This is a genomic window from Pseudomonas citri (genome assembly GCF_025336485.1).
In the GTDB taxonomy this organism is placed as follows: domain Bacteria; phylum Pseudomonadota; class Gammaproteobacteria; order Pseudomonadales; family Pseudomonadaceae; genus Aquipseudomonas; species Aquipseudomonas citri.
Map to the genome: position 1 here is coordinate 57,278 of NZ_JAODAB010000002.1, position 112,055 is coordinate 169,332.

The window sequence follows — 112,055 nt, forward strand, 5'->3', positions numbered from 1 at the left end:
GCTCGCTCATCCCTGTATCAAGGGTGAGGACATGCCTGTTCGTCGTGTCGATAGCGTTCATCGTAGTTCCCTGTATCCGTGATGTTCAAACGTGCCGAGCCATTTGCAGGCTGACGGAATGACTGCGTTGCAGATCGGCGAAGAGCTGTTCGATCTGTCGGGTTCTGTGCTGCATGGACTGGCCGTAGTCCTCGACCAGTTGAGTGAGGTATCGGGTGATTTCTTCAATGATCGCCCTGCTGACCTGCGCGTCGGCCAAGTGCTCGGCCGCCTTGGCCTGATGCCTGCTGCCCTGGATTTGCAGCCCGCCTTGCACGGCCACGTTGCCAAGCTCGGTGACGGCTTGGGCGATCTCCAGATTGGCGGCGTAGCGGGCCAGCGATACGGCATCGGCGCCGTTGGTCACAAACCCTCGCAACTGGGTGAGCGCCTGGGTCAGGGTCTTGCCGACCGATGCGGCAACCTGCTTCGCGGCTTGCATCGCGACCGGCGCCGCCTGAGCCGCCACCGACGCCAGCTTCGACGCAATGGCACTGATGATCGGTCCGATCACCGATACCCCGACAATAACCACCAAGGCGATGGCCGCCAGCGTCGAAATAACCCCTTGGATGATGCCAGCGATCTGCGCAATGTCCTTGGCCGTTTCAGGATCGACACCGAGGTCTAGCAATAGCTGGGTGTAGATCTCGGTGAACAGCTTGATGGCCTTCTGCATGACCTCGGTCAGCGGCTTCATGGCTTGAGCCATGAACGACACGCCGGTTTTTTCCTCGACCACCGCATCGGCAATCATCACCCCCGCCCCAATCACGCCCACCACGATCAGCACCGGGTTGGCGGTCAGCACCCCAGCGACGATAGTGGCAGCGCTCAAGACCGCACCGATGATCTTGCCAATACAGCCCATGGTCTTCTGCAGCGCCTCGGCCTTGCGCACCTCTTCCAGGTATTTGTCCGACTCACGCTTCATGTGCTCCTGAAGCTTGGCCTGCAACTCCTGGAACAGCGCCTGGCTGAGTTCTTCCTTGTTCTGCGCCGCCTCGCCGAGCAGCTCGATGATCTTCAGGCGATTGAGCAACGCCAACGCGCTGCTGCTGAGGGCTTTTTCGTCGGTTTCCTTATTGACGGGGCCAGGGGTGCCAGACACCACCACTTTGGCGACCACTGCATTCAGGTTTTTGGCAATGGTATTGGCGCTCTCGACCAGCTTCAGATGAGCATCGGTCGCAGCGTTAAAGGCTTGGGTGTGGCTCGCCAGCTCGCCCTTGAGCTGATCGCGACGAGCCAGTTCCTCGGCGTATTCGGCAGACTCCGGGTCCAGTTGCGCCAGCCGGGCCTCGCTTTCAGCCAACAACCCTTGGAAATGCAGGACCCGCTCTTGCAATTGCTCAAGCCGTTCCTGGCTGCTGCCGACGTCCCCCTCGGCGTCCGCCATGGCCTGGACGGCGGCGGCGTATTCGGCCGAAAGGTTTTCGAGCCCCTGCTGCCGGGCACCGGCCATGCTCTGTAGCATCGCCAGGCGGTTCTTCAGCTTGTTGACGTCGACCTCACCGATCAGCTCGCTGATCATCGCCATTAACAGCGTAAACATGTCGCCGCTGGTGTCCTGTTTGTTGCCATCGGCCCGCGCAAGGGGCACGTGCAGCACGGGGCGGCCAGTACTGGCGGTGGACGGACCCGCGTGACTTTCATATTGCACCGACATCAGGTCCGCCAGGGCTTTGCGACCGGCCTCCTGATAGTCCTTGGTCCTGGCGGCCTTGCTGGCCGCCGGGCCATATTTTTCAAAGGCCTCGGTGCGGCTCATTCCCCCTTGGAACAGAGCGCCGCGGATATTTCCAATGTCAGTCATGTTCAGTCCTCCGAACAATGCAGTTCCATGTCGACCAGGGTGTCGAGATACACCTTGGCTTGCTCGCGCAGATCGTCTTCCGTGGCTTGCTCAAGCACATACTCGAAACACAACCTGGCCTTGCCAACCTTGCCCAGGGCCAGGTGACACTGGCCGGTGTAGAGCATCGGTCGGTAGTCGTTCTTGCCTTGGGCGAAGGCGATCGCATACAGGTCGATGGCCTTCTGGTGGTTTTGCTTGTGCTGGTGCACGGCCGCCAGTCCCATCCAGTAATGGCTGTTGTAAAAGTCGTAGATGCACAGGAAATGAAAGAACTTCTCGGCATCGTCCAGCCGCCCCTGTTCGTAGAACTGGAAGGCGAAGGCATAGAGGCTGGCCATGTGCTCGTCGCTGAGGCCTTGCACGTCTTTCAACGCCGCGCCACCGAGCACCGCATCCACGACTTGCAGGGCCACCTGCTCGTCTTGTTTGTTGTCGCGACTCATCGGCCACACTCCTGAAAAAACGCCAGCGTTGCTGACGGGTGCATTGAGCCAAACCACTGGCGAGGGCGCTGCCAAATTGCGCTCATTGCGGTACCAGCTGAAAAACCTTCCAGGTCGGCCACATTACTTTTGTAGCCAGGCCCAACCTCCCTGTGGGAGCAAGGCTTGCCCGCGACGAGGACAACGCGGTCCACCTGCAATCGAGGCGCCTGCATCGCGAGCAAGCTTTGCTCCCACAGATGAAACCCCTCGCCACAAGGGTTTGACTGGGCCTCACGCCTGCTCCACCTGCTCCAGCCAGATCAGCAGGCGCAGCACTTGCTCGACTTCCTGCACCTGGAGGAAGCTGTAGCGCTGGTGGGTCTTGAAGATGCGCCGGGCCAGGGCGATGTCGTTGACCACCGGCACCCCGACTTCCTTGGCGTACGCCCGCACGGCCAGGGCGCGCTGGTTGGTTTCCATCAGGGAGATGAACGGCAGCACGGTGATTTCCGGTCGGAAGTACACGCCGATGGCAATGTGGGTGGGGTTGGCGATGATCATGCGCGAGCTGCGCACGTCGGACTTGACCTGTTCCGACAGCAGTTCCATGTGCAGGTCGCGGCGGCGGCCCTTGATCTGCGGGTTACCGTCCTGCTCCTTGTGTTCGCGCTTGACCGAGTCCTTGTCCATCATCTGGTCTTTCATGAACAACCCGTATTCGCTGAGGGCATCGAGCACGACGATCAGCAGGATGCAAACCAGGAACGCCAGCACCAGCACCAGCAACAGGTGCCCCCAGATCGCGAACAGGTCCGGCGCCTGGGCAAACAGTTGGGCAAACAGCAATTGGCGCTGGGTGATCCAGACAATCCACAGCGCCATGGCAAAACAGCCCAGGTACAACAGCGCCTTGACGGTGTCCTTGACGGTGCGCAGGCTGAACAGCTTCTTGAAGCCATTGATCGGGTTCAACGCGCCAAAATTGAGCTTCAACGCTTCGCTGGCCAAGGCAAAGCCGCTTTGCAGCAAGGCCGGCACGGCGCTGGTCAGCACGCACACCAGCAGCAACGGCAGCAACGCCTTGAGGCCGATCAGCACCAGCATCGCCGAGTACGCTTGCAGCTCAGTGTCGAAATCGCTGGCGATGATGCGCCGGTAGACTTCCATGATCTCGACCAGCGAGCTGTTGAACACCATGTAGGTGATGCCGCACAGGGTCAGGCAGGTGATGACCAGGTCCTTGGCCTTGAACGTCTGCCCTTTGCGCGCGGCATCGCGCAGGCGCTTGGCCGTGGGTTTTTCAGTCTTCGAGGCGCTGGACGACATCCCCGCCCTCCTCGCCATCCAGAAAGTCGGCCAACGCCCCGGACGTGGTGCCCATGCGCAGGACTTCATCCGGCAGGTGCACGCCGAAGTACAGCATCAGCACCACCAGCGCCACCAGGCTCTTGACCGTCAGCGACACCGAGAACGCGTTCATTTGCGGCGCATAGCGCGAGAGCAAACCCAGCAAGGCTTCGCTGACCAGCAAGGCGGCCACCACCGGCGCACTGATCACCAGTGTCTTGCCCACCAGCACGTCCAGCAGGGCATGGACGGCCGGCAGGTTCATCTCACAAGCGCTCGCCGGCGGGCAAAGGCGATAGCTCTGGGCGACGGTTTCAAGCATCAACAGCAGGCCGCCACCTTCGAGGTACACCACCGCCGCGAACAACTGGAGAAAGTTCGCCAGTTCCGAGGTGTCGACGCCGTTGGCCGGGTCTACCGTGCTGCTGAGCATCGCGCCGCGCTGGTTGTCGATCAGGTTGCCCATGGCGTGCAGCACCCAGAACGGCCAGCACAACAAGATGCCAAGCAGCACGCCGATGCCCGCTTCGCGCAGCATCAAGCCAAGAAATGCCAGGCTGTCGAGGGTGGGCACGGGTACGCCCACAGTGGTCCAGAACCCCAGCGCCACCAACACGATCACCGCCTGGCGCGGCACGCCGGTGAGCACACCGCTGTTGAGGAACGGCAGCATGAAAAATAACGGCGCCAGGCGCGCCACGCCCAGCAGCGTGGCGGCAAACCCGGCGTACAGCTCGAAGAACAACGTCATCGACATCCGCCTAGCCCAACGCCAGGCGGATGACTTCGCGACTGAAATCCAGCAGGGTTTCGCCGTACCAGCCCGAGAGCAGGAACAGGCACGCGGCGACCGCCAACAACTTGAACCCGAACGGCAGCGTCTGCTCCTGCAACTGGGTCACGGTCTGGATCAAACCCACCACCAGGCCGACCACCGTGGCGACGATAATCGGCCAGGCCACCATCAGCAGGATCAGGTACAGGGTCTTGTTGCCGGCATAGACCAGGTCGTTCATCGTCCGCGCCTATGCCAGCAACGTCAGGTATTGCTTGACCAGCCCGGTGGACAGCAGCGCCCAGCCATCCAGGGCGACAAACAGCACCAGTTTGATCGGCACCGAGATGATCACCGGGCTCATCATCATCATGCCCAACGCCAGCAGGATGCTGGAGATCACAAGGTCGACGATCACGAACGGCAGGTACAGGTAGAAGCCGATCTTGAAGGCGCTTTTGATTTCACTCAGCGCATAGGCCGGCAGCAGCGAAAACAATGACGGCGCCAGGTCGTCCTCGGTATGCAGGTCGGCGTCGGCATCGACCTGCCCCGCCTGGGCGCGCTCGAAAAACAGCGCCAGCTCAGGGTCGGTGTACCGGCGCAGGTAATCCTTGTAGCTGCCCAGGCCGTTCTCGGCGAAATTCACCACCGACTCGATGTCGGTAAAGGCCACCGCCTCGTGCTTGTAATAGTCATGGCCCTGCTTCATCACCGGCGTCATGACGAAGATCGCCAGCATCAGGGCGATCGCATTCAGTGCCATGTTCGAAGGCACCTGCTGCAACCCCAAGGCGTTGCGCACGATGACGAAGACGATGGAAAACTTCAGGTAGCACGTGCCCGCCGCCACCAGGAACGGCAACAGCGAAGCGAACGCCAGCAGCGCGATCAGCGAGACATCATTCATCGGCGCCGTTCCGGTAGACCTTGAGCAGCTCAACACCCAATTGCGTCTCCAATTGCACCAGTTCCCCCACGGCCACGGGCTGGCCATTGGCGCGAATCTCGATGTGCCGCGCGGCATCGGCGGCCAGCGGGATCAATTGCCCGTCGATGAACTGCGACAGCTGCGCCAAGTCGATGTCGCAGGTCGCGAGGACGAACTCCAGGCGTACCGCAAGCGCGCCCAGATCGATGGGCGTGCCAGGTGGCGGGGTGGTTTGCGGTTCGGCATCGGTCGCGGTCGCTTGCATGTGTAAACCCTCTTCGGTGAATGTGAAAACGCCCAGGCAACGGTTTGCCAGAAAACCGCGCTGAGTCCGCTCGGTGATGCGCAGGACATCGCCTTCACGCAGTCGCCGAAGACGTGCAGCACGCAGCTCACTGACGCCCAACTGCAACACCAGGCGCATCGGCAATGCCTTGAGCCAGGCAGGCGGCCCGAGGGGCTCGGCCACGGTGCCCGGCGGCGGCAAACGCGTGACCCACACGCGCCCGCGAGGTGTGTCGAGCCAGGGCACGTCGTGTGTCGGGCACTGCGCCCCGTCAATGCCTTCTATGTCCGCCAGCCGGCTGTAGCGCAGCTCACCCACCGCCAGTGGCAAGGGCCGAGGCACCGCCCGGAACAAGTCGACAATGCTCGACAACGGACACTCAGGTCCTACCCACGACTGCAAGCCCGACAGCGCTCCATGCAGCCACTCATGGGCCAGGATCAGCCCGTTCCAGTCGCCGCCGTCGCCCTGCGCACGAAACTGGATGAAGCCCGAGCGGCCGGGCACCCGGCCCAACCCGGCCGCCCGACCGGTCCGTCGCCAACGCTCAATCGCTTGCGTGCAGGCGTGCAGCCGGGGATCGATCCGCCGCAGTTTCAAGGCCCTCAAGCCGGACGCTCCGATGTTTCGTCCTGATCGTCATCCGGTGCCTGCCCAGACCCCTGGTGCGGTTGTTCGCCGCCACTGTCGGTCAATCGCCAGGCCGGCTCCCGCGCCTGGGCGAAAGGCTCCCTGAGTTGCTCGAACACCCAGGCATTGCTGGGGTTGAGTGTCAGCTGGCGGGCGGACTCCTCCGTCGACCGCTGGATCGTCACTTGGCCGCTGGCCGCACCGTTGTTGAACGGCACCTGCAGCAACCCCCGCGCCACGCCCGGCGGAGTGTGCATCGCAACGTCGGGCGCTGGCGGCATGACCACTGGAGGAACAGACGCAGGGACGGCGCCGGGTACAGGGCGCGCAACCGGCGGGCTCGGTGGCGACAGGCGCACCGGTTCATCGACAACCGCGAACGGCTCGGCCGGCGTCGGTTCCATCGGCTCCATCGGCACCGGTTGCGTTGGCTGCGTTGGCGCGTTGACGTGATCAACGGCCATTTCCAGCCGTGACGGCACTGGCATCGGCGCTGGCATCGATACATCGGACAACGGGCCTGCCTGCGTTAAAGGCCTCGGGGTACGGCTTTCCTCACGCACGACATTCCTCGCGACCGTCACACTCGACGGCGCATCTCGGTGCTGAACATCCTCGCGCCCCTGGACCGTGAGCACCGCGTGCCGAGCCAGCCATCGGTCGCTCTGCAGCGGTAGTCGGGAGGAACGAAGCAGCGTAGCCAGAAGGTCCAGCACGCCTTGGGGCAGGTCCTCCTCCTGCACCGGGACGAGTATGTCCGGCAACTCATCCATCCGCCCTTCGCCAGCGGGCTCCAGGACCTGGATCTGGACCGGCTGAGCAGGCAGCCCGACAACCTCATTCATCGCCCCATCCCCGTCATTTCTTCCTGTTCCCGTTCTTCCTGGCGCACCTGCGCCAGCCGTTGTAGGCGTCGCAGCTGCTCGACCGCACGCTGGTGCTGGTGGTGCTTGCGCTGCAACGAACGCAGGCGCTCGCGCTGTGCCTGCAACTGTTGTTCAACCTCTTGGTATTGCTGATCGACACGGTCACGCTCGACCCGCAGCAGATCGATCCGTCGCCGGATGACGGCCTGGGTGCGCAGCAGCGCCAACAGTTGCCCGTGATCCAGCACGCAGTCATTCGCGCGATGGCTGGCCAACAGTTCAAGCAGCGCCGTCTCCTGTTCCTCGAAGCCGCAACGTTCCTGCGACAGCGGCTGCAATTGCCGCTGGACACGCAGCACCGCTTGCTCGCCGCGCTGTTGGCGCAACTGACTGAGGGCCAGCAAGCGGCGCCCATCAGACAAGGATTTCATGCAGGCTACGTAGGGTTTCATCCGGTTCGCAGCGCTCATCCGTGGGCTGGCGCAGCCATTGCTCAAGGGCGTCGCGACATTGCATCGCCCGGTCGTTGGCCGCATCCGCCCCCGGGCGGTATTCGCCCATGTCGACAAACACCTGCAAGTGTTCAAGACGGGCCAGTGTGTCCCGGGCAGACGCGGCCAATTGCCGAACCTGTGGGGTGGTGACTTGCGTCGCCACGCGACTGACACTGCGCAAGACGTCGATGGCCGGGTAATGCCCCTTGGCCGCCAGCGCACGGCTGAGGTAGACGTGGCCGTCGAGGATCGAGCGAATCTCCTCGGCGATCGGGTCCGGTTCGTCATCGCTTTCCAGCAGCACCGTGTACCACGCGGTGATGCTGCCGCCAGCGGTCACGCCGGGGCGCTCCAGCAGGCGCGGCAAGGCATCGAACACCGAGGCCGGAAAACCGCGCCGCGCCGGCGCTTCACCGGCCGCCAGGGCCAGGTCGCGGCGCGCGCGGGCGTAGCGGGTCAGCGAATCGAGCAACAACACCACGCGCCGGCCCTGGTCGCGAAAGTACTCGGCGATGGTGGTGGCCTGCAGCGCCGAGTTGCAGCGATCCACCGAGGAAAAATCCGAGGTGGCGTACACCACCACGCAGCGCGAACGCTGGGGCGACTGGCGCAGGTGCGCGATGAACTCGGTCACCTCACGCCCGCGCTCGCCGATCAGGCCGATCACAAAGACCTCGGCATCGGTGTGTGCGATGAGCATGTTGATCAAGGTGGTCTTGCCGGACCCGGCCGCGGCGAAGATGCCGAGGCGCTGGCCAACGCCACAGGTCAGCAGGCCGTCGATGGCGCGAATGCCGGTGGACAACGGCTGCGCCACCGGGCGCCGCTGCTGGTACGACGGCGGGTCGGCGTCCACCGGGCAATCCCGTTGCGCCAGGGCCGTCGACGGTGCCAGGCGCTCGACGATGCGGCCCTGGGGATCGACCACGCTGCCGAGCAAGGCCTCGCTGCAGGTCAATTGCAAGGTGGCGCCGGTGGGCACGATCATCGACTCCCTTGACAGGCCTTTCGCCTCGCCCAGCAGGCTGAGCAGCACGGCGCCGGGCTTGAAGCCGATGACCTGCGCCCGGGCCGCCACTTCGGGCGAGCGCCAGTGCCGACGCACTTCACAGACCTCCCCCACCACCACCTCGCCCAGCGCCGCCTCGATCAGCGGGCCGCTCAGGCGTAGGGGGTGGGCGGCGTGTCGTTCCAGGCGCAGGTTCATTGACGAACGATCTCCCTACAGCGTCTTGATGACATTGACCGAAACAGTCTCGGAGATTTCGCCGAACGACATAACGTCCAGCTCCCGGAAACGCCCTTCGATCAGTTTCTTGATGTAGCGCCGCACATCCACCGAGCACAGCAGCACCAGGTCCTTGTGGGCGATGTGCACGCTGTCCAGGCCGACGCTGAGGCGGTCCATGAGCTCTTCCGATTCGGCCGGTTCAAGGTTGAGGAAGCTGCCGCCCGAGGTTTGCCGGATGCCCCGGCGTATCACCTCTTCGAACTCCGGCGACAACAGCAGCACGCGCAAGTCGTTGCCCTGGGCAAACTTGTTGCTGATGTAGCGGGCCATGGCCCCGCGCACGTGTTCCACCAGCGCCAGCACGTCCTTTTCCCGGGAGGCCCAGTGCGCGAGCGATTCGAGGACGAGCTTCATGTTGCGCACCGAAATGCGTTCGCCGATCAGGCGCTGCAGCACCTCGGCGATCTTCTGCACCGTGACGTGGCGATACACTTCCTTGAGCAGGTCGGGATAGCGGCTTTCCATCTCGTCGAGCAGTTGCTTGGTTTCCTGCACGCCGAAGAACTCGCGGATGTTGCGCGCCAGCAACGTGACCAGGCAGCGATAACACTCCTCGTCCGCCGGGCGCAGGTGATAGCCCAGTTGCTGCACCCGCTCGCGGTCGGCCGCGCCCACCCAGACCCCGCCCTGGCGATCGCTGTCGTTGCCGCGCACCAGGGCAAACCCCAGGGGCTCAAGCTCGGGCGAATAGTCCAACAGGCGCCAGTGGTCGAAGTGAATGTCGAACTGTTCGGCGCGCACCTCGTTGATCAGCACCGCCACTTGGTGGGCCGGCAGCACCTCGCTGGCACGGAGTTGCGGTTCGGGGATGCGCAGCCCGTAGTCAACGAAGAACTGGCTGCGAAAGCGCGCGGCCCAACGCTGTTTTTCCAGCGCCGGCAGGCGTGCGGCAGGCACCAGCAGCATCAGCGCGACGGTCTCCGTGGCGATGTTGTCGACGTCTTCAAGCAAGCCTGAATCGGCCTGCGGCGCGTTCTGGTCGGAGGGTTCGGCGCGCTGCTCGGCCGAGCCCTGGCGCCAGGCGTTGCGCTGGCGCACGAACACCACCAGTCCGAGCACGCTGGCGATCGCCAGAAAGGTCAGCAACGGAAAGCCCGGCAGCAGGCCGACGCCAATCGCCAGCACCGCAGTGACACCCAGGACGAACGGGTTGCCGAGCATCTGGGCGAGCATGTTGCGCCCCAGGTTGTTGTCGTCGCCATTGACGCGGGTGACGATGAACCCGGCGCCGATGGCAATCAGCAGCGCGGGAATCTGCGCCACCAGGCCATCGCCGATGGTCAACAGGGTGTAGGTCGACAGGGCCATGGACATGTCCATGCCCAACTGCCCGACGCCGATGGCCATGCCGCCGATGAAATTGACGAAGATAATGATGATGCCGGCGATGGCGTCGCCCTTGATGAACTTCATGGCGCCGTCGAAGGAGCCGTACAACTGGCTTTCGCGCTCCAGCACGCTGCGTTTTTCCCGCGCCTGGGCGGCATCGATGGCGCCAGCCTTGAGGTCACCGTCGATGCTCATCTGCTTGCCCGGCATGCCGTCCAGGGAGAAGCGCGCCGCCACTTCGGCGACCCGCTCCGAGCCCTTGGTGATGACGATGAACTGGACAATGGTGACGATGGAGAAAATCACGAACCCCACCACCAGGCTTTCGCCGATCACGAAGTCACCGAACGAGGCGATGATCTCGCCGGCATCGGCCTGGCTGAGGATCAGCCGGCTGGTGCTGATCGACAGCGCCAGGCGAAACAGCGTCGTCAGCAACAACAACGCCGGGAACGTCGAGTAGCTGAGGATGCGCTCGATGTAGAACGAGCCCATGAACACCAGCAGCGAAATGACGATGTTCAGACCGATGAGAAAATCCACCAGCACCGTGGGCAAGGGGATGATCAGCATGGCGATGATCATCACCATCAAGGTCAGGATCAGCAGCTCGGGACGCGCGCTGACGTTGCGCAAAAACACATTGAGCATTCAGGCCAGGCTCCGGGACGACATCATGGGCAACCGCCGGTGCGGCGCTGCTCGATGCATTCATGGGCATAGGCGACATCGGCCAGGCGGGTGAACTGTTGCGCCAGGCGCCCAGGTGCGTCTTCATCGACGAACAACGGCGGCGGCAAGCCCAGGCTGAGCCGGCGCACGGTCTGCAACAGCGCCGAACGGTCACGATGGGAACTGAGCAGCACCGGCTCGCCCAGGGCACCGAGCAGCCATTGGTCGAGGTCATCGGGGTAGGCCAGCACGCCGAACAGGAACACCAGCCAGTCGGCCTCATCGGCGTTGTGCCGGCAGACGAGTGCATCGCCCAGCAGCGCGCCGATGAACAGTCCATCGGCCGAGCGCAGGTGCTTGAGGTCGGTCAGTCGTCCCAGCAGTTGACCGAACTCGGCGTGTGAGCAACTGGGGTCCTGGGCGCTGATGTCGGTGAGCAACGCGGCTTCGATGAAAGCCAGCACATTCATGCGCTGTGACGGCCCGTACAGGGCGATCCAATCCTGGTAGGCACTGAGCGGGCCGTCGTCGGATTCGAGAAAGTCGCGGTAGGTTTCGCGCAACAGGCCGGCCCGCACCGCCATGCTCGCACCGAACATCCGCGCCTTGAGCGCCGCGTTGATCCCAGCGTTCATGCGCTTGGGCGAGCCTTCGGCAACCACCGTCTGCAAGAGGGTTTCAAGCCGCTGGCGGGTACCGGTTTCCAGGTTGCGGCGGCGCAACAATGCCCGCAGCACCAGCGCCAGGTCGCTGTCGTCGGGGAACAGCGCGCGCGCCATCTGCAACAGCCAGGCGACGGGTTTGTCCGCCAACCGCGCCAGGCTCAATACCTGCCGGGCCTTGGGCACGGTGTCGTCCTCCAACACGCGCTCGAAGGTGTCGGTCAGCGTCTCGGACTTGAGTTCGAACAATCGCCGGCCCCGGAACTGCGTCAACGCCGCCGACAGCTCGTCGCTGATCTGCACGCTGCGCTGCGCCACGTCCACCGTCGCGCTGTCATCCAACCCCGCCTCGGCCTCGGTTTGCGGTTGTGGATGTTCCGCAGTTTTTTCGGCGTTGAGCCGGGCCTGGGCCGCGCGACCGCCCATGGAAACCGGTGGCAGGATCATCGCTCGGACATCCGGAAGTACATACGACGCACACGCTCGTGCTGCTGCGGAGTCAGCAACGGCATGTCCGCTCCCAGCGCGTCAGGCTCCAGGGCGTCGAGGATTTCCTTGGGCTGGATCAAGAACACCCGCACAGTGTTGGCCGAGCGGCTCTGGCGATAGCTGAACAAGCGACCGATCCACGGGATCGAACCCAACACCGGCACCCGTCCGATCTGCTCGCCGTGGTCATCGCGGGTAAAGCCGCCGACCAACAGGCTCTTGCCATGGGGCACCCGTGCCACGGTACTGATGCGGGTGCGCCCGACCGTGGGCAACGCACCCTGCCCGGCATTCTCGACTTCGTTGCCGTCCTCGATGTTGAGCGACATCTCGATCTCGTCCGCCTGAGCGAAACGCGGCAACACACTCACCAACGTGCCGTAGGTCACGTGTTGCAGATCGACGCTGCGCTCGCCCACCAGCGGGGCATAGAAGGTGCGGTTGTTGTCGAAGATCGCCGGCACGTTTTCCTGGGTGAGGATCACCGGCCGCGAGACGACATTGGCCCGTTGGCTGCGCTCCAGCGCCAGGACCCGGGTGACGAAGGAAACGCCGTCGAGGGTGGTCGCCGAGCCGGCGTTGAGCGACGCGCTGAAGGTGTTTCCCGACTTCAAGGCCCCTTGCCAGTCGATGCCTAGCTGATTGAGCTCGTCCTTGTGCAGGTCGATGATCCACAACGACAGCTCGACGTGGCGTTTGGGGGTGTCCAGCGCACTCACCAGGTTCTCGATGAAGTGCACCTGCTCCGGCAGCCCCTTGACCAGCAGGCTGTTGGTGTCCGGGTAGGCCACCACCCGGATGTTGCCGGCGGCCACTTCCCGCGAAAGGATTTGCGGCGCGGTCGGGTCTTGATCCGAGGGCGGGCTCGCCAGGCCTTCCAGGGGAAATACCGGCATCGCCCCGCGCGGGCGCTGCGCCGGGGCCTGAGTCTGGGCCTTGACCACCGACGGTTCGACCCCGCGCTGCTCGCCCCGCAACAACTGCTCGATCACGGTCGCCAGGCCGGGGATGGTCACTTTGTCGTCGCGCAGCTCATAGCGACGATCGTTGACGAAGGTGTTGCGCACGTGGATGACACCGATCTGTTGCTTGCCCAGCAGCAGTTCCGAGCGCTGGTTATCCATCAGTCCCGCCGCCTGCACCACCAGGTCGACGTACATCGGCGGGCCCGACACATGGAACGTCCGCAAGCCATCGCTGCGCAGCGGATAGCGGGCATCGTGCAGCCCCGAGCGTTCGAGGAACGCCTGGAGCCGGGCCACGGTCAGGGTTTGCAGCGACAGCATCGAGCTTTTGATTTCCGAGGCGTCGTACAGGTAGATCGCCTGGCCATCGCTGTACCAGATCAGCCCCATCTGTACGCTGACCCGTTCAAAGGTCCGTTGCGGGGTGCGCAGGTCGAACGTGCCACCAATGCGCTTGGCCGCGGCGGCCTTGCTGACGATCACGGGCCGGCCCAATGACCCGGACAGCTCACTGAAAAACGTGCGCGCGCTTTGTTCGCGGGCTTCGAAGGTGTAGACATCGGCCCGCGCGGCCAATGATGGGAGCAACAGGAGCGTGCTGAAGCAGACGGATAGCAGGCATGACGGTCGGCGATTCATCGGTTCACTTGCCCGGAAGGTAGGTGATGTCGGCCAGGCTGCTGGGCGCGAACCCCACGAGCTCGCGGATCTCCTTGGAGAAATGCGAGGAAGAGGCAAAACCGGACTCCAGCGCCACGTCTGTCAGCGAACCGCCTTGCAGGCTCATGTTCAACAGTGCCTGGGCAGCGCGCCAACCACGCAGGGCCGGCTTGGCCGCCGTGCCCAGGGCCTGCTGGCAAAGCCTTCGAAAATGCGAAACCGAGACGCCATAACGCCGCGCCAGGGTGTTGAGCTTTTCACTGCCGGTGCCTTGCTCCAGCAAAAACCCCACGAGCCCGTAGCCCTCGTGCTGGCGCAACAGGTTGGCGAGGGCGTGATAAGCCACCGAACCGCCCATCGCCTGCTCGATGTACCAGCGTTCGAACCGGTCCCGGGACCGGACGACCTCACCCGCCACCGGCAACAGCGCACAGGGCGCAACGTCCGCTCGTTGTCCGGCGAACGCCGCGCTCATGTCGAAAAAGGCTTGCAGCTTCACCAACGGCGCTTCGCACACCGGCAGCACCTGTAACTCCCCGCCGTGCCATTGCAGCGAGTCATCCAGTACCGCCAGGCCTTCCCAGCCAACCGGCAGGCAGTGATCAAACCGTGCGCCGCTCAATCGGACCGCACCGGCGGCCACACGCAGGTGCAGCACGCGCTCGCGCCGAACAGGAAAAGCCATTGAGTGAATCGACGAAGCCTGCACAGCCGTCTCCTTTGCTATGTGGCAATGAAAGGACCGACAGGGTGCAAGACGCGGCGTCTTGAATCTTGATGGAAAGCTGACGGGCCCGCGCTGGCATATGCCTTGCACCCGTTGCGTTTATCGGCGCCCGGCAAACGAAATGGGTGCCACACTGTTTTTAGGCTTTGTACGAAAAGTGTTTGCGCGACGATCAATGGGCACGACGCTTTTCTATGTGGAAGGTGATGGGCGATGAATGAAGTTCCAACCACTCCCCTGGCGTGGGTCAACGGCAGCGATGCCCCGGAAAAGAGCGCGGTCAACCTCGGTTTCATGGCCTTGAGCGACTGCGCGCCGTTGGTGGTGGCCGCCACCCAGGGCTTCGCCCAACCCTATGGCCTGACCCTGAACCTCAAGCGCCAGGCCTCCTGGGCCAACCTGCGGGACAAGCTGGTCAGTGGTGAAATCGACGCCGCCCACAGCTTGTACGGCCTGGTCTATGCGGTGCACCTGGGCATTGGCGGCGTCGCCCCGACCGACATGGCAGTGCTGATGGGGCTGAACCAGAACGGCCAGAGCATCAACCTGTCACACGGCCTCCAGGCTCAGGGCGTGACCAGTCCTGAGGCACTGGAACGGCATGTGCACCAAACTCGCCCGAAACTGACCTTCGCCCAGACCTTCCCCACCGGGACCCATGCCATGTGGCTCTATTATTGGCTGGCCGCCCAGGGCATCCACCCGTTGCTGGATGTCGACAGCGTGGTCGTCCCGCCACCGCAGATGGTGGCGCACTTGCAGGCCGGGCGTATCGACGGCTTTTGCGTCGGTGAGCCCTGGTGCGCCAGCGCGGTGAAACAGAATCTCGGTTTTACCCTGGCGACCACCCAGACCATCTGGCCCGATCACCCGGAAAAAGTCCTCGGTTGCACCCGCGCATTCGTCGAGCAATACCCCAATACCGCCCGGGCGCTGGTGAAGGCGATCCTGGAAGCCAGCCGCTTCATTGAACAAAGCAGCGAAAACCGTCGCAGCACCGCACAACTGTTGAGCGCCCCGCAATACCTCGATGCCCCGCTCGATTGCATCGAGCCACGCCTGCTGGGGATCTACGCCGACGGCTTGGGCAACAGTTGGCAGGACCCTCACGCGATGCGTTTCCACGGTAACGGCGAAGTGAATCTGCCGTACCTGTCCGACGGCATGTGGTTCATGACCCAGTTCCGCCGCTGGGGCCTGCTGCGCGAAGACCCGGATTACCTGGCCATGGCCCGGCAAGTCCAGCAACTGGCACTGTACCGTGAAGCCAGCGCGGCGCTGGACATCCCATCGCCGCGCGAAGACATGCGCAGCAGCCAGTTGATCGATGGCACCACCTGGGACGGTTCGGATCCGGCCGGGTATGCCAAGCGTTTCAAACTGCACGCCTTGAGCGATGCGGCTCCCCTTTTCGCCAGCCGCTGACAGGAGCCCCGACCATGCTGCGTATCCTGCTGATCAACGACACGGCGAAAAAAGTCGGCCGCCTCAAGGCCGCCCTGACCGAAGCCGGGTTTGAAGTCATCGACGAATCCGGCCTGACCATCGACCTGCCGGCACGCGTCGAAACGGTGCGTCCGGACGTAATCCTGATCGATACCGAGTCACCCGGACGCGATGTGATGGAACAAGTGGTGCTGGTCAGCCGCGACCAGCCACGACCGATCGTCATGTTCACCGACGAACACGACCCGGATGTGATGCGCCAGGCGATCAAGTCGGGCGTGAGCGCCTACATCGTCGAAGGCATCCATGCCGCGCGCCTGCAACCGATCCTCGACGTGGCCATGGCCCGCTTCGAAAGCGACCAGGCCCTGCGCGCCCAGCTCCTGGCCCGGGACCAGCAACTGGCCGAGCGCAAGCGCATCGAACTGGCCAAGGGCATGTTGATGAAGATGAAGGAATGCAACGAGGAACAGGCCTACACCCTGATGCGCCGCCAGGCCATGAGCCGCCAGCAGAAACTGATCCAGGTGGCGGAGCAGATCATTGCCATGAATGAGTTGCTCGGCTGAAAGCCTTGCGGCGCCCTGCTCCGTCCCCAGGTTGGCACAGATCTCGCTTAAGCAATCCCACAGGTAACCAACGGCGGTTGCCCCACCTACGACAAAGACGTCGCACACCCTTTTCGCCTCTATGGCAATCCGGGTTGCGGCGTTTTTTTGTTTTGGCCCTTCGGGGCCGGTGGTGCGACCACAGACGGCGCACTGCTCAAAGCACTGACTCATTTCTCGAGACTTTTAAAGCTGAGGTGCGCGATGAATTCAAGCTTCTGGAAATCCGGCCACACCCCGACCCTGTTCGCGGCCTTCCTCTATTTCGACCTGAGTTTCATGGTCTGGTATCTGCTCGGCCCATTGGCGGTGCAGATCTCCGCCGACCTGCACCTGACCACCCAGCAACGCGGCCTGATGGTCGCTACGCCGATCCTGGCCGGCGCCGTGCTGCGCCTGTTCATGGGCCTTTTGGCCGACCGGATTTCGCCCAAGACCGCCGGCATGGTGGGCCAGGCAATCGTGATCAGCGCGCTGTTCTGCGCCTGGAAGCTGGGCATTCACAGCTACGAACAAGCCTTGTTGCTGGGCCTGTTCCTGGGGGTGGCCGGTGCATCGTTCGCCGTGGCCCTGCCACTGGCGTCGCAATGGTATCCGCCGCAGCACCAGGGCAAGGCGATGGGCATCGCCGGTGCCGGTAACTCGGGCACCGTGCTCGCCGCGTTGATCGCTCCGATCATGGCCGTGACGTTCGGTTGGACCAACGTCTTCGGCTTCGCCCTGATCCCGCTGGTGCTGACCCTGGTGCTCTTCGCCTGGCTGGCCAGGAACGCCCCCGAGCGTCCCAAGGCCAAATCCATGGCCGACTACCTCAAGGCCCTGGGCGACCGTGACAGCTGGTGGTTCATGTTCTTCTACAGCGTGACCTTTGGCGGCTTCATCGGCCTGGCCAGCGCCCTGCCCGGCTACTTCAACGACCAATACGGCCTGAGCCCGGTGACCGCCGGCTACTACACCGCCGCCTGCGTCTTCGGTGGCAGCCTGATGCGCCCCTTGGGCGGCGCCCTGGCGGACCGGTTCGGCGGCATCCGCACCCTGCTGGGCATGTACACCATCGCCGCAGTCTGCATCGCTGCCGTGGGCTTCAACCTGCCGAGTTCCTACGCGGCTTTGGCCCTGTTCGTCTGCACCATGCTCGGTCTGGGTGCGGGCAACGGCGCGGTGTTCCAACTGGTGCCGCAACGCTTCCGTCGCGAGATCGGCGTGATGACCGGGTTGATCGGCATGGCCGGCGGCATCGGCGGTTTCGCCCTGGCGGCGGGCATGGGCGCGATCAAGCAGAGTACCGGCAGCTATCAATTGGCCCTGTGGTTGTTCGCCAGCCTCGGCGTGCTGGCCTGGTTCGGCCTGCACGGCGTCAAGCGTCGCTGGAGAACCACTTGGGGTTCGGCCGCTGTCACCGCCGCTCGGGTATAACTATCCATCATGAGCCTGCAACTGAGTTTCGCCGAAGCCAGCGCTATCGGCCCCCGGGAAGAAAACCAGGACGCCCTGCGCCTGGTCACCCCGGCGCCCGCCCTGGCCGCCAGCAAGGGTTACCTGTTCGCCATCGCCGACGGCGTGAGCCAGTGCGCCGATGGCGGACTGGCCGCCCGCTCGACCTTGCAGGCGCTGGCCCTGGACTACTACGCCACGCCACAGACCTGGGGCGTGGCCCAGGCGCTGGACCGGCTGTTGCTGGCACAGAATCGCTGGCTGCAAGCCAACGGTGGCGGGCAACCGTTGCTCACCACCGTCAGCGCCCTGGTCCTGCGCGGGCGGCGCTTCACCCTCGCCCACGTCGGCGACTGCCGGGTCTACCGCTGGCACGCCGATCAGTTGCAACGGATCAGCGAGGACCACGTCTGGGACCAACAAGGCATGCAGCATGTGCTCAAGCGTGCCCTGGGGCTGGACCAACACCTGATCCTGGACTTCCTCGACGGCGAGCTGCGCCCCGACGAAACCTTCGTCCTGCTCAGCGACGGCGTCTGGGCCGTCCTGGGGGACACGGCCATCGCCGGCATCCTGCGCGACCAACCGGACCTCGACCTCGCCGCCCAGACCCTGGTCAACGCCGCGCACCTGGCCGGCAGCCAGGACAACGCCAGCGCCTTGTTGGTACGGGTCGATGCCGTGGGCGAAGCGAGCATCGGCGATGCGCTGATCCAGTTGCAGCAATGGCCCCTGCCGCCGACGCTGAAACCGGGCCAGGTGTTCGAGGGCTGGCAGGTCGAAGGCCTGCTGGGCCAAAGCCAGCAATCATTGCTCTACCGCGTGCATGACGGCCAGGGCCAGCCCTGGCTGTTGAAAACCTTGCCGGGGCACCTGCGGGACGACACCCGGGCCGGCCAGGCACTGCTCTCGGAAGAATGGTTTCTCAAGCGGGTCGCCGGCCGGCAGTTCCCCGAGGTCCATGGCGTGCCCCAACGCCAGCATTTGTACTACGTGATGCGCCAATACCCGGGCATCACCCTGGCCGAGCGATTCAGCCAAACCGGACCATTGCCACTGGCGCAATGGCAAGACCTGGCGCAGCGGTTGCTGCGGGCGGTGGGCCTGTTGCATCGCCGGCAGATCTACCACCGCGACATCAAGCCGGAAAACCTGCACCTGGGCGACGATGGCGAATTGCGCTTGCTGGACTTTGGCCTGGCGTACTGCCCGGGCCTGTCCGAAGACCAGGCCAACGTCTTGCCCGGCACGCCCAGCTATATCGCGCCGGAAGCGTTCGGGGGTACCGCCCCGACAGCGCAACAGGATTTATATGCCGTCGGCGTGACCTTGTATTTCCTGCTGACCGGGCATTACCCCTACGGCGAGATCGAAGCCTTCCAGCGCCCGCGCTTTGGCGTGCCGGTCAGCGCCAGCCGCTATCGGCCGGACCTGGCCGAATGGCTCGGGCAAAGCCTGGAGCGCGCCGTGGCGGCGGATCCCGAGCAACGTTTTGAAACCGCCGAGGAATGGCTGTTGCTGCTGGAACAGGGTGAACGCCGCAGCTTGAGCGTCAGGCCCCGGCCGTTGCTGGAGCGCGAGCCGCTGAAGGTCTGGCGGACGTTGGCGCTGGTGTCGTTGGTGGTGAATCTGGTGCTGTTGTTTCTGGTGTTTCACAACTGAGATCCGGTTGCGCCCATCGCGAGCAAGCTTTGCTCCCACAGGTTTGCTCCCACAGATTTGCCTCCACAGGTTTGCTTCCATAGGTTTGCTTCCACAGATTTGCTTCCATAGGTTTGCTTCCATAGGTTTGCTTCCAGAGAAGATTTTCAGTGGTACTGGATCTGTGGGAGCAAAGCTTGCTCGCGATAGCGGCCTATCTGCCACCATCAAGCTACCGCCTCCTACGCTCCATTACCGGGCAACACGCTTTGATTCGGTGCAATAAATCCCCCCACTGCTCACCCGACCAGCGGCTCGCCCAATAAATCCGCACTCTCGACCCACTTGGCACAACCACTGCATAACCCCTCTCAACAGACATAAGGCAACGCCTCCAACGATGAAGGCGGTGCTTCCCGAGAGAACGGGACCAGGACAAAGGCGTCCTCGCTAGCTTGCTAGCGGGACGCCTTTTTTGTTTTCGAAAAAATTGCCGAGCCAGCCCGATCGCCGTGATGAAACGGGCATGCGCTCGCGGAGAACCCTGATGAAAAAACTCAAACTGGTGATGATCGGCAACGGTATGGCCGGGGTTCGGACCCTCGAAGAACTGCTCAAGCTGAGCAACGAGCTGTACGACATCACGGTGTTCGGCGCCGAGCCCCACGCCAACTACAACCGCATCCTGCTCTCGCCGGTGCTGGCCGGTGAGCAGACCTTCGAAGAGATCGTGCTCAACGACCTGAGCTGGTATCAGGAACACAACATCAAGCTGCTGCTCAACCGCAAGGTGGTGCAGATCGACCGGGTCAAGCGCCGGGTCATCGCCGAAGACGGCAGCGAGGCCGAGTACGACCGCCTGCTGATCGCCACTGGCTCCACGCCGTTCATCCTGCCGATCCCCGGCAACACCCTGGAAGGCGTGATCGGCTACCGCGACATCGCCGACACCCAGGCGATGATCGACACCGCCAAGACCCACAAGCACGCCGTGGTGATCGGCGGCGGCCTGCTGGGCCTGGAGGCCGCCAATGGCCTGAAACTGCGCGGCATGGACGTGACCGTGGTGCACATCGGCGAATGGTTGCTGGAGCGCCAGCTGGACAAGACCAGCGGCCAACTGCTGCAAAGCGCCCTGGAAAGCCGTGGCCTGAAATTCCGTCTCTGCGAACAGACCCAGGCCCTGCACGATGCCGGCAACGGCCGGGTCGGCTCGGTGCAGTTCAAAAATGGCGACATCATCCCCGCCGACCTGGTGGTGATGGCCGCCGGCATCCGCCCCAACACCGAACTGGCGGAAAAATCCGGCATCCCTTGCAGCCGTGGGATCCTGGTCAACGACACGATGCAGACCTACGACCCGCGCGTCTACGCCATCGGCGAATGCGCCAGCCATCGCGGCACCGCCTACGGGCTCGTAGCGCCGCTGTTCGAACAGGCCAAGGTCTGCGCCAACCACCTCGCACAGTTGGGCTTTGCCACTTACAAGGGTTCGGTCACGTCGACCAAGTTGAAAGTCACCGGCATCGACCTGTTCTCCGCCGGGGACTTCATGGGCGGCGAAGGCACCGAGACCATCACCCTTTCCGACCCCATCGGCGGCGTGTACAAGAAACTGGTGATCAAGGACGACGTGCTGGTCGGTGCCTGCCTGTACGGCGATACGGCGGACGGCGGTTGGTATTTCCGCCAGATCCGTGAAAACGCCGCCATCGGCGAAATCCGCGACCACCTCATGTTCGGTGAGAACGCCTTGGGCGACGTCGGCCACCAGGGCCAGGACAAAGCCATGTCCATGGCCGACAGCGCCGAGGTCTGCGGTTGCAACGGCGTGTGCAAGGGCACCATCGTAAAGGCGATCCAGGAACACGGGCTGTTCAGCGTCGACGACGTGAAAAAACACACCAAGGCCGCCAGCTCCTGCGGTTCCTGCGCCGGCCTGGTGGAGCAGATCCTGATCAACACCGTCGGCGGTGCGGCGGACGTCAAGCCCAAGAGCGAAAAAGCCATCTGCGGTTGCAGCGACCTCAATCACGGCCAGATCCGCCAGGCGATCCGCGACGAGCACCTGCTGACCATCGCCGGCACCATGAACTACCTGAACTGGCGCACCCCCAACGGCTGCGCCACCTGCCGCCCGGCGCTGAACTATTACCTGATCTCCACCTGGCCCGGCGAAGCCCACGACGATCCGCAATCGCGCCTGATCAACGAGCGCGCCCACGCCAACATCCAGAAGGACGGCACCTATTCGGTCGTGCCGCGGATGTGGGGTGGCGTGACCAATCCAGCGGAACTGCGGCGCATTGCCGACGTGGCTGACAAATACAACGTGCCGATGGTCAAGGTCACGGGCGGGCAGCGCATCGACCTGCTGGGCATCAAGAAGCAGGACCTGCCGGGCGTCTGGAAAGACCTCGACATGCCGTCCGGCCATGCCTACGGCAAGTCCATCCGCACAGTGAAGACCTGCGTGGGCAGCGAGTTCTGCCGCTTTGGCACGCAAAACTCCACGCAGCTGGGCATCGAGCTGGAGCATGACCTGTTCAACATGTGGTCGCCCCACAAGGTGAAACTGGCCGTCTCCGGTTGCCCACGCAACTGTTCGGAAGCGGGCATCAAGGACGTCGGCATCATTGGCGTCGATTCCGGCTGGGAGATGTACATCGGCGGCAACGGCGGCATCAAGACCGAAGTCGCCGAGTTTTTCGTCAAGCTCAAGACCGCCGAAGAAGTGCGCGAATACAACGGCGCGTTCCTGCAGCTGTACCGCGAGGAAGCCTTCTACCTCGAACGCACCGTGCACTACATGCAGCGCGTCGGCATGGAGCACATCAAGAAAGCCGTGCTCGAAGATCCGGCCCGGCGCAAGGCCCTGCACGAACGCCTGAAGTTTTCCCTGTCGCTGGAACAGGACCCGTGGAAACAGCGCCTGGAACAACCCCTGCTGAAAAAAGAGTTTGAAGTCATCCCCGTGAAAAACCTGGAGGTGCCGGCATGAACTGGCTGGATATCTGCGCCCTGGAAGACATCAACGCCCTGGGCTCGCGCATCGTCACCGGCCCCCAGGGCGACATCGCGATTTTCCGTACCAGCGACGACGAGGTTTTCGCCCTGGATGACCGCTGCCCGCACAAGGGCGGGCCACTGTCCCAAGGCCTGGTCTACGGCAAGCGCGTGGCCTGCCCGCTGCACAACTGGCAGATCGATCTGGAAACCGGCCAGGCCCAGACCCCGGATGTGGGCTGCGCCCATCATCATTCGGTACGGGTCGAGAATGGCCGGGTAATGCTGGCGCTACGGGAAGCAAGCTGATGAGCCGCCAGACCACTGCCTCGACCTGCTGTTATTGCGGAGTCGGCTGCGGCGTGCTGATCGAACATGACGGCGAGCGCATCCTCGGCGTCAGTGGCGATCCCGCCCACCCGGCCAACTTCGGCAAACTGTGCAGCAAGGGCTCGACCCTGCACCTGACCGGCGACCTCGCCGCCCGCGCCTTGTACCCCGAATTGCGCCTGGGCAAAGGCCTGGCCCGGACCCGTACCGACTGGGACAGCGCCCTGGACCACGCCGCCAGCGTGTTCGCCGAGACCCTCGCCGAACACGGCCCCGACAGCGTGGCGTTCTACATCTCCGGCCAGTTGCTGACCGAGGATTACTACGCCTTCAACAAGCTGGCCCGGGCCCTGGTGGGCACCAACAACATCGACAGCAACTCACGGCTGTGCATGTCCTCCGCCGTGGTCGGCTACAAACGCAGCCTCGGTGCCGACGCTCCGCCCTGCAACTACGAAGACCTGGAACTGAGTGATTGCGTGATGATCGTCGGCAGTAACATGGCCTACGCCCACCCGATCCTGTTTCGCCGCCTCGAAGAGGCGAAATCCCGCCGGCCACAGATGAAAATCATCGTCATCGACCCCCGGCGCACCGACACCTGCGAGCTGGCGGACCTGCACCTGGCGATCCTGCCGGGCACCGATGTCGCCTTGTTCCATGGGATTCTGCACCTGCTGCTGTGGGAAGACTGGGTCGACCGCGATTTCATCAAGGCCCACACCGAGGGCTTGGCCGACCTGAAGAACCTGGTGCGCGACTACACTCCGGCGATGGTCGCCCAGTTGTGCGGCATCAGCGTCGAACAACTGCAGCACTGCGCCGAATCGATTGGCACCGCATCGAGCTTCCTGTCGTTGTGGTGCATGGGCCTGAACCAGTCCACCGCCGGCAGTGCGAAGAACAGCGCGCTGATCAACCTGCACCTGGCCACTGGGCAGATCGGCCGGCCGGGCGCGGGGCCCTTCTCGCTGACCGGTCAACCCAACGCCATGGGCGGTCGGGAAACCGGCAGCCTGTCGAACCTGCTGCCGGGCCACCGCGAAGCCGCCAACCCGGAGCATCGCGCCGAAGTAGCCCGCTATTGGGGGGTGGAGCAATTGCCCGCCACCACCGGCTTGAGCGCTATCGAGCTGTTCGAGCAAGTGCGCGAGGGCAAGATCAAGGCCTTGTGGATCGCCTGCACCAACCCGGCCCAGTCGATGCCAGACCAGCAACTGGTGCGCGCCGCGCTGCAAGCCTGCCCGTTCGTGGTGTTGCAGGAAGCTTTCCGCACCACCGAGACCGCCGCGTTTGCCGACCTGCTGCTGCCGGCGGCCAGTTGGGGCGAGAAAGAAGGTTCGGTGACCAACTCCGAGCGCCGTATTTCCCACGTCCGCCGGGCAATCGACGCACCGGGTCAAGCGCGGCCGGACTGGGCGATCACGGTGGATTTCGCCCAACGCCTGGAGAAGCGCCTGCGTCCAGGCAGGCCCAGCCTGTTCGCGTTTGAAACCCCGGCCCAGTTGTTCGACGAATACAAACAACTGACCCGTGGCCGCGACCTGGATCTGTCCGGCATCAGCCACGCCCTGATCGACCGGCTCGGCCCTCAACAATGGCCCTTCCCGGAGGGCGCCACGGTGGGCACGGCGCGTCTTTATGCGGACGGCGTTTTCCCGACCGACAGCGGCCGGGCGCGATTCATCGCCGAGCCTTATCGCGCCGCCAAGGAACTGCGTGATGCGCGTTACCCGTTGACCCTGAACACCGGTCGCCTGCGCGACCAATGGCACGGCATGAGCCGCACCGGCACCGCCGCGCAGCTGTTCGGCCATGTGAACGAAGCCGTGCTCAGCCTGCATCCCGACGAATTGCTTCGCCATGGCCTGCAAGCCGGTGATCTGGTCAACCTCAAGAGCCGTCGCGGCAGCGTGATCGTGGCGGTGGACAGCGACGACAGCGTACGTCCCGGCCAGGCCTTCCTGCCCATGCACTGGGGCGACCGATTCCTCAAGGGCGGGGTCAACACCCTGACGCAACCGGCCTTCGACCCCTTGTCGAAACAACCGGAACTCAAGCACAGCGGCGTGCGCCTGGAACCGGTGAACCTGCCCTGGCAGCTTTTCGCCTTGGTCGAAGGCGATGTTCAACAGCATCTGGAGACTTTGCGACCGCTGTGCGAGGCGTTTGCCTACGTCAGCCTGAGCCTGACCGGACGTGAACGTCCGGCGCTGCTGATCCGTGCCGCCAGTGCCGTCGCCCCCGAGTCGTCACTGCTCCAGGCGATCGATGAACAACTGGGACTGATCGAAGGGCCCGTGCTGGCCTATGACGACCCGCGTCGCGCCATCGGTAAACGGGTACGGATCGAACACGGTCGCATCACCGCCATTCGCCTGGCCGGCGAGACCCTGGCCCGGCACTGGTTGCAGAACCTGTGGCTGGAAGGGCGTACCGATGAGCAGTTGCGGCGCTGGCTGCTGGCGCCTTTGAGCGCGCCGCCGGGCAACGTCGGTGCGGCGCTGGGCGGCAGCAAGACACTGTGCAACTGCATGAACGTCAGCCAGCGTGCCATCTGCACGGGCATCGAACGCGGCCTGGACTTGCAGGGGCTGAAAAAAGAACTGGGCTGCGGCACGCAATGCGGTTCCTGCGTACCGGAAATCAAGCGGCTGCTGGTTGCCACCGCGCAACCGCTGGCGGCCATCTCGTGAGGAAAACACTATGAACGCAAAAGTCTGGCTGGTGGGTGCGGGTCCCGGTGACCCTGAATTGCTGACCCTCAAAGCCGTGCGCGCCCTGCGCGAGGCCGACGTGGTGTTGATCGACGACCTGGTCAACGACGCCGTGCTGGAGCATTGCCCCGGCGCGCGCGTCATTGCCGTGGGCAAGCGCGGTGGCTGCCGCTCCACGCCACAGGCCTTCATCCATCGCCTGATGCTGCGCTACGCCCGCCAAGGCAAATGCGTGGTGCGCCTCAAGGGCGGCGACCCGTGCATCTTCGGACGTGGCGGTGAGGAAGCCCAGTGGCTGCGTGGGCATGGCGTCGAGGTCGAGCTGGTCAACGGCATTACCGCCGGCCTCGCTGGCGCGACCCAATGCGATATTCCGCTGACCCTGCGCGGAATCGCCCGGGGCGTGACCCTGGTCACCGCCCACACCCAGGACGGCAGCAGCCTGAACTGGCAAGCCTTGGCGCAAGGCGGCACGACCCTGGTGGTTTACATGGGCGTGGCGAAACTGAGCGAGATCCGTGAGCAACTGCTGGCCGGCGGCCTGGCCGCGGACACGCCCGTGGCCATGATCGAAAACGCCTCCCTGCCCCATCAGCGCGACTGCCGCAGCGACCTGGCGTCGATGGAGGCCGATGCCAGCGCCTTTCAACTCAAGAGCCCAGCCATTCTGGTGATTGGCGCCGTGGCGGGCGCGGCTGAACTGGCTGCTTCGCAACCCGCCTGGGTCCAGGCCTCAGCGCTGTAGCAGACAGCAGCATAGGTTCTGCATCCGATCAGAAATCGCAGGCAAAGAAAAACCCGGCCTAGGCCGGGTTTTTCCAAAGCTGTGGGCTAATTACTTAGCTTGGGCTTCAACCTGCGCTTCTACGCGACGGTTAACAGCGCGACCAGCTTCAGTGGCGTTGTCAGCAACTGGGCGGGATTCGCCGTAGCCAACGGACTGAACGCGGGACGACTCAACACCGTACTGGTTGGTCAGAACTTGCTTGACGGCGTTTGCACGACGCTCGGACAGTTTCTGGTTGTAAGCGTCAGGACCGACGGAGTCAGTGTGACCTTCAACAGTAGTGGTGGTGGATGGGTACTGCTTCATGAAGTCAGCCAGGTTCTTGATGTCGCCGTAGCTGTTTGGCTTGACGACCGACTTGTCGAAGTCGAACTTGACGTCCAGCTCAACACGTACGACTTCAGCAACAGCTGGGCAGCCATCAGCGTCAACGGTTACGTTGGCTGGGGTGTCAGGGCACTTGTCGACGTTGTCGCACACGCCATCGTTGTCGCTGTCGGAGCAGACTTCAGCCGGTGCTGGAACTGGAGCAGCAGCAGGCTTGGAGCCGCCACCGAAGTTCACACCGATACCGACGCTAGGAGCCCACTCGGTGTCGCCCTGGTCGATGTTGTATTGAGCTTCAACGCCAGCACGGGCGTAGAAGTTCTCGGTGAAGTACAGCTTGGCGCCGCCACCAACGTTAGCGAAGGTGGAACGGTTACGACCATTGTCGCCGTTCTGACCGATGCTCTGGTCGGAGAAACCAGCCGATACGTAAGGACGCAGCATGTCGCCTGGGTTGTTGAAGTGGTACAGGGCGTCCAGGGCAGTGTTGGCGCCTTTGATGTTACGACCGTCGTCGGAACGTGCGTTGTGCACTTCGTCGTAGGCCAGACGCAGTTCAACGTCGTCGGTCAGGAAGTAACCAACCGAACCGCCGAACAGGTTGCCGTTGTTCTTGAAGTTACGAGCGCTGTCGAATTGTTCTTTCTTGGCGAAGCCTTCGATTTCAACTGCGCCTTGGCCTTGTGCCAGAGCGCCGAAAGAAGTGGCGGCAATCAAAGAACCAATGGCAAAGCCCAAGGTGTTTTTCAGTTTCATCCGTTAAATCCCCATCTGGTGATTGTGAAGCAGTCCCGCAAACCGGGGGACAACTCGGCGGCAAGTCTAACAGAACTTGCCCACACGTAAGAGATATTTGCGCCGAACTAAGTTTCAGCAATGCCTGCAAATTTCTCACGTAATTTGTCAAGAGCGCGCTTGTAACGCATTTTTGTCGCGCTCAAACCCATGTGCATGATATCCGCGATCTCCTGGAACTCCAGCTCTGCGACAAATCGTAGCACCAGAATTTCCCGGTCGATCGGATTCACATAAACCAACCAACGATCGAGCCCACCCTTTTCCTCGGGCTTGGGCGCCTTCTCTTCAGACGCTTCCTCTAGAGGATCCAGGCTCAAAGCGTCCATCAAGCGACGCTTTCGTCGTTCCTTACGGTACTGGGTGATGCATTCGTTGTACGTGATGCTATATAGCCATGTCTTGAACTTCGATTTCCCCTCGAAGTTCTTCAGGCCATACAACACCTTCAACATCACCTCCTGACAGACATCGTCAGCGTCGCGATCGTTCCCCAGATACCGTGCACAAACGTTAAATAGTGTTCTCTGGTAACGGCGCATCAATTCTTCGTAAGCACGAGTTACGTGGAACAGCTCCGTGTGCGCGCGCGCGACCAACTCCTCGTCGGAGAGATCACGGGGGTCATAGCGCGTGGATAGCGATTGGGGTTTGTTCAAAACAAGTCGGGCCGACAGTCTAGGTCAATGTGCGCCGCAACCTGCGGGTGGCAGGCAATTTTGCGGCGGCATACATTAGCAGGATTTGCCGGGTTAGCGGCTACTCACATGCTGCTCCAGCAGGATCCGATTGGACAGCGACACCAGTTCGCCCTCCTCGGTCAGCAATGTGGTTTTCACCGTGCCGATCTCTTCGATCTGGCCTTCGACCTCGCCAACACGCACTTGTTGCCCCACCTCATACAATTCACGCACATAGATTCCGGCCAGGATCTGGCCGGCGATTTCCCGGCTTCCCAGGCCCATCGCCAGCGCCACCGCCAGACCAACGGTAATCAAGACGATCACGATCACGTGGTTGAGCAGGTCAGTCTTGACCTCCAATTGGCTGATCGCGACAGAAATACTGATGATGATCACCAGGCCCTGGGCGATGCGCCCCAAGCCTGCAGCGTAGTCCAAGCCCACGCCTTCTGCCGCACCGCGCACCAACCCATTGACCAGTTGTGCCAGCAAGACCCCGACCAACAACACCAGCGCCGCGCCAAAAACCTTCGGCAAATACAGCGCAAGCATATCGAGCGTCGCCGAAACACGCTGAAGACCAAGGGACTCGGCGGCGGAGACCAGGAAAATCAGCACCACGAACCAGTAGACGATCTTGCCGACCAGGGTCGAGATCGGCACCTGGATACCGCCACGGGACAACAGCTTGGTCAGCCCGGTACCGGCCATCAGGCGGTCGAGGCCCAGCTTGGCGAGCAGCTTGGACAGCAGCGTGTCCAGCAACTTGGCCACGACGAACCCCAGCAACAGCACGACCAGCGCGCCGAAGAGGTTCGGGATGAAATTAGCCACCTTGGTCCACAACGCGGTCATTGCCGTGACGAGGCTCTGGGTCCAGAGATCAAGTTCCATATTCAATCAGCCTTATCAGCGGTGCGGGTAACAGGTTTACGACGGGAAACCGGCGAGACATGGGCCGACCCGTTATTCAGGGCGATCATCAGCGCGGGCAACCAGCGGCCCAGCAGACTGAACAGATCGCCGGCGCCGACCTGGCGGTTGGCGGTTTTCAGTACACGCCCAAGGCAGGCATCGTCGTCCCGGCTGGACGGCGAGGCCCTGAGCATGTCGCGCAAAGACTGTTCGAACGGATCGTGCATACGCACCTCTCGTGATGTCTGTGGAAGACGCGATCAAATTTCCCCGGGTCACATGAAATCCCGTCACACCCAGCGCAACCGGCGGAACAGCCACCATTGCCCCAGCGCCACGCAGACCATCAGCAGACAAGCCACCATGAAGCCGTAGGGGCTCGAGGAAAACGGAATGCCACCGACGTTGATGCCCAACAGCCCGGTGAGAAAACTCATCGGCAGGAAGATCCCGGTGACGATGCCAAAGCGGTACATGGTGCGGTTCATGCGCACCGAAAGGCGCCGGTCCTCGGCCTCCAACACCAGCCCCACGCGTTCGCGGGTCAATTCCAGCTCTTCGAGGTAACGGGTCAGGCTGTTGTTCAATTCGTTCCAATAGTCGCCGTCGTCTTCGACGAACCAGGGCAGCTTGATCCGCGACATCTGGCCGAAGATGTCCCGTTGTGGCGCCAGGAACCGCTTCAACCCGGCCGCCCTTCGACGGATGTGCAAAATGGCGTCATGTTCAGGGGTATACCGTTCGTCGGCATCGAGCTTCTCTTCCTCGCCGTCGACGATTTCCGAGAGGCAGGTGACCAGGTCCTGTACCTTGTTGGTCAGGTACTGCGCCATATAAAGGATGAGTTCCGATGCCGTCTTCGGTCCCTTGCCCTCGGCCAGTTGCTCCAACAGCTCATCGGTGGCGCGCAATGGCCGCAATCGCAAGGAGATGACCCGCTGGGCAGACGCGAAGATCCGCACCGACACCATGTCTTCCGGCTCGGCCCCGGGGTTGAGGTTGACACCCCTGAGGAACAGCAGCAATTCGGCGTCGGGTAGCGGCAACAAGCGCGGACGAGTGTTTTCTTCGAGCAGCAGGTCACAGTTGAACCCGCTCAGGCCACTGGATTTGCGCAGCCAGGTGTGGGTTTGCGGATGACTGCGGTCCCAGTGCAGCCACAGGCTTTCGTGGGCCTGCAGCTGCAAATCGTCGAGTTCGGTCCGGGCGATGGAACGCGCGCCACCTTTACCATCCAGCACCAGGGCATGCACCAGCCCCCACTGCGCGTTTTCTTCCTCGAACATCCTCATCCCTTGCTGTAGCGCTTCATTCAGGCATCTTTAGCGGGCTTGGCGAGACGATCACGCCATTGTTGTCCGCATAGACATACTCACCCGGACGGAACGTCACGCCGGCGAAGGTCACCGCCACATTGAGTTCGCCAACACCACGGCGGTCGGTTTTCATCGGATGGCTGGCCAAGGCCTGGACCCCGAGGTTGGTCTGGGCAATGACATCGACGTCGCGGATGCAGCCGTAGATCACCAACCCTTCCCAACCGTTGTTCGCGGCTTTTTCCGCGAGCATGTCCCCCAGCAGGGCCCGTCGCAGGGAACCACCGCCGTCGACGACCAGCACCTTGCCGTTACCCTTGAGCTCGACCTGCTCCTTGACCCGGGAATTGTCTTCGAAGCACTTGATGGTCACGATTTCGCCACCAAAGGAATCGCGGCCACCGAAATTGCTGAACATCGGCTCCAGCACCTGCACCAGGTCCGGGTAGGCGTCGCACAGGTCGGGCGTGAGGTAATGGTTCATCGAACAACTCCTGAAAGGCTGGAACGTCAGACTGAAAGAGCAACCGTTTATGACCGGAACCGCATAACGCGTCATATCTTAGCCGCAAGCCGACCAGAGCGAAATGCCCTTGTCAGAGCCTTCGCGTCAAACCGCTTCGGCCAGCACGGGCGACTCGTCCTCGGCGGGTGCCTGCCGCTCTTCGAGCCAGCGCGCCACCAAGGGCCAGACCTCGGCTTGTGCAGCCTTGCTCACCAGCATCTCGACATGGCCGAAATCATCGGTAAACCCGTGTTCCCGTCCCAGGCAGACAAACTGCTTGTGCGCCGAACCGATTTGCTCGAAGAGCTTGCGACAGGCCCAGGTCGGGTCCTGATGATCGCCTGCCGCGCTGACCGCCAGCACCGGCACCGGCACATCGGCCAAACCCGCCCACCAGTTCTTCTCGGCATCGCCGAACCGCCCGAACAGACCGTACCAACGCATGCTCTCCAGGGCCAAGCCGATGGGTTCGTCCTCCGGGCCGCGCTTGAGCCGCGAGCCGGACAATTGGGCGAAACGCTGGAGAATGAAGCGTCCGCCCCACTCCACCGGCGGAATCTTCAACGGCCAGTAGGTGCGGCTGACCTGGGTACCAAAAAACGCCGCCGACGCCACGGCCGGCTCGCCGAGGTAGTGACCGCCCAGCGCGGCAGCCAGGGTGATGCCACCCAGGGAATGGCCGATCCAGTGGGGCACTTGCCCACTCTGCTCCCGCACGAAGGCACCGATGGCCGGCAGGTCGTAGCGGGCGTAGTCGGCGACGCGGTTCTTGCGGTAGTCGTGATTGCGCTGGGACAGCCCGTGACCGCGCATTTCGGGAATCCACACATCGAAACCCTGGCGTGTCAGGTACGCGCCCAGGCCCACGCCTTTGGGCGAATACCAGAAGCGTCGGTTGGAAAAACTGCCGTGCAACAGGATCACGGGCACTCCGCGGGCTTCGGCGGCGTCAGCCATGCCCAAGCGGGTGACGGCCAGTTCGACGCTATAGTCCGGACTGTTGCCAGGCTTCAAGCGATAGACGTCTTCGCTCAGATCGCCGCGCCGCTCGGCGCTGATCAGGGCGACAGGAAAGAGGTTGCTGCTGCTTTGCATAATGCTCTTGCACAAAAAAACGGCTGTGGGAGCGAGCCTGCTCGCGATTGCGGTGGGTCGGCCAATCACTCTCGGCTGACATTCCGCAATCGCGAGCAGGCTCGCTCCCACAAGGATTTTGCTTAGCTGACCGGTTTCAGCCGATCAGCCCCCTGCACTCGATCAGACCGCTCCCTGACCTTCCGCCAGGAAGAACCAGGTTTCCAGCACGGAATCCGGGTTCAACGATACGCTTTCGATACCCTGCTCCATCAGCCACTTGGCCAGGTCCGGATGGTCCGAAGGGCCCTGGCCGCAGATGCCGATGTACTTGCCGGCCTTGTTGCAGGCGGCGATGGCATTGGCCAGCAGCTTCTTGACCGCCGGGTTCCGCTCGTCGAACAGGTGGGCAATGATCCCGGAGTCGCGGTCAAGGCCCAGGGTCAGCTGGGTCAGGTCGTTGGAACCGATGGAGAAACCGTCGAAGAACTCGAGGAACTCTTCGGCCAGGATCGCGTTGGACGGCAGCTCGCACATCATGATCACGCGCAGGCCATTGTCGCCACGGGCCAGGCCGTTTTCGGCGAGCAGGTCGACCACCTGGCTCGCTTCGCCCAGGGTGCGCACGAACGGCACCATGATCTCGACGTTGGTCAGGCCCATCTCGTTGCGCACGCGCTTGAGGGCACGGCACTCGAGCTCGAAGCAGTCACGGAACGAGTCGCTGATGTAGCGCGAGGCGCCACGGAAGCCCAGCATCGGGTTCTCTTCTTCCGGCTCGTAGAGCTTGCCGCCGATCAGGTTGGCGTATTCGTTGGACTTGAAGTCCGACAGGCGCACGATGACCTTTTTCGGCCAGAACGCCGCCGCCAGGGTGCTGATGCCTTCCACCAGCTTCTCGACGTAGAAACCGACCGGGTCATCGTAGCCGGCAATGCGCTTGTCGACGCTGTCCTTGATCTCCGTCGGCAGGCCGCTGTAGTTCAGCAGCGCCTTGGGGTGCACGCCGATCATGCGGTTGATGATGAATTCCAGACGGGCCAGGCCCACGCCGGCGTTCGGCAGTTGCGCGAAGTCGAAGGCGCGATCCGGGTTGCCGACGTTCATCATGATCTTGAACGGCAGCTCCGGCATGGCATCCACGGAGTTTTTCTTGATATCGAAGCCCAGCTCGCCTTCGAAGATATAACCGGTGTCGCCCTCGGCGCAGGAAACGGTCACGCCCTGGCCATCCTTGAGCAGTTCGGTGGCGTTGCCGCAACCCACTACCGCCGGAATGCCCAGTTCACGGGCGATGATCGCCGCGTGGCAGGTACGCCCGCCGCGGTTGGTGACGATGGCGCTGGCGCGCTTCATCACCGGCTCCCAATCCGGGTCGGTCATGTCGGAGACCAGCACGTCACCGGCCTGGACCTTGTCCATCTCCGAGACGTCCTTGATGATCCGCACCTTGCCGGCGCCGATGCGCTGGCCGATGGCACGGCCTTCCACCAGCACGGTGCCGGTTTCCTTGAGCAGGTAGCGCTCCATGACGTTGGCCTGGGTGCGGCTCTTCACGGTTTCCGGACGAGCCTGCACGATGTACAGCTTGCCGTCGTCACCGTCCTTGGCCCATTCGATGTCCATCGGGCACTTGTAGTGCTGCTCGATGATCATCGCCTGCTTGGCCAGCTCGCTGACTTCGGCGTCGGTCAGGCAGAAACGCGCGCGATCGGCCTTGTCCACGTCGACAGTCTTGACCGAACGACCGGCCTTGGCTTCGTCGCCGTAGATCATCTTGATGGCCTTGCTGCCCAGGTTGCGGCGCAGGATCGCCGGGCGACCGGCTTGCAGCGTGCTCTTGTGGACGTAGAACTCATCCGGGTTCACCGCACCCTGCACGACGGTTTCACCCAGGCCGTAGGCGCCGGTGATGAACACCACGTCACGGAAACCCGACTCGGTGTCGAGGGTGAACATCACGCCGGCAGTGCCGGTTTCGGAGCGGACCATGCGCTGCACACCGGCGGACAGGGCCACCAGCTTGTGGTCGAAGCCCTGGTGCACGCGGTAGGAAATGGCACGGTCGTTGAAAAGGGAGGCGAAGACTTCCTTGGCGGCCCGGATGACGTTGTCCACGCCACGGATGTTCAGGAAGGTTTCCTGCTGGCCGGCGAAGGAAGCGTCCGGCAGGTCTTCGGCGGTGGCCGAGGAACGCACGGCGACGGCGATGTCGGGATTGCCTTCGGACAGCTTGGCGAAGGCGGTACGGATTTCGGTGTTCAGTTGCTCGGGGAACTCGGCTTCCATGATCCACTGGCGGATCTGGGCACCGGTCTTGGCCAGGGCATTGACGTCATCGACGTCCAGGGCATCGAGTGCATCATGGATCTGCTGGTTCAGGCCGCTCAGTTCCAGGAAATCACGATAAGCCTGAGCGGTCGTGGCGAAGCCACCTGGCACCGATACGCCGGCGCCGGCGAGGTTACTGATCATCTCGCCCAGGGATGCGTTCTTGCCCCCCACATGCTCCACATCATGGACGCCGAGCTTATCGAGGGAAACTACGTACTCTACCAAGGTGATCTCTCCACTAACTGTGTTGGAAACGCTCAAGGTACCGGCAGCTCCAGGGGAGCGATTGCCGGCGATATGGCCTGGACCTGGAAAATAAGTGAGAATGCGGGCCACTGGCGGCCGGCAAATCGCGCCTATCATATCCAAGAATCGCTATTAGCTTAAGGCCCAAGGCGCAAATGAAACGATCTGCTTTCTTTATTTCCGACGGCACCGGCATCACGGCCGAAACGCTGGGCCAGAGCCTCTTGGCACAGTTCGAAAACATTACCTTCACCAAACTGACACGCCCGTACATCGACAACGCCGACAAAGCGCGGGCCATGGTACAGCAAATCAACAGGGCCGCCGAAACCGACGGCTTTCGCCCGATTATCTTCGACACCATCGTCAATCAGGACATCCGTGAGATTCTCGCAACGTCCAATGGTTTCATGATCGACATATTTTCCACGTTCCTGGCACCCCTGGAGCAGGAACTGAGCGAGCATTCTTCCTACTCGGTCGGCAAATCCCATTCCATCGGCCATAACTCCAACTACATGGAGCGGATCGAGGCGGTCAACTTCGCCCTGGACAACGATGACGGTGCCCGCACGCATTATTACGACAAGGCCGACCTGATCCTAGTGGGGGTGTCGCGCTGTGGTAAGACGCCGACGTGCCTGTACATGGCGATGCAATTCGGCATCCGCGCGGCCAACTATCCGCTGACCGAAGAAGACATGGAGCGCCTGCAGCTACCCAACGCCCTGCGCGCTCACCAGCACAAGCTGTTCGGCCTGACCATCGACCCGGACCGCCTCACCGCGATCCGCAACGAGCGCAAGCCCAACAGCCGCTATTCAAGCTACGCCCAGTGCGAATTCGAAGTACGCGAGGTGGAAAACCTGTTCCGACGGGAGAACATTCCCCACATCAATTCCACGCATTTTTCCGTGGAAGAGATTTCGGCGAAGATCCTGGTGGAGAAAGGGGTGGAACGGCGATTCAAGTAAAAACCGCCTCCCTCCGCGTTGCAGCGACGCCAGGCCATAAGCCCCCTACGCATGGCTTGGCGCTCGAAGCCTATTGACCGACCGGCACCGTCAACTCGACCCGCAGCCCATCGGCCCGGCTGTCGAAATGCAGCCCACAACCGCAGCGCTGGACAATCGCCTGGACAATCGCCAACCCCAGCCCGCAACCGGTGCTCTGGCCATTGCGCCAGAAGCGTTGGGTCAGGTGCGGGATATCGTCGGCGGCAATGCCGGGGCCGTGATCGCGAACCTGGAAACGCACACGTTGGCCAATCACCTCCAGGTTCAGCTCCACATCGGTATCGCCCGGGGCATGACGCAAGGCGTTATCCAGCAGATTGCGCACGGCAGCGATGGAGAGCACCGCCGGCATCTGCACGGGCGCATCGGACACATCGGGCGCCACGTGCAGCTTGATCCGCCGAGGCGCGCCGCCGGTCGCATCCTGGATTGCCAGCCGTGCCACCTGCTCTGCATTGCATTGCACGCCGTCGTCGAAGGACAGGCTGCCTTCGACCCGCGCCAGCAACAGCAATTGCTCGAGGGTGCGGTGCATACGGTCGGCGCCCTCCTCGGCCCGGGCCAGGGATTGGTCGCGGGCCGCGCCCTCGGTCATGCGCGCCACTTGCAAGTGGGTCTTGATGGCCGTCAACGGGCTACGCAGTTCGTGGGCAGCATCGCCGGTCAGCCGACGCTCACGTTCGAGGGTCTTGCCGATGCGCTGGAACAACTGGTTCTGGGTTTCCAGCAATGGGCGCAATTCAGTCGGCAAAGGATAAATCTGCAAGGGTTCCAGGGAGTCTGCGTTGCGCCGCATCAAGGCGTCACGCATGCGATTGAGTGGCGCCAACCCCTGGCCGATGCCCAGCCACAACAGGCACAGGCAACCCAGCAACGCGACCCCCACCGGCACCGACGCCGCCAGCAGTATCGACAGGTTCAAGGCCTCGCGCTCGATCTGCCGGTCGGCCGTGGTAATGCGCACGTCGCCCCGGGCCAGGGTGAAGCTGCGCCACGGCGCGCCGTCGATCATCTGATCGTGAAACCCCATCTTCTCGGCTTCCAGGGTCTGTTCCGGCGTACCGTGGCTGCGCGCAAGAATCTCACCGCGCAAGGAGCTGACCTGACAGGCCATCCCCCCGGGAATACTCAGTTGCTCGGTACTCAAATGCGTGCCGTCACCCTTGCTGGACAGGGGCGGCATCTGTTCCAGCAACCCGGCGACCATCCGCGCCGACGCCACCAGGCGCTGGTCGAGGGAAAACATCATCTGGTTGCGCAGGTCGCTGAGCATCCACGCCGCGGCCAAGGCCCAGATCAAGACGAAGGCGGCGCCCAGGGTCAGGCTCAAGCGCAGTCGCAGGCTCATCACTTGGAAGATTCCCCGCCATCGGCCGGTCCCAGCCGATAACCCAGGCCACGCACCGTCTCGACAATGCCGTTGCCGAGCTTGCGCCGCAGGTGATGGATATGGACGTTGAGGGCGTTGCTTTCCAGCTCATCGTTGAAACCATAGACGCTGTCCTTGAGCTGCTCGGTGGACAGCACCCGGCCACGGCTGTGGAGCAGCGCCTGCAACAGCGACTGCTCGCGCCGGGACAGGTCCACCGGCTGGCCATCCAGGGTGGCTTCGCGGTTACTCGGGTCGTAGGTCAGGCGACCGTGCTCGATCAGGTTGACGCTGCGCCCCGCTACCCGCCGCAGCAGGGTATGCAATCGCGCCGCGAGTTCGCGCAGGTCGAAGGGCTTGAGCAGGTAGTCATCGGCGCCGGCCTGCAAGCCGTCGACCCGATCCGTCACCGAGTCGCGGGCCGTGAGGATCAGCACCGGAATCTCCAGGCCTTGCTGGCGCAATTGCCTGAGCAGCTTGAGCCCATCTTCGTCGGGGAGCCCGAGGTCCAGCACCATGACGTCGAACTCGGCCACGCCGACCATCGCCCGCGCCGCCGAAGCCGTGCCCACGTGCTCGACCGTCAGGCCCTGGGCCGTGAGCCCGGCGACGATCCCGCTGGCGATCAACTCATCGTCTTCGCAGACCAGTACGTGCATGGTAAGCCTCGTGGAAAAGGGTACATTAGGCCGCCGGCCGATTAAGCCGACATTATGCGACGAGTACGGCAAACATGGGCGAGCATTACAGCCAGCCGCTCGTCGCCGGGTTAATCGACGGTTAATCGATAGCCGCCATTGTGCTTTCCACTTGCTTCGTTCCTCTTCGTTTCTAAGGCTTATCCATGCGTCGATTGTTTTTGTTGTGGCTGTTCCTGGTCTCAGGCCTGGCCCAAGCCGCCAATCCCTTCGAGACCAAACCCGATTTCCTGCCCGTGGAAAAAGCCTTCGTGTTCACCTCCGAACGCCTGGATTCGGGTGAAACCCAGCTGTTCTGGCAGATCGCCGACGGCTACTACCTCTATCGGCAACGGCTCAAGTTCGATGGCCTTGCCGATGCGCAGAAACCCCAATTGCCGGAAGGCGAGGCCCACAGCGACGAGTTTTTCGGCGACCAGCAGGTCTATCGCCAGGCCCTGGAGCTGAAGATTCCCGCCGGTGCCACGGGCAAGGTCAAGGTCGGCTTCCAGGGCTGCGCCGACGCCGGCCTGTGCTATCCACCCCAGACCCAAGTGGTCGACCTGGGCGGCAATGCACCGACCTCCGCTGCCAGTGGCGAAGCCCCGGACCAGGCCCTGGCCAGCGGGTTGCAGCAACGGGCATTGGGCTGGAGCCTGCTGGCGTTCCTCGGCCTGGGGCTGCTGTTGGCATTCACACCCTGCTCCCTGCCAATGCTGCCGATCCTCGCCGGGCTGGTGGTCGGCAGCGGCGCCGGGCCCCGGCGGGGCCTGGCTTTGGCTTCCAGCTACGTGATCAGCATGGCACTGGTGTATGCCGCCATGGGCGTGCTCGCCGCGCTGCTGGGGGCCAACCTCCAGGCGCTGCTGCAGCAACCGTGGCTGCTGGGCACCTTCGCGGCGGTGTTTGTCGTCCTGGCGTTGCCCATGTTCGGTTTCTTTGAATTGCAATTACCGGCCGCCCTGCGTGACCGCCTGGAAAGCGCCGGGCGCCAGCAAAGCGGCGGCAGCCTGCTAGGCGCCGGCATTCTCGGTGCCTTGTCCGGCCTGCTCGTCGGCCCCTGCATGACCGCTCCGCTGGCCGGCGCGCTGCTGTACATCGCCCAGAGCGGCAATGCCCTGCATGGCGGGCTGATCCTGTTCACCATGGGCATCGGCATGGGCCTGCCATTGTTGCTCCTGGTGACCGTGGGCAACCGCTTCCTGCCCAAGCCCGGCGCCTGGATGAATGTGCTCAAGGGCGTGTTCGGCTTCCTGTTCCTGGGCACGGCGCTGCTGATGATCCGACCGGTCGTCGACGGTTCCCTGTGGGTCGGCCTGTGGGGTGTGCTGTTGCTGATCGCCGCCTACAGCGCCTGGCGCCAGACCGAAGGATTCGGCCGCATCGCCTACGTCTGCGGCAGTGCGTCGCTGCTGCTTGGCCTGTGGGGCAGCCTGCTGGTGATCGGCGCGGCGGGTGGCGGCGATGATTTCTTCCAGCCGTTGAAGGTGTACGCCGGCAACGAGACCGGCGCAGCGGGCGGCGCCCACGATGCGTTCGTCACCGTCAGCGAACCCGCAGCCCTGCAACGGGAACTGGACGCCGCCAAGGCCCAGGGCCAATGGGTGCTGCTGGACTACTACGCCGACTGGTGCGTGTCCTGCAAGATCATGGAGAAACAGGTCTTCAGCCGCGTCGAGGTGCTCGATGCCTTGAAAGGCGTGCGCCTGCTGCGCCTCGATGTGACCGCCGACAACGCCGCCAGCCGCGAACTGCTGGGCCGTTTCCAGGTGCCCGGGCCGCCAAGCCTGCTGTGGCTCGGCGCCGACGGTGAAGAACGCCGCAGTCAGCGGATCACCGGGGAAGTCGACGCCAAGGTGTTCCTGGAGCGCTGGAACGTCACCCGGAACGCGCGCTGATGCTGACGCTGACCCTGGGCACCTTTGCCATCGCCCTTAACCACCTGCTGCTGATCAGCGCCCTGGCGCTGGCGACATTCGTGGGCTGGCGAGTGGCCAAACGCGGCGGCGAGAATCCCGAATCGGTACTTTTCGTCCTGTTTTTGCTGGGGCTCCTGGCCGCGCGGATCGGTTTTGTCATCGCCTATTGGGAACACTACCGGGGCGATCCGCTGCAGATCGTCGACTTGCGCGACGGCGGGTTCCTGGCCTGGCCGGGCATCGTTGCCCTGCTGATTGGCGCATTGCTCTGGGCCCGGCGTCGAGCGGCCCTGCGCTGGCCGTTGGGCCTGGGTGTCGGCAGCGGCCTGTTGTTCTGGCTGCTGGCGAGCCTGTCGTTGACGATCTATGAGCAAGGCACGCGACTGCCGGAAATCGAGCTGCGCAATGCCGATGGCGAGACGGTGAAGCTCACCGATTATCAGGGCGGTCCCTTGGTGATCAACCTCTGGGCCACCTGGTGCCCACCATGCCGGCGCGAGATGCCGGTGCTCGAAGAAGCCCAACAGCAGCGTCCGGACCTGACCTTCCTGTTCGTCAACCAGGCCGAAAGCATGCAAAGCGTCAGCACCTACCTCGCCACCCAAGGCCTGAGCCTGACCAACGTGCTGTTCGACGGCAGCGGTCGCCTCGGCCAGGCCGTCGGTTCCATGGCCTTGCCGACCACCCTGTTCTACAGCGCCGAGGGTCGGCTGTTGGGCAGCCACCTGGGCGAATTGTCCGAAGCGAGCCTGGCCCGCGCCCTGGAAGACTTCGAAACGCCGGGTTCGACCACGGCCCTCCACCCCGACACAAGGAAACCGCCATGCCCCGCCTCCGCCACCTGCTGACCCTGGCCGTCGCCGCCACACTGTCGCAGGCTCCCTTGCTGCACGCCGAAGAATTGCCCGCGGCCATCCAGAAGATCGAAGCCAAGGGCGCGAAAATCGTCGGCACCTTCGAAGCGCCGAACGGCCTGCGCGGCTATGCGGCGCAGTACCAGAACCGGGGCATGGCGTTGTACCTGACTCCGGACGGGCAGCACGTCCTGCTGGGCAACCTGTACGACGCCGATGGCAAGGACCTGAGCGCCGAACCGCTGCAAAAACTGGTCTACGCGCCGATGGCCAAGCAGATCTGGACGAAGATGGAGGCAAGTAACTGGATCGGCGACGGCAACAAGGACGCACCGCGCACGGTGTACCTGTTCAGCGATCCGAACTGCCCGTACTGCAACATGTTCTGGGAGCAGGCGCGGCCATGGGTCAAGGCCGGCAAGGTGCAGTTGCGGCACATCATGGTGGGCATCATCCGCGAAGACAGCCCGGGCAAATCGGCCGCCTTGCTGGCCGCCAACGACCCGGCGAAAGCCCTGGCCGAACATGAAAAGGCCGGCAAGGGCAGCGCGCTCAAGCCTCTCAAGGAGGTGCCGCCGGCCATCCAGGCAAAACTGGACGCCAACCAGCAGTTGATGGACGAACTGGAACTGTCCGCCACCCCGGCGATTTTCTATCTGGATGAAAAAGGCGACCTGCAACAGCAGCAAGGCGCGCCGTCACCGGACAAGCTGGTGAAGATCCTCGGGCCGAAGTAGAGCCCTGGACAAAAACACTTGTGGCGAGGGGACTTATCCCCTCGCCACAAGTCAGTGTGCTTGCCTCAGAAACTCCAGCACCCCCTCGGTCACGAACTCCGGATTCTCCAGGTTGGAGATGTGCCCCGCCTCAGGGATCAACACATGAGGGCAACCGATCAGTTCGGCCATTTCCAAGGCTTCGGACGGCGGCCGTGGCTTGTCCTGGTCGCCACACATCACCAGCGTGCGCTGGGCATCCAGTTCGGGCAGGCGCGACAGGATGCTGTCCCGGCCGAAAATGATCCGCCCCAGCGGCACGATGCTGTCGCGCAGACGTTCGGCCGGCAATGCCGCCAGTGAAGCACGCAACTGCTGGTACAGCGGCGACTGCGGATCGATGCCCGGCCGGAAGAAGATCGGCACGATGATGTCCAGCAACGGCTCGGGAATGCTGCCGCTGGTTTCGATCTTGTCGAACAGCGAGAAGTAGTACTGGCGGGTCGGTTCCGGCTCGACACCCACGTAGGTGTCCAACAACACCAGCTTCTGGAGCCGTTCCGGCGCCATCAGCGCCAACCGCGCGCCCCACATCCCACCGACCGACAGCCCCACCAGGTTGAAGGCATCGATGTGCAAATGATCCATCAACGCCAACGCCTGGCGGGCCAGGTCGTCCAGCGAGGTCATGCCTTCGGGCAAGCGTCCGGACTGGCCATGGCCCCAGAGGTCCGTGGCGATCACTCGATAATGCTGGGACAGTGCATCGATTTGTGGCGCCCACATGGCGTGGTCCCACAGATAGCTGCTGCCCAGCAGCACCACCGGGCCCTGGCCCTGGTCCAGATAATGAAGGGGTTGTCCGTCGATCATTGCAAAGGGCATCGGTGACCTCCTTGTCTGAGGGTGGAAAAAACTTGGGAGACTGAGCTGTGCAGGATGAGCAGTCAACCCTTGGGCCAACAGTGCCTGTGCGACCTCCATTGTGGGCAAGGCTTGCCCACGATGATTGCGCTACAGCCACCGCAAGACTAGGACGACTTTTCGTACGAGCCCAGGCTCAATGGCTATGGCTCGGCACCAGCTCGATCTGGTAGGGCTGGAAGATCTTCAGCAACTGACCGTTTTCACGCAGCTTTTGCAGCAACGCGCCAAACGCTTCCCGAGTGATGGGCGCCTGTGGGCGGATCAGCGCGTAATGGTGGTAAACCTGGTCGATGCGTTCAGACACCAGCAACTGTGGGCCGACCTCGGGATTGCGCAACACGTAGTCGTTGAGATACGAACGGGTCACCAAGGCGATGTCGGCACGCCCACGCAGCACCATCAGGATGTTGCTGTCATGGGAATAAGTCAGCGTGGCGTTGTACTGGCCAGCCAGGTACTTGGGATCGGCATTGAACTGGGCAAAGGCATAGTGGTAACCGCTGAACAAGGCCAGGCGTTTGCCCCGCAGATCATCGAAATAGCCCTGCGAGCGATCCGGCTGGCGCTGGGTCACGAAGATTTCGGCGTCCTCCAGCCCCATGTCGACGGCGGTATGAGGTACATCCTGCCAGCCCCAGTCCGGGTTCTCGAAGATCGCCATGTCGACCCGGCCTTGCTTGAAATCGTTGAAACGACGCGGAATCGAAGTCGGCACCAGGACGAACTGGTAATCGGCCTGAGACTGGTTCAAGGCCTCCACCAATTGCGGCAGCAGGCCCGTATCGGCCCCGTTTTCGGGGCGAACGGTGTAGGGCGGAAAATGTGCTGCACCGATCCGGACCAATTGCGCCGCCGAAGCCGGCAGCACCAGGAAAATGGCCAGAACAGCCAGCAGGACACGCGCAATCATCCCCATCGGCGAAAACGTCAAGATCACCCACTCCCCCAAAAGTATCCATCCATACACTCAAGCTAGGCGGTTTGCGCCACTTAGCCAGTCACAAGGTCGTTTAAAGCCTTGTTCGATTATTGTTTTTCTTCAAGTACCAGGATCAGGGTTTGTTCGGCCAGCTCATCGAGGCTCAGGCCGCCTTCGGCGCGAAACCCAATGGTGGTCCAGGACAATGCGCCGAAGAGAAAACGCCGGGTAATGAATACATCCCCGCGAATATACCCGGCATCCTTGGCCTGACCCAAGACCTCGAGCCGCAAGTGTTCATAAATATTACGCAAGGCCAGGGCCTGTGCCTGTGCCCTTGATTGCAAAACAGGTGGGGCAGCGCGGCTGGCGGTCATTCACCGCAGATCGAGACGCCAGCCCAGGGTTTGTCTATGCTCAACCCCATCTGCTCGCCGATACCGGGAATCCTGCAATGCCTCACTGGCTGGTGATTGATCTGGAGGCCACCACCGATGAAGGTGGCTGGCCGGTAACCGAAATGGAAATTATCGAAATCGGCGCCACGCTGGTGAATCGCGACGGTCGTGAGGTCGATCACTTCCAGCGATTCGTGCGTCCCTTGAGGCGACCGCTGTTGACGCCGTTCTGTCGCGAACTGACCCACATCACCCAAGCCGACGTCGACCGGGCCGCGCCCTTGGCCGACGTCTGGCCGGCGTTCGAACATTGGCTGGCGCCGTATCACGCGAAGCTGGAAAGCTGGGTCAGCTGGGGCGACTACGACCGTAAGCAGCTGCTTCAGGAATGGCAGCAGCAACGATTGTCCAGCGTGCTGGGCCAGGTACCGCACATGAACCTCAAGCAACGTTTCGCCAAGGCTCGCCGGCTGGAACGCCCGCTGGGACTCAACGGTGCATTGCAACTGGCTGGACTGCAATTCAGCGGCCAGCAACATCGGGCACTGGAAGATGCCCGCAACACCGCGCGGTTGCTGCCCCTGGTGCTTGCCGGCTGAACGAGCGCCTTACTGCGTAGCAGATGACGAACGTTAACGCCTTGTGCATACTGGCCGGCCTTTTTCAGCCCCTTTTCTTGAGGAATCGCCCATGTTCAAAGTCAACGAGTACTTCGATGGCACCGTCAAGTCGATCGCTTTTGGCACTGCCGAAGGCCCTGCGACCATCGGCGTGATGGCACCGGGCGAATACGAGTTCGGCACCGCCCAGCGTGAGATCATGCACGTCGTCTCCGGCGCCCTGACCGTGAAGCTGCCTGGCAGCACTGACTGGGAAACCTTCCAGGCAGGCAGCCAGTTCAACGTACCGGCCAACAGCAAGTTCCAGCTCAAAGTGGCCGTGGATACCGCCTACCTGTGCGAGTACCGCGCCTGAGTCCCACATAGCCTGTGGCGAGGGAGCTCGCTCCCTCGCCACAAAAGCCTTGGCATGGCGTCAAGGCAAAAAAAATGCCCGTGTCCAATGACACGGGCATTTTTATTCATGGCACTTTTTATTCGAGCACTTCAACCGGCATGCCGACTTCAAGCCAGCCATTGCCGTCGTTGACCAGGTTCTGGCCGAACATCGCGCCGTCCGGCGTCGAACGGTATTGCTGCAACGTGGCGAAAGGCTCGCGGTTCGGATCGCGCTCGCCGGTCTGCGGGTCGACGGTGGTCATGATGCAACGCGAGCATGGCTTGACCACCCGAAACTCTACATCGCCAATACGGATGCGCTTGAAACCGTCCTCGGCAAACGCCTCGCTGCCCTCGATCACCAGGTTGGGACGAAAGCGCAGCATCTCCAGGGGACGACCGACCCGGCTCGACAAGTCCTGCAAGGACGCCTGGCCGATCAGTAGCAGTGGGAAACCGTCCGCGAAAGCCACCTTATCGTCATCCTTGCCATAACCGGCGGCGGTGGTACGTGCCAGTTCCACCGGCACATGCACCAGCCGGGTGCGGTTGCCGATGAACTCGCTGACCCAGGCGGCCGCCTCATCCCCGGCGTCCGGCACGCGCAAGGTGTCGCGCCAGATGGTCACACCACGCCGCTGTTCTTCCACCACTGGCGGCAGCGGCACATCGATGGCGCCATGGCCCGGCGCACTGAGCGTCAGCCCCCCCGCCTCGTTCCACAAAGCCGAGAGCTGGCTCATTTTCGCCACGGCCCGTTGGGTCAGGAAGCGACCGCTGGCCTCGTCCACGAGCATCCAGCGCCGGTCACCGTCCAGCCCCAGCTTGTCCAGGCCAATCCCTTGCAGGGCCTGGCCCTTGCCGGATTTCAACGGATAACGATACAGCGCACTGAGCCGCAACATGGTCAACTTCCCTGGAGGCGAAAAAGTGCCACCATATACGAGCCGGCCATCGAATCAAACCATGATCAATTCGCGTCGAGGGCCAGGCGCTGGCGTACCACGTCGACGAGCTTGTCCGGCTGGAACTTGGACAGGAAATTGTCGCAGCCGACCTTCTTCACCATTGATTCGTTAAAGCTGCCCGACAACGAGGTGTGCAGTACCACATAGAGCCCGCGCAAGCGCGGATCGTTGCGGATTTCCGTGGTCAGGCGGTAGCCGTCCATTTCCGGCATTTCCGCGTCGGTGAAAATCATCAGCAACTTGTCGGTCATCACCTCGCCGGTATCGGCCCAGGCCTTGAGCATGTTCAGGGCCTTCAGGCCATCGCTGGCGATGTGCATCTTCACACCCAGTTGGCCCAGGGTGTCGCGCAATTGCGAGAGCGCGACGTTGGAATCGTCCACCAGCAACACTTCGCGTCCACGGGCGCGCTCCAGCACCGGGTCTTCGAGTTTGTCCCGGGAAACCTTGGCGTTGTAGGGCACGATTTCGGCCAGGACCTTTTCCACGTCGATGATTTCCACCAACTGATCGTCCACCTTGCTGATGGCCGTCAGGTAATGCTCGCGGCCGGCGCTGCCCGGCGGCGGGAGGATGGCTTCCCAGTTCATGTTGACGATGCGGTCCACACCGCCCACCAGGAATGCCTGAACCGAACGGTTGTACTCAGTGACGATAATGGTGCTGTTAGGCCCCGGCACCAGCGGGCGCATGCCGATGGCTTGGGACAGGTCGATCACCGGCAGGGTCTGGCCCCGCAGATTGACCACACCGCACACGAACGGATGACGCTGTGGCATCAAGGTCAACTTCGGCAACTGCAGCACTTCCTGGACCTTGAATACGTTGATGGCGAACAACTGCCGCCCCGCCAACCGGAACATGAGAATTTCCAGGCGATTCTCACCCACCAATTGGGTTCGTTGATCTACCGTGTCGAGAATGCCGGCCATCGATGACTCCTGGGCTTGTTCGAATAAACCTTATGGAGGACTTATCGGCTGCATGAGCCAGATCTTGACCCCTGAACAAAATACAAACCGGGGGAATTGATATCACAGTAACATCATGTTTTACTGGCTTCACGAATCTCATTTCGCCGTTTTTTCCGCTGCGCGACCTCATTTTGCGCAAAAGGTTCCGTCGCCTAAGGGATTCCCCTAGGCACAATCAGGTCCAACCTGATATTCCCGCTATCCAATAGCCATTAATGTGACGCCATTCTCATTGCTGAACGGAGTCAGGCTTTTGTGCGCACCTGCAGGTCATCGGACTTTCCATCTATCGGCCGATCTCGCCAGCGCTCAATCGCATGGTCGTGCCAACACGCGTCCGTTTGCCGCCAGCCGTGGGATCCAGCCGTTCGCCATACACGGTTTTCCGTCGCCTGACTTGATGTTGTGGAGATAAGCATGCCGAACGATAGTAGGAACTGGAACCAACGCCTTCCCGAATTCCTGACCGAAGCCGAAACGCTTCTGGCCAAGTCAGAGGAATGCCTGAGTCATTTGCAATTGATCAGCAATGACAAGGACGCCATCGATTGCATGCTCAGTACCTTGCTGAAGCTGGCAAACAAAGCCAACGCCCTGGCCCTGGAAGCCGTGTCGGAGTTTTCACTGCACCTCCACGGCTTGCTCAGCCACGCGCAGAACCACACGGCATTGCATGACCAGGCCTTGGGCGCCCTGAAGGATTGCTTCACTCTGATGGCTTGGCAACTGGAGCTGGTCGACCCCACCACCGGCAAACTGAGCCTGGACAGCAGCGAACAGACCTCTCTGATCGAAGCCTTTGCATTCCAGGTAGGCCAGAGCCCCTGTCAGGCATTGCCTGTCTCACGCCCCATGACCCTGGTGAGCTACGCCCAGAAACAAGCCTGATAGCGGTGAACCCGGCTGCGCACGACGTGCCTGATTCGTCGCGTTTGCAGGCTTGCAAGCCGAGCGCGACCAACGATGAAGTGGTACTATCTCCCGCGTCAGTCGCTTCAAGACAGCACCGGACATTCGCCAGCTGAAGCCACCTTCGACCTGAAACGTTTACCCGACCCGGCCTGTCAGATGCGCTGACGTGCCCTGCCCGCAGCGAACATTCATTGGCTCCATCCGCTATGCACGCCAGCCTCAAGTCACTCATCACCTGGCCACCCTCCCGAGAAAACGCCCGCCGGTTCACATTGTTATTGTGCATCTGCTCGACCCTGGGCTGCCTGCTGGCCTACTGGTTGAACCATACGGTGTCGTTGGGCCTGCTGGCGTTGAATATGGCCGCCACGGCCGGCGTCTGGATACGCTACCGACTGTCGCGCAAGTCCATCAAGTTCCAACCCCAGGAATTGGCCGACCGGTTGCTCGAAGTCCAGGAGAACGAGCGCCATCGCCTCAGTCGCGAGCTGCATGACGACATCGGCCAGTTGCTGACCGCCGCCAAACTCCAGGGCGAATGGCTCAAGCGCCGGATGCCGGAAGAACTGCAAGGCCAGTGCGCGTTACTGTGCGAGGCACTGGAAGAAACCCTCGACAAAGTCCGTGACGTATCGGCGATCCTCAACCCAAGGCAACTGACCAGCCTGGGACTGGAGGCCAGCCTGCGCGCGCACCTGCTCAAGACCCTGGCCAACGCCCCGGTCAAATGGAGTCTCGACTGCCAACAGCGTATGACCGGCATTCCGGAAGAAATGACCGTCGCGCTGTTTCGGATTGTCCAGGAAGCGGTCACCAACATCTTGCGCCATGCCCAGGCGAAAAACCTGCTGGTACGCCTGCAACGCCTGCCTGAGGGCCTGACACTGCAGATCATCGACGATGGCCAGGGATTCGTCCCGGCCACCCATCCCGCTCGAGAGGGCCAACGTGGCATGGCGGGCATGTCCGAGCGTGTCGAGCAACTGGGCGGTACCTTGCAAGTCATCAGCGAGGCCGGCAAAGGCACGCATATCGAAGCACGCTTGCCCTGGGCACCCCGCGCCTTGGAACGGGCCAGTAAGAATAAGGTTCTCCATTGATCTGTAATCTGCTGCTGGTAGACGACCACTCGCTGATCCGCGCCGGTGTGCGGGCGCTGGTCATGGACATTCCCGGTTATGCCGTCATTGGCGAAGCCAACGACGGTGCGCAACTGGTGGAGCTGGTGGAGCGGCTCAACCCCGATATCGTGCTGCTGGACATTTCCATGAAAAACACCAGCGGCCTGGATGCCTTGCAGCAACTCAAGCGGGTGCGGCCCCACAGCAAGGTGCTGATCCTGTCGATGCACACCGACCCGGCGCTGATCATGCAGGCGCTGGAATCCGGCGCCCATGGCTATCTGCTCAAGGACACCACCGCCAACGAGCTGGAACACGCCTTGAAGGCACTGCGCAATAACGAACGCTACCTGAGTCCGGCCATCGCCCACACGGTGATCAACCAGGCGCTGACCCGCGCCCAGCGACACCGCCCCGATCCGGCCCAGCCCCAGGCCCCGGCGCACAACCTGACGGCACGCCAATTGGAAATCCTGCGGCTGATCGTACGCGGCAAGTCCACCCGGGAAATTGCCAACGGCCTGAGCTTGAGCATCAAGACCGTGGAAACCCACCGCGCACAAATCATGAAGCGCCTGCAGATCCACGACGTGGCCGGCCTGGTGCTATTCGCCGTGCGTGAACAGATCATCAGCCTGGACGATTGAGCGCCATCCTATCCCCCAACAGCGGCGAATCGCTCGGCAAGTGCATGCGCAGGGCCTTTGCCCGCACCGCGAAACGCAGACTGTCGACCTCCAGCGGTTCGCCGTCCAGGTTGATGTCCAACCCCTGGGCGACCTTGATCTCCACCCACGGCAAACGGGCGCGCACGAACATGTTGTCGATACCCAGGCCGCCGGCCAGCAAATCCTTCAACGTACTGACCACCTCCTGAGGCGCCGGCAGGATGCTGATGTCCAGCAATCCGTCATCCACCAACGCTTGCGGACACAACACATGCCCTCCCCCAGCCTGCCGGCCATTGCCGATGCCCAGGGCCAGCAAGTCGCCTCGCCAATGGAAACCGGGGCCCTGCAGCTCGCCGTAGGCTGCACTCAGCTCACTGAAGCGCGATAAGCCGGTGAACAGGTAAGCGGCGCCTCCCAGGATTTTCTTGAGATCCTCCGACGTATTGACCGTCACTTGGCTGCCGAAACCACCGGTGGCCATGTTCAGGAAAACCCGGTCGCCGACTTCACCGAGGTCGACGGTCCGTGGCGCGATATCCAGCAGGTCCAACGCCTGCTCCGCCTCCAGTGGGACGCCTGCCGCCCGGGCAAAATCATTGGCCGTACCCAACGGCAGCAGCACCAGGCTGGCCTCGCTCGATCGAAGGGCGATCGCTTCGGCGATATCGCGCACGGTGCCGTCTCCGCCACCGGCAATCAGCTGCGTGCAGCCAGCGTCGAGCGCCTCATGGACACATCGCCGGGCGTCGCCGGCCTCCCAGGTCAAGCGTACCGCCAGGTCCCAGCCTTGCTTGCGCTTGCGCATCACAGCGGCACGAACCTCTTCGTTGAGCGCTTGCTTGCCATGCAGGATCAACAGCGCCTTGCCTTTGCTCATCGTGGTCTCCGTCAATGGAAGGTTCAGCAGATGGGACCGCGCCTGCGCGCGAAAAAGCCCGGCAAGGAGCAAATTAATGAACAACCACGATGACACGCCGGAAAAAAACAGCCGGACAGATCAGCCCACCGTCCTGCATTCGAAGAGTTTTCTTACAAGGCCTGGCGAATCCGCTCAATTGACCCTCTGGCGGTATTGAGACACTTTGGCTGAACCAATAAAACGCTCATTACACAAGGATGCAGCAAGCCATGGATGGATACGTCGCGGCCCGTGAGGGCCGGATCAACAGTTCGAACAGTAGCGGCCACGGGGATGTAGCGCCCCATGCATAGCCGTGAATACAAGCTGTCGCACCGACGACCCGCGTCTTTCGGAAGCGGGCGAACCGATACCCAAGACGAATGCAAACATTGCAAGAGTCCCGTAGGAGGAATTGATTTGGAACCGCGCGTCGTTGAACTGGAAACCCACCTTAAATACATCCGCAGGGACATGGATGAAATTCGCACCGATGTGAAGGTGATCCGTCACCGGGTGGCCTATTCGGCAGGTGCAGCAGCAGTGGTGATCGGCCTGCTGGGCTGGATTGCCAACAGCCGCTTCGAACAGCTGGTGACGCTGCTCACGCCATGAGGCCACTAGAGGTGTACAGCAAGCCCGGACATCCTTGTCCGGGCCAGAGCAGGCACTAACCCAGGACTTCACTCAACGGTATAAAACCCGTCTCGTCGCCCTCGGCCAGCGTCCTGCCTTCAAGCACCTCGACCAGGCCGTCGGCCCAGGCCGCGCTACGCAGCACACCAGAACTCTGGTTCCGGTAAATGATCGCACGCCCATTCTCCAGGCGGCCTCGCAAGTACTCTCGCCGGTTGCCAGCCTTCGGCCAAACGAAACCGGCCGGCACCGTGAACTTGAGCGGTGCCACCGATTGGACACCCTGGCGTCGCAACAGGTAGGGCCGAGCCAGTAGTGCGAACGTCACCAACGTCGAAGCGGGGTTGCCGGGCAGGCCTATCACCGGTACGCCACGGAAGTGCCCGAATGTCAGCGGCTTTCCGGGCTTGATGGCGAGCTTCCACAGGCTCAGCTCACCTTCTTCGCGCAATGCGACGCCCAGGAAGTCAGCTTCCCCCACCGACACACCGCCTGTGGACAGGATCAGGTCGACATCCGACAACTGCGCCAGGCGCTCGCGAGTGGCCGGCAAGTCGTCAGGCAGGATGCCCGCATCGACCACCTCGCAACCCAGCCGCTGCAACCAGCTGCAGAGCAGCACCCGGTTGCTGTTATAGATCTGCCCCAGGGCCAACGCCTGGCCAGGCTCGACCAATTCATCCCCGGTGGACAACACCGCAACGCGCACCTTGCGCACCACATCCAACGACGCGCAGCCCAAGGAGGCCGCCAACCCCAGCTCGATGGGCCCCAGGCGAGTGCCGGCCGAGAGAACCACTTCCCCAACGGTGGTTTCCTGCCCTTGGGCACGGATGTTCTGCCCACTGACCAGAGGCTCGGTGAACCGTACCCGCTGGTCGCTCTCGATCACCGCGTTTTCCTGCATCTCGACGCAATCGGCGCCAGCAGGCACTGGCGCCCCGGTGAAAATGCGCGCGCATGTGCCAGCCGCCAACGGCTCCGGGGCCTGCCCGGCGAAGATCCGCTGGCTGACCTCCAGCGGCTCGCCATTCCAATCAGCCAGTCGCAAGGCGTAGCCATCCATGGCGCTGTTGGGCCATGGCGGCAGATCGAGCGTCGACACCAGGTCTTCGGCGAGTACCCGTCCTTGGGCGGCGGCCAAGGGCACGTGTTCGCGCTGCAGGATCGGCGTGGCCGTCGCCATCTCGAGCAACCGCTGCTGTGCAACCTCGACCGCCATCAAGGCGCCGGCCTTGCCCGGTTTACCCACGGGATTCACAAGGCGCCGCCTGCTTCAAATGGGCCACGAAGTTGCAGGGCCGATGCCGCACATCCAATTGCTCGGCCAGGATCCCGTCCCATCCGGTGCGCACTGCGTTAGTGGACCCCGGCAGGCAGCAGACCAACGTGCCATTGGCCAGCCCCGCCAGCGCCCGGGACTGCACAGTGGAGGTGCCGATATCCGCCACGGAGATCTGTCGGAACAACTCACCGAAGCCATCGACCTGCTTGTCCAGCAGGCACGCAACAGCTTCCGGGGTGCTGTCACGACCGGTGAACCCGGTACCGCCAGTGATCAGCACCACTTGCACCACCTCTTCGGCAATCCAGGTCGCGACCTGCGCGCGAATCTTGTACAAATCATCCTTGAGCAACACCCGCGCTGCCAAATGGTGGCCGGCCGCCGTGAGCCTGTCCACGAAGAGTTGCCCGGACGTGTCGGTTTCCAGGGTACGGGTATCACTGACAGTCAGCACCGCAATGTTGAGCGGCACGAAAGGTACATCAGCCTTGGCTTTCATAGGCTCGTCCAGTTGTATGGGAAATAGCCTGGTGTTATATCACAGCCCTTGATTTTTTCGCCTGTGCGGAGACACACCATGACCTCGGAAATCCCCCTGCCCCCCTGCTCCGTCCTGCTGTTGGCGGGTGGCCGCGGACAACGCATGGGCGGGCAGGACAAAGGCCTGCTGCCATGGCGGGGCGAACCGTTGATAGCGCATCTGCATCGACGGACCCGGGCCATGAGCGATGACCTGATCATCTCATGCAACCGCAATCGCGAACGTTATGCACTCTACGCCGATCAACTGGTGCACGACGACGAAGGCGACTTCCCCGGCCCGCTGGCCGGCATCCGGGCAGGCCTGAAGGTGGCAAGGCATTCTTTTCTGCTGGTGCTGCCGTGCGATGTACCGCAGATCGACGCGGAGCTGCTCGACAACATGCGCGCAACGGCCAGCCTGCAACCCCACAAGCCGCTGATGATCCGACACGGCGAACATTGGGAACCGTTGCTGTGCATCATTCCGTTGGCCTTGGCGCCCGCCTTCGAATACGCCTGGAGCGAGGGAGAACGCAGCCCCGGTCGCCTCATGCGCTCGCTGCACGCCACTGCCCTGCAATGCCCGGCCGACGATCCACGGCTGGCCAACCTGAATACGCCGGAGCTGCTGGAGCGGCATAAAGACCACTAGTGGCCTGTGTGGCTAATTCGAGTACAGGCCACTAGCCAGGAACTTGCGCGCGATGTATACGTCTGAATGTCAGTAACTTGAAGAATCCATCTCGGAGAAACACCATGACTCATCGGACCCTCGCCACTTTCATGCTCGCACTGGGCCTCGCCACTCTCGCCGGGTGCGCATCGCCAACAGTGATCACCTTGAATGACGGTCGAGAAATCCAGGCCGTCGACACGCCCAAGTACGACGAAGAAAGCGGCTTCTACGAATTCGAACAGCTGGACGGGAAGCACACCCGCGTGAACAAGGATCAGGTTCGTACTGTCAAGGATCTGTAATCCGCGACATTGCTGCCAGATAGAATAAGAAGAAACGGTGCTTGTTCCGTAAGGAAAGCACCGTTTTTTTAGGCTTCGATTTGGGTGTATCGGCGTAGTTCAAGGGGCGCGCCCAATCTACCACTGCAACTCAATATCGCTCTCGAACACTCGCTCCACCCCCGTGACCGGATCAATGAACCGCAGCGCCTGAGCCAACAGTTTGAGCGGGCGAGCATAGTCATCCTCGACATCACGAAGCACATCCGGATAAAACGGATCATTACAGATCCCCGCCCCCAGGGCGTTCATATGCACCCGCAACTGGTGCTTCTTGCCCGTCACCGGAAACAAGCCATAGCGCCATAGCTCGCCGTTTCTCTCCAATACTTCGATGGCCGTTTCGGTATTGGGCTCGCCCGGCGCTTCCTGCATCCTGAAAAAGGGCTCGCCGTCGACCATTCGGCTCTTGTGCACCCGGGGGAAGGACAACTCGGGCAAGGCGCGGGCGATGGCCTGGTAACGTTTTTCGATCTGTCGCGTGGGAAACAACGACTGATACGCCGACCGGGTGTGCGGATTGGCCGAAAACAACACCAACCCAGCCGTGTGCCGGTCGATGCGGTGCAAGGGCACCAGGTGGGGATTGTCCAGTCGACGGATCAGCCGCCGCAGCAAGGTTTGTTCGACATACTCGCCCGCCGGAGTAACCGGCAGGAAATGCGGCTTGTCGGCCACCACCAGATGCTCGTCGGCATACAGGATCGACTCCACCACCGGGATCGGCTTCTCATCGGGCACTTCACGAAAATAATGGATACGCAGGCCTTCACGATAGGGCAAATCCAGCGCAATGGCCTTGCCCTGCGCATCCAGCACCCGACCCCGGGCAATCCGGTCCAGCCACTGCTCACGGCTGATGCTGCCGAAGTGTTCGCACAGGCATTCCAACACCGTCGACCAGGCGCCGGGGGGTAGATACAGCGTGCTGGCTTGATGGCGCGCGGGGCAAAACGACGAACCGGACATTGGCAACTCTTGATCACGTAGGCAGGCCGGCATTATCCGCCAGCGACGCCGGTCAGCCCAGCGATGATTGCTTCACGCCGTGATCGACGCTGGTGTTGCCGCCTCGGTGAATTCCTTCAACCAGCGCAATACCTCCACCGCCTCCCAGCGCCCCGGGTCGTAAAGCGCGTACAACAGTCCCTGGTAGCCGACCACATCCAATTGCTTGTGATAACCGGCACGCTGGAACAACGCTTCGATTTCCGCGAAACAAGTATTGAAATGCAGTTTACTGAAAGGAGTCTTGCCTTCGGTAACCAGCCCGTCCAGGCGCAATTCCAGGACTGCTTCGCGCACAACGTCCGCGGACATCCGGTTCACGCTGTTTTTCAGTTGTTCGACATTGACCAAGGGACACTCTCCAGATAGCTGTATGCACATACAGTACCCGAAGAATTTTTTTTCGCCAATGCCTGCGCGCCAGACTCGACGTACGGAAAGGACTCAACGCAGAAACGCGGCGACCTGATCAGCGTCATCGAAAGGCCAGTCCAACTCCGCACCGGTATCGACCCTGCGCAACACCGGAATCCGCAGCCCGTAGGTCTCGAACAGCGCCTCGCTTTCAGCGATATCCACCAACTCGACCAACAGGCCATGCTCAACGAAAGGCATCAACACCCCTTCGGCCACTTCGCACAGATGGCAACCCAGGGTACCGAACAACTGGCATTCAGCAGACATGGCAGGTAGACCCACAAAAGATAGACGGTCATTCTAGGCCGGCCTCGGGAAACCGTCGAGCCGGGGCACTTCGGTAAAATCCTGATGCAAATCATTGAGCACTAACGCCTTTGCGGCAATGCTTGGCGCTTTCTCGCCTTCTACGCTTGTGCCTGTCGCTGTGAAACGGAGTTCCCCTTGTTCGCCAATCTGCTGATCATCCTTGCCTCGTCCCTGGTCGCCATCGCGCTGTTCCGGCGCCTGCGCCTGCCTCCGGTGCTGGCTTATCTGTGTGTTGGCCTGGCGGTCGGACCAAGCGCACTGGATTGGGTGAACGACAGCGAAGACCTGCCGGATCTGGCCGAGCTCGGCGTGGTCTTCCTGCTGTTTTCGCTGGGGCTGGAGTTCTCCCTGACAAAGATGCTCGCGCTACGGCGGGTGGTTTTCGGCCTGGGCAGCCTGCAAGTGCTGTGTTCCGGCGCACTCCTGGGCACGCTGCTGGTGCTCTGCGGCGCACCGGTGCTGGCTGCGCTGTTGCTGGGTGCCGGGCTGGCCTTGTCGTCCACCGCCATTGTCAGCAAGGAATTGGGCAGCCTGGGCGAGATCTTCAGCAGCCATGGCCAGAACGCCATTGGTGTGTTGCTGTTCCAGGATGTCATCGCGGTGCTGTTATTGACGCTAGTACCCGTGTTTGCCGGCAGCAGCGAGCATGCCTGGTACTGGGCGCTGCCCCTGACCCTGGGCAAGACGCTGGTACTGTTCGGTGGCCTGCTGCTGACCAGTCGCTTGGTTCTGCCCAGGTTGTTCCATGAAGTGGCCGCGTCCCGGTCCGCCGAGTTGTTCGTGCTACTGGCGCTGGTGATCGTGTTGCTGACAGCATGGTTGACCCACCTGCTCGGGCTGTCGCCGGCCCTGGGTGCCTTCCTCGCGGGCATGTTGCTGGGGGAAAGCCACTATCGCCATCAGATCGAGGCCGATATACGCCCGTTCCGCGACATCCTGCTGGGGCTGTTCTTCGTCAGCATCGGCATGCTGATCGACTTGCAGTTGCTCATGGATGACGGACTGCTGATCCTCGGGTTGACCCTCGCCTTGATGCTGATCAAGGGCGGCGTGGTCGCCGTCCTGGTGAAGTGGCGCGGCAGCGATGTGGAAACCGCCTGGCGCAGTGGCCTCGCCCTGGCTCAGGGCGGCGAATTCTGCTTCGCCCTGATGGCCCTGATGCAGCAGAACCAGCTTATGCCCCTGGATATCAGCGGCTTGTTGCTGGCGGCGACTTTCTGTTCGATGCTGCTGACGCCGTTGTTGCTGCGCGCCGCACCACGCATCGCTACCCGCCTGCATCGCAAACCCAACGAAGAGGCGCAGTTGGACCAGATCAGCGCCCTCAACGCCGGCCTGTCCGGCCATGTGGTCATTTGCGGTTACGGACGCGTCGGCCAGTCCATTGGACGTTTCCTGCGCCGCGAAGGCCAGGCATTCGTCGCCCTGGATCATGACCCGGTGATCATCCAGGAAGCCAGCGTGGGGGAACGCTGCGTCCATTACGGTGACTCCCGCCGTGCGGACCTGCTCGCGGCCGTCGGCCTGGGTCGCGCCAGGTTGCTGGTGATCGCGGTCGACCAGACCGACATCGCCATCGCCGTGCTCAAGGAAGCCCGACGGGTCAACAGCCAGGTGCCGATCCTGGTGCGCACCCGTGACGACAGCGAGTTGGCCGAGCTCCAGGCCGCCGGGGCCAATGAAGTGGTCCCGGAGCTACTGGAGTCGAGCCTGATGCTGGCATCCCACGCCCTGATCATGCTCGGCCTGCCGGAGCAACAAGTGCGCTACCAGGTGGACCAGGTCCGTCACGACCGCTACCGCCTGCTGCACGGGTTTTACCCTGGCGATCAGGACAAGGAACCATGATGGACCAATCAATCCTGGCTGACCGCTCCGATCTTGTGGATCGACAGGTCGGCGCCGTAATACTCCTCTTCCTGGCTCAGGCGCAGCCCCAACAGGGTCTTGACCAGTCCATAGACGGCGAACCCACCGGCCAGTGCGATGGCAACCCCCAACAACGTACCGATCAATTGGCTGGCCAGGCTGACGCCCCCCAGGCCGCCCAAGTAGCCCTGACCGAACACGCCACAAGCGATGCCGCCCCAGACGCCACACAAGCCGTGCAGTGGCCAGACGCCAAGCACGTCGTCGATCTTCCATTTGCCTTGGGCCGCGGTGAAACACCAGACGAACAAGGCACCGGCGATGGCCCCGGTAGCCAACGCGCCGACCGGGTGCATCAGGTCGGAGCCGGCACACACCGCCACCAGCCCGGCCAATGGGCCGTTGTGCAGGAAGCCGGGGTCATTGCGTCCGACGATCAACGCCGCCACGGTACCGCCCACCATTGCCATCAACGAATTGACCGCCACCAACCCGCTTACCCCGGGCAGGGTCTGGGCACTCATCACGTTGAAACCGAACCAGCCGACAATCAGGATCCACGACCCCAAGGCCAGGAACGGGATGCTGGAAGGAGCGAACGCCACCAGTCGCCCATCCCGGTAGCGGCCATTGCGCGCGCCCAGCAAGAGCACGGCGGCCAATGCCAGCCAGCCGCCCATGGCATGCACCACCACGGAACCGGCGAAGTCGTGGAACCCTGCACCGAAGCGGGACTGCAACCAGGCTTGCAGGCCGAAATTGCCGTTCCACACCACCCCTTCGAAGAAGGGGTAGACAAACGCCACGATCAGCACCGTGGCGCACAATTGCGGTGCGAACCGCGCGCGTTCGGCAATCCCACCGGAAATAATGGCCGGGATCGCGGCGGCAAAGGTCAGCAGGAAGAAGAACTTCACCAGGCTGTAGCCGTGATCGGTACTGAGCACCGCCGCCGGTTGCAGGAACGACACGCCATAGGACACCCAGTAGCCTATAAAGAAATAGGCCAGGGTCGAGACAGCAAAATCGCTGAGAATCTTCGACAACGCGTTGACCTGATTCTTTTGCCGGACGGTCCCCACTTCCAGGAACGCAAAACCGGCGTGCATGGCCAGGACCATGACCGCACCGAGCAGGATGAACAGCGTGTTGGAGCTGTGGACCAGGCTGTCCACAGCGCTTTGCATAGTTTCCATGGTGTTGGCAGACCTGAAAAAGTTGAAATAGGCACCCAAGCGGTTCGCTCGCCCTGCCGACGCACCAAGTTGAAACGATTCGCTTGCCCGCCGAGGGTGAGCGAACCGCTTTGGTGCAAAAAAACATCGACAATGGGGTGCCGCTTGGAGGTGCTTCGCGAGCTTTGATTATTTGGGTTAAGGTTTCCGGGCTTTCGCCCAGCTTCAGCGCACTGGCGCACCGTGACGCACCAGTACATGGCAAAACCCTGAGCAAAAGTTGTACCAGTCATTTTCACTGAACCTTCCGGCAAGGCTCATACTCGAACGCTTCAGACGTCATCTACGGAGATTCATCCATGGCCAGAACCCAGGCAAAGACTGCTCAAGAGATCTTGAAGGAAGATTTCCAGACGCTGGTCAGCGATACCGAACGGTTGCTCGACCACACCGCGACACTGGCGGGTGACCAGGCCGATGAACTGCGCAAACAGATCCACGAAACCCTGTTGCGCGCCCGCGAAACCCTTAAGCTGAGCGAAGACTCCATGCGCGAACGCGGCCAGGCCGCAGTGGTCGCCACCGAGGAATATGTGCAGGCCAACCCCTGGCAGTCGGTCGCCATTGCCGCTGGCGTGGGCTTCCTGATCGGCCTGCTGGCGACGCGGCGCTGATGATGGGTATCGACGAACCCGGTCCGTCCGAAACGGGCACACAACCTGCCGCGCGCCGCCTGGGCGCGGCGTTCCTCGGTCTACTGCACAGCCACGTCGAATTGTTCGGCATGGAATTGCAGGAACAGAAGGCCCGTACCGTCAGCCTGTTGCTGTTCGCCGGCCTCGCGCTGGTGTTCGGTTTGTTATTGCTCGTGGGGCTTTCGGCGTTGGTGCTGATCCTGGTGTGGGACACCTATCGCCTGGCGGGCATCCTCGGCCTTTGCCTGTTCTACCTGCTGGCGGCGCTGTTCTGCGGCCTGCGGCTCAGGGCCGCGATCTACGACGAGTCTTCCCCCTTCCATGCCACGCTCGAAGAACTGGCCAACGACCGGGAGCGCCTGCTGCCATGAGCCTGCCTGATATTCCCCAAGCCCGGACCCGGCAGGAAATGCGCAAGGCATTAGTACGCTTGCGCATGGAGATGCACCGCCAGGAAATCCGCCAGGAAACCCGTCAATTGTTGCAACCTCTGCAACGGGTGCGCGGCTTGACCCAGGGCTTGCACGAAGGCTTCGGCATCAAGCACGCGCCACTGTGGGGCATCGCGGCGGTCTCGCTGTTGGGCTTTCTTACCGGCAAACGCACCCGCAGTGGCCGCACCGCCGGCTTATCAAGCCTGATCAGGCTGGCGACCGCCGTGCTGCCGCTGATCAAGCTGGCCAAGGCCATGGGCAAATCCTGATACAGAAAAAACGCGCCCTGGTGGAACGCGCTCCTTTCAGGGGGAGCGCGTTTTTTCGGGCCGGCACGAACCCACAGGCCTTGCGGCACATTCCGGGAACCGGGAAGCTAGGGGCATCGACCTCATCAAACGGAGCAACCGGCCTTGGATTGGCACACCCTGCTGAATCGCGAACGTCTCGGCAAGCCCCTGCACAGCCCGCAGGAGTTGGGCCGCAGCCCCTTTCACAAGGACCACGACCGCATCATCTTCTCCGGTGCGTTCCGGCGCCTCGGCCGCAAGACCCAGGTGCATCCGGTCTCCAGCAACGATCATATCCATACGCGCCTGACCCATTCGCTGGAAGTCAGTTGCGTGGGCCGCTCCCTCGGCATGCGCGTGGGTGAAACCATCCGCAACGTCCTGCCCGACTGGTGCGAGCCAAGCGACCTGGGCATGGTGGTGCAATCGGCCTGCCTGGCCCACGACATCGGCAACCCGCCGTTCGGTCACTCGGGCGAAGACGCCATTCGCTACTGGTTCCAACAGGCGGCTGGCCGTGGCTGGCTCGACGCCATGAGCGAGGCCGAGCGCGGCGATTTTCTGAATTTCGAAGGCAACGCCCAGGGATTCCGTGTCCTCACACAGCTTGAATATCATCAGTTCGACGGTGGGACCCGGCTGACCTATGCCACTCTCGGGACCTACCTGAAATACCCCTGGACCGCCCGCCACGCCGACTCCCTGGGCTACAAGAAGCACAAATTCGGGTGCTACCAGAGCGAACTGCCTCTACTGGAGCAGATCGCTCATAAACTCGGCCTGCCGCAAATCGAAGACCAGCGCTGGGCACGACATCCGCTGGTGTACCTGATGGAAGCCGCCGATGACATCTGCTACGCGTTGATCGACCTGGAAGACGGCGTAGAGATGGAGCTCCTGGAATACTCCCTGGTGGAGTCGCTGCTGCTGGACCTGGTGGGCGACGATCTCCCGGACACCTACCGCCAACTCGGCCCGCTGGATTCACGGCGACGCAAACTGGCGATCCTGCGAGGCAAGGCCATCGAACACCTGACCAATGCCGCCGCCCGGGCCTTCGTCGAACAGCAGGAGGCGTTGCTGGCCGGCACCCTGCCAGGCGACCTGGTAGAGCACATGCATGGCCCGGCCAAGCGTTGCGTATTGAATGCCAAGGACATGGCCCGCAAGAAGATTTTCCAAGACAAGCGCAAGACGCTGAATGAAATTGGCGCTTATACCACCCTGGAAATCCTGCTCAACGGTTTTTGCGGCGCAGCCCTTGAACAGCACGGCGGCCGATCGCCTTCGTTCAAGAACCGCCGCATCCTGGACCTGCTGGGCAACAACGCCCCCGATCCCAACGGCCCCCTGCATAGCGCCTTCTTGCGCATGATCGATTTCATCGCCGGGATGACTGACAGCTATGCCAGCGAAATGGCGCAGGAAATGACCGGCCGCACCCGCCAATGAGACCCATCTGTGGGAGCCGGGCCTGCTCGCTCCCGCAGATAATTTGCCGTTCAGCGTAGAGGCCCTTGCAGCCCTCAAAAAGAATGTGAGGACGTCATTGCGCCCTGAAGATAAACATCGAATAAACCTGCTTCAATTTGTTTATAACAGATAATCCACTCAGGGAAATCTTCCTTCACATACTTCTGCCCCAACACTTTTTATTGTCATCCGCCTACTAAAAAACCGATTACGTCGTAATACGTTGCCTCTTTTTTTGTAGGAAACTTCTGAAATTGTAGTTGCATACCTGTCTGCTCGTACGGCCCTGGCGACAACTGGGCTAAGGTGCGCCCTTTATTAAGCTCGCAGGATATTTTATTCATGAACTCCGTTTTCATTGTCGACGATCACCCGGTCATCCGCCTCGCTGTGCGCATGCTCCTGGAGCATGAGGGCTATAAAGTCGTAGGGGAAACGGACAACGGCGTCGACGCGATGCAAATGGTGCGCGAATGCATGCCGGACCTTGTCATCCTGGATATCAGTATTCCTAAACTTGACGGGCTGGAAATCCTCTCGCGTTTCAATGCCATGACCACTCCGCTCAAGACGCTGGTGCTGACGGCGCAATCCCCGACACTTTTCGGGATCCGCTGCATGCAGTCCGGTGCCTCCGGTTACGTTTGCAAACAGGAAGACCTCAGTGAACTGGTCAGTGCCATCAAGGCTGTATTGTCCGGCTACAACTATTTCCCCAGCCAGGCGTTGAACCCGCTACACCCCGACGATCCGCGCCGCATAGAGCTGGATTTGTTCAAAAGTGTCAATGATCGGGAATTGATGGTCTTGCAACTCTTTGCCCAAGGTCGTACCAACAAGGAAATAGCCAAGGGCATGTTCCTGAGTAATAAAACCGTCAGCACCTATAAAAAACGGCTCATGCAGAAACTTAAAGTCAAATCCCTGGTAGATCTGATTGAAATGGCAAAGCGAAACGCATTGGTGTGAGAAATAACAGGATGCTCAAGTGCATGAAGGCAAGCCTGCTGCTATTAAGCGCCGGGCTATATGCCGCAGGAGTCACAGCGTCGGACGTACCCGAGCACTACACGCTCCTGGGGCGTTCGGGCGACGCTCATGGCGAAATCAGGCTGGACGACGCCCAACGCACCTGGCTACAGGGTCGGGGTGAATGGGTGCTGGGAACTTCTGCACCCGACTATCCACCCTTCGACCTCGCCACCAGCGGTCGCGACTACGAGGGCATGACCGCCGACTACGCCGCCCTCATCGCCCGAGCAACCGGCCTGCCGATGAAAGTCCTGCGCTTCGCTTCCCGGGAAGCCGCCATTGCGGCACTCAAGGATGGGCAGATCGACCTGCTCGGCACGGCCAATGGCTTCGAAGCGCGCGACCCCGAGCAGGTGCTTTCGACGCCCTATGCGGTGGACCAACCTGTCCTGGTCACCCGGACGAATGAAAGCCGGCCCTTGACCGAAGATCTCGAGGGGTTGCGGCTGAGCATGGTCTACCACTACCTGCCACCGCAGGCGATTGAACAGCTCTACCCCAAGGCGCTCGTTACCCCCTATCCCTCCTACCAGAACGCCATCAACGCCGTCGCGTTCGGCCAGGCCGATGTCTTTCTCGGCGACACCATTTCCACCCATTACCTGATCAGCAAGGGTTACCTGAGCAACCTGCGCATGGCCAGCTTCGGCAAACATGAATCCTACGGGTTCGGTTTCGCGGTACGCCGCCGTGACAGCCACTTGCTGGAAATCATCAACGCGATACTGGAACAAGTTCCCGTCGCCGAACAAACCGCCATCGCCAAGCGCTGGAGCGCGGGCAGCGACCTGTACCTCACGGACCACAGGATACAGCTGACCGAGCGGGAACAACGCTGGCTGGCCAGCCATCCGGTGGTTCGGGTGGTGGTGAACGAAACGCTCGCGCCCCTGACTTTCTTTGATCCGGAGGGCGACTTTCGCGGGATCAGTGCCGACCTGCTGGAGCTGATCCGACTGCGTACCGGCCTGCGCCTGGAGGTGCAACGCCGCCAGAGCGACAGCGAAATGATTGCCGCGGTCCGCAGCGGCCAGGCCGACATGATCGCTGCGCTCTTGCCGAGCAGCGAACGCCAGCATCAGTTGAAATTCAGCCGTCCCTACCTCGACAGCTCATTCGTCCTGCTGACCCGCAAGCAGTCCGACACTCCAGGGACGCTGGATCAGTTCGAGGGTCGGAGCCTGGCGATCGCCAAGGGCAACCCGGTCATCGAGTGGCTACGCCAACAGTATCCGGGCGTGCTGATCACCGAAACCGACGGCCCCCTGCACGCCGTTGAACTGCTCGCCCAGGGCCGGGTCGACGGCAGTGTCAACTCGCTGCTCATGGCCAACTACTTCATCGCTTCCCATTCCTGGCGGGACACCCTGCAAATCAGCAGCACCGTAGGCACTCAACAGGCCCTGTTCGCGCTGGCCACCGCCAAGGACGCGACCGAGTTGAGTGCCATCCTCGACAAGGCCTTGACCAGCATCGACCCCGACGAACTGGGGGTCATCAACAACCGCTGGCGGGGTTATGTCTCGGCATCCGAACACACTTGGCGCACTTACAATCGCCTGTTCTTCCAGGTCGCCGCGGGTATCGGCCTGCTGCTCCTGCTTTCCTTGGCCTGGAATGCCTATATGCAACGGCAGATCAGGCAGCGCCAACGGGCGGAAACCGCCCTCAATGACCAGCTCGAATTCATGCATGCACTGCTCAATGGCACCCCGCATCCCATCTACGTGAGGGACCGCAACGGTTGCCTGCAAAGCTGCAACGACAGCTACCTGCAAGTGTTCGGCGCCAAACGCGAGGACGTCATCGGCAAGGACAGCATGCCCGGCGCCATGAGCAATGCCTTCGAAGCGCAGGAATATCAGGCGGACTACCAGCGCGTCATGGCCGAAGGCACGGCACTGATCGTCGATCGCCCGCTGTACGTCGGCGACCGGCAACTGACCATCTACCACTGGATACTGCCCTACCGGAACTCCACCGCCCAAGTGCAAGGCATCATCGGCGGCTGGATCGATATCAGCGAGCGCCGGCAGTTGTTCGATGAACTGCGTGCGTCCAAGAAACAAGCCGAAGATGCGAACCGGGCCAAGAGCACGTTCCTGGCGACCATGAGCCACGAAATACGCACGCCTATGAACGCCGTGATCGGCATGCTTGAACTGGCGCTGAAACAGGCCGACAAGGGCCTGGTCGACCGCTCGGCCATCGAAGTGGCCTACGAATCGGCGTCCGGCATGCTGGACTTGATCGGCGATATCCTCGACATCGCCCGCATCGAATCGGGCCATCTGAGCCTGGCACCCGAACGAGTCAATCTCAGGGCGCTGCTGCAATCGGTCATACGTGTATTCGAAGGCCTGGCCCGGCAGAAGAACCTGGGGCTGTCCTTGCAGTTCGAGCCGGCCGAGGCCAACCCGGACGTGTTGCTGGACCCCTTGCGGTTCAAGCAGGTGCTCTCCAACCTGATCAGCAATGCCCTCAAATTCACCGAACAGGGCCAGGTGTCGGTAAAGGTCAGGCTGGCCCAAACCGCCCGGCACGACGTCCTGCGCATGCACCTGCAAGTCTGCGACAGCGGTATCGGCATCAGCCCGGAAGAACTGCAACGGCTGTTCAAACCGTTTGCCCAGGTCGACAACACCAGCCGGATGGCCCGCAAGGGCGCAGGGCTGGGGCTGGTGATCAGTCGCGACCTGTGCCAGATGATGGGGGGGAGCCTGCATATGCGCAGCCAACCGGGCACCGGCACCCACGTACAGGTTTGCCTGCAACTGACGGTCCTGCCGGCGGCGGCAGTGCGCGAGCCAGCCGGCCCGACAATCGAAACACCCAGGGCGGCGCTGAACGTGCTCGTCGTCGACGACCATCCGGCCAATCGCCTGCTGATGTCGCAGCAGTTGGAATACCTGGGCCATGCCTACCAGGTCGCCCAGGACGGCGCCGAAGGGTTGAAGGCCTGGCAGGAAGGCAACTTCGACCTGGTCATCGCCGATTGCAACATGCCCATCATGAGTGGTTACGAACTGAGCCGCTCGATTCGTCGCCACGAGGCCGAACAGCAACGGCCGGCCTGCACCATCCTGGGGTTCACCGCCAATGCACAACCGGAGGAAAAACAACGTTGCCGGGACGCCGGGATGGACGATTGCCTGTTCAAGCCCATCAGCCTGAACGCCCTGAGCCAATGGATGAACACCGTGAGGTCAGCCAGCAGCGCACCGGTCTTCAGCCTGCAAAGCCTACACGCGTTGACCGGCGGGCTGCCGGCTTCCAACCAACGGCTGTTGGCGGAGCTGCTCAGCAGCAACCGCTCGGACCGCCAGGAGTTGCTCGGCCTCGCCCGTGGCGGGAACCGGCAGGCACTGACTGAAACGGCGCACAAGATAAAAGGCGTTGCACGGATCGTCCAGGCGACCACGTTGCTCCAGCAGTGCGAGGCCCTGGAACATGCCTGCCTTCAGGCGCAGGCACCCGAACGAGTCAACGCATGCATCGAGGCCCTCGACCAGGCCATGATCGAGCTGGAGCGAGCGCTGGAAACGGAGATTGGTAAGGCAAAATGATTGCACTTTTACTATGCTGCTCGCTCAGCAGTGCGTATGAGCGGCCTGCGCGGTTGTCGAACCCGCCGCGCCCCTGACACTTGGAGTGACTGAAATGCCCAGCGCACCGCGTCCGGAACAACGCCGGTTTCCCCTGCATGTGCACATCAGCGTGATGTTCACCCTGCTGCTGTTGCTGACTGGGGTGGTGCTGGGCATTTTCAATTACCGACAGACCACGCAAATCATCCTGTCGAGCAGCGAAAAACTGTTCAATCGCATTGAACAGGACGTGCGCCTGGATCTGTACGACACCTACGAACCGATCAGGCACCTGCTGGGCCTGCTGGCCGATTATCCGGCAACGCGCGCCCCCGGGCTGGCGCAACGCCTGGCCCTGCTCCGGCCATTCAGCCAGGCATTGCGAGACAACCCGAACCTGGCGTCCTTGTACCTGGGCGACAGCCATGGCGACTTCCTCATGGTCCGCCCGTTGCGCACTCAAGCACTGAAGACAGCCTTGAACGCACCCGCCGACGCGGCCTACCAAGCCTGGACCGTGGAACGAGCCGACAACGGTCAAGTCCATGCCCAGTCACTGTTCTACGACGAAGCGCTGACGCCTGTCGGTCGCCTGGACATTGCCAACGAAACCTACGACCCACGCAGCCGTGGCTGGTTTCGCAGCGCAATGGACAGCCCCGACCAGATCACCACCGAACCCTACGTGTTCTTCTCCACCCATAACATCGGCACCACCCTCGCCCGGCGCAGCGGCGAACAGGCCGTCATCGGTGCCGACCTGACCCTGGCGGCCCTCTCCGAGACCCTGGCCAAGCACAAAGTGAGCGCAGGCACCGAGATTGTGCTGGTCGATCCCGAAGGCAACGCCGTGGCTTATCCCGACAGCAACCGGCTGCTGGTGGACGACCAATCGGCGCGCCTGATCAAGGCCCGCGACCTGAACCCGGCGATCGCGGCGACACTCGACCACAGCACCGACACCTCGCGCCTGGACGCCGCCGGGCGTCAATGGATCGTTTCCCGCAGCCACATGCAGGAAGGTGGCCCCCAAGGCCTGGAACTGACGTTGCTGGTGCCCGAGGACGAGCTGCTCGCCGATGCCTATCGCATGCGCTGGCAAGGTGCGCTGATCACCCTTGCGACCTTGCTGCTGTGCCTGCCCTTGGGCTGGCTGACGTCCAGGATTCTGGTCAAGCCGCTGCGTGCGTTGGTGCAGGAAGCTGACGCTATCCGCAGCTTCGATTTCCATTACCCGGTGTCCCGCCGCTCCCCGGTACTGGAAGTCGACCAGTTGAGCGTTTCGATGGCGCGCATGAAAGAAACCCTGGCCAGCTTCTTTGAAATTACTGCCAGCCTGCGCGCCGAAACCCGGCTGGGCGCGCTGCTGGAGCGGGTGCTGTTCGAAACGGTGAAAATCGGCCAGGCCCAGGCCGGCCTGATCTACCTGCGCGAAAACGACGAGGATCGGGTCAGGCCATGCGGCCTGGTGATCGATGGTACCCCGTGCGACCTGGACGCTTTTACCCTGCCAGAACATTCGCTGCTGGCCGCGGACAGCCCCGCATGGCTCCGGCAACTGGCGGCCGCGGACAACCTCGTCACCTCCCTGGGCTTCGAACAGGCCGCCGACCTGCAGGGCATCCTCCAGGCCCTGAACGCGCCACGGGTTCACCTGATCGGCATTCGCCTGCGCAACCGTCATCAGGAAACCGTCGGGTTCCTGGTGCTGCTGATCAACGACAACGGCACCGAAGCCGAACTGGAAAAACTGCAACCAGACCGCATCGCGTTCCTTCAAGCCGTGTCCGGTGCCGCCGCCGTGAGCATCGAGAGCCAACGCCTGCACGCCCGGCAGAAGCAATTGATGGATGCTTTCATTCAACTGCTGGCCGGTGCGATCGATGCCAAGAGCCCTTACACCGGTGGTCATTGCCAACGGGTGCCAGTCTTGACCCTGATGCTCGCCAGGGCGGCGGCCGTGAGCCAGGCACCGGCCTTCGACAGCTACCAGCCCACCGAAGATGAGTGGGAAGCGCTGCACATCGCGGCGTGGCTGCACGACTGCGGCAAGGTCACCACCCCCGAATACGTAGTAGACAAAGCCACCAAGCTGGAAACCCTGAACGACCGGATCCACGAGATTCGCACCCGCTTCGAGGTACTCAAGCGCGACATCTGGGTCGATTACTGGCAAGCCATGGCCACGGGCGGCGGCGCCCCGTCAGCGCTGGCGCAACGACGCGACACGACATTGGCCGGCCTCGACGATGACTTTGCCTTCGTCGCCCGCTGCAACCTGGGGTCCGAGGCCATGGCCGACGCCGACCTGCAACGCTTGCAAGAGATTGCCCAACGTCGATGGACCCGGACCCTCGATGATCGTCTAGGGGTTTCCTGGGAGGAAGGCCGACGCCAGGCCCGCACGCCCAAGCCAACGCTACCGGTCACCGAGCCGCTCCTGGCCGACAAACCCGAGCACCTGTTCGAGCGCCACGAATCCGAACTGATCCCGGCGGACAATCCGTGGGGCTTCCAGCTCGATGTCCCGTCGTGGAAATACAACCGCGGCGAGCTCTACAACCTGAGCACCCCACGAGGCACGCTGACCCGCGAGGAGCGCTACGTGATCAATCACCACATGGTGCAGACGATCCTGATGCTCAGCCAATTGCCCTTCCCCAGCCATCTGCAGAACGTGGCGGAGATCGCCGGCGGTCATCACGAAAAAATGGATGGCAGCGGTTACCCCAAACGGCTACGGCGAGAGGAGATGAGTCTGCCGGCGCGCATGATGGCCATCGCAGACATTTTCGAAGCATTGACGGCGGCCGACCGCCCCTACAAGAAAGCCAAGAAACTGAGCGAGGCCCTGGGCATCATGGCCACCCTGTGCCATGACGCCCATATCGATCCTGAACTGTTCGGCCTGTTCATCGAGGAAAGGATCTACCTGGACTACGCCAGTCAGTTCCTCGACCCGCAGCAAATCGATGAGATCGACCCCGACAGCCTGCTGATCAAAGCAGGGCTCAAGCCATGATCAGCAATCCGTCAGGCGCAGGAATATCGCTGCCAACGCCTCGATGCCGGCCTGGTCATGCTCGCTAAAGCGCGCCAACTTCGGACTGTCCAGGTCGAGCACGCCGATCAGGCGCCCGTCCTTGAGCAGCGGCACCACCAGTTCGCTGTTCGACGCGCTGTCGCAGGCAATGTGCCCGGCAAACGCATGGACATCCTCGACACGTTGGGTCTGGCGGCTCGCTGCCGCCGTGCCGCACACGCCGCGCCCGAACGGAATCCGCACGCAGGCGATCTGGCCCTGGAACGGCCCCAGCACCAGCTCTTCATTGCGATTGAGGTAAAAACCGGCCCAGTTCAGGTCATCCAGCTGGCTGAACAGAAAAGCCGAGAATTGCGCGGCGTTAGCGATGAAGTCGCGCTCATCGGCCAGCAAGGACGCCAGCTGTGCCGATAACAAACCGTAGCCGTCGAGGCCTTCGCCTGCATTACTCAAATCGATCATGCCTTGTTCTCCAGCAGTTTCAGGCCCACCCAATAACGGGCAAACTGGTAGGCGCAGCGCCCGTTGCGGTTACCGCGGCCGGTGGCCCAGCGAACCGCCAGCACGTCCAGGGCCTCGTCACGTTGCCAGGCCAGGCCGGCCTTGGCCGCCAGCTCACCGATCCAGTGTTCCACCACGTTGAGGAAATGCTCCTGGGTAAACGGATAGAACGACAGCCACAATCCGAAGCGGTCGGACAACGCGATCTTGTCCTCCACGGCTTCGCTGGGATGAAGCTCGCCATCGACCCGCTTCCAGTTCTCGTTGTCGCTTTCCTTCTCCGGCACCAGGTGGCGGCGGTTGGAGGTGGCATACAACAGCACATTCTCGGGGGCCTGTTCGAGCGAGCCGTCCAATACACTTTTGAGCACGCGATAATCGCCCTCACCGGATTCGAACGACAGGTCATCGCAGAACACCACGAAGCGCTGGGGCAGCTTGGCGATTTGCTCGACCACCCGAGGCAGGTCGGCCAGGTGGTCGCGCTCGATCTCGATCAACCGCAGCCCCTGTTGGGCATGCTCGGCCAGCAACGCGCGCACCAGGGAGGACTTGCCGGTGCCACGCGAGCCCCAGAGCAACGCATGGTTGGCCGGCAGACCGTCGATGAATTGCCGGGTGTTGCGACCCAGTTGTTCGACCTGGCGCTCCACGCCAATCAGGTCCGAAAGACGCATGTCGAGACTGACCTGCAGCGGCAGCAGGTAACCGCTGCGACCGTCCCGCTGCCAGCGCGCGGCCAGGGTCTGGGTCCAGTCAATGGCGGGCCGGGGAGCAGGCAACAAAGGCTCGATGCGCGCCAGCACCGCATCGGCACGCTCAAGAAAGGCATTGAGTCGAGAGTCCACGTCTTCTCCTCGGACAGGTTCACAGTAATGATGGCGCTACGGCGACGAAACGCCATAGCCAATGGCGGGTCTACCCCCCACGACATAAACCGGCAGCCCCGGAATCCAGAGATGATCAGCTATGCTTGAGCGGCGAAGGGAAACGTAAGTGGTTCACCATTCCATGGACATCAGATTCACCCAACGGTTGTCTTATAAACAGGCACGCCTGACCGTCCTGGTGGGATTCCTGCTGGGCACCTTGCTCAGCCTGGTACAGATCGGCATCGATTATGCCAGCGAAGACGCCTCGATCAACCGTGAAATCCTGTCGTTGCTGGAAATCAGCCACAACCCGGCCTCACGCATCGCCTACAACATCGATGCGGAACTGGCCCAGGAACTGTCCATGGGCCTGTTGCGCTCACCGGCCATCATTGGTGCAGAACTGATCGATAACAACAACACCGTGCTGGCCAGCGTCAAGCGGCCGGAACTGCAAAGCAGCTATCGCTTCATCAGTGACTTCCTGTTCGGCGCCCAGCGTCGGTTCGAAGACCGACTCTACCTGGACCACCTGCCCAGCGAGTCGCTGGGTGTGCTGCGGCTCGAAGTCGACACGTATGCCTTTGGCACCCGCTTCCTGCGTCGCGCCGAGGTCACGCTGCTCAATGGCTTTGCCCGCAGCCTGATCCTCACGGGCCTGCTGCTGGCGCTTTTCTACGTGATGCTGACCAAACCCCTGGTGCGGGTCATCCGCGAGTTGAGCAGCCGCGACCCTGGCAGCGTCGAACTGAACCCGCTGGTGTGCCCGTCCGGCCACCAGTACGACGAAATCGGCGTGCTGGTCTCGGTCGCCAACCAGCAGTTCGAAAACATCTCCACTGAAATCCAGCAGCGACGTACGGCCGAAAACCGCCTGACCGAATACCTGGCGCAACTGGAAAACATCGTCTCGGCCCGCACCGCCGAACTCAAGGCCACCAACTCCCGCCTCAGCCAGTCCAACGAAGAACTGGAAGTCGCCCGGCGCACCGCCCTGGACATGGCCGACGCCCGCTCCGCCTTCCTGGCGAGCATGAGCCATGAGATCCGTACCCCGCTCAATGGCTTGCTGGGGATGATCGCCCTGTCCCTGGACGGCCCACTGACCGCCGAACAACAGCAGCCACTCTCGATTGCCCATGACTCGGGCAAGGTATTGGTCGAACTGCTCAACGACATCCTCGACTTGTCGAAATTCGACGCCGGCCAACTGGAACTTGAACGGATCCCGTTCGACCTTGGCTCCCTGATCGAAGACACGGCCAACCTGCTGTCGCAGAACGCCGCACCCAGTGTCGAACTGGCCTGCCTGATCGAGCCGCAGTTTCCCGCGCAGGTGCTTGGCGACCCGACCCGCGTGCGCCAGATCGTCAGCAACCTGCTGTCCAATGCACTGAAATTCACCCGGTTCGGCCGGGTCGATGTGAGATTGAGCCAGCATGAAGGCGGGGTGCGGATCGAAGTCCGCGACACCGGGATCGGCATCCCCGAGGAAGCGCAGGCGCGGATCTTCCAACCGTTCACCCAGGCTGGGGCCGGTATCACCCGTCAGTTTGGCGGCACCGGGCTGGGCCTGGCCCTGACCAACAACCTCTGCGAAGCCATGCAGGGCCGGCTCAGTATCCGTTCCGAAATGGGTTTCGGCAGTCAGTTCTGCGCCGACTTGCCCTTGCCCTGCCACACCCCGACGGCGGCCGTCGAACCGCTGCGAGGTCATGTCGTCGCCATCACCGCCGATAGCAGTGGGCTGGCCGAGCTGCTGGACATGCAGCTACCAGGATGGGGAGTGGACTACGTACGGCGCGCGGTGGATGACAACCTGTTGGGGCTCAAACCTGATGTCCTGATTACCGATTGCCCGGAATGCCTGTTCAATCTGCGCCCCACTTTCAAGGCACCGATCCTGCTGGTCACCGCCTACGGCAGTTTCATGCCCAGCGAAGAAGCCGCCACCCTCGCCCCGCTGATACAGCAGGCCCGGCCGCTGGCACGACATGCGCTCTATCAGATTCTGCGTCGCGCCTTGCAAAGCGAGACGACCACCATCAACGAAACACAGATCGAAACCCTGGCACCGTCCAGGCGTGGGCGGGTGTTGCTGGTGGAAGACAACCCGGTCAACCAACTGGTGGCCAAGGGCATGCTGGTGAAACTGGGCTGTGAAGTGATCGTCGCCGCCCACGGTGTCGAGGCGCTGAGTCAGCTCGAACAGCAGGTTTTCGACCTGGTGCTGATGGACTGCAACATGCCCGTGATGGATGGCTACGAAGCCAGCCGGCAGATCCGTCGCAGCGGGCGCTGGCTGGACCTGCCGATTGTCGCGCTGACGGCCAACGCCATGCCCGAGGAGCGTGAGCGCTGCCGGGCCGCCGGCATGAGCGACTACTTATCCAAGCCATTCCGCCGTGAAGAATTGGCGGCCGTGCTGGATCAATGGGTCCCCACTACGTCAGCGCTTTGATCTGTCCCAACAAATGATCGAGACCGTCACGCAGCGCCCCGAGACGGTCCAGGTCCACCCCGCTTTCGCATAGCAGCCGCGCCTTGAGCGGAGCGACTTGCTCACGCAAGGCCCGGCCCGCCTCCGACAGGCTCAAGTGCATTTCCCGCTCGTCCCGAGCCGAACGCTGGCGGTGGAGCAAGTCCAACTGCTCCAGCCGCTTGAGCAACGGGGTCAGCGTGCCGGAATCGAGCGATAACCGCTCGCCCAGGGCCTTGACCGTCGGCTGTTCCGGCAGTGTTTGCTGCCATTCCCACAGCACCAGCATCACCAGGTATTGTGGATAGGTCAGGCCGAGCTGGTCGAGCATTGGCTTGTAGCCACGGATCACCGCACGTGAAGCGGCGTACAGCTTGAAGCACAACTGGCTGTCGAGCTTCAGCGAATCGGCTGACAGATCATTCATTTGAGCAGCGCTTCGATCTCAGCGGTCAGGTCCTGGGGCTTGGTGGTCGGGGCGAAACGCTTGACCACCTGACCGTCCTTGCCGATCAGGAACTTGGTGAAATTCCACTTGATGCCTTTGGACCCCAGCACACCGGGCGCGCGCTGCTTGAGCTGGACGAACAAGGGATGGGCGTCGTCGCCATTGACATCGATTTTCTTGAACAGCGGAAAACTCACGCCGAAGTTCAGCTCGCAGAACTCGGAAATCGCGCCTTCGTCACCCGGTTCCTGCTTGCCAAATTGATTGCAAGGAAAGCCCAGCACCACCAGGCCCTGATCCTTGTAGGTCTGCCACAACTGCTCAAGGCCTTTGTATTGCGGGGTAAAGCCGCACTGGCTCGCGGTATTGACCACCAGCACCGCCTTGCCGGCGTAATCGGCCAGGGTCTTTTGTTCGCCTTTGATGGTGGTGCACGGGATGCTCAGCAGGTTATCGCTCATGGCAAGGCTCCGAAGGGTGAAGTCACGAAAATAGCGAACAATTAAATTGTGTGCAATTTAATTATCAGGACTCTCATTCCATAGATTGTGGGAGCAAGGCTTGCCCGCGATGACGTCGATGCAGTCCTTCTTCAGACCGAGGCGCCCTGTTCGCGAGCAAGCTTTGCTGCCACAGAATTACGCTCGGGGAACCAGATCCAGGCACACCGAGTTGATGCAATAACGCAACCCCGTTGGCGGTGGACCGTCGGGAAAGACGTGCCCCAGATGGGCGTCGCACTTGGCGCAGACCACCTCGGTGCGGATCATGCCATGGCTGACATCACGCACCTCGACCACCGCACTGCCTTCGATCGGCGCGTAGAAACTCGGCCAGCCACAGCCGGAATCGAATTTGGTCTGGGAATCGAACAGCGGCTCGTTGCAGCAGATGCAGTGGTACACACCGTCAGTCTTGGTGGCGTTGTATTTACCGGAGAACGGCCGTTCGGTGCCCTTCAGCCGACAGACGTTGTATTGCTCCGGGTCGAGCATGGAGCGCCATTCTTCCAGGGTTTTCTGCAACTTTTCCATCGTCCAGCCTCGGCAATTGAAAAAGCCCGATCCGACGCTTTTCCGCAGATCAGGCGGCACGTATGATTGCGCCTCGTCAGGCGCCAGTCTGGCAGTCACGTCATGCGTATTCAAACGGATTGTGACGCCTATACCGCGTCAAGCCCGGGTACAGACGCAGGATCCCCAGTACGGTAGTCCATACGCCGCCTGGATCGTTCATTTTCGGGAACACATCGCCATGCAGGTCAGCAAATCGAACAAGCTCGCCAACGTCTGCTACGACATTCGCGGCCCGGTGCTCAAGCACGCCAAGCGCCTGGAAGAGGAAGGCCATCGCATCCTCAAGCTGAACATCGGCAACCCGGCGCCCTTTGGTTTCGAAGCGCCTGATGAAATCCTCCAGGATGTCATCCGCAACCTGCCGACCGCCCAGGGCTACAGTGACTCCAAGGGCCTGTTCAGCGCACGCAAGGCGGTGATGCAGTACTACCAGCAGAAGCAGGTCGAAGGCGTCGGTATCGAGGACATCTACCTGGGCAACGGCGTGTCCGAGCTGATCGTGATGTCGATGCAGGCACTGCTCAACAATGGCGACGAAGTGCTGGTGCCGGCACCGGACTACCCGCTCTGGACAGCGGCCGTGAGCCTGGCCGGTGGCAACCCGGTGCATTACCTGTGCGACGAACAAGCCGATTGGTTCCCCGACCTGGCAGACATCAAGGCCAAGATCACTCCGAACACCAAGGCGCTGGTGATCATCAACCCGAACAACCCGACCGGCGCCGTGTACTCCAGGGAAGTTCTGCTGGGCATGCTGGAACTGGCCCGCCAGCACAATCTGGTGGTGTTCTCCGACGAGATCTACGACAAGATCCTCTACGACGATGCCGTGCACATCTGCACCGCCTCCCTGGCACCGGACCTGCTGTGCCTGACGTTCAATGGCCTGTCCAAGTCCTACCGGGTCGCGGGTTTCCGCTCCGGCTGGATCGCCATCTCCGGGCCCAAGCACCACGCCCAGAGCTACATCGAAGGCATCGACATGCTGGCCAACATGCGCCTGTGCGCCAACGTGCCGAGCCAGCACGCGATCCAGACCGCGCTGGGCGGCTACCAGAGCATCAATGACCTGGTCCTGCCACCGGGGCGCCTGCTGGAGCAGCGCAACCGCACCTGGGAACTGCTCAATGACATTCCCGGCGTCAGCTGCGTCAAGCCCATGGGAGCGCTGTACGCCTTCCCGCGCATCGACCCGAAGGTCTGCCCGATCCACAACGATGAGAAATTCGTTCTCGATCTGCTGCTGTCCGAGAAACTGCTGGTGGTCCAGGGCACTGCGTTCAACTGGCCGTGGCCGGACCACTTCCGCGTCGTGACCCTGCCGCGGGTCGACGACCTCGACCAGGCCATTGGCCGGATCGGCAACTTCCTCAAGTCCTACCGCCAGTAATCCGGGCAGCGTGCGCGGCCCCTCGCTGCGCACGCTGTTTGATTCAGCAACATTTCCGTTCCGTCGCTTCCAACGGGCCTTCTACACTGATGACAGGACAGGCGATGAGCGTCCAGGCTCAACGTTCACAGGGCACGCGTGCCAAAATTCTTTTCCCATGTCACTTTCAGAAAAGTCTTTCAATCATTTAGGACTCGTGTAGGACACAGTTTGAAATAGTCGTCGAGTTGAATAGCCTGCGGCAGCACCTTATATACCCCGCATAACGCTACATCTTAAGCATGAGGAGATTTCCACCACCATGATGCGCATCCTGCTGTTCTTGGCCACTAACCTGGCGGTCGTGCTGATTGCCAGCATCACCCTGAGCCTCTTCGGCTTCAACGGGTTCATGGCGGCCAATGGGGTTGACCTCAACCTCAACCAGCTGCTGATCTTCTGTGCGGTGTTCGGTTTCGCCGGCTCCCTGTTCTCGCTGTTCATCTCCAAGTGGATGGCGAAGATGAGTACCGGCACCCAGATCATCAGCCAGCCGCGCACTCGCCATGAACAATGGCTGCTGCAGACCGTCGAACAGTTGTCCCGCGAAGCGGGCATCAAGATGCCGGAAGTCGGGATCTTCCCGGCCTACGAGGCCAACGCCTTCGCCACCGGCTGGAACAAGAACGACGCACTGGTTGCCGTCAGCCAGGGCCTGCTCGAACGCTTCTCCCCGGATGAAGTCAAGGCTGTATTGGCCCATGAGATCGGCCACGTCGCCAATGGCGACATGGTGACCCTGGCGCTGATCCAGGGCGTGGTGAACACCTTCGTGATGTTCTTCGCGCGCATCATCGGCAACTTCGTCGACAAGGTGATCTTCAAGAACGAAGAAGGCCAGGGTATCGCCTACTACGTGGCGACCATCTTCGCCGAACTGGTACTGGGCATCCTCGCCAGCGCCATCGTCATGTGGTTCTCGCGCAAACGCGAGTTCCGCGCCGACGATGCCGGCGCACGCCTGGCGGGCACCAGCGCCATGATCGGCGCCCTGCAACGCCTTCGTGCCGAGCAAGGCCTGCCGGTGCACATGCCCGACACCCTGAATGCCTTTGGCATCAACGGCGGCATCAAGCAGGGTCTGGCGCGCCTGTTCATGAGCCACCCGCCACTGGAAGAGCGTATCGACGCGTTGCGTCGTCGCGGCTGATAGCGGAGCTTCAAAAAAGCCTGCAGTGATAAAGAAGACGGCGCATTTCGTTATTGGAAGTGCGCCGTTTTTTTTGGGGAGGGCTGGGTTGGGGTACATACCTGCTGTTGTGGTCACGCCATCAACAACTGGAAACCCGATACACCCGCTCATCCAACCTCTTCACCCCCGCCTGCAAGAACTTCCAGCTTTCCCCCAGTACGTCCTGCTCCTGCAAGACGTCCAAGCGCCAGTGGTCACCGAGCAGTCGCTGCACCTCATCATCCGCGACAGAAAACGGTGGACCGGGCATTTCGGCCTGGTTGTAATCGAGCGTAATCAGCAGCCCGACGCAGTCCGGAAGAATTTTCTGCAGATGGGCCACGTACCGCTCTCGCATCGGTACCGGCAAGGCGATCAACGCCGCACGGTCGTAAAACGCCAGGCAATCAGCCACGTCCTTCGCATCCAAGGCAAAGAAATCACCGCAGCGAATTTCAATAGGACCGGCACGAAACACCTTGAAGGCGCCCTCTTCACTCACACTCGGTTCAAGCTGATGTTCGTGGAAAAAATCCGCGGCGGCCTTTTCCGATAGCTCCACGCCCAGCACCGAATACCCCTGATGGGCGAGCCACAACAGATCCAGGCTTTTACCGCACAACGGCACCAGCACCCGCGCGCCGGCCGCCAATCCGAGCCGAGGCCAGAAACGTTGCAGGTAGGGGTTCACTTCCGATGAATGAAAGCCGATCTGGTTGGTTGACCAGCGCTTGTGCCAAAACTCAGGCTCCATGATTCACTCCAGAAAAATCGATCAAAACGGGTTAAAACTTATATTAGATTTAGATCATTGACCTGGCAGAAGATGGCGACATCTTAAGCTCTGTACGAAAAGTCTTGAGACGAAGGTCAGGCGAGGCTGTTTTCAACGCCGCATGAACGAGTATCAAGGCTTTTCGTACAGAGCGTAACGCTCAGGAGTCCGTTCATGTTACCCAGCCTGTTTATTTCCCACGGCTCACCGATGCTTGCCCTGGAGCCCGGCAACAGCGGCCCGGCACTGGCTCGCCTGGCAGCGCAACTGCCCAGGCCCCAGGCGATCGTCATCGTTTCCGCCCATTGGGAGAGCGATGAGCTGCTCGTCAGCAGCAACCCACAACCGCGCACCTGGCACGACTTCGGTGGCTTCCCACCCGCTCTGTACCAAGTGCAATACCCCGCGCCCGGCAATCCGCAACTGGCGACACACGTGGCAGACCTGCTCGGCGCTGCGCACCTGCCGGCGCGCCTGGATAGCCAGCGACCCAGCGACCACGGGGTCTGGGTGCCCTTGTCATTGATGTATCCGCAGGCCGACATCCCGGTGGTACAAGTGTCGCTGCCCAGCCGACAGGGGCCGGCGCTACAGACCCGGGTCGGCCGTGCCCTGGCGAGTCTACGCGAGGAAGGTGTATTGCTGATCGGCTCCGGCAGTATCACCCACAACCTGCGGGATCTGGATTGGCAGGCCGGCCCGGATAGCATCGAGCCCTGGGCCAAGGCTTTTCGCGACTGGATGGTTGAGCAACTGGCAGCTGACGACGAAGCCTCTCTGCACGACTACCGTCGCCAGGCGCCCCACGCTGTGCGCAGCCATCCCAGTGACGAGCACTTGCTACCGCTGTATTTTGCCCGGGGCGCAGGGGGGCGGTTCAGCGTTGCCCATACGGGATTCACGATGGGATCGCTGGGGATGGATATTTATCGGTTCGATTGATCGGCCGAGTCGCTCCGCTGAAAGAATGCCGCCCAACAGGTAAAAAAAATCCCCGAACCAGTCGGGGATTTTTCATGCTCGATCAATCAGCCCGCAAGCCGATCAATCTTCACGATAGCGACGCAGCTTGAGCTGCTTGCCAGCTACACGAGTGTCCTTCAGCTTGGCCAGCAACTTCTCCAGACCATCTTCCGGCAGTTCCACGAGGCTGAAGCTGTCACGTACCTGGATGCGACCGATGGCTTCACGCGCCAGGCCACCTTCATTGAGGATGGCACCCAACAGGTTCTTGGCAGCGATGCCATCACGAGCACCCAGCGCTGTACGGCAGCGGGCACGGCCTTCGGCCAGCGGCATGGGAGCACGACGCTCGCGATCACCACGGTCCGGACGGTCGCCACTGCGCTCAGGACGATCGCCACGCGGTGCGCTGTTCGGCACCAGGGGACGTTCCTTCTCGATCGCCGCCAGGTTCAGCGCCTGGCCATTGGTGGCCTTGCGCAGCAGGGCCGCAGCCAGGGCGCGCGGCGAGCAACCGATGTCAGCGGTCAAGCGATCGAGCAGATCGCCATGGGTCGCTTCGGCGTCAGCCACCAGCGGCGACAGGCTGTTGGTCAACTTCTTGATGCGGGCATCGAGAACGGCCTGGGCGTCTGGCAGACGAACTTCAGCCACTCGCTGACCGGTCACACGCTCGATCACTTGCAGCATGCGACGCTCACGCGGGGTAACCAGCAACAGCGCACGGCCTTCGCGACCGGCACGGCCAGTACGGCCGATACGGTGAACGTAGGATTCCGGGTCGTACGGCATGTCCACGTTGAACACGTGGGTGATGCGCGGAACGTCCAAGCCACGAGCAGCGACGTCGGTCGCCACGACGATGTCCAGGCGACCATCCTTGAGGGAGTCGATGACACGCTCACGCTGGTTCTGGGCAATGTCACCGTTCAGCGCAGCAGCCTTGTAGCCTTTGGCTTCCAGGGCGCTGGCCAGGTCCAGGGTCGCTTGCTTGGTGCGTACGAACATGATCAGGGCGTCGAAATCCTCGACTTCCAGCAGGCTCAGTACAGCGGCGGTCTTCTGGTCAGCATGTACCAGCAGGTGGGCCTGCTCGATCGCGGTGACGGTCTGGGTCTTGCTCTGGATCTTGACGTGTTTCGGGTCCTTCAGGTGACGCTCGGCGATCGCACGGATCGACTGCGGCAGGGTGGCCGAAAACAGGACGGTCTGGCGGCTTTCCGGCATGGCTTTGAAGATGACTTCCAAGTCATCCATGAAGCCCAGCTTGAGCATTTCGTCGGCTTCATCGAGAACCAGATGGTTCACGGTGGCCAGGACTTTCTCATCGCGACGCAGGTGATCGCACAGACGGCCCGGGGTGGCGACAACAATTTGTGCGCCATTACGGATTGCTTTCAGTTGCGGGCCCATCGGCGCACCGCCGTAGACAGCCACAACAGTCACGCCCGGCATTTGCTTGGCGTAGGTTTCGAAAGCGGTTGCAACTTGTAGCGCCAACTCACGGGTTGGGGCCAGGATCAGAGCTTGCGGCTCGCGCTTGGACGGATCAATGCGGTGCAGGATCGGCAGGGCGAACGCGGCGGTTTTACCCGTACCGGTTTGCGCCTGGCCAATCATATCGTGACCGGCGAGGATGATCGGGATCGACTGCTGCTGAATGGCCGAAGGCTCTTCATAGCCGGTAGCGACTACTGCAGCGACAATATTGGGGTGAAGTTCAAGAGCGGCGAAGCCGCCGATTTCCTGGGTCATGGGTCTGCCTCAAAGTGCATCCGCAAAGACCCATGCTCCAAAGCTGCGCATGCCGTGTTGAGACTCAAGAGTCGCCCTGGCAGCTTTGTCGGCGGGGATTTGCGAAAACGAATGAATGGAAAAGGACGTCGCGCAAGCATCCGTTGTGCGGACATGTAACCGAAGCTGGCTTCGAAATTACGCTGCGTTGACGCGGCCCGGCTAAAGGCCGGCGCGCACTATACCGGAATTCGCTAAAAAAGGGAGCTTTTTTTGTCGCCGAAACCCAGTGCACGGCAGTCCTTCACAGGCCCTGGACAGCGAACTAAAACGTTTCACCCCAAATGCTGTGGCGAGGGAGCTGGCTCCCGCTGGGTCGCGAAGCGGCCCCTTCGATTGCAGGTATCAACCCAAGCGTCTGCTTCGCAGCCGAGCGGGAGCCAGCTCCCTCGCCACAGAGGAACTTACTCGCCATAAGGACGGGGGAACCTCGATCACGTCGCAGGACGAATCGCCTTGATCAACGACTGCAACGAATACCCCAGGCGCGGCGCCAGCGCTTCGGCCCGGGCGGTCAGGCCTTGCAGGTCCAGCGTCTGGTCCAGGTCCGCCGGGACGATGAGGATGACGTTGCCCTCCTTCACCGGCAGCTCCCAATAATGCCGGTGATACAGACCACGCAGCAGCGCAGCGCCCAACGGCTTGCCATCGTCGGTGGCCCACTGGTTGATCACCAGCCAGCCGCCCGGATTAAGGCGCTTCTGGCAGTTTTCCAGGAAACCCCAGGCCAAATGCCCGACGCCTGGACCGACATCGGTATAGAGGTCGACGAAAATCAGGTCCGCCGGCTCAGCCGTTTCGAGCAGTTCCAAGGCGTCACCGACGCGGATATACAATCGCGGATCGTCGTCCAGCCCCAGGTATTCGATCGCCAGGCGCGGCACGTCGGGACGCAACTCGATGGCCTCGACGTCTTCCAGTGGCAAGAACTTCAGACAGGCCTGGGTCAGCGTACCGGCGCCCAACCCCAGGAACAGCGCACTCTCCGGTTGCTCATGGCACAACGCGCCGATCAGCATGGCGCGGGTGTAATCGTATTCCAGCCAGCTCGGGTCGGCCGTGAACACGCAGCTTTGCTCGATGGCATCGCCAAATTCGAGGAACCGGTAATCGGCTACTTCGAACACCCGGATCATGCCGAACTCGTCGTGCACCTCGGCGAGCAAATGCTCGACGCGCTCCTCTGTCATTTCGTCTCCTGATGGCAACCGGATGGCCGGGCAAAGGCGCGATTGTCGACCACCGACGGGAACAGGTCACGCACTAATTTGCTGATACCATGGGCGTCCGAGCGTAAACCACCTAGAGATCATGATGAGCCAACCCTGGAGCCCTGACAGCTGGCGCGCCCTGCCGATCCAGCAACAACCCCGCTACCCCGACGCCGCGCACCTGTTGCAAGTCGAACAGACCCTGGCCAGTTATCCGCCACTGGTGTTTGCCGGTGAAGCCCGGGAGTTGCGCCGCCAGTTCGCCGAGGTGACCCAAGGCCGAGCGTTCCTCCTGCAGGGCGGCGACTGCGCCGAAAGCTTCGCCGAGTTCTCGGCGGCGAAGATCCGCGATACCTTCAAGGTATTGCTGCAGATGGCGATCGTCATGACCTTTGCCGCCGGCTGCCCGGTGGTCAAGGTCGGGCGCATGGCCGGGCAATTCGCCAAGCCGCGCTCGGCCAACGATGAAACCGTCGACGGCGTGACCCTACCAGCCTACCGGGGCGACATCGTCAACGGCATCGGCTTCGACGAAAAGAGCCGCGTACCGGACCCCGAGCGGTTGTTGCAGTCCTACCACCAGTCCACCGCCACCCTGAACCTGCTCCGTGCCTTCGCCCAAGGCGGTTTCGCCGACCTGCACCAAGTGCACAAGTGGAACCTGGATTTCATCGCCAATTCGGCCTTGGCGGAAAAGTACAGTCACCTGGCCGACCGCATCGATGAAACCCTGGCGTTCATGCGCGCCTGCGGCATGGACAGCTCGCCGCAATTGCGTGAAACCAGTTTCTTCACGGCCCACGAGGCGCTGCTGCTCAATTATGAAGAAGCCTTTGTGCGCCGCGACAGCCTGACCAACGAATACTACGACTGCTCGGCCCATATGCTGTGGATCGGCGACCGCACCCGTCAGTTGGACGGTGCCCATGTCGAGTTCCTGCGCGGTATGAACAACCCCATCGGGGTGAAAGTGGGGCCCACCATGGACCCTGACGACCTGATCCGCCTGATCGACGTGCTCAACCCGGACAACGATCCGGGCCGGCTGAACCTGATCGCCCGGATGGGGGCCAATAAGGTGGGCGATCACTTGCCGCCGCTGTTGCGCGCCGTGCAGCGCGAAGGCAAGCAAGTGCTGTGGAGTTCCGATCCCATGCACGGCAATACCATCAAGGCCAGCAGCGGCTACAAGACCCGGGATTTCGCGCAGATCCTCGGCGAAGTGAAGCAGTTCTTCCAAGTCCATGAAGCCGAAGGCACCTATGCCGGCGGGATTCACATCGAGATGACCGGGCAAAACGTCACCGAATGCATCGGTGGTGCACGACCGATCACCGAAGATGGCCTCTCGGATCGCTACCATACCCACTGCGATCCGCGGATGAATGCCGACCAGTCGCTGGAATTGGCATTCTTGATTGCAGAGACGTTGAAGCAAGTAAGACGGTAAGCATTCCATTGCCTGTTAAATTGCCATCATCGGATCGCCCCCGGAACACGCCCCGGGCAGCGATCCGACGATAGTGGTGCATCTGTCACCCTATCCCGGCCAATGCTCCCGCCAACCGAATCCCACCCACCCGCTGGCAATTAAGCTGGACCCGCTCCAATCCCAACCAATCAGCCATGCGCCTGAGATTCATCGCCAACGCCTGAATCCCCTCCTCATCCAACCCCGGCTCTTGCTCGTGTACCGCATGCACCGCCAACCGGCCATCGGCCCGCTCAGCCCGCAAGTCCACCCGCGCCGCCATGCGCTCGTTGTGCAAGAACGGCAAGACGTAATAGCCGTACACCCGCTTGTGGACCGGAGTATAGATCTCCAGCCGGTAACGAAAATCGAACAGCCGCTCGGTGCGGTTACGCTCCCAGACCAGCGAATCGAACGGCGACAGCAAGGCACTGGCGGTTACCTTGCGCGGGATTTTTACCGCGGGTCGGCACCATGCCGGTTGCTTCCAGCCCTGCACCTGGCAGCGCAGCAGTTCCCCGGCCTCCTCCAGCTCGGCCAGTCGCTCCCGGCTGTCGGCCGGATCAAGTCGAAAGTAATCGCGCAGGTCTTTTTCGGTAGCAATGCCCAAGGCCTCGGCGGCCTGCACCAGCAAGGCACGCTGGGCGTCGGCTTCGTCCGGTAACGGCTGCCGGAGGACCGAATCCGGCAGCACCCGCTCCGGCAAATCGTAGAGTCGTTCGAAACCCCGTCGTCCGGCTACCGTGACTTCGCCCGCCGCAAACAGCCACTCCAACGCGTGTTTTTCGGCGCTCCAGTCCCACCATGGCCCGGCCTTATCCTGACGCGTGGACAAGCTACCCGCGCCCACCGCGCCCTGCTCCCGCACCACCGCCAGGACCCGGCGGATGATGGGTTGCTGTTCACGGCCAAAACGCGCCAGTTGTTGATAAATACCTTCGCCACGGGCCGCACGCGCCATGCGCCAGCGCATCAACGGGTACGTCGATATCGGCATCAGAGAGGCTTCGTGGCCCCAATATTCGAACAACGTGCGACGTCGCCCCTGGCTCCAGGCGGCCTGGTCGAGCAAATCCGGGTTGTAGTGGCCGAGACGGGAGAACAGCGGCAGGTAATGCGAGCGCACCAGTGCATTGACCGAGTCAATCTGCAGGACGCCAAGGCGTTCGATCAGGCGGTTGAGACGCGAGGGTTGCACCGAAGCTGGCGGTGACCGCCCGTCGAATCCTTGGGCGGCCAGCGCCAGACGCCGGGCCTGTTTGAGGGTAAAGGACAGAGTCGCGGGCATGAAGATCTCCTTGTCTGCTCGCAACCTACCTCACCAATAAAGGGTTTGTGTAGGAAAGGATGACTCATTTGTGCATGGGGTCATCCCAGAACGGCCGAACCGTTTCCTTTTCCACGTCGGCACGACTGATACCGATGTCCTTGAGCGCCTCGTCGCTCATGCCGGCCAGCAGTTCGCGTTCATGGTGCAATTCATACCAGCGGCTAAACTTGTGCATCAGCGCGCCGACCGAAAAACCATGGGAGTGTTTGTCTATCGATACATAGCTTTTTTGACCTTCCATCGTGATGTCCTCCGTTGGGGTGGCTCAAGTCTCGCGCCAACGATAGGATCAATCCAACGAATGTTTTTTATACCTGTCATCTCGGAGATTGATCAATTGTCGAGTTACCCGAGCATCGATACGGAAGTGCTGCGTACCTTTGTCGCGATTGCGGACCAGGGCGGTTTTACCCGGGCCGGTGAATTGGTCAATCGCACCCAATCCGCCGTCAGCATGCAGATGAAGCGGCTGGAAGAAGATGTCCTGCAACGGCGTCTGTTCGAGCGGGACGGGCGCCAGGTCAAGCTGACCGCCGAAGGCCAGGTATTGCTCAGCTACGCCCGACGAATCCTCAAGCTGCACAGCGAAGTCTTCAACACCCTGCGTGAACCGCACATGGTGGGGACTGTGCGCATCGGTACGCCGGACGATTACGTGATGCGGTTCTTGCCCGGGATCCTGCAGCGTTTTGCCCGGTTCTACCCACTGATCGAAATTGAAGTGCACTGCGAATCGTCCAAGCAATTGCTGTTGCGCCACGACCTCGACCTGTCCATCGTCACCCGCAAGCCGGGCGACGAAATCGGCCAGTTGCTGCGCAAGGAACGCTTTGTCTGGGCCGAAGCCGCGTGCTTCAACGTCCACGAGCAAACACCGCTGCCGCTGGCGATGTTCAACAGTGACTGCTTCTGCCGGCAATGGGCCTGCAATGCATTGGACGCCATGGGCCGTGAGTATCGCGTAGCGTACAACAGCTCGAGCTTGTCGGCGCTGATGGCGGTGGTGGGCGCGGGCCTGGCGATCACCGCGCAGCTGGAAAGCCTGCTGACTCCGGACATGCGCGTGCTCGGTGAGGCCGAGAACCTGCCGGAACTGCCCGAAGCCAGCATCATGCTGATCCGCAACCTGCACAACCCATCGCCGATCACCGAGTGCTTGGCCGAGCACATTATCGAAGGCTTCAAACTTTAAGGGCGAGCAGCACCGCACACAGCACCAGGAAAGCGCAAAACAGCCCGCGCAACAGCCGTTCCGGCAGGGCGTGGGCGACTTTCACCCCCCAACTGATGCTCATCAACCCACCGACCGCCAATGGCACACCGATCAGCCAATCCACCTGTTGGTGCACCGCGTAGGTCGCCAATGTGACGCCCGTGCTGGGCAACGCCAACGCCAGCGACAGCCCCTGGGCGACCACCTGGCTGGTCCCGAACAGGCTGGTCAGCACAGGCGTTGCCACCACTGCCCCACCCACGCCGAACAACCCGCCCATGGTTCCGGAAGCGGCACCGAGCACACCCAGCCATGGCCAGGCATAACGCATTTGCGAAGACATGGACGGTGGGGCGGCGAACATCCGGATCAGGTTGTAGGCCGATAAGGCAACCAGGAAGGCGACGAAGCCCATGCGCATGGTTTGCGCATCGATCCCCACCGCCCAGATCGAACCGAGCCAGGCGAAACAAAAACCCATCGAAGCCAACGCAAGCGCATGACGCCACTCGATGCGATTGCGCTGGTGATAGCGCCACAGCGCCAGCATCACGTTCGGCACCACCATCACCAACGCCGTGCCCTGGGCGATCTGCTGATCGAGGCCGACCCAAACGCCCAGCAGCGGAATGGCAATCAACCCACCGCCGATGCCGAAGAGCCCACCCAGGGTCCCCAAAACGGTGCCAAACAGCAGATACGTCACGAACTCGATCACAGGGCTTTTCCTTCTGTCAGGCGGTTCATCCTACGCAGTCGGCGCTAGCGGGGAAACGCACAGCAACGCACAATGGCTGTGCCAATTTCGCACAAGCACCGACAACACCATGAATCCCAATCAACTGACCGAACAACTGGGCTTGTTCCTCGACGTCCTGGAAAGCGGCAGTTTTTCCGCCGCGTCCCGTCGCCATCCGCTGACTCCCTCGGCCGTGGCACGCCGTATCGACAGCCTGGAAAGCGCCGTCGGCAGCCAACTGTTCATTCGCACGACCCATGCGGTACGGGCGACTCCGGCCGGCCAGGCCTTTGCCGAACGTGCGCGGCGAATCGTCGAGGAATTGCGCCTGGCGCGGGCGGAGGCGGTATCCTTGAGCCACGCGCCGGAAGGCCTGATCCGCGTCGACGCACCGGCCGCATTCGGGCGTCGTCACCTGGCACCGGTGATTGCCGACTTCCTCACGCTCTACCCCGGGCTCGACGTGCAACTGCATCTGATCGACAGCTTTGTCGATATGCAGGGTTCGAACCTGGGCAAAGTCGATCTGGTATTGCGTGCCGGACAAATGGCCGACACACGACTGGTCGCCACGCCATTGGCGAGCATGGTGCGCATTGCCTGCGCCAGTCCCGATTACCTGCAGCGTCGTGGCATGCCGACCGATCCGTCGCACCTGGTCGACCACGACGGCCTGGACTGGGAGGGCCTGGCTCCGCCGTTCGCCTGGCGCTTCGCCCGCGATGGGCAGATGCAACTGCATCGGCCGGCACGGATCCGCATGAGTGCCAACAATGCCGAAGCGTTGGTCTGCGGGGCACTGGCCGGCTTAGGCATCGCGCATCTGCCGACCTGGCTGACCAGCGAATACCTGCTGCGGGGCGAACTGCTACCGCTGTTTTGCGAAAACGGCCTGCCGGAACCGGAAAGCACTGGCATCTATGCCTTGCGCCTGGAGCAACAACCCAGCGCGCGCAGTCGCCTGTTGCTGGAATACCTCAAGACCCGTTTCAGCCCAATCCCGCCGTGGGACCTGGCGTTGCGAACCAACCTTGACCGCCATTAATCGAAAATTACCTGGCGCATTAAAGATTCGCCCGCTAGATTCATCACGATCATTGATTGAAGGTTCTGCCATGACAACCCAGCGCGACACCCCCGAGGCCTGCGAAGCCTTGTTGCTCGACAACCAGGTCTGCTTCGCCCTGCATTCCACGTCGCTGTTGATGACCAAGGTCTACAAGCCACTGCTGCAAGCCCTGGGCCTGACGTATCCGCAATACCTGGCCATGATGGTGTTGTGGGAAAAGGACGGCTTGACCGTCGGCGAAATCAGCACACGCCTGCTCACCGACCCCGGTTCACTGACGCCGTTGCTCAAGCGCCTGGAAGCCGAAGGCCTGCTGAGCCGTACCCGCAGCCGTGAAGACGAACGCGTGGTGATCGTCGAGCTCACCGAACAGGGCCGCGCCTTGCGTGAAAAAGCCCTGGACATCCCTCAATGCATCCTCGCCGCCAGCGGCCAGACCCTGGAACAGTTGAAGAAGCTGCAACTGGACCTGCAAGCACTGCGCGGGCATTTGCAGGACAGCCTCTGAGCCTCTGAACACCACCAATTACTGTGGGAGCGCGCCTGCTCGCGATGAGGGCAGCACCTCCAAGATTCCCCTCAGCCAATCCACCTATCGTGAGCAGGCTCTCCCACATCAATCTCAGGCGGACTCGGCATCCGTGCCTGCCTCCAGTCCGTGGGAGCAAAGCTTGCTCGCGATGGCCCCCTTCCCCTCACCGCAAAACCCCTTTCAAACGCAATTTTTTTTCATCTCATAAAAACCATTTAAATCAATAGATTAAAGCCAGTGAAGTGACTCGAAGCCTGCTTCGCTCGAAAATTTATATTGCGCGCAAAATATTAGCGCTATACCTTCACCTCACACCTAATTAGCGCGCAAACATTTAGCGCAAAAACATAAACCCAAAACGAGGCTATCACCATGAAAACGCTCTACACCGCAATCGCAACCTCCACTGGCGGCCGTGACGGTCGTGCGATCTCCAGCGACAACATCCTCGACGTCAAACTCGCCACGCCCAAGGAACTCGGCGGTGCCGGCGGTGCAGCGACCAACCCTGAGCAACTGTTCGCCGCTGGTTACTCGGCCTGCTTCATCGGCGCACTGAAGTTCGTCGCCAGCCAGAGCAAACGCAAGATCCCGGACGACGCTTCGATCACCGCCCATGTCGGCATCGGTCAGATCCCCGGCGGTTTCGGCCTCGACATCGACCTGCACATCAGCCTGCCGGGACTGGACCAGGCCGACGCGCAAAGCCTGGTGGACGCGGCTCACCTGGTCTGCCCGTACTCCAACGCCACTCGCGGCAACGTCGATGTGCGCCTGCACGTGACCGTTTAACTCACCCATCGCGGATCGACTTGAGGAGATGCACATGAACACGTTCAGCAAAGCCCTGACCGGCACCCTGCTCGCTCTCAGCGTCAGCAGCGCCTTCGCCGATGGCGGCGTCGAGCGCAACACCCAGGCGTTTCTCGATGCATTGAATGCCGGTACCGGCAAGCCGCTGGAGCAACTGTCGCCGAAGGACGCCCGCGCGGTACTGGTCGGGGCCCAGGCCGGAGTGAAACTGACCTTGCCCAAGACAGATGTCAGCGAGAAGACCATTCAGGCCGATGGCCAGTCGATCAGCCTGACCATCGTTCGCCCGGCCGGGGTCAAGGGTGAATTACCCGTGTTCATGTTCTTCCACGGCGGTGGCTGGGTCCTAGGAGACTTTCCGACCCACGAACGCCTGGTTCGGGATCTAGTGGCGGGATCGGGGGCCGTCGCGGTGTTCGTCAACTACACGCCCTCCCCCGAGGCGCATTATCCGGTGGCGATTAACCAGGCTTACGCCGCAACCAAATGGGTGGCCGAGCACGGCAAACAGATCAATGTCGATGGCAAACGCCTGGCCGTGGCCGGTAACAGCGTCGGCGGCAACATGGCAGCTGTCGTGGCGCTGATGGCCAAGGACAAAGGCACGCCGGCAATCCGCTTCCAGGCCCTGTTATGGCCGGTGACCGATGCCAGCTTCGAGACCGCGTCCTACAACCAGTTCGCCGAAGGCCACTTCCTCAGCAAGAACATGATGAAGTGGTTCTGGGACAACTACACCACCGATGCCGGGCAGCGTAACGAAATCTATGCCTCACCGCTGCGGGCCAGCACTGCGCAACTCAAAGGCCTGCCACCCGCGCTGGTACAGACCGCCGAGGCCGATGTGCTGCGTGACGAAGGGGAAGCCTATGCCCGCAAGCTGGACGCGGCGGGAGTGTCGGTCACGGCGGTGCGCTACAACGGCATGATTCACGACTATGGCTTGCTCAACGTCGTGAGCCAGGTACCGGCGGTACGTTCGGCGATGCTGCAGGTGTCCGAAGAGCTCAAGCAGCACTTGAAATAACAGGTGGCGAAACACTATAGGAGCAAGGCTTGCCCGCGATGAAACAGCTTGGTATTCCTCGAACCGAGGTGCCCGTATCGCGAGCAAGCTTTGCTCCCACACACGCTTTGCAGAAATGAAAAAGCCCGACTCAAAGGTCGGGCTTTTTCATCCACAAGACTTCGCTTACTTAGCGCGGCCTTTGTAGGAACCGCCTTCGCGGGTATCGATCTCGATCATATCGCCGATTTCGATGAAGTCAGCAACCGACAGCTCGGTACCGTTCTTCAGCTTGGCAGGCTTCATCACCTTGCCGGAAGTGTCACCGCGAGCGGAGCCTTCGGTGTAGTCGACCTGACGCACGATGGTGGTCGGCAGCTCTACGGAAACCAGACGCTCTTCGAAGAACACGGCTTCGCAGACGTCGGTCATGCCTTCTTCGACGAATGGCAGAACGCTTTCGATGTCTTCGGCGTTCAGCTCGTACATGGTGTAGTCAGTGGTGTCCATGAACGTGTAGGTGTCGCCGCTGATGAAGGACAGGGTCGCTTCCTTGCGGTCGAGGATCACGTCGTCCAGCTTGTCGTCGGCACCGTAGACGGTTTCAGTCTTGTAGCCGGTCAGCAGGTTCTTCAGCTTGGTCTTCATGATCGCGCTGTTACGGCCCGACTTGGTGAATTCAGCTTTCTGAACCAGCCAAGGATCGTTGTCGATACGAATCACGGTACCGGGTTTGAGTTCTTTACCAGTTTTCATTGCGAATATCCGAATTTGGATGGAATGTACAAAAATCTAGGCCGCGTATCATATCCAATTTAGGTAAAACTTCACCAGCGCCGCAGCGAGATCCGGTCGCGAAGCCTGTTCCAGACACCATGCCTGGGCATGTTCGGTCAGTTCCTGGCGCTGTTCCCAGGCCATTTTCCAGTGTTCGGTCATGTCCTGGCCGGCGTTCCAGGCCTTCCAGAGACCGTTGATCGCTTTTTGCGCCGCCTCGTCGAGGCCTTGGGTGTACAGCCGGAGAAATGCGTCGAGCTTTTCCAGGTGCACGTCTTCTTCCTGTTGATAGATGTGCCAGAGTAGCGGCCGGCCGGCCCATTGGGCGCGCACGAAGGAGTCTTCGCCGCGAACAGCGTTGAAATCGCAGCACCATAGCAGTTGGTCATACTGATCCTGTCGGACGAACGGCAGCACTTGCACCGTCAGCGCACCGCGCCGATGCAGCGCACCGACGCCCAGGCCGTCGACCCCAAGCCAGCGTTCGACATCCCCCAGCACCCGCCCTTCGGGCACCAATACATGAAACGACTGGACACCGGACGCCATCGCATCGAACCAACTCGCCAGCCCGGCGTTTTCATAGGCGAACAGTGAGATCAGGCAGCTCTCCGGCGCCCGCTCGACACCCAGCCCTTGCAGGAATAGCCGTTGTGCCGTGGGGTCCTGTTGAAATTGCCGACGGCGCTCCAGCAGACCCGCCTCACGCAGCAGGCCCCCCGTCCCCTCCTGGAAGCCTGGAAAAAAGAAATATTTCTGCACCTGCTTGTATTTGACCGACGGCAGTCCGTGGCAGCCGATCACCCAGTCCTCGGCGCTCAGATAATCGAGGTTCATCCACAGCGGCGCTGTCGGCCGGGCGGCCATGGCATCCATATAGGCGGCCGGCAACTGGCAGGCAAACGCGGCGATCACCACTTCGGCGGCCTCGGTGGACGGCCAGTCCGCAGGCCAGTGGCAGACCTGCACGCCTTGCTGCCATTGCTCGGACAGGGTGATATCGATTTCCGGACACAGCCGTTCGAAAGCCCGCAGATCATCGACCCATAGCCGCACCGCGCATCGATGCTCGGCCACCAGTTGTCGGGCCAGGCGCCATGTGACGCCAATGTCGCCAAAGTTATCGACGACGGTGCAAAAAATATCCCAGCGCACAGTCATTCGCGATTCCCCAGGGCAAAGGCGTGATTGTCCCGAATAAGCCGATCATGCAGAAGAGCCGACGGCGATTAATCTTCATGCGACAATCATCGCCCACCGAGCCACTGCCAGGAAGCAGCCATGCCTGATCACCCGTCCGCCCCACGCCTTTCAGCCGTGCAATTGACCCTCAGCATTGCCTTGGGCCTGTGGTTGGGGTTCTTGGCCATTGTCCTGACGGGTTGGCTGCTGTCGAAATACCTGCTTGATGGCCCCATGGCCCCAATGGCCGCCGCCATGCATCAGTTGGCGCAACCGCCGGCACCACCACCGGCCGCCGAACCCCCGACACCGATGTTCGAGCAATACCAGCAGAACCTGCAGAAAAACGAACAGCGGCAGGCACTCGACCAGGCGCGCAGCAATCCTCGCAACCTGTCCAACCCCAAATGCCAGTTCTGGCTGCAACAGAACCAGAACGCCCCCAGTGAAAAAAGCCGCGCCAACGTTTTGCAATTCTGCGAATGAATATGAACAAACAGACCGTCCACCAGTTGATCCTCGACAAACTCAAGATTGACCTGGAGATCGCCGAACGCGCCGCCCTGACCGCCTACGAGACTGCGACCCACGAGGAAAACATCGCCGAAAACAAGTACGACACTCTCGGCCTGGAAGCGTCTTACCTAGCGGCCGGGCAAGCCAGGCGCGTGGAGGAAATCCGCCAGGCCCTCGCCCTCTGCCAGAACCTGACGCTACGGCCCTACGACGAGCAGCGCGGTATCCAGGTCGGGACGTTGATCGGCCTGGAAGATGAGGACGGACGCCAGCAGTGGCTGTTCCTCGGGCCGGATGCGGCGGGCCTGAAGGTCTCGCTGGTGGGCCAGCCGATCACGGTCATCACCCCTCGCTCACCGCTGGGCCAAGGCCTGCTGGGCAAGTTCGAAGGGGATGAAGTGGAGATCGTGGTGGGGGGCGCCCGGCAACAGTTCGCTGTCACCGAGGCTGTATAGACAGGCTTTAATGCACTGGCAGTTCGACACCGTCGAACAGCTCTTCGAGTTCCTGCTTGTTGTGGCACTGGATGGCCTTGGCCATGACTTCCCGGGTCAGGTGTGGCGCGAACTTCTCGATGAAGTCGCACATGAAACCCCGCAGGAAGGTACCCCGCCGGAAACCGATCTTGGTGATGCTCGATTCGAACAGCTCACTGGCGTCCAGCACGACCAGGTCGCTGTCCAGCTTGGTGTCGACCGCCATTTTCGCCACGATGCCCACGCCCAGGCCCAGGCGGACATAGGTCTTGATCACGTCGGCGTCGGCGGCGGTGAACACCACTTTCGGGGTCAGGCCACGATGGCTGAAGGCCTCGTCGAGTTTCGAACGTCCGGTAAAACCGAACACGTAGGTCACGATCGGGTATTCGGCCAGCGCTTCTAGGGTCAGCTTCGGCAGCTTGGTCAGTGGATGCCCCTGGGGGACGACGACGCAGCGGTTCCAGCGATAGCACGGCATCATCACCAGGTCACCGAACAACTCCAGGGCTTCGGTGGCAATGGCGAAATCCACTGTGCCATCGGCCGCCATTTCGGCGATCTGCATCGGCGAGCCCTGGTGCATGTGCAGCGCCACATCCGGGTATTGCTTGATGAAATTGCTGATCACCGGTGGCAAGGCGTAACGGGCCTGGGTGTGGGTGGTGGCGATCGACAGGGTGCCTTTTTTCTCGTTGGAGAACTCCTGGGCGATCTGCTTGATGCTCTCGACCTTGCGCAGGATCTCGCCGGCGGTGGTGATGATGCGCTCACCGGCCGGGGTCACGCGGGTCAGGTGCTTGCCGCTGCGGGCGAAGACTTCGACCCCCAGTTCATCCTCCAACAGGCGGATCTGCTTGCTGATGCCAGGTTGCGATGTGTAGAGACTTTGGGCTGTAGCGGAAACGTTGAGGTCGTGGTGCGCCACTTCCCAGATGTAGCGCAGTTGTTGAAGCTTCATATGTATCCCTCAAAGCAGTTGGACGCCACGGGCATCAGCGACGGTGTATATAACTATATGAATGGTTTAAACAATAAATCTAGAACTTTTTATAAAAAGGCCATCATTTAGCCTCAAGCTTCGCCGTGACGCCGGCGCTGCACCAGCGGCACCAGGTAGACCGGCACTCGGGCCAACTGCAATACCCGTGCGGCGGTCCTGCCCAAAGGCGCCTCGGCACTGACTCCTTGGCAATGACTGCCGACGATCAGCAAGTCGACGGAGAGTTTCGCGGCCTGTTCGAGAATCACCTGGGAAGGATCGCCCTGAAACACCCGGACCGATTTGATCAGCTTCAAATCCTGCTGCCCCTCCCCCAGTTCCTCACGAAAGTTGTCCAGTACCCGCTGCTCGATATTGGCCATCACCGTATTCAGACCCTGGCGATGGAATTCGTTCAGCGCCTGCTCATCGAGATAGCTTTGCAACACCGATTCGGCGAACAGCCCCATCGGTTCTACCGCATGCACCACATACAACTCGGCTTCAAACGTCCGTGCCAACGCCAAGGCATGCTGCATCACATACGGGGCATAAAGCCCCAGGTCTGTGGCGTACAGCATCGAACGAATCATGTGACCTCCTCGCGTGCCAGAATGGCGGAGATTGATTCAGCTTAGCAGCGCCTCGATGAGTACGACGTGCGGCTTGATGTCCTGAAGAACGGGCGGTCAAAGCTTCACTTCGTTACTGATGCCGTGGGGCACGTGGCCAGTGGCGACCACTTCGCGAGCCAGCTCGCAGTGACCGGTCTGGTCGTCGAAAAATACATCGGCGGCAAAGGCCTCGAGGAAGGCCGATTTGGTCAGGCCGCCGAGGAACAACGACTCATCCAGGCGAATGTCCCACTCGCGCAAGGTGCGGATGACCCGTTCGTGGGCCGGCGCCGACCGGGCCGTGACCAGCGCCGTGCGGATCGGGCAGGCATCCTCGGGAAACTCACGCTGCAGCGCATTGAGCGCTGCCAGGAAACCCTTGAACGGCCCGCCCCGCAGCGGCTCGCGCGCGGCCTGGCGTTCGCTGGCCTGGAACGCTTCCAGGCCGCCGGCCTGATAGACACGCTCCGACTCATCGGAAAACAGCACCGCGTCACCGTCGAAGGCAATGCGCAGTTCTTCACTGGCCGCGCGGCTGGCCCCGCCGGACAGGATGGTGGCTGCGGCGAACCCGGCGTCCAGGGCACTGCGTACGTCCTCGGCATGGGTGGACAAGAATAGATCGCAACCGAATGCCTTGAGATACGGGTAAGGACTGCGACCGCCCACGAACGCTGCGCGTGAGATCGCCAGGCCGTAATGATGGATCGAGTTGAACACGCGCAGGCCCGTGTCCGCGCTGTTGCGCGAGACCAGGATCACCTCGACCCGGGCTCGCCCCAGATGCTCGTTGAGGCTCAGCAGTTTTTGCACGAGGGCGAAGGCGTCCCCGGGTCCGAGGACTTCGTCTTCATGCTCGATCTGGTATTGCCGATAGGCCTCGACGCCGCTCGACAGGTACACCTTGTGGCTTTCGCTCAGGTCGAACAGCGCCCGTGACGAAATCGCCAGCACCAGTTTGTCGTCAATGTTGTTTGCCATGTCGCCCCCCCCTTAGGCTTTGTACGAAAAGTGCCTGCGCGACGATCAGCGGTTGCGTCGGTCCATGAACGCCAACGCCTGATACAAGGCTTCGATTTTCGGCAACTCGCACCCCAGCGCTTTCGCCGCCGCCAAAGGCCGGGCGTAGATCGCGTCCAACTCCAGCGCGCGCCCGTGGGAATAATCGTGATGCATGCTCGGCCGGTAGTCGGGCATTTTCTCGGTCATCGCGAACAGATAGTCGGCATAGCCCGGCGCAATGGCATGCCCGCAAGCGTGGGCGCCCTGAACCACTTCGGCCATCAAGGTGCGAATCAACGCGCGGCTCTGGTCGTCGGCCATCAACGGCGTGGTACTGGCGCCCAACAGCACCGAAAGGCCGTTGTACGGCACATTCCACACCAGCTTCTGCCAGCGGGCCTGTTGCAGGTCGGGCATGGCCTGGGAGTCGATACCGGCGACGCGGAACAGCGTCGCCGCTTCCTCGACAACGGCCAGGCGTCCTGCCTGATCGTGGCAGGGGCCGCTGTGGTAACCGACGTTGACCGCGCCCAGGGCCTGATGGGCAATCACGCCGGGACCGACACGGTGCACGCAGATCAGGCACAGTCCGCCCAACAGGTGCAACGAATCCGGCAGCATGGGACGCAGATCGTCTTCGACACCCAGGCCATTCTGCAACAGCAGGACTTTTGCACCCTCAGCGGCAGCCTGGACAATGGCCGGGGCCAGCTCGGCATTGCTGGTGGTCTTGGCGCCCACCAGTAGCCAGTCGCACGGCGGCATGTCGATCGCGGAGCAATACGCCTGGGCCGGGTTGAGGGTCAATGCACCGTGAATCGCGCTGTCGACCTGCAAGCCGCTCTCGACCACCGCGCCAAATTCGCTGCGTAGCAGAAAGTGCACATCAAAACCGGCGCGGGCCAGCATCACACCGTAGAACCCGCCAATTGCCCCGGTGCCGATCACCCCGATCCGCGGTTTAACGCCTGCCTGCATCGTTGCCAATCCTCTGGTAAATAGCCTGCGCCCATCATTACACAACCCTCCGGCAAAGGGATTAGCTGTGGGAGCAAGGCTTGCCCGCGATGAAGTTGACGCGATTTATCTTGGAACCGAGGCGAATTCATCGCAGGCACGGCTTGCTCCCACAGCCCCCCGGCGCAATAAAACCGGGCGCAGCCCATTGTCGAGCGGCCTCCGAACGCGATAAGGTTCGGCTCCCCGACGCGCTTAAAATCCGCTGTGCACCGCCGCGCGGGGATCGCTGGCGGCCGGCACCCGTGACCTGACGAGTAACACGATGGCTGATTTACCGATCAATGACCTTAACGTCGCCTCCAACGAGACCCTCATCACGCCTGACCAGCTCAAGCGCGATATCCCCCTGAGCGACGCTGCCCTGCGCACCGTGACCAAGGGCCGGGAAGTCATTCGTAACATCCTCGATGGCACCGACCATCGCCTGTTCGTGGTCATCGGGCCCTGCTCGATCCATGACATCAAGGCCGCCCACGAATACGCCGAACGCCTGAAAGTGCTGGCTGCGGAAGTTTCCGACACCCTGTACCTGGTCATGCGCGTCTATTTCGAGAAGCCTCGGACCACCGTCGGCTGGAAAGGCCTGATCAACGATCCGTACCTGGACGACTCCTTCAAGATCCAGGACGGCCTGCACATCGGTCGCCAACTGCTGCTGGACCTGGCGGAAATGGGCCTGCCCACCGCCACCGAAGCCCTGGACCCGATCTCCCCGCAGTACCTGCAGGACCTGATCAGTTGGTCGGCCATTGGCGCGCGCACCACCGAATCCCAGACCCACCGCGAAATGGCCTCCGGCCTGTCGTCGGCAGTGGGCTTCAAGAACGGCACCGACGGCGGCCTCACCGTGGCGATCAACGCCTTGCAATCGGTTTCCAGCCCTCACCGTTTCCTGGGTATCAACCAGGAAGGCGGCGTGTCGATCGTCACCACCAAGGGCAACGCCTACGGTCACGTGGTGCTGCGCGGTGGCAACGGCAAGCCGAACTATGACTCTGTCAGCGTCGCACTCTGCGAACAGGCCCTGAACAAGGCCAAGATCAAGCCCAACATCATGGTCGATTGCAGCCACGCCAACTCCAACAAGGATCCGGCACTGCAACCGCTGGTCATGGAGAACGTGGCCAACCAGATCCTGGAAGGCAACCAGTCGATTATCGGCCTGATGGTCGAGAGTCACCTGAATTGGGGTTGCCAGGCGATCCCGAAAGACCTCTCCGATTTGCAGTACGGCGTTTCCATTACCGACGCCTGCATTGACTGGAGCGCCACCGAGAACACCCTGCGCAGCATGCACGCCAAGCTCAAGGACGTACTGCCGAAGCGTCAGCGCAGCTGATTGGCCTGCCTGGATACATAAAAAAGCAAAGCATAAAAAAACGCCGGACTTTTCAGTCCGGCGTTTTTTTGGGAAATCGGTTTTGTCAGAGCTTTGCGGCGTGCCGCTGGTGACGCTCCATGTAGCGCTCCACATAGGAACAGGACGGGATCACCGTATAGCCCATTTCTTCGGCGTATTGCAGCGCCCTTTCGGTCAATGCCGCCGCAATGCCCCGGCCCCGCAAGGCATTGGGCACGAAGGTGCGATAGATATCCAGGGTCTGCTTGCCCAGGTCCATATAGGTCAGGTAGGCACGATGACCGTCCACATTGGTCTCGAACTGATGACCAGCCTGGTCATGGTGGATGGTAACCGCATCGCTCATCACTACTCCTCGCGGGTCTGAATGCTGACCCCTACCTTACCGATGTTTTTCCGGCGAAGGAACCTCTACGCCACCCCGTGCCTTCCTGGTCACCGAGCGCCAAAATCGACCCGCTCAAAACCCGAGCACGTCGTGAATAGTAGGCACCAATGACGCAAATGCTCAAGGCACACCTGTCACTGGAGGGATAAAATCCCTCCGCTGTATCGGTTGAGCCGCTTCGTCACGCAGTAGTCGGCCACGGTGCAATAGCTGTACATCGCCAGTTGTTGAGTCTTGAGACGAACTCGCCTAGTTAAAGTCACCACCTACCAACAAGATGCCTGGCACGCTGCACAAAATTTGTACAGAAGTGTATGCGAATCAATAAACAACGACGTTAGTAGGACTGCAAGAGTTCGTCCCACCGCGGAACTTTTCCCCGCTTGCGCGCTCCCACCACGGGCTTGGAGCTGTTTATTTTTTCAACAAGCAGAAGAAAAGTTGCTCGAAAAAGAATCACCAACTACAATTTTTTTGCTTCTTGCGCTACGTCAGTTTACTTACTACAAGTAACGGGTAGTATGTACGCCGGCTAACTCCCCAGTCTGGGGAGACAGTCATTAAATAGAAAGTCCTTGAAGGGGAACACGATGAACAACGTTCTGAAATTCTCTGCTCTGGCCCTGGCCGCAGTTCTGGCTACCGGTTGCAGCAGCGCATCGAAAGAAACCGAAGCACGTCTGACTGCTACCGAAGACGCAGCAGCTCGCGCCCAAGCTCGTGCAGACGAAGCTTACCGTAAAGCTGATGAAGCTCTGGCTGCTGCTCAAAAAGCACAACAGACTGCTGACGAAGCTAACGAGCGTGCTCTGCGCATGCTGGAAAAAGCTAGCCGCAAGTAATAATCCCTCGGGATTGTTATCGAGCCGACCCATTTTTTGGGTCGGCTTTTTTTTGGACTTTAGGCTCTGTACGAAAAGTCTTGAGACGAAGGTCAGGCAGGGCGAAAACAGCCGAGTAACGCCCGGGGTCGCGTCCGACTGAACTGAAGTACATGAGCATTGCGAGGCTGTTTTCAACGCAGCCTGAACGAGTATCAAGGCTTTTCGCACAGAGCCTAGAGCTACTCCCCGGTGTTTCACCAGGCAATAAAAACCCGCCAGCATCGTCCAATGTCGGCGGGTGGATAGACGAAGAACTTACTGTTGCAAATCGATCGGCGCGCTCGAGACCATAGGTGCCGATGCGCCTGGAACAGCAATCTCCACTGGCAGACCGTCTTCAGCCGCCACCACGTCACGGACCACGTCCCAGTCCATGCGCAGGTTACTGGTGATGTCCTCTCGCTTGAGCATCGCGTTGATCACAGCGGTGTGCTTGTCCACCACCGATGGGTTGCCCTTGTCGTCCAGTGGGGTGTGGGCTTCCAGGTAAACCTTGCCGCCGCTCACGCCGAGCTTGTACGGATCATTGATGATCCGTACCGAAGTACCGACCGGCACCATCTTGGCCATTTCCAGTACGTTGTTGTTGAACATCCGGAAACAGCCATGGCTGGTGCGCATGCCGATGCCAAACTTCTTGTTCGAACCGTGGATCAGGTAGCCCGGCGTGCCCAGGGTGAACTTGAACGGCCCCAGTGGGTTATCCGGACCGGCCGGCACCACGCTGGGCAGCGGGTCGCCGTCGGCGGCATGTTCGGCCCTGATCGAGGCTGGCGGAGTCCAGGTCGGGTTCGGCGTCTTGGCGGTGATGCTGGTATGGGCAATCGGCGATCCCCAGCCTTCGCGACCGATCCCCAGCGGGAAGGTGTAGACCACATTCCGACCTTTAGGGAAATAGTAGAGGCGGTACTCAGCCAGGTTGATCACGATGCCTTCACGCGGGCCCGGCGGCAGGATGAAACGGGTCGGCAGGACGACCTCGGTGCCCGTCCCCGGCAACCACGGGTCGACCCCAGGGTTGGCGGCGACCATCTCGCTGTAGCCCAGATCGTAGGTGGTACCCAGGTCGGCGAAGGTGTCTTCGTACTTGGCCTTGATGACCTGCACCTGGCCCACGATGTCCTCACCCGGCGGAGGCAGGGGCAGCTCCAATGCAGCGACAGGGCCCGCCATACACAGGGCGGCAAGAGACAGGCAGCGGGCAACGACAGGCAAGCGCGGCAACATCCGGGAAATCCTTCGCAGATCGAACAAAGAGGGTGAAAACGACGATTGTACACCGCCCCCCGTAATTTCGGGGAGAGCGGCAATGGCGCGTTCGATACGCAGCATTTTTGAGCGAGCGTGGATCCTGCGGGAGCGCGGGGTTTACAACTCGAACCGCAGCTCCGGCCAGATCGGCGAGGTGCCGCGCTTCTGCGACTCCAGGATCGCCCGGCACAACGAACACAGGCGATGGTCCTGGAAGATCTTGCGATCCACGCCCGACCAGCGCGGCTGCGCCGGCAACAGGCTGCCACAGAGCGTCCGGTCGGCCGAGCCGCCGAGTTCCAACTGACGGGTCACCAGGTGCACCCGCACTTCCTGGCAGGCGAACAGATCCAGCTGCTCGTCAGGCTCGATCAGCTGATAGGCAAACAAGGACCAGGCGGGACGCGGCATCAAGGGCTCCAAATCGGGGGCGCCACATTAGCCGAAAGCCCGCCTGTAGAAAAGCATCAAAGCAGCGGTTTGAGCGTCGGCCAGACATTTTCCAGCAACTTGCCCTGGGCTGCGACGGACGGGTGCAGTCCGTCCCCCTGCATCATCCCGGAAACACCGCCGATGTCCTTGAGGAAAAACGGCACCAACGGCACGTTTTTCTCGTCCGCAAGGGTGCTGTAGACCCGGGCAAAGGCATCGGTGTAGCGCCGGCCATAGTTGGGTGGCAATTGCATGCCCAGCAAAAGCACCTTGGCACCGCTGGCACGTGCACTGTCGATCATCGCTGCAAGGTTTTGTTGCAATTGTGTTGGCGGCTGTCCACGCAGGCCGTCGTTGCCGCCCAGCTCAAGGATCACCAGGTCCGGCTTATGGGCTGCAAGCAGCGCGGGCAGCCGCGCCTGGCCGCCTGCGCTGGTGTCGCCACTGATGGAGGCATTGACCACTTTATCGTCAAAACCCTCGGCCTTGAGCCGTTGCTCGAGCAACGACACCCACCCTTGCCGGGTATCCAGGCCGAAAGCCGCGCTGATACTATCGCCGACGATCAGGACCGTACCCGCCGCTGCTTCCTGGGCCATGCACATCAGGGCCAGGCCGGCACTCAAAAACCACACACGCATCGGACTCTCCATGGGCTCAAGCATTCTCACCGCGACGGACCTTAGCAAAGTGGTTCCCAGCGCGGAAGGTGAACTGACCATCCTGCACGAACTCAGCCTGGAACTGAACAAAGGCGACAGCCTGGCCATCGTCGGCGCGTCCGGCTCCGGCAAATCCACCCTGCTGGGCCTGCTGGCCGGCCTCGACCTGCCCAGCGGGGGCGAAGTGACGCTCGCCGGCCAGGCCCTCAGCACACTGGATGAAGACCAGCGGGCGCGGATCCGCGCCGAGCATGTGGGTTTTGTCTTCCAGTCGTTCCAACTGCTCGACAGCCTCAATGCGCTGGAAAACGTCATGCTGCCGCTGGAGCTCGACGGCCGCAAGGATGCCCGTGAGCGCGCCACGCAACTGTTGCAGCGTGTCGGCCTGGGCCAGCGCCTGACCCATTCACCGCGCCAGCTCTCCGGCGGTGAGCAGCAACGCGTGGCCATTGCCCGTGCTTTCGCCGCCGAACCCGACGTGCTGTTTGCCGACGAACCCACCGGCAACCTCGACAGCCATACCGGCGAGCGGATCAGCGACCTACTGTTCGACCTGAACAAGGAACGCGGCACCACCCTGGTGCTGGTCACCCATGATGAACGCCTGGCCCATCGCTGCCGGCGCCTGATCCGACTTGAAGCCGGCCAGATGGTCGCGCCCCTGGAGCCTTGATGGCACGCTTGCCGCTGTTGCGCCTGTTCAGTCTCGCTGTCCGCCAATTGTTGCGCGACGCTCGCGCCGGTGAGTTGCGGGTGTTGTTCTTCGCCTTGCTGGTGGCGGTGGCGGCGAGTACCGCCATCGGTTATTTCGGGGCCCGCCTCAACGGCGCGATGATGATGCGCGCTACCGAATTCCTCGGTGCCGACCTGCTGCTCGAAGGCAGCTCGCCCGCCCGCCCCGAACAGATCCGCAGCGGCACGGAGCTGGGCCTGGAACATGCCCGGGTCGTCGAATTTTCCAGCGTCGTGGCCACCGACAATGGCATCCAGCTCTCCAGCGTCAAGGCCGCCGACGAGGCCTACCCATTGCGTGGCGAGCTCAAGAGCGCCCCGGCGCCGTTCGCCCCGGAGCAGCCCGGCGGACGCCCGAACCCTGGCGAAGCCTGGGTCGAAGCGCGCCTGTTGACGGCACTGGACCTCAAGATCGGCGACAGCATCGACGTCGGCAACCAGACGCTACGCTTGAGCCGCGTCCTGACCTACGAGCCGGATCGCGCCGGTAACTTCTACAGCCTTACCCCTCGCGTCCTGATCAATCTCAAGGACCTGGAAGCCACTGGCGTGGTGCAACCCGGCAGCCGGGTCAGCTATCGCGACCTGTGGCGCGGGCCAGCGCCCGCACTGCAAACCTATCGCGACCTGATCAAGCCGGGCCTGGAGGCCCACCAGCGCCTGCAGGATGCCCGTGATGGCAACCGGCAAATCGGCGGCGCCCTGGGCAAGGCCGAGCGTTACCTGAACATGGCCAGTCTGGTGGCAGTGCTGTTGTCCGGCGTCGCCGTCGCCCTCTCGGCCAACCGTTTCGCCAGCCGACGCTTCGATGCAAGCGCCCTGCTCCGTTGCCTGGGGCTTTCCCGCCGGGAAACCCTGGTGCTGTTCAGCCTGCAATTGGCCGTGCTGGGACTTTTGGCCAGCCTCTGCGGCGCCCTGCTCGGCTGGGTCGCCCAGCTGGGGCTGTTCGCCTTGTTGCATGACCTGTTGCCCACCACGGTACCGCCGGGAGGATGGCTGCCCGCCGTCGCCGGGATCGGCACCGGGCTGGTCGCACTGGCCGGGTTCGCCCTGCCGCCGCTGGCCGCATTGGGCCGGGTGCCGCCGTTACGCGTGCTGCGCCGGGACCTGCTGCCAATCCCGTCCAGCACCTGGATGGTCTATGGCGCCGCATTGGGCGCCCTGGGCCTGATCATGTGGCGCCTGAGCCTGGACCTGGTGCTGACCTTCGCCCTGCTCGGTGGCGGTGTCATTGCCGCCCTGGTGCTCGGTGGCCTGTTGCTGGTCATGCTCCGCAGCCTGCGTCGCCTGCTGGCCCGCGCGTCGCTGCCCTGGCGGCTGGGTCTCGGCCAACTGCTGCGCCATCCCCTGGCGGCGGCCGGCCAGGCGCTGGCATTCGGCCTGATCCTGCTGTCCATGGCATTGATTGCGCTGCTGCGCGGAGAGTTGCTGGACACCTGGCAGAACCAATTGCCGAAAAATGCCCCGAACTATTTCGCCTTGAACATCCTGCCCAACGACAAGCAGGCCTTCACCGACAAGCTGCTGGCATTATCGGCTCAGTCAGCCCCGCTCTACCCGGTGGTCCCCGGACGCCTGATCAGCATCAACGGCGAGCCGGCCACGGAATTCGTCACCAAGGACTCGGCCGGCGACCGGGCGCTGCAACGCGACCTGAGCCTGACCTGGGCCGCAGATCTGCCAGAAGGGAACGTCGTCACGGCCGGGAACTGGTGGCCGCAACAGGCAGCGGACGATATTCCAGGGGTCTCGGTGGAAGGCAAAGTAGCCGAAAACCTCCAGATCAAGCTGGGCGATCGCCTGGTCTTCAGCGTCGGCGGCGTCAATCGGGAAGCGAAGGTCACCAGCCTGCGGGAGATCAACTGGGACAACTTCCAACCCAACTTCTTCATGATCTTCCAGCCCGGCACCTTGAAGGACCTGCCCGCCACCTACCTCACCAGTTTCTATCTGGCGCCGGGCCATGACCTGCAGATCGTCGAGCTGTCCCGAGCCTTCCCGGCGGTGACCATCCTGCAAGTCGAAGCCCTGCTCGAACAACTGCGCAGCATCCTGGCCCAGGTGACCCTGGCCGTGGAATACGTGTTGCTGTTTGTCCTGGCGGCCGGCATGGCCGTGCTGTTTTCCGGCCTGCAGGCGACCCTCGACGAGCGGATTCGCCAGGGCGCGTTATTGCGCGCCCTGGGCGCCGAACGGCCGCTGCTAGTCAAGGCCCGTCGCATCGAGTTCGGCCTGCTGGGCGCGGTCAGCGGCCTGCTTGCCGCCCTGGGTAGCGAGCTGGTGAGCCTGGTGCTCTATCGCTATGCCTTCGACCTGCCCTGGCACCCGCATCCATGGCTGCTGGCATTGCCGCTGGTGGGCGCGTTGCTGATCGGCTCGGCCGGAGTGTTTGGTACCCGCCGAGCGCTGAACGCGAGCCCGCTGACAGTATTGCGTGAGGGTTGATAGACTTTCGGCTTCGCTACTACAAGAAATTGCCATAAGAAATTGCCATGAGCCGTTATCGCCCACCCCGCACCGCCGGTACCGCGCTGATCACCCCCGAAGGTGAAGCGCGGATGCGCGCTGAATTCCATGAACTGTGGCATGTGCGCCGCCCTCAGGTGACCCAGGCGGTCAGCGAGGCGGCGGCCCAAGGGGATCGCTCGGAAAACGCCGAATATACTTATGGCAAGAAAATGCTGCGCGAGATCGACAGCCGCGTACGCTTCCTCACCAAGCGCCTCGAAGCGCTCAAAGTGGTGAGTGAGAAACCCAGCGACCCGAACAAAGTCTATTTTGGCGCCTGGGTCACCGTCGAAGACGAGGACGGCAAAGAAGCCCGTTATCGCATCGTCGGCCCAGACGAACTGGACTTGAAGCAGAACCTGATCAGCATTGACTCGCCGCTGGCGCGAGCCCTGGTAGGCAAGGCCCTGGATGCCGAAGTACGGGTCCAGACGCCGACGGGAGAGAAGCGGGTCTACATCGTCGACATTGCGTATTCGTAATCCAGCGCCTTGAACGGCAAGCACACCCGCCGGCGCCCTCCCCTAAACCGCATCCCTGAACCGCAGCACCTCAACGGCGTGTAATCAGCCCTTGCCGGGCGACGCGGGTCAACTGCCGGATCACTTCAGGAGCGTCCGCCGCGCTGGGGGACTGGATAACGGCCAGGTCGAAACTGTCATTGGCAAAGCGAGCCAGGGACTCACCGTCTTCGACAAACTGGATCAGGAACGCTGCGGGGCCGTGATTGCGACGCGGCCAGCCGTCGAGATACCGCAACAGCGTTGGCTGGTGGGTGCCCCCCAGGAGAATTTTCGGGTTGCGTTGTGTAAGGTTCGCCGTGATTGGCGCAAGACGTACAAGGGGGCTGGGTGCATTCATCGTGTCGTGTCTCTGCCTCAAAAGTCTGCATGGCAGGTGAGAGGCAACACCGAGCCAGCGCTTTAGCGGTATTTCGAAGCCCGTTCCTGGCTTCTGTCGGCGACGAGAGAGTCACCTGGCGCCCCGCAAGTAGCTGTTTAAATCGGCGCATGGGCAGCATCCTAGAGAAGCGGACCGGACAGTGTCAAGAATAGCTGCCATTCGAAATAAAACTGTTCTTCAAGCTCCCTCGCCACGGGTTTTGCGGTGTCTGGGTTGACGTCATCGGAACCGCCAGCAGCCGTGCCCACAAAAACGGATATACCCCCCCTCCAAACCCCACAAAAAAAGGCGCCTCCTTCATTTTCAAAAGAAGCGCCTTTTCCTCGGGCATTTACCACACGTTCCTAGGCAATCACCCCGCAATAGCCCGATCAACCGACAACTTACCGCCCCCCTCGATCAGCACCGCAACGCTACCCGCCAACAAGGCCAGGGCAAATTCATAACCATTGTTGGCCATGAACAAACCGTTACCGATATGCACCGAGAAAATCGCCACCAGCGACAGGAAAGCCAAGCCCAGCGCTGCCGGGCGAGCCAACAGGCCGATGATCAAGGCCAGGCCAGCAAAAAACTCGGTGCCACCGGCCAGCACCGCCATCAGGTAACCCGGGGTCAGGCCGATGCTTTCCATCCACTGCGCGGTCCCCGCCAAGCCGTAGCCACCGAACAGACCGAAGAGTTTCTGCGAACCGTGGGCCGCGAAAATGATGCCTACCGCGATGCGCAGAACCGTCAAACCATAGCCAGCGCGAGTGGTGAGGATTTTGTTGATGAAAGTGCTCATAGCGTGCATTCCTTGGGATTAGGTTGGGTTGGTCGCTATACTAATCAATAAAACTCATGTTAAAAGCGGAAAAAATCCGTAATACCAATCAGTTTATTCGATCACTTGCGTGATGCAACCTTCTGTCCCCTCGGTTCCAACGACTCTCGCTCACGATCAAACGCCAGATAGTATTTGTTCACACTATTAACGTAGCTGACGGCATTCATTCCTACCTGCTCCATGGCGATGCGCTCGACCTGGAAAAACCACTGGTTAGGGTTCAAGCCGCGCCGTCGCGCCTCGGCACGCATGCCTTGGACGCGCTCAGGCCCCATGTTGTAGGCGGCCAGGACGAAGGCCATGCGCTCGCGCTCGTTGAGCTTGGGGCTGGCAAAGAACTTGCGACGGATCAATGCCAGGTATTTCGCCCCGGCCTGGACGTTGCCATCCAGGTTCTGGATGTTATCGACCCCGACCCGCTGGGCCGCCGACGGAGTGATCTGCATCAACCCGGTCGGGCCGCCGCCGTTGCGTGCGGTGGGCTGCAAGGCCGACTCCTTGAAAGCCAGTGCCGCCAGGTTGAGCCAATCCATGCCCTGGGCCTCGGCATGTTTTTGCAGCACCGGGCGCAGTTTCTCCAGGCGTTGGCGGTCGGCCCGGGCCAGCGGGTAGTGAACCTGGTACAAGCGACGGTAGATACGCAGGAAATCCGCGTCCTGGTTGGCCGGCACCTTGTAGGTCGCGAGGAAGCGGTCAACGCTCGCTCGCAGCATGGCGGCGTCGCGACGCACGAACCAATACTCGTCGCTCGGCTCGCCGATCAACAACTGACGGTCAAAGCGCAGCTTGGGAAGGATCTTGCCCCAGCGCTCGGCAATGGGTTGCTCGACGATGGTCAGGTGATAAATCCCGCCCTGGACCATCTCCAACACATCCTCCACGGCCAGCGTGGGGTCAACCCATTCGATCTTCACGGGTGGCAGCTTGAGCAGGGCCAGTTTCTGGTTGATCTGGCCCACCGCATCCCCAGCCACACTGCCATTAGGCAGGGCCAGGGTCTTGCCGGACAACTGTTCCACACGGGTGTAGCGCTTCTCGCCCTTGATGCCCACCAGCAACAACGGCACATCGGTGCGGATCGGATCACTGGCGCTGACCGCATGCCCGGCCTGGGGTTCGAGCAATTCCCCGGGCGCCACCAGATCCCCCTCGCCCCGCTGCAAAGCGCCAAGCAACTGGTCCTTGGCCTTGGGAATGATCTTGAGGGTGATTTCCTGGCCATCGCGGGCATGGCCGTTGAGGTATTGCTCGAACGCCCGCAGGCGATGGTACTCGACGCCGATGGGCTGCCCCTGAACTTCGCCGGAACTGTTGCGGCTCTGGTTGACCAGTACGTTCAGCACCCGGCTGCTGCGGATCTGCGCCAAGTCGCGCACCGTACCCGGTGCCACGGCCTGCACCGGTCCGGGCAGCCGCGCTTCTACCGGCGTTGGCAACCACAGCGAACAACACAACAGTAGTAACACCTGGGAACGTGTCATCCACTCTCCGGAAGGACGACTGCTGACCGCTGCCTTGAAAAATGGGGCGGGATCGACAGAAACAGAGCACCTGGGGCGCTGAAAAAGTGCGCAAGACTGGCACAACGCGTGCCGTTATACCAACCCGACTTGCGGCACGGCCTCAACAGACAGCCTCAACCCGTTGTAGTTCTTGGCTTTTCTTATAAATCTACAGCTCTGATATGCTTTCCGGCCTTTGGGCCGAGGTAGCACCATGCAACTCATCGATATCGGCGTCAACCTGACCAACCCCAGTTTCGCCGACAAACACCGGGCGGTGCTCGAGCGCGCCTTCGAGGCGGGGGTCTGCCAACTGGTCTTGACCGGCACCAGCATCGAGGGCAGCGAGCAGGCACTGGAGCTGTGCCAACAGCTCGACGACAGCGCAGAACGGCTGTTTTGCACCGCCGGCATCCATCCTCACAGCGCAAGCGAATGGACTGCCGACAGCGCCAGGCATCTCAAGGATCTGCTGCTGCAGGACCGGGTCCGCGCCGTGGGGGAATGCGGCCTGGATTTCAATCGGGACTTCTCCCCTCGCCCGCAACAGGAAAAGGTCCTGGAGGAGCACCTCGCCCTGGCGGCGGCGTTGCAATTGCCGGTCTTTCTTCATGAGCGGGACGCCGACCAACGCCTGCTGGAAATCCTCCGGGATTTTCGCGACCAGTTGCCGGCGGCTGTGGTGCACTGCTTCACCGGTGAAAAAAAAGCACTGTTCAATTACCTCGACCTGGACTTGCACATCGGCATCACCGGCTGGATCTGCGACGAGCGCCGGGGCACGCACCTGCATCCCCTGGTGCGCGAAATCCCCCGCGGTCGGCTGATGCTCGAAAGCGACGCGCCGTACCTGCTGCCACGCACACTACGGCCCAAACCCAAGAACGGTCGAAACGAACCAGCCTTTCTCACAGAGGTCCTGCGCGAAATCGCCACGCACCGGGGCGAAACCCAGGAGGATCTGGCAGCCCATACCAGCGCCTGCGCCCGGGCGTTTTTCGGGTTGCCCTCGGTATCCTGAACAAATGCGTCCATACGAGGTTCAATCCTTGTGGGAGCAAAGTTTGCTGCCACAAGGCGGTGTTTGTGTCAGTTAAACCAGGTCAAAGCCAAGGGCCCCGTGTTGTCCGTTGATCCACATCAAAATCCCGGCACCTGAGTAGCGGCAGAATAATGGCACCTTGCCAAACTGTTTCCGCTATCAGAGAAGACCTTCCATGGGTGCCTGGCTTAGCAATATCTCACTGAAGTACAAATTCTGGGCGGTCAATGCTGTCGCCTTCGTCACAACCCTGCTGTTGGTGCTCTACGCCGTGCACCTGGAACAGCATGCGCGCAACCAACTGGCCCAGGCGAATGCCCAGGCCCAGGCACGGTTGCTCAGTGCGTGGCCCGTAGGCCAACCATTGCCTAAAGCCAACGACTTGCTGGCCTGGCAACGCGGACAGGTTCCGGTGTTCAACGAGCAGCCGCTGCCCTCTCTGGCGCAGGCCGACGGCTGGGTCGACCTCAACACGGCATCCTTGTTCGGCGACAACCCTGTCGTGGGAGCCGAAGTAATCCGTCGAAGCGACGGCCAGCCACTCGCCGTGCTGGCCCACGGCGCAAGCCTGGGCCAGGTGTTCGGCGAGCGCTTCGGGCAATACGCGGCGGCGGTTTTCGTGCTGATGCTGGCCATGCTCGGCGCATCGCAACTGTTGATCCGTTTTTTGCTCAGCCAGCTCAACACCTTGAAGGACGTGATGCTGCATGTGGAAAAAACCGGTGACTTGTCCGCCCGCGTGCCCTTGGCCTGCCGGGACGAGGTGGGTCAGATGGCAGCAGCGTTCAACGCCATGCAGGCCGGTTATCAACGGGTAGTCGACACGGTCGCCAGCACCGCACGGCAACTGGACGGCGGAGCGGCGCGCCTGGCGTCGAGCATGAACGATGTGCGCCATGGCATGCTCGGCCAGCAAAGCGAAACCGATCAGGCCGCCACGGCTATCAACGAGATGACCGCCACGGTTCATCACATCGCCCAGCATGCCGGTGCCACGCGCGACTTGTCGCAAACCGCTGACACGCTGGCGGGCAACGGCCGCGAGGTGGTCAGCCGCGTGCAGCAATCGATCACAGGGCTTTCCACCGGCGTGCAACAGACCGCTGGGATGATCCAGCGCCTGGCCGAAGACAGCCAGAAGATCAACGGCGTGGTCAACGTCATCCACAGCATTGCCGAGCAAACCAACCTGCTCGCCCTCAACGCGGCAATCGAAGCAGCGCGGGCCGGGGAAATGGGCCGGGGCTTTGCGGTGGTGGCCGATGAAGTACGTAACCTGGCCAAGCGGGTGCAGACCTCGACCGATGAAATCACCACCATGGTTTCTGCCCTCCAGGCCGGAACCCGTGACGCCGTGGATTTCATGCAGGAAAGTTCGTACAAGGCCGACGATTGCGTACAGCAGGCCCGCGAGGCCGGCGAGGCACTGGCACAGATCACCGCAGCGGTGGCACAAATGCGCGAGAGCAACACCCAGATCGCCGTCGCGGCCGAGCAGCAAAGCCATGTTGCCGAGGAAATGAACCGGGCGGTGGTGAGTATTCGCGACGTCACGGAAGACACCGTGCGCCAGACGGTGGACTCGGCCACCACCAGTCACGAATTGGCGACATTGGCGGGGGAACTGAATCAGGCGATTGGTCAACTCAAGCTTTAGAACAGTTTTGTGGCGAGGGAGTGGCCGCTGCGCTGTCCTGCAATGACTAGGCTTTGTGGCGGGGGGATTTATCCCCTCGCCACAAAGCTAAAAGCCTTTTTGGTCGCCTATCGCGTCAATAGCCATCCACGATTCGCCGCACCGCCCGGCCGGACCTATCCTTGGGTTATTCGGTTTCATCCAAGGAACAGCATCATGGGCAAACGTCATCTCAACCCCGCAGCCTGGCAATGGCGCCTTCTTCCAGGCCATCATCACCCGTCCACCTCGCTGCTGATCGCCGTACCGCTGTTGATCATCGCCTGCCTGCTGATGGTGTTGGGGGTGTTCAGCTCGAACCTGGCGGATATCGCCATCGGCATCATCAGCGTGATCGCGGCACTCGGGCTTCAGCGCCACGATCATGAGGCGCCTTAGGCTCTGTACGAAAAGTCTTGAGACGAAGGTCAGGCGAGGCTGTTTTCAACGCAGCATGAACGAGTATCAAGGCTTTTCGTGCAGAGCCTAGCCGAAGATCGTCACCGTCTGCCGGCTCATGGCAATCAAGCGGCCATCGACACTCCAGAACTTCGCGGCGACGTGGCCGTAGCCATCCTGGGCATGCTCGATTTCAGCCAGGTATTTACACCAGTCCAGCGTGCTGAGCGCCAGCAAGGGCTGGACGAACTCAATGGTCCAGGTCAGCGTGCTGCCCGGGGCCATTTGCGTGAGATGCGGTAACAGAGCCGGCGGCCAGGCATCCACCAGCGCCAGGATATGGGCCTCGTTCAACGGCTCTTCCTTGACGTCGCCGCGCAAGCGTACCCAACCGCCCATGCGCCGGGATTTGTTGCCGGTGAACGGCAAACCGCCGACGCTCCAGCACAGCGCCAGGTGCCGCATGAACTCCGGGGTGGCGCCCTTGACATAGGGCAATTCCTGGCACTGTTCCACGGGTTTGAACTCAGGCGCGGGATCGGCCGGTACCGCCACCACGGAGGAACGCGACGCCCCGAAACTGCCCTGCACCACGGTCACCACCTGACCGTTCTGCACCGCGCGCCCCAACACCTGGCTCACCGCCTTGCCTTCACGCACGACCTCGACGTCGAAACTGACCGGCACATCGGGTTCCACCGGACCTACGAAGGTGATCGCCAACGAGCGCACCGGACGATCTGCTGGCACCTGGGCACGCATCGCCTCGTATTGCAGCGCCGCCACCACCCCGCCAAAACTCGCCCGGCCCTGGCCCCACTCAGGCGCGATGGTGACAGCGCCTGGCTGGTGACGCACGGCATCGATCAAATCGGAAAAGCGCATGGCGACCTCGAAAACAGAGGAAAAGGATGAAGGGATCTTACCCAGCTCGGGTGGGTGGCACAGGGTTCATTCTGGCCAAAGAGGCTGACAGATAGGCCGCGGTTTCTGACGTCGCCCCACCCAGCGGTGGGTTCAAGCTTCGTTAGAAGCAACTGCCAAGCAGCTTGTCGAGCACTTTGTCAGACTTGGCCTCGGCCTTCTCCATCGCAACCTGCCAGGTCGACACGCACGGTTGCAGATCGGCTTCTTCCTTGGCCCGGACCAGCCACTGCCAGCAATCGTGCCAGTCACCCAGCGCGCCTTGGGCGGACTTGAGGCGGGGCATCGCCGCTTCGGGCAGGCGGTCGAGCTCGGGATAGGCTTCCATGGCGTAGCGCACGCGCTTGATCAACAACCGCAAGCG

111 protein-coding genes and 2 pseudogenes (2 of these 113 running past the window's edge) are annotated in these 112,055 nt (G+C 61.9%); 49 read left to right on the forward strand and 64 right to left on the reverse strand.

The features are described from left to right. From N4Q37_RS02440 to N4Q37_RS02510, 15 genes are all read right to left on the reverse strand, one after another. Positions 1-10, reverse strand: partial view of a cell invasion protein gene (locus tag N4Q37_RS02440; protein WP_313958308.1) — the start only. The gene continues 1,019 nt to the left of window position 1, outside the view; only the first 10 of its 1,029 coding nucleotides appear in the window; the start codon lies at positions 8-10; its stop codon lies off the left edge, out of view. Positions 11-85: 75 nt separating this feature from the next. Continuing rightward, the gene (gene sctE, locus N4Q37_RS02445) at positions 86-1,855 is read right to left on the reverse strand and encodes a type III secretion system translocon subunit SctE (protein ID WP_260955022.1); all 1,770 of its coding nucleotides are present in this window, start codon (positions 1,853-1,855) and stop codon (positions 86-88) included. A 2-nt stretch (positions 1,856-1,857) separates the two neighbouring features. Next, entirely contained in the window at positions 1,858-2,340 is a 483-nt protein-coding gene (gene sicA / locus N4Q37_RS02450) for a type III secretion system translocator chaperone SicA (protein WP_260955023.1), read from the reverse strand. 273 nt (positions 2,341-2,613) lie between these two features. Continuing rightward, a complete protein-coding gene (locus N4Q37_RS02455) occupies positions 2,614-3,648 on the reverse strand; it encodes an EscU/YscU/HrcU family type III secretion system export apparatus switch protein (RefSeq protein ID WP_260955025.1) in 1,035 nt (344 codons plus the stop codon). Continuing rightward, positions 3,623-4,426 carry a type III secretion system export apparatus subunit SctT gene (gene sctT, locus N4Q37_RS02460; protein ID WP_260955027.1) on the reverse strand — a complete coding sequence of 268 codons (804 nt, stop codon included), beginning with the start codon at positions 4,424-4,426 and terminating at the stop codon, positions 3,623-3,625. The genes N4Q37_RS02455 and sctT overlap by 26 nt, the downstream gene beginning before the upstream one ends. A gap of 4 nt (positions 4,427-4,430) precedes the next feature. Beyond that, entirely contained in the window at positions 4,431-4,685 is a 255-nt protein-coding gene (locus tag N4Q37_RS02465; protein ID WP_020795892.1) for an EscS/YscS/HrcS family type III secretion system export apparatus protein, read from the reverse strand. Positions 4,686-4,694: 9 nt separating this feature from the next. After that, positions 4,695-5,354: an EscR/YscR/HrcR family type III secretion system export apparatus protein gene (locus N4Q37_RS02470; protein WP_260955033.1), complete on the reverse strand. Its 660-nt coding sequence runs from the start codon at positions 5,352-5,354 to the stop codon at positions 4,695-4,697. Then, the gene (locus N4Q37_RS02475) at positions 5,347-6,270 is read right to left on the reverse strand and encodes a FliM/FliN family flagellar motor switch protein (RefSeq protein ID WP_260955035.1); all 924 of its coding nucleotides are present in this window, start codon (positions 6,268-6,270) and stop codon (positions 5,347-5,349) included. The genes N4Q37_RS02470 and N4Q37_RS02475 overlap by 8 nt, the downstream gene beginning before the upstream one ends. Beyond that, positions 6,267-7,136 carry a SpaN/EivJ family type III secretion system needle length determinant gene (locus N4Q37_RS02480; RefSeq protein WP_260955036.1) on the reverse strand — a complete coding sequence of 290 codons (870 nt, stop codon included), beginning with the start codon at positions 7,134-7,136 and terminating at the stop codon, positions 6,267-6,269. Before N4Q37_RS02480 ends, N4Q37_RS02475 begins: the two co-directional genes overlap by 4 nt. Beyond that, positions 7,133-7,588: a type III secretion protein gene (locus tag N4Q37_RS02485; RefSeq protein WP_260955037.1), complete on the reverse strand. Its 456-nt coding sequence runs from the start codon at positions 7,586-7,588 to the stop codon at positions 7,133-7,135. The genes N4Q37_RS02480 and N4Q37_RS02485 overlap by 4 nt, the downstream gene beginning before the upstream one ends. After that, a complete protein-coding gene (gene sctN / locus N4Q37_RS02490) occupies positions 7,572-8,858 on the reverse strand; it encodes a type III secretion system ATPase SctN (protein ID WP_260955038.1) in 1,287 nt (428 codons plus the stop codon). Before sctN ends, N4Q37_RS02485 begins: the two co-directional genes overlap by 17 nt. 15 nt (positions 8,859-8,873) lie before the next feature. Further along, positions 8,874-10,922: an EscV/YscV/HrcV family type III secretion system export apparatus protein gene (locus N4Q37_RS02495; RefSeq protein ID WP_260955039.1), complete on the reverse strand. Its 2,049-nt coding sequence runs from the start codon at positions 10,920-10,922 to the stop codon at positions 8,874-8,876. Positions 10,923-10,945: 23 nt separating this feature from the next. After that, complete coding sequence (sctW, locus tag N4Q37_RS02500) at positions 10,946-12,052, reverse strand: type III secretion system gatekeeper subunit SctW (protein ID WP_260955040.1); 1,107 nt, start codon at positions 12,050-12,052, stop codon at positions 10,946-10,948. Then, positions 12,049-13,698 carry a type III secretion system outer membrane ring subunit SctC gene (gene sctC / locus N4Q37_RS02505; protein ID WP_260955042.1) on the reverse strand — a complete coding sequence of 550 codons (1,650 nt, stop codon included), beginning with the start codon at positions 13,696-13,698 and terminating at the stop codon, positions 12,049-12,051. The genes sctW and sctC overlap by 4 nt, the downstream gene beginning before the upstream one ends. A 4-nt stretch (positions 13,699-13,702) precedes the next feature. Continuing rightward, positions 13,703-14,404 carry a helix-turn-helix domain-containing protein gene (locus N4Q37_RS02510; protein WP_260955043.1) on the reverse strand — a complete coding sequence of 234 codons (702 nt, stop codon included), beginning with the start codon at positions 14,402-14,404 and terminating at the stop codon, positions 13,703-13,705. Positions 14,405-14,659: 255 nt separating this feature from the next. On the opposite strand from N4Q37_RS02510, the gene N4Q37_RS02515 reads away from it, so the two are divergent. From N4Q37_RS02515 to cobA, 8 genes are all read left to right on the forward strand, one after another. Then, the gene (locus tag N4Q37_RS02515; protein ID WP_260955044.1) at positions 14,660-15,871 is read left to right on the forward strand and encodes a CmpA/NrtA family ABC transporter substrate-binding protein; all 1,212 of its coding nucleotides are present in this window, start codon (positions 14,660-14,662) and stop codon (positions 15,869-15,871) included. A gap of 14 nt (positions 15,872-15,885) precedes the next feature. After that, positions 15,886-16,461 (forward strand): ANTAR domain-containing response regulator, encoded by a 576-nt coding sequence (locus N4Q37_RS02520; protein ID WP_260955045.1) that lies wholly within the window; start codon positions 15,886-15,888, stop codon positions 16,459-16,461. Positions 16,462-16,704: 243 nt separating this feature from the next. Continuing rightward, positions 16,705-17,916, forward strand: coding sequence for a nitrate/nitrite transporter (locus tag N4Q37_RS02525; RefSeq protein WP_260955046.1), 1,212 nt, complete (start codon positions 16,705-16,707; stop codon positions 17,914-17,916). 9 nt (positions 17,917-17,925) lie between these two features. After that, positions 17,926-19,596: a bifunctional protein-serine/threonine kinase/phosphatase gene (locus tag N4Q37_RS02530; RefSeq protein WP_260955047.1), complete on the forward strand. Its 1,671-nt coding sequence runs from the start codon at positions 17,926-17,928 to the stop codon at positions 19,594-19,596. 526 nt (positions 19,597-20,122) lie between these two features. Beyond that, positions 20,123-22,576 carry a nitrite reductase large subunit NirB gene (gene nirB, locus N4Q37_RS02535; protein WP_260955048.1) on the forward strand — a complete coding sequence of 818 codons (2,454 nt, stop codon included), beginning with the start codon at positions 20,123-20,125 and terminating at the stop codon, positions 22,574-22,576. Continuing rightward, positions 22,573-22,890: a nitrite reductase small subunit NirD gene (gene nirD / locus N4Q37_RS02540; RefSeq protein ID WP_260955049.1), complete on the forward strand. Its 318-nt coding sequence runs from the start codon at positions 22,573-22,575 to the stop codon at positions 22,888-22,890. The genes nirB and nirD overlap by 4 nt, the downstream gene beginning before the upstream one ends. Continuing rightward, positions 22,890-25,607, forward strand: a complete 2,718-nt coding sequence (locus tag N4Q37_RS02545; protein WP_260955050.1) for a nitrate reductase — start codon at positions 22,890-22,892, stop codon at positions 25,605-25,607. The genes nirD and N4Q37_RS02545 overlap by 1 nt, the downstream gene beginning before the upstream one ends. Before the next feature lie 10 nt (positions 25,608-25,617). After that, the gene (gene cobA, locus N4Q37_RS02550) at positions 25,618-26,373 is read left to right on the forward strand and encodes a uroporphyrinogen-III C-methyltransferase (protein ID WP_260955052.1); all 756 of its coding nucleotides are present in this window, start codon (positions 25,618-25,620) and stop codon (positions 26,371-26,373) included. Positions 26,374-26,463: 90 nt separating this feature from the next. On the opposite strand, the gene N4Q37_RS02555 is transcribed toward cobA, so the two are convergent. The 8 genes from N4Q37_RS02555 to ppsA all read right to left on the reverse strand — a co-directional run bounded on the left by N4Q37_RS02555 (position 26,464) and on the right by ppsA (position 34,589). Beyond that, positions 26,464-27,498 carry an OmpA family protein gene (locus N4Q37_RS02555; RefSeq protein ID WP_260955054.1) on the reverse strand — a complete coding sequence of 345 codons (1,035 nt, stop codon included), beginning with the start codon at positions 27,496-27,498 and terminating at the stop codon, positions 26,464-26,466. A 107-nt stretch (positions 27,499-27,605) separates the two neighbouring features. Further along, a complete protein-coding gene (sigX, locus tag N4Q37_RS02560; RefSeq protein WP_025212681.1) occupies positions 27,606-28,196 on the reverse strand; it encodes an RNA polymerase sigma factor SigX in 591 nt (196 codons plus the stop codon). 93 nt (positions 28,197-28,289) lie between these two features. After that, positions 28,290-29,114 carry a mechanosensitive ion channel family protein gene (locus tag N4Q37_RS02565; RefSeq protein WP_260955058.1) on the reverse strand — a complete coding sequence of 275 codons (825 nt, stop codon included), beginning with the start codon at positions 29,112-29,114 and terminating at the stop codon, positions 28,290-28,292. A 2-nt stretch (positions 29,115-29,116) separates the two neighbouring features. Then, complete coding sequence (locus N4Q37_RS02570; protein WP_025212679.1) at positions 29,117-29,362, reverse strand: hypothetical protein; 246 nt, start codon at positions 29,360-29,362, stop codon at positions 29,117-29,119. Between the two features lie 63 nt (positions 29,363-29,425). Next, the gene (locus N4Q37_RS02575; protein ID WP_260955059.1) at positions 29,426-30,421 is read right to left on the reverse strand and encodes a zinc transporter ZntB; all 996 of its coding nucleotides are present in this window, start codon (positions 30,419-30,421) and stop codon (positions 29,426-29,428) included. A gap of 22 nt (positions 30,422-30,443) precedes the next feature. Further along, positions 30,444-30,935, reverse strand: a complete 492-nt coding sequence (gene rraA / locus N4Q37_RS02580) for a ribonuclease E activity regulator RraA (protein WP_260955060.1) — start codon at positions 30,933-30,935, stop codon at positions 30,444-30,446. Between the two features lie 126 nt (positions 30,936-31,061). Continuing rightward, complete coding sequence (locus N4Q37_RS02585; protein ID WP_260955061.1) at positions 31,062-32,051, reverse strand: lysophospholipase; 990 nt, start codon at positions 32,049-32,051, stop codon at positions 31,062-31,064. 162 nt (positions 32,052-32,213) lie between these two features. After that, a complete protein-coding gene (gene ppsA, locus N4Q37_RS02590; protein WP_260955062.1) occupies positions 32,214-34,589 on the reverse strand; it encodes a phosphoenolpyruvate synthase in 2,376 nt (791 codons plus the stop codon). Between the two features lie 176 nt (positions 34,590-34,765). Here ppsA and ppsR point away from each other — a divergent pair, with 176 nt between their 5' ends. Beyond that, positions 34,766-35,584, forward strand: coding sequence for a posphoenolpyruvate synthetase regulatory kinase/phosphorylase PpsR (gene ppsR, locus N4Q37_RS02595; RefSeq protein ID WP_260955063.1), 819 nt, complete (start codon positions 34,766-34,768; stop codon positions 35,582-35,584). Positions 35,585-35,654: 70 nt separating this feature from the next. Here ppsR and N4Q37_RS02600 read toward each other — a convergent pair whose 3' ends face one another. Together N4Q37_RS02600 and N4Q37_RS02605 are read right to left on the reverse strand one after the other, a co-directional pair. Continuing rightward, the gene (locus tag N4Q37_RS02600; protein WP_260955064.1) at positions 35,655-36,977 is read right to left on the reverse strand and encodes a sensor histidine kinase; all 1,323 of its coding nucleotides are present in this window, start codon (positions 36,975-36,977) and stop codon (positions 35,655-35,657) included. Continuing rightward, entirely contained in the window at positions 36,974-37,654 is a 681-nt protein-coding gene (locus N4Q37_RS02605; RefSeq protein ID WP_260955066.1) for a response regulator, read from the reverse strand. Before N4Q37_RS02605 ends, N4Q37_RS02600 begins: the two co-directional genes overlap by 4 nt. A gap of 185 nt (positions 37,655-37,839) precedes the next feature. Here N4Q37_RS02605 and dsbD point away from each other — a divergent pair, with 185 nt between their 5' ends. The 3 genes from dsbD to dsbG are packed head-to-tail and all read left to right on the forward strand — an operon-like array spanning position 37,840 to position 41,182. Further along, positions 37,840-39,570 carry a protein-disulfide reductase DsbD gene (dsbD, locus tag N4Q37_RS02610; protein ID WP_260955068.1) on the forward strand — a complete coding sequence of 577 codons (1,731 nt, stop codon included), beginning with the start codon at positions 37,840-37,842 and terminating at the stop codon, positions 39,568-39,570. Next, positions 39,570-40,439 carry a TlpA family protein disulfide reductase gene (locus N4Q37_RS02615; protein WP_260955070.1) on the forward strand — a complete coding sequence of 290 codons (870 nt, stop codon included), beginning with the start codon at positions 39,570-39,572 and terminating at the stop codon, positions 40,437-40,439. Before dsbD ends, N4Q37_RS02615 begins: the two co-directional genes overlap by 1 nt. Further along, positions 40,415-41,182 (forward strand): thiol:disulfide interchange protein DsbG, encoded by a 768-nt coding sequence (dsbG, locus tag N4Q37_RS02620; protein ID WP_260955071.1) that lies wholly within the window; start codon positions 40,415-40,417, stop codon positions 41,180-41,182. The genes N4Q37_RS02615 and dsbG overlap by 25 nt, the downstream gene beginning before the upstream one ends. A 51-nt stretch (positions 41,183-41,233) precedes the next feature. Here the strand turns inward: dsbG and N4Q37_RS02625 are convergent, their stop codons facing one another. The 3 genes and pseudogenes from N4Q37_RS02625 to N4Q37_RS02635 form a co-directional block, all read right to left on the reverse strand. Then, entirely contained in the window at positions 41,234-42,046 is an 813-nt protein-coding gene (locus N4Q37_RS02625) for an alpha/beta fold hydrolase (protein ID WP_260955072.1), read from the reverse strand. 175 nt (positions 42,047-42,221) lie between these two features. Next, complete coding sequence (locus tag N4Q37_RS02630) at positions 42,222-42,998, reverse strand: substrate-binding periplasmic protein (RefSeq protein WP_260955630.1); 777 nt, start codon at positions 42,996-42,998, stop codon at positions 42,222-42,224. A gap of 116 nt (positions 42,999-43,114) precedes the next feature. After that, a pseudogene (locus N4Q37_RS02635) lies at positions 43,115-43,354 on the reverse strand (TetR/AcrR family transcriptional regulator); the annotation flags it as partial. 107 nt (positions 43,355-43,461) lie between these two features. Here N4Q37_RS02635 and N4Q37_RS02640 point away from each other — a divergent pair. Together N4Q37_RS02640 and ppnP are read left to right on the forward strand one after the other, a co-directional pair. Beyond that, positions 43,462-44,004 carry an exonuclease domain-containing protein gene (locus tag N4Q37_RS02640; RefSeq protein ID WP_260955073.1) on the forward strand — a complete coding sequence of 181 codons (543 nt, stop codon included), beginning with the start codon at positions 43,462-43,464 and terminating at the stop codon, positions 44,002-44,004. Between the two features lie 91 nt (positions 44,005-44,095). Beyond that, positions 44,096-44,380: a pyrimidine/purine nucleoside phosphorylase gene (ppnP, locus tag N4Q37_RS02645; RefSeq protein ID WP_260955074.1), complete on the forward strand. Its 285-nt coding sequence runs from the start codon at positions 44,096-44,098 to the stop codon at positions 44,378-44,380. Positions 44,381-44,498: 118 nt separating this feature from the next. On the opposite strand, the gene N4Q37_RS02650 is transcribed toward ppnP, so the two are convergent. Next, positions 44,499-45,308: an MOSC domain-containing protein gene (locus N4Q37_RS02650; protein ID WP_260955075.1), complete on the reverse strand. Its 810-nt coding sequence runs from the start codon at positions 45,306-45,308 to the stop codon at positions 44,499-44,501. 65 nt (positions 45,309-45,373) lie between these two features. Next, on the reverse strand, positions 45,374-46,303 hold the full coding sequence (locus N4Q37_RS02655) for a chemotaxis protein CheV (RefSeq protein WP_260955076.1): 930 nt from the start codon (positions 46,301-46,303) through the stop codon (positions 45,374-45,376). Between the two features lie 459 nt (positions 46,304-46,762). Between N4Q37_RS02655 and N4Q37_RS02660 the strand changes: the two genes are divergently transcribed. The 3 genes from N4Q37_RS02660 (at position 46,763) to N4Q37_RS02670 (ending at position 49,025) form a co-directional block, all read left to right on the forward strand. After that, positions 46,763-47,233 carry a hypothetical protein gene (locus tag N4Q37_RS02660; RefSeq protein WP_260955079.1) on the forward strand — a complete coding sequence of 157 codons (471 nt, stop codon included), beginning with the start codon at positions 46,763-46,765 and terminating at the stop codon, positions 47,231-47,233. 230 nt (positions 47,234-47,463) lie between these two features. After that, positions 47,464-48,357 (forward strand): sensor histidine kinase, encoded by an 894-nt coding sequence (locus tag N4Q37_RS02665; RefSeq protein WP_260955631.1) that lies wholly within the window; start codon positions 47,464-47,466, stop codon positions 48,355-48,357. Continuing rightward, on the forward strand, positions 48,354-49,025 hold the full coding sequence (locus N4Q37_RS02670) for a response regulator (protein ID WP_260955080.1): 672 nt from the start codon (positions 48,354-48,356) through the stop codon (positions 49,023-49,025). Before N4Q37_RS02665 ends, N4Q37_RS02670 begins: the two co-directional genes overlap by 4 nt. Here the strand turns inward: N4Q37_RS02670 and yegS are convergent. After that, on the reverse strand, positions 49,009-49,926 hold the full coding sequence (gene yegS, locus N4Q37_RS02675; protein ID WP_260955081.1) for a lipid kinase YegS: 918 nt from the start codon (positions 49,924-49,926) through the stop codon (positions 49,009-49,011). The two genes, N4Q37_RS02670 and yegS, sit on opposite strands and share 17 nt — an antisense overlap. Before the next feature lie 76 nt (positions 49,927-50,002). On the opposite strand from yegS, the gene N4Q37_RS02680 reads away from it, so the two are divergent. Continuing rightward, on the forward strand, positions 50,003-50,125 hold the full coding sequence (locus N4Q37_RS02680; RefSeq protein WP_260955088.1) for a hypothetical protein: 123 nt from the start codon (positions 50,003-50,005) through the stop codon (positions 50,123-50,125). Between the two features lie 230 nt (positions 50,126-50,355). Beyond that, positions 50,356-50,562 (forward strand): annotated as a pseudogene (locus N4Q37_RS02685) (hypothetical protein); the annotation flags it as partial. A 55-nt stretch (positions 50,563-50,617) separates the two neighbouring features. On the opposite strand, the gene N4Q37_RS02690 reads toward N4Q37_RS02685, so the two are convergent. Further along, positions 50,618-51,805, reverse strand: coding sequence for a molybdopterin molybdotransferase MoeA (locus tag N4Q37_RS02690; protein ID WP_260955632.1), 1,188 nt, complete (start codon positions 51,803-51,805; stop codon positions 50,618-50,620). A 22-nt stretch (positions 51,806-51,827) separates the two neighbouring features. Continuing rightward, a complete protein-coding gene (gene moaB / locus N4Q37_RS02695; RefSeq protein WP_260955098.1) occupies positions 51,828-52,367 on the reverse strand; it encodes a molybdenum cofactor biosynthesis protein B in 540 nt (179 codons plus the stop codon). Positions 52,368-52,445: 78 nt separating this feature from the next. Between moaB and mobA the strand changes: the two genes are divergently transcribed. Continuing rightward, a complete protein-coding gene (gene mobA, locus N4Q37_RS02700) occupies positions 52,446-53,042 on the forward strand; it encodes a molybdenum cofactor guanylyltransferase MobA (protein ID WP_260955099.1) in 597 nt (198 codons plus the stop codon). A 104-nt stretch (positions 53,043-53,146) separates the two neighbouring features. Further along, entirely contained in the window at positions 53,147-53,368 is a 222-nt protein-coding gene (locus N4Q37_RS02705; protein ID WP_260955101.1) for a YgdI/YgdR family lipoprotein, read from the forward strand. 117 nt (positions 53,369-53,485) lie between these two features. Here the strand turns inward: N4Q37_RS02705 and N4Q37_RS02710 are convergent, their stop codons facing one another. The 3 genes from N4Q37_RS02710 to N4Q37_RS02720 all read right to left on the reverse strand — a co-directional run bounded on the left by N4Q37_RS02710 (position 53,486) and on the right by N4Q37_RS02720 (position 55,099). Beyond that, on the reverse strand, positions 53,486-54,376 hold the full coding sequence (locus tag N4Q37_RS02710) for a pseudouridine synthase (protein WP_260955103.1): 891 nt from the start codon (positions 54,374-54,376) through the stop codon (positions 53,486-53,488). Positions 54,377-54,448: 72 nt separating this feature from the next. Beyond that, complete coding sequence (locus tag N4Q37_RS02715) at positions 54,449-54,766, reverse strand: transcriptional regulator (RefSeq protein WP_260955105.1); 318 nt, start codon at positions 54,764-54,766, stop codon at positions 54,449-54,451. Positions 54,767-54,859: 93 nt separating this feature from the next. Next, complete coding sequence (locus tag N4Q37_RS02720) at positions 54,860-55,099, reverse strand: glutaredoxin family protein (RefSeq protein WP_260955110.1); 240 nt, start codon at positions 55,097-55,099, stop codon at positions 54,860-54,862. A gap of 177 nt (positions 55,100-55,276) precedes the next feature. On the opposite strand from N4Q37_RS02720, the gene N4Q37_RS02725 reads away from it, so the two are divergent. After that, entirely contained in the window at positions 55,277-56,989 is a 1,713-nt protein-coding gene (locus N4Q37_RS02725; protein WP_260955112.1) for a cation:proton antiporter, read from the forward strand. 8 nt (positions 56,990-56,997) lie between these two features. On the opposite strand, the gene N4Q37_RS02730 is transcribed toward N4Q37_RS02725, so the two are convergent. Further along, a complete protein-coding gene (locus N4Q37_RS02730; protein WP_260955114.1) occupies positions 56,998-58,206 on the reverse strand; it encodes an ammonium transporter in 1,209 nt (402 codons plus the stop codon). Positions 58,207-58,544: 338 nt separating this feature from the next. Here N4Q37_RS02730 and N4Q37_RS02735 point away from each other — a divergent pair, with 338 nt between their 5' ends. From N4Q37_RS02735 to N4Q37_RS02765, 7 genes are all read left to right on the forward strand, one after another. Continuing rightward, complete coding sequence (locus tag N4Q37_RS02735) at positions 58,545-58,859, forward strand: DUF883 family protein (protein ID WP_260955115.1); 315 nt, start codon at positions 58,545-58,547, stop codon at positions 58,857-58,859. A gap of 2 nt (positions 58,860-58,861) precedes the next feature. After that, positions 58,862-59,251 carry a phage holin family protein gene (locus N4Q37_RS02740; RefSeq protein ID WP_260955116.1) on the forward strand — a complete coding sequence of 130 codons (390 nt, stop codon included), beginning with the start codon at positions 58,862-58,864 and terminating at the stop codon, positions 59,249-59,251. Further along, complete coding sequence (locus tag N4Q37_RS02745) at positions 59,248-59,583, forward strand: hypothetical protein (protein ID WP_260955117.1); 336 nt, start codon at positions 59,248-59,250, stop codon at positions 59,581-59,583. The genes N4Q37_RS02740 and N4Q37_RS02745 overlap by 4 nt, the downstream gene beginning before the upstream one ends. 144 nt (positions 59,584-59,727) lie before the next feature. After that, positions 59,728-61,056: a deoxyguanosinetriphosphate triphosphohydrolase gene (locus tag N4Q37_RS02750; protein WP_260955118.1), complete on the forward strand. Its 1,329-nt coding sequence runs from the start codon at positions 59,728-59,730 to the stop codon at positions 61,054-61,056. A 363-nt stretch (positions 61,057-61,419) separates the two neighbouring features. Further along, on the forward strand, positions 61,420-62,046 hold the full coding sequence (locus N4Q37_RS02755) for a response regulator transcription factor (protein ID WP_260955119.1): 627 nt from the start codon (positions 61,420-61,422) through the stop codon (positions 62,044-62,046). A 23-nt stretch (positions 62,047-62,069) separates the two neighbouring features. Beyond that, positions 62,070-65,675 (forward strand): transporter substrate-binding domain-containing protein, encoded by a 3,606-nt coding sequence (locus tag N4Q37_RS02760; protein ID WP_390897885.1) that lies wholly within the window; start codon positions 62,070-62,072, stop codon positions 65,673-65,675. Positions 65,676-65,769: 94 nt separating this feature from the next. Further along, positions 65,770-68,718 (forward strand): HD domain-containing phosphohydrolase, encoded by a 2,949-nt coding sequence (locus tag N4Q37_RS02765; protein WP_260955121.1) that lies wholly within the window; start codon positions 65,770-65,772, stop codon positions 68,716-68,718. Here the strand turns inward: N4Q37_RS02765 and N4Q37_RS02770 are convergent, their stop codons facing one another. Then, a complete protein-coding gene (locus N4Q37_RS02770; RefSeq protein ID WP_260955122.1) occupies positions 68,719-69,201 on the reverse strand; it encodes a GAF domain-containing protein in 483 nt (160 codons plus the stop codon). Then, entirely contained in the window at positions 69,198-70,088 is an 891-nt protein-coding gene (locus N4Q37_RS02775; protein ID WP_260955123.1) for an ATP-binding protein, read from the reverse strand. Before N4Q37_RS02775 ends, N4Q37_RS02770 begins: the two co-directional genes overlap by 4 nt. Positions 70,089-70,251: 163 nt before the next feature. Here N4Q37_RS02775 and N4Q37_RS02780 point away from each other — a divergent pair, with 163 nt between their 5' ends. After that, positions 70,252-72,573: an ATP-binding protein gene (locus N4Q37_RS02780; RefSeq protein ID WP_260955124.1), complete on the forward strand. Its 2,322-nt coding sequence runs from the start codon at positions 70,252-70,254 to the stop codon at positions 72,571-72,573. On the opposite strand, the gene N4Q37_RS02785 is transcribed toward N4Q37_RS02780, so the two are convergent. The 3 genes from N4Q37_RS02785 to msrB all read right to left on the reverse strand — a co-directional run bounded on the left by N4Q37_RS02785 (position 72,557) and on the right by msrB (position 74,073). Continuing rightward, complete coding sequence (locus tag N4Q37_RS02785; protein ID WP_260955125.1) at positions 72,557-73,018, reverse strand: MarR family winged helix-turn-helix transcriptional regulator; 462 nt, start codon at positions 73,016-73,018, stop codon at positions 72,557-72,559. The genes N4Q37_RS02780 and N4Q37_RS02785 overlap by 17 nt on opposite strands. After that, on the reverse strand, positions 73,015-73,500 hold the full coding sequence (locus N4Q37_RS02790) for a glutathione peroxidase (RefSeq protein ID WP_260955127.1): 486 nt from the start codon (positions 73,498-73,500) through the stop codon (positions 73,015-73,017). Before N4Q37_RS02790 ends, N4Q37_RS02785 begins: the two co-directional genes overlap by 4 nt. 177 nt (positions 73,501-73,677) lie before the next feature. After that, complete coding sequence (gene msrB, locus N4Q37_RS02795; protein ID WP_260955128.1) at positions 73,678-74,073, reverse strand: peptide-methionine (R)-S-oxide reductase MsrB; 396 nt, start codon at positions 74,071-74,073, stop codon at positions 73,678-73,680. Between the two features lie 220 nt (positions 74,074-74,293). Between msrB and N4Q37_RS02800 the strand changes: the two genes are divergently transcribed. Next, the gene (locus N4Q37_RS02800) at positions 74,294-75,505 is read left to right on the forward strand and encodes a pyridoxal phosphate-dependent aminotransferase (RefSeq protein WP_260955129.1); all 1,212 of its coding nucleotides are present in this window, start codon (positions 74,294-74,296) and stop codon (positions 75,503-75,505) included. Positions 75,506-75,806: 301 nt separating this feature from the next. After that, a complete protein-coding gene (gene htpX / locus N4Q37_RS02805; RefSeq protein WP_260955130.1) occupies positions 75,807-76,694 on the forward strand; it encodes a protease HtpX in 888 nt (295 codons plus the stop codon). Positions 76,695-76,815: 121 nt separating this feature from the next. Here htpX and N4Q37_RS02810 read toward each other — a convergent pair whose 3' ends face one another. Further along, a complete protein-coding gene (locus N4Q37_RS02810) occupies positions 76,816-77,469 on the reverse strand; it encodes a thiopurine S-methyltransferase (protein WP_260955131.1) in 654 nt (217 codons plus the stop codon). 195 nt (positions 77,470-77,664) lie between these two features. Between N4Q37_RS02810 and N4Q37_RS02815 the strand changes: the two genes are divergently transcribed. Then, positions 77,665-78,432: a DODA-type extradiol aromatic ring-opening family dioxygenase gene (locus tag N4Q37_RS02815; RefSeq protein ID WP_260955132.1), complete on the forward strand. Its 768-nt coding sequence runs from the start codon at positions 77,665-77,667 to the stop codon at positions 78,430-78,432. 102 nt (positions 78,433-78,534) lie between these two features. On the opposite strand, the gene N4Q37_RS02820 is transcribed toward N4Q37_RS02815, so the two are convergent. Together N4Q37_RS02820 and N4Q37_RS02825 are read right to left on the reverse strand one after the other, a co-directional pair. Continuing rightward, positions 78,535-80,208 (reverse strand): DEAD/DEAH box helicase, encoded by a 1,674-nt coding sequence (locus N4Q37_RS02820; RefSeq protein ID WP_260955134.1) that lies wholly within the window; start codon positions 80,206-80,208, stop codon positions 78,535-78,537. A 473-nt stretch (positions 80,209-80,681) separates the two neighbouring features. Further along, positions 80,682-81,437: a spermidine synthase gene (locus tag N4Q37_RS02825; RefSeq protein ID WP_260955136.1), complete on the reverse strand. Its 756-nt coding sequence runs from the start codon at positions 81,435-81,437 to the stop codon at positions 80,682-80,684. Between the two features lie 124 nt (positions 81,438-81,561). Here N4Q37_RS02825 and N4Q37_RS02830 point away from each other — a divergent pair, with 124 nt between their 5' ends. Beyond that, the gene (locus N4Q37_RS02830) at positions 81,562-82,908 is read left to right on the forward strand and encodes a class II 3-deoxy-7-phosphoheptulonate synthase (protein ID WP_260955138.1); all 1,347 of its coding nucleotides are present in this window, start codon (positions 81,562-81,564) and stop codon (positions 82,906-82,908) included. A gap of 85 nt (positions 82,909-82,993) precedes the next feature. On the opposite strand, the gene N4Q37_RS02835 is transcribed toward N4Q37_RS02830, so the two are convergent. Together N4Q37_RS02835 and N4Q37_RS02840 are read right to left on the reverse strand one after the other, a co-directional pair. Next, positions 82,994-84,217 (reverse strand): winged helix-turn-helix domain-containing protein, encoded by a 1,224-nt coding sequence (locus N4Q37_RS02835; RefSeq protein WP_260955140.1) that lies wholly within the window; start codon positions 84,215-84,217, stop codon positions 82,994-82,996. Positions 84,218-84,281: 64 nt separating this feature from the next. Then, complete coding sequence (locus N4Q37_RS02840) at positions 84,282-84,500, reverse strand: DUF1127 domain-containing protein (RefSeq protein ID WP_260955141.1); 219 nt, start codon at positions 84,498-84,500, stop codon at positions 84,282-84,284. Between the two features lie 96 nt (positions 84,501-84,596). On the opposite strand from N4Q37_RS02840, the gene N4Q37_RS02845 reads away from it, so the two are divergent. Beyond that, on the forward strand, positions 84,597-85,451 hold the full coding sequence (locus N4Q37_RS02845; protein ID WP_260955633.1) for a LysR substrate-binding domain-containing protein: 855 nt from the start codon (positions 84,597-84,599) through the stop codon (positions 85,449-85,451). On the opposite strand, the gene N4Q37_RS02850 is transcribed toward N4Q37_RS02845, so the two are convergent. Further along, positions 85,441-86,190 (reverse strand): sulfite exporter TauE/SafE family protein, encoded by a 750-nt coding sequence (locus N4Q37_RS02850; RefSeq protein WP_260955142.1) that lies wholly within the window; start codon positions 86,188-86,190, stop codon positions 85,441-85,443. The two genes, N4Q37_RS02845 and N4Q37_RS02850, sit on opposite strands and share 11 nt — an antisense overlap. 109 nt (positions 86,191-86,299) lie before the next feature. Here N4Q37_RS02850 and N4Q37_RS02855 point away from each other — a divergent pair, with 109 nt between their 5' ends. From N4Q37_RS02855 to N4Q37_RS02870, 4 genes are all read left to right on the forward strand, one after another. Continuing rightward, on the forward strand, positions 86,300-87,256 hold the full coding sequence (locus N4Q37_RS02855; RefSeq protein WP_260955143.1) for a LysR family transcriptional regulator: 957 nt from the start codon (positions 86,300-86,302) through the stop codon (positions 87,254-87,256). 70 nt (positions 87,257-87,326) lie between these two features. Then, on the forward strand, positions 87,327-87,788 hold the full coding sequence (locus N4Q37_RS02860; RefSeq protein WP_260955144.1) for a MarR family winged helix-turn-helix transcriptional regulator: 462 nt from the start codon (positions 87,327-87,329) through the stop codon (positions 87,786-87,788). A 396-nt stretch (positions 87,789-88,184) separates the two neighbouring features. Then, entirely contained in the window at positions 88,185-88,604 is a 420-nt protein-coding gene (locus tag N4Q37_RS02865) for an organic hydroperoxide resistance protein (protein ID WP_260955145.1), read from the forward strand. A gap of 34 nt (positions 88,605-88,638) precedes the next feature. Further along, the gene (locus tag N4Q37_RS02870; RefSeq protein WP_260955146.1) at positions 88,639-89,652 is read left to right on the forward strand and encodes an alpha/beta hydrolase; all 1,014 of its coding nucleotides are present in this window, start codon (positions 88,639-88,641) and stop codon (positions 89,650-89,652) included. Between the two features lie 165 nt (positions 89,653-89,817). Here N4Q37_RS02870 and N4Q37_RS02875 read toward each other — a convergent pair whose 3' ends face one another. Together N4Q37_RS02875 and earP are read right to left on the reverse strand one after the other, a co-directional pair. After that, positions 89,818-90,387 (reverse strand): elongation factor P, encoded by a 570-nt coding sequence (locus N4Q37_RS02875; RefSeq protein ID WP_003226785.1) that lies wholly within the window; start codon positions 90,385-90,387, stop codon positions 89,818-89,820. Between the two features lie 48 nt (positions 90,388-90,435). Then, entirely contained in the window at positions 90,436-91,569 is a 1,134-nt protein-coding gene (earP, locus tag N4Q37_RS02880) for an elongation factor P maturation arginine rhamnosyltransferase EarP (RefSeq protein ID WP_260955154.1), read from the reverse strand. Positions 91,570-91,689: 120 nt separating this feature from the next. Between earP and N4Q37_RS02885 the strand changes: the two genes are divergently transcribed. Further along, on the forward strand, positions 91,690-92,076 hold the full coding sequence (locus N4Q37_RS02885) for a hypothetical protein (RefSeq protein ID WP_260955156.1): 387 nt from the start codon (positions 91,690-91,692) through the stop codon (positions 92,074-92,076). A gap of 2 nt (positions 92,077-92,078) precedes the next feature. Further along, a complete protein-coding gene (locus N4Q37_RS02890) occupies positions 92,079-92,561 on the forward strand; it encodes a GreA/GreB family elongation factor (RefSeq protein WP_260955160.1) in 483 nt (160 codons plus the stop codon). 7 nt (positions 92,562-92,568) lie between these two features. Here the strand turns inward: N4Q37_RS02890 and cysB are convergent, their stop codons facing one another. From cysB to N4Q37_RS02910, 4 genes are all read right to left on the reverse strand, one after another. Further along, a complete protein-coding gene (cysB, locus tag N4Q37_RS02895) occupies positions 92,569-93,543 on the reverse strand; it encodes an HTH-type transcriptional regulator CysB (RefSeq protein WP_008079948.1) in 975 nt (324 codons plus the stop codon). 113 nt (positions 93,544-93,656) lie between these two features. Beyond that, positions 93,657-94,157, reverse strand: coding sequence for a universal stress protein (locus N4Q37_RS02900; protein WP_260955164.1), 501 nt, complete (start codon positions 94,155-94,157; stop codon positions 93,657-93,659). A 96-nt stretch (positions 94,158-94,253) separates the two neighbouring features. Next, positions 94,254-95,159 (reverse strand): 5'-nucleotidase, encoded by a 906-nt coding sequence (locus tag N4Q37_RS02905; protein WP_260955167.1) that lies wholly within the window; start codon positions 95,157-95,159, stop codon positions 94,254-94,256. A 45-nt stretch (positions 95,160-95,204) separates the two neighbouring features. Continuing rightward, on the reverse strand, positions 95,205-96,158 hold the full coding sequence (locus N4Q37_RS02910) for a putative 2-dehydropantoate 2-reductase (RefSeq protein ID WP_260955169.1): 954 nt from the start codon (positions 96,156-96,158) through the stop codon (positions 95,205-95,207). Between the two features lie 304 nt (positions 96,159-96,462). Between N4Q37_RS02910 and N4Q37_RS02915 the strand changes: the two genes are divergently transcribed. Next, entirely contained in the window at positions 96,463-97,539 is a 1,077-nt protein-coding gene (locus N4Q37_RS02915) for a 3-deoxy-7-phosphoheptulonate synthase (protein ID WP_260955171.1), read from the forward strand. A gap of 85 nt (positions 97,540-97,624) precedes the next feature. Here the strand turns inward: N4Q37_RS02915 and N4Q37_RS02920 are convergent, their stop codons facing one another. Next, positions 97,625-97,906, reverse strand: coding sequence for a GNAT family N-acetyltransferase (locus N4Q37_RS02920; protein ID WP_260955173.1), 282 nt, complete (start codon positions 97,904-97,906; stop codon positions 97,625-97,627). A gap of 632 nt (positions 97,907-98,538) precedes the next feature. On the opposite strand from N4Q37_RS02920, the gene oprI reads away from it, so the two are divergent. Next, on the forward strand, positions 98,539-98,790 hold the full coding sequence (gene oprI, locus N4Q37_RS02925) for an outer membrane lipoprotei OprI (protein WP_011335311.1): 252 nt from the start codon (positions 98,539-98,541) through the stop codon (positions 98,788-98,790). Between the two features lie 297 nt (positions 98,791-99,087). Here the strand turns inward: oprI and N4Q37_RS02930 are convergent, their stop codons facing one another. The 3 genes from N4Q37_RS02930 to N4Q37_RS02940 form a co-directional block, all read right to left on the reverse strand. Then, entirely contained in the window at positions 99,088-100,059 is a 972-nt protein-coding gene (locus N4Q37_RS02930) for a L,D-transpeptidase family protein (RefSeq protein WP_260955175.1), read from the reverse strand. 141 nt (positions 100,060-100,200) lie between these two features. Beyond that, on the reverse strand, positions 100,201-100,494 hold the full coding sequence (locus N4Q37_RS02935; RefSeq protein ID WP_003183788.1) for a hypothetical protein: 294 nt from the start codon (positions 100,492-100,494) through the stop codon (positions 100,201-100,203). 56 nt (positions 100,495-100,550) lie between these two features. Then, positions 100,551-101,156: an arylesterase gene (locus N4Q37_RS02940; protein WP_260955177.1), complete on the reverse strand. Its 606-nt coding sequence runs from the start codon at positions 101,154-101,156 to the stop codon at positions 100,551-100,553. 10 nt (positions 101,157-101,166) lie between these two features. Here N4Q37_RS02940 and N4Q37_RS02945 point away from each other — a divergent pair, with 10 nt between their 5' ends. From N4Q37_RS02945 to greB, 3 genes are read left to right on the forward strand one after another with little or no spacing between them, the layout of a single operon-like run. Continuing rightward, positions 101,167-101,850 (forward strand): ABC transporter ATP-binding protein, encoded by a 684-nt coding sequence (locus N4Q37_RS02945; RefSeq protein WP_260955178.1) that lies wholly within the window; start codon positions 101,167-101,169, stop codon positions 101,848-101,850. Beyond that, positions 101,850-104,354 carry an ABC transporter permease gene (locus N4Q37_RS02950; protein WP_260955179.1) on the forward strand — a complete coding sequence of 835 codons (2,505 nt, stop codon included), beginning with the start codon at positions 101,850-101,852 and terminating at the stop codon, positions 104,352-104,354. Before N4Q37_RS02945 ends, N4Q37_RS02950 begins: the two co-directional genes overlap by 1 nt. A 47-nt stretch (positions 104,355-104,401) precedes the next feature. After that, the gene (gene greB / locus N4Q37_RS02955; RefSeq protein WP_260955180.1) at positions 104,402-104,899 is read left to right on the forward strand and encodes a transcription elongation factor GreB; all 498 of its coding nucleotides are present in this window, start codon (positions 104,402-104,404) and stop codon (positions 104,897-104,899) included. A 70-nt stretch (positions 104,900-104,969) separates the two neighbouring features. On the opposite strand, the gene N4Q37_RS02960 is transcribed toward greB, so the two are convergent. The 4 genes from N4Q37_RS02960 to N4Q37_RS02975 form a co-directional block, all read right to left on the reverse strand. After that, on the reverse strand, positions 104,970-105,278 hold the full coding sequence (locus tag N4Q37_RS02960) for a class I SAM-dependent methyltransferase (protein ID WP_260955181.1): 309 nt from the start codon (positions 105,276-105,278) through the stop codon (positions 104,970-104,972). 184 nt (positions 105,279-105,462) lie between these two features. After that, positions 105,463-105,651, reverse strand: coding sequence for a hypothetical protein (locus tag N4Q37_RS02965; protein WP_260955182.1), 189 nt, complete (start codon positions 105,649-105,651; stop codon positions 105,463-105,465). A gap of 21 nt (positions 105,652-105,672) precedes the next feature. Next, a complete protein-coding gene (locus N4Q37_RS02970) occupies positions 105,673-106,107 on the reverse strand; it encodes a DoxX family protein (protein WP_260955183.1) in 435 nt (144 codons plus the stop codon). A gap of 101 nt (positions 106,108-106,208) precedes the next feature. After that, the gene (locus tag N4Q37_RS02975; protein ID WP_260955185.1) at positions 106,209-107,630 is read right to left on the reverse strand and encodes an MltF family protein; all 1,422 of its coding nucleotides are present in this window, start codon (positions 107,628-107,630) and stop codon (positions 106,209-106,211) included. A gap of 235 nt (positions 107,631-107,865) precedes the next feature. Here N4Q37_RS02975 and N4Q37_RS02980 point away from each other — a divergent pair, with 235 nt between their 5' ends. The 3 genes from N4Q37_RS02980 (at position 107,866) to N4Q37_RS02990 (ending at position 110,767) form a co-directional block, all read left to right on the forward strand. Beyond that, positions 107,866-108,672, forward strand: coding sequence for a TatD family hydrolase (locus tag N4Q37_RS02980; protein WP_260955186.1), 807 nt, complete (start codon positions 107,866-107,868; stop codon positions 108,670-108,672). 196 nt (positions 108,673-108,868) lie between these two features. After that, positions 108,869-110,350, forward strand: a complete 1,482-nt coding sequence (locus N4Q37_RS02985; protein WP_260955188.1) for a methyl-accepting chemotaxis protein — start codon at positions 108,869-108,871, stop codon at positions 110,348-110,350. Between the two features lie 195 nt (positions 110,351-110,545). Next, on the forward strand, positions 110,546-110,767 hold the full coding sequence (locus N4Q37_RS02990; RefSeq protein WP_260955189.1) for a hypothetical protein: 222 nt from the start codon (positions 110,546-110,548) through the stop codon (positions 110,765-110,767). Between the two features lie 87 nt (positions 110,768-110,854). Here the strand turns inward: N4Q37_RS02990 and N4Q37_RS02995 are convergent, their stop codons facing one another. Next, complete coding sequence (locus N4Q37_RS02995) at positions 110,855-111,652, reverse strand: acyl-CoA thioesterase (RefSeq protein ID WP_260955192.1); 798 nt, start codon at positions 111,650-111,652, stop codon at positions 110,855-110,857. Between the two features lie 142 nt (positions 111,653-111,794). Beyond that, positions 111,795-112,055: the 3' end of a CHAD domain-containing protein gene (locus N4Q37_RS03000; protein ID WP_260955194.1), read on the reverse strand. 492 nt of this gene lie beyond the right edge of the window; the window shows 261 of its 753 coding nt (coding positions 493-753); its start codon lies beyond the right edge, outside the window — the gene reads right to left on this strand; its stop codon occupies positions 111,795-111,797.

What these genes read in the sequence shown, in the direction of transcription:
- N4Q37_RS02970 (WP_260955183.1), bottom strand. Translation starts at nt 106,107, where the DNA reads ATGAGCACTTTCATCAACAAAATCCTCACCACTCGCGCTGGCTATGGT.
- sctW (WP_260955040.1), bottom strand. Translation starts at nt 12,052, where the DNA reads ATGATCCTGCCACCGGTTTCCATGGGCGGTCGCGCGGCCCAGGCCCGG.
- N4Q37_RS02980 (WP_260955186.1), top strand. Translation starts at nt 107,866, where the DNA reads ATGCAACTCATCGATATCGGCGTCAACCTGACCAACCCCAGTTTCGCC.
- N4Q37_RS02615 (WP_260955070.1), top strand. Translation starts at nt 39,570, where the DNA reads ATGCTGACGCTGACCCTGGGCACCTTTGCCATCGCCCTTAACCACCTG.
- N4Q37_RS02910 (WP_260955169.1), bottom strand. Translation starts at nt 96,158, where the DNA reads ATGCAGGCAGGCGTTAAACCGCGGATCGGGGTGATCGGCACCGGGGCA.
- N4Q37_RS02885 (WP_260955156.1), top strand. Translation starts at nt 91,690, where the DNA reads ATGCCTGATCACCCGTCCGCCCCACGCCTTTCAGCCGTGCAATTGACC.
- N4Q37_RS02520 (WP_260955045.1), top strand. Translation starts at nt 15,886, where the DNA reads ATGCTGCGTATCCTGCTGATCAACGACACGGCGAAAAAAGTCGGCCGC.
- ppnP (WP_260955074.1), top strand. Translation starts at nt 44,096, where the DNA reads ATGTTCAAAGTCAACGAGTACTTCGATGGCACCGTCAAGTCGATCGCT.
- sctE (WP_260955022.1), bottom strand. Translation starts at nt 1,855, where the DNA reads ATGACTGACATTGGAAATATCCGCGGCGCTCTGTTCCAAGGGGGAATG.
- N4Q37_RS02660 (WP_260955079.1), top strand. Translation starts at nt 46,763, where the DNA reads ATGCCGAACGATAGTAGGAACTGGAACCAACGCCTTCCCGAATTCCTG.
- N4Q37_RS02720 (WP_260955110.1), bottom strand. Translation starts at nt 55,099, where the DNA reads ATGTCTGCTGAATGCCAGTTGTTCGGTACCCTGGGTTGCCATCTGTGC.
- N4Q37_RS02940 (WP_260955177.1), bottom strand. Translation starts at nt 101,156, where the DNA reads ATGCGTGTGTGGTTTTTGAGTGCCGGCCTGGCCCTGATGTGCATGGCC.
- N4Q37_RS02960 (WP_260955181.1), bottom strand. Translation starts at nt 105,278, where the DNA reads ATGAATGCACCCAGCCCCCTTGTACGTCTTGCGCCAATCACGGCGAAC.
- N4Q37_RS02585 (WP_260955061.1), bottom strand. Translation starts at nt 32,051, where the DNA reads ATGCAAAGCAGCAGCAACCTCTTTCCTGTCGCCCTGATCAGCGCCGAG.
- N4Q37_RS02765 (WP_260955121.1), top strand. Translation starts at nt 65,770, where the DNA reads ATGCCCAGCGCACCGCGTCCGGAACAACGCCGGTTTCCCCTGCATGTG.
- N4Q37_RS02630 (WP_260955630.1), bottom strand. Translation starts at nt 42,998, where the DNA reads ATGATTGCGCGTGTCCTGCTGGCTGTTCTGGCCATTTTCCTGGTGCTG.
- cobA (WP_260955052.1), top strand. Translation starts at nt 25,618, where the DNA reads ATGAACGCAAAAGTCTGGCTGGTGGGTGCGGGTCCCGGTGACCCTGAA.
- N4Q37_RS02975 (WP_260955185.1), bottom strand. Translation starts at nt 107,630, where the DNA reads ATGACACGTTCCCAGGTGTTACTACTGTTGTGTTGTTCGCTGTGGTTG.
- N4Q37_RS02840 (WP_260955141.1), bottom strand. Translation starts at nt 84,500, where the DNA reads ATGGAAGGTCAAAAAAGCTATGTATCGATAGACAAACACTCCCATGGT.
- nirB (WP_260955048.1), top strand. Translation starts at nt 20,123, where the DNA reads ATGAAAAAACTCAAACTGGTGATGATCGGCAACGGTATGGCCGGGGTT.
- N4Q37_RS02755 (WP_260955119.1), top strand. Translation starts at nt 61,420, where the DNA reads ATGAACTCCGTTTTCATTGTCGACGATCACCCGGTCATCCGCCTCGCT.
- N4Q37_RS02985 (WP_260955188.1), top strand. Translation starts at nt 108,869, where the DNA reads ATGGGTGCCTGGCTTAGCAATATCTCACTGAAGTACAAATTCTGGGCG.
- msrB (WP_260955128.1), bottom strand. Translation starts at nt 74,073, where the DNA reads ATGGAAAAGTTGCAGAAAACCCTGGAAGAATGGCGCTCCATGCTCGAC.
- earP (WP_260955154.1), bottom strand. Translation starts at nt 91,569, where the DNA reads ATGACTGTGCGCTGGGATATTTTTTGCACCGTCGTCGATAACTTTGGC.
- N4Q37_RS02790 (WP_260955127.1), bottom strand. Translation starts at nt 73,500, where the DNA reads ATGAGCGATAACCTGCTGAGCATCCCGTGCACCACCATCAAAGGCGAA.
- N4Q37_RS02770 (WP_260955122.1), bottom strand. Translation starts at nt 69,201, where the DNA reads ATGATCGATTTGAGTAATGCAGGCGAAGGCCTCGACGGCTACGGTTTG.
- sctN (WP_260955038.1), bottom strand. Translation starts at nt 8,858, where the DNA reads ATGAACCTGCGCCTGGAACGACACGCCGCCCACCCCCTACGCCTGAGC.
- N4Q37_RS02990 (WP_260955189.1), top strand. Translation starts at nt 110,546, where the DNA reads ATGGGCAAACGTCATCTCAACCCCGCAGCCTGGCAATGGCGCCTTCTT.
- N4Q37_RS02565 (WP_260955058.1), bottom strand. Translation starts at nt 29,114, where the DNA reads ATGGAACTTGATCTCTGGACCCAGAGCCTCGTCACGGCAATGACCGCG.
- N4Q37_RS02655 (WP_260955076.1), bottom strand. Translation starts at nt 46,303, where the DNA reads ATGGCCGGCATTCTCGACACGGTAGATCAACGAACCCAATTGGTGGGT.
- N4Q37_RS02810 (WP_260955131.1), bottom strand. Translation starts at nt 77,469, where the DNA reads ATGGAGCCTGAGTTTTGGCACAAGCGCTGGTCAACCAACCAGATCGGC.
- oprI (WP_011335311.1), top strand. Translation starts at nt 98,539, where the DNA reads ATGAACAACGTTCTGAAATTCTCTGCTCTGGCCCTGGCCGCAGTTCTG.
- N4Q37_RS02625 (WP_260955072.1), bottom strand. Translation starts at nt 42,046, where the DNA reads ATGCCCTTTGCAATGATCGACGGACAACCCCTTCATTATCTGGACCAG.
- N4Q37_RS02710 (WP_260955103.1), bottom strand. Translation starts at nt 54,376, where the DNA reads ATGTCCGGTTCGTCGTTTTGCCCCGCGCGCCATCAAGCCAGCACGCTG.
- N4Q37_RS02690 (WP_260955632.1), bottom strand. Translation starts at nt 51,805, where the DNA reads ATGGCGGTCGAGGTTGCACAGCAGCGGTTGCTCGAGATGGCGACGGCC.
- N4Q37_RS02930 (WP_260955175.1), bottom strand. Translation starts at nt 100,059, where the DNA reads ATGTTGCCGCGCTTGCCTGTCGTTGCCCGCTGCCTGTCTCTTGCCGCC.
- sctT (WP_260955027.1), bottom strand. Translation starts at nt 4,426, where the DNA reads ATGTCGATGACGTTGTTCTTCGAGCTGTACGCCGGGTTTGCCGCCACG.
- N4Q37_RS02905 (WP_260955167.1), bottom strand. Translation starts at nt 95,159, where the DNA reads ATGGCAAACAACATTGACGACAAACTGGTGCTGGCGATTTCGTCACGG.
- N4Q37_RS02920 (WP_260955173.1), bottom strand. Translation starts at nt 97,906, where the DNA reads ATGAGCGATGCGGTTACCATCCACCATGACCAGGCTGGTCATCAGTTC.
- N4Q37_RS02735 (WP_260955115.1), top strand. Translation starts at nt 58,545, where the DNA reads ATGGCCAGAACCCAGGCAAAGACTGCTCAAGAGATCTTGAAGGAAGAT.
- N4Q37_RS02890 (WP_260955160.1), top strand. Translation starts at nt 92,079, where the DNA reads ATGAACAAACAGACCGTCCACCAGTTGATCCTCGACAAACTCAAGATT.
- moaB (WP_260955098.1), bottom strand. Translation starts at nt 52,367, where the DNA reads ATGAAAGCCAAGGCTGATGTACCTTTCGTGCCGCTCAACATTGCGGTG.
- N4Q37_RS02830 (WP_260955138.1), top strand. Translation starts at nt 81,562, where the DNA reads ATGAGCCAACCCTGGAGCCCTGACAGCTGGCGCGCCCTGCCGATCCAG.
- N4Q37_RS02860 (WP_260955144.1), top strand. Translation starts at nt 87,327, where the DNA reads ATGACAACCCAGCGCGACACCCCCGAGGCCTGCGAAGCCTTGTTGCTC.
- N4Q37_RS02515 (WP_260955044.1), top strand. Translation starts at nt 14,660, where the DNA reads ATGAATGAAGTTCCAACCACTCCCCTGGCGTGGGTCAACGGCAGCGAT.
- rraA (WP_260955060.1), bottom strand. Translation starts at nt 30,935, where the DNA reads ATGAACCATTACCTCACGCCCGACCTGTGCGACGCCTACCCGGACCTG.
- N4Q37_RS02525 (WP_260955046.1), top strand. Translation starts at nt 16,705, where the DNA reads ATGAATTCAAGCTTCTGGAAATCCGGCCACACCCCGACCCTGTTCGCG.
- htpX (WP_260955130.1), top strand. Translation starts at nt 75,807, where the DNA reads ATGATGCGCATCCTGCTGTTCTTGGCCACTAACCTGGCGGTCGTGCTG.
- N4Q37_RS02575 (WP_260955059.1), bottom strand. Translation starts at nt 30,421, where the DNA reads ATGTTCGAGGAAGAAAACGCGCAGTGGGGGCTGGTGCATGCCCTGGTG.
- N4Q37_RS02965 (WP_260955182.1), bottom strand. Translation starts at nt 105,651, where the DNA reads ATGCCCGAGGAAAAGGCGCTTCTTTTGAAAATGAAGGAGGCGCCTTTT.
- N4Q37_RS02995 (WP_260955192.1), bottom strand. Translation starts at nt 111,652, where the DNA reads ATGCGCTTTTCCGATTTGATCGATGCCGTGCGTCACCAGCCAGGCGCT.
- sctC (WP_260955042.1), bottom strand. Translation starts at nt 13,698, where the DNA reads ATGAATCGCCGACCGTCATGCCTGCTATCCGTCTGCTTCAGCACGCTC.
- N4Q37_RS02530 (WP_260955047.1), top strand. Translation starts at nt 17,926, where the DNA reads ATGAGCCTGCAACTGAGTTTCGCCGAAGCCAGCGCTATCGGCCCCCGG.
- N4Q37_RS02570 (WP_025212679.1), bottom strand. Translation starts at nt 29,362, where the DNA reads ATGCACGATCCGTTCGAACAGTCTTTGCGCGACATGCTCAGGGCCTCG.
- N4Q37_RS02820 (WP_260955134.1), bottom strand. Translation starts at nt 80,208, where the DNA reads ATGACCCAGGAAATCGGCGGCTTCGCCGCTCTTGAACTTCACCCCAAT.
- N4Q37_RS02740 (WP_260955116.1), top strand. Translation starts at nt 58,862, where the DNA reads ATGGGTATCGACGAACCCGGTCCGTCCGAAACGGGCACACAACCTGCC.
- dsbG (WP_260955071.1), top strand. Translation starts at nt 40,415, where the DNA reads ATGCCCCGCCTCCGCCACCTGCTGACCCTGGCCGTCGCCGCCACACTG.
- N4Q37_RS02780 (WP_260955124.1), top strand. Translation starts at nt 70,252, where the DNA reads ATGGACATCAGATTCACCCAACGGTTGTCTTATAAACAGGCACGCCTG.
- N4Q37_RS02915 (WP_260955171.1), top strand. Translation starts at nt 96,463, where the DNA reads ATGGCTGATTTACCGATCAATGACCTTAACGTCGCCTCCAACGAGACC.
- N4Q37_RS02935 (WP_003183788.1), bottom strand. Translation starts at nt 100,494, where the DNA reads ATGCCGCGTCCCGCCTGGTCCTTGTTTGCCTATCAGCTGATCGAGCCT.
- N4Q37_RS02455 (WP_260955025.1), bottom strand. Translation starts at nt 3,648, where the DNA reads ATGTCGTCCAGCGCCTCGAAGACTGAAAAACCCACGGCCAAGCGCCTG.
- sicA (WP_260955023.1), bottom strand. Translation starts at nt 2,340, where the DNA reads ATGAGTCGCGACAACAAACAAGACGAGCAGGTGGCCCTGCAAGTCGTG.
- N4Q37_RS02855 (WP_260955143.1), top strand. Translation starts at nt 86,300, where the DNA reads ATGAATCCCAATCAACTGACCGAACAACTGGGCTTGTTCCTCGACGTC.
- N4Q37_RS02835 (WP_260955140.1), bottom strand. Translation starts at nt 84,217, where the DNA reads ATGCCCGCGACTCTGTCCTTTACCCTCAAACAGGCCCGGCGTCTGGCG.
- N4Q37_RS02510 (WP_260955043.1), bottom strand. Translation starts at nt 14,404, where the DNA reads ATGGCTTTTCCTGTTCGGCGCGAGCGCGTGCTGCACCTGCGTGTGGCC.
- N4Q37_RS02870 (WP_260955146.1), top strand. Translation starts at nt 88,639, where the DNA reads ATGAACACGTTCAGCAAAGCCCTGACCGGCACCCTGCTCGCTCTCAGC.
- N4Q37_RS02730 (WP_260955114.1), bottom strand. Translation starts at nt 58,206, where the DNA reads ATGGAAACTATGCAAAGCGCTGTGGACAGCCTGGTCCACAGCTCCAAC.
- nirD (WP_260955049.1), top strand. Translation starts at nt 22,573, where the DNA reads ATGAACTGGCTGGATATCTGCGCCCTGGAAGACATCAACGCCCTGGGC.
- N4Q37_RS02865 (WP_260955145.1), top strand. Translation starts at nt 88,185, where the DNA reads ATGAAAACGCTCTACACCGCAATCGCAACCTCCACTGGCGGCCGTGAC.
- N4Q37_RS02705 (WP_260955101.1), top strand. Translation starts at nt 53,147, where the DNA reads ATGACTCATCGGACCCTCGCCACTTTCATGCTCGCACTGGGCCTCGCC.
- N4Q37_RS02800 (WP_260955129.1), top strand. Translation starts at nt 74,294, where the DNA reads ATGCAGGTCAGCAAATCGAACAAGCTCGCCAACGTCTGCTACGACATT.
- N4Q37_RS02945 (WP_260955178.1), top strand. Translation starts at nt 101,167, where the DNA reads ATGGGCTCAAGCATTCTCACCGCGACGGACCTTAGCAAAGTGGTTCCC.
- N4Q37_RS02760 (WP_390897885.1), top strand. Translation starts at nt 62,070, where the DNA reads ATGAAGGCAAGCCTGCTGCTATTAAGCGCCGGGCTATATGCCGCAGGA.
- N4Q37_RS02680 (WP_260955088.1), top strand. Translation starts at nt 50,003, where the DNA reads ATGAACAACCACGATGACACGCCGGAAAAAAACAGCCGGACAGATCAG.
- greB (WP_260955180.1), top strand. Translation starts at nt 104,402, where the DNA reads ATGAGCCGTTATCGCCCACCCCGCACCGCCGGTACCGCGCTGATCACC.
- N4Q37_RS02650 (WP_260955075.1), bottom strand. Translation starts at nt 45,308, where the DNA reads ATGTTGCGGCTCAGTGCGCTGTATCGTTATCCGTTGAAATCCGGCAAG.
- N4Q37_RS02555 (WP_260955054.1), bottom strand. Translation starts at nt 27,498, where the DNA reads ATGAAACTGAAAAACACCTTGGGCTTTGCCATTGGTTCTTTGATTGCC.
- N4Q37_RS02640 (WP_260955073.1), top strand. Translation starts at nt 43,462, where the DNA reads ATGCCTCACTGGCTGGTGATTGATCTGGAGGCCACCACCGATGAAGGT.
- N4Q37_RS02485 (WP_260955037.1), bottom strand. Translation starts at nt 7,588, where the DNA reads ATGAAATCCTTGTCTGATGGGCGCCGCTTGCTGGCCCTCAGTCAGTTG.
- cysB (WP_008079948.1), bottom strand. Translation starts at nt 93,543, where the DNA reads ATGAAGCTTCAACAACTGCGCTACATCTGGGAAGTGGCGCACCACGAC.
- N4Q37_RS02495 (WP_260955039.1), bottom strand. Translation starts at nt 10,922, where the DNA reads ATGCTCAATGTGTTTTTGCGCAACGTCAGCGCGCGTCCCGAGCTGCTG.
- ppsR (WP_260955063.1), top strand. Translation starts at nt 34,766, where the DNA reads ATGAAACGATCTGCTTTCTTTATTTCCGACGGCACCGGCATCACGGCC.
- N4Q37_RS02900 (WP_260955164.1), bottom strand. Translation starts at nt 94,157, where the DNA reads ATGATTCGTTCGATGCTGTACGCCACAGACCTGGGGCTTTATGCCCCG.
- N4Q37_RS02950 (WP_260955179.1), top strand. Translation starts at nt 101,850, where the DNA reads ATGGCACGCTTGCCGCTGTTGCGCCTGTTCAGTCTCGCTGTCCGCCAA.
- N4Q37_RS02545 (WP_260955050.1), top strand. Translation starts at nt 22,890, where the DNA reads ATGAGCCGCCAGACCACTGCCTCGACCTGCTGTTATTGCGGAGTCGGC.
- N4Q37_RS02465 (WP_020795892.1), bottom strand. Translation starts at nt 4,685, where the DNA reads ATGAACGACCTGGTCTATGCCGGCAACAAGACCCTGTACCTGATCCTG.
- N4Q37_RS02605 (WP_260955066.1), bottom strand. Translation starts at nt 37,654, where the DNA reads ATGCACGTACTGGTCTGCGAAGACGATGAGTTGATCGCCAGCGGGATC.
- mobA (WP_260955099.1), top strand. Translation starts at nt 52,446, where the DNA reads ATGACCTCGGAAATCCCCCTGCCCCCCTGCTCCGTCCTGCTGTTGGCG.
- N4Q37_RS02875 (WP_003226785.1), bottom strand. Translation starts at nt 90,387, where the DNA reads ATGAAAACTGGTAAAGAACTCAAACCCGGTACCGTGATTCGTATCGAC.
- N4Q37_RS02480 (WP_260955036.1), bottom strand. Translation starts at nt 7,136, where the DNA reads ATGAATGAGGTTGTCGGGCTGCCTGCTCAGCCGGTCCAGATCCAGGTC.
- N4Q37_RS02785 (WP_260955125.1), bottom strand. Translation starts at nt 73,018, where the DNA reads ATGAATGATCTGTCAGCCGATTCGCTGAAGCTCGACAGCCAGTTGTGC.
- dsbD (WP_260955068.1), top strand. Translation starts at nt 37,840, where the DNA reads ATGCGTCGATTGTTTTTGTTGTGGCTGTTCCTGGTCTCAGGCCTGGCC.
- N4Q37_RS02825 (WP_260955136.1), bottom strand. Translation starts at nt 81,437, where the DNA reads ATGACAGAGGAGCGCGTCGAGCATTTGCTCGCCGAGGTGCACGACGAG.
- yegS (WP_260955081.1), bottom strand. Translation starts at nt 49,926, where the DNA reads ATGAGCAAAGGCAAGGCGCTGTTGATCCTGCATGGCAAGCAAGCGCTC.
- N4Q37_RS02665 (WP_260955631.1), top strand. Translation starts at nt 47,464, where the DNA reads ATGCACGCCAGCCTCAAGTCACTCATCACCTGGCCACCCTCCCGAGAA.
- N4Q37_RS02470 (WP_260955033.1), bottom strand. Translation starts at nt 5,354, where the DNA reads ATGAATGATGTCTCGCTGATCGCGCTGCTGGCGTTCGCTTCGCTGTTG.
- N4Q37_RS02745 (WP_260955117.1), top strand. Translation starts at nt 59,248, where the DNA reads ATGAGCCTGCCTGATATTCCCCAAGCCCGGACCCGGCAGGAAATGCGC.
- N4Q37_RS02815 (WP_260955132.1), top strand. Translation starts at nt 77,665, where the DNA reads ATGTTACCCAGCCTGTTTATTTCCCACGGCTCACCGATGCTTGCCCTG.